This is a genomic window from Streptomyces sp. NPDC093568, from assembly GCF_044764945.1.
Lineage (GTDB): Bacteria > Actinomycetota > Actinomycetes > Streptomycetales > Streptomycetaceae > Streptomyces.
The window spans coordinates 1,251,041-1,366,383 of record NZ_JBIWJD010000001.1 but is presented as its reverse complement, the minus strand read 5'-3'; the positions used below and the strand labels follow the sequence as shown (position 1 = coordinate 1,366,383).

The following is a 115,343-nucleotide window of genomic DNA, read 5'->3' as shown; positions in this document are numbered from 1 at the left end:
ACGATCTCCCAGCCGTCCGGTACCCGGTCGAGCGGCTTGGCGCGCACCAGGGCGCCCGGCCCGACAAGGGTGTGCAGGTCGGCCCACGCGGCCGGGTCCGCCGGGTCGGCCAGCGCGGCGAAGGCGTAGACGTCGGCGGGGTAGCGGGCGGCGAGGCCGACGCGCTCGGCGATGGGGGTACCGCCCATGCCCTTGAGGCTATGGGGGAGGGCGTGGGCGCTGTTCAGGGCGGCCCAGACGGCGTTGTCGAGGGGGTGCGGCTCGGTGGCGGACGGGGCTCCGCCCCCGTGGACGTCGGTCTGGTGGGCCACGGAGGCGGAGTCCCTTCCTGGGTCAGCGGGCATGACGTGCGGTCAGGTGACCGACCGTCAGGAGTTGTCCAGCGGCAGCCCCGGCGGGTTGACCTCCGACTTGCCGACGGCCTCGCCCGAGAGGTTCCAGGCGGCGAGCCACTTGGCGTACTGGCCGTTGTCGATCAGGTGGTTGATCGCGTCGGCGAGGGGCTGGGCGAGGCCGCTGTCCTTCTTGGCGGTCGCGGCGATCAGGCCCTGGAGCGTCGCCCCGGCGCCGGAGAACTGGCCGGCGATCCTCGTCGGGCTGGGCGTGCTCTTGGTCTGGGTGACGTGGTAGGAGAGGTTCGGGCTCGGGCCGAAGTAGGCATCGATCTTGCCGCTGCCCAGGGCCAGGTACGTGCTGTTGTTGTCCTGGAAGTACTTGACGGTCAGCTCCTTGCCCTCCTTCTCCAGCCTGTCCTTCCACTCCAGCAGGATCCGCTCCTGGTTGGTGCCGGCGCCGACGGAGACGGTCTTGCCGGCGAGGGCCTTGTAGTCGCCGTCGAAGCTGAACTTCGAGTCCTTGAGCGCCTCGAAGGCGAGGTCGTCCTTGCGGTAGGAGGCGAACTCGTACTTCTGCTTGCGCTCCTCGGTGTCGGTGATGTTCGAGAAGCCGACGTTCACCTTGCCGCTGTCGATGCCGACGAAGAGGTTCTCCCAGGTGAACCGCTTGACCTCGGGCTCAAGACCGAAGACGGCCGCGACCAGCCGGGCGAGGTCGACCTCGGAGCCGGTGAGCGTCTTCTGGTCGCTGCCCACGAAGCCCAGCGGCGGGGCCCCGGAGGGCAGGGTGCCGGAGCCGATGACCAGCTTGCCGCTCTTCTTGAGGGCCTCGGGCAGCTTCGCGCTGATGGACTTCACCTCGGACACCTTCAGGGTGGTCTCCTTGGCGGCGCCGTTGGAGAGCTGTCCGACGGTGACGGTCCCCGCGCTGTCGTTCGTCCTGGTGGCGGCGTCGCTGTCCCCACCGCAGGCGGCGAGCCCGGTGGCGAGGGTGGCGACCGCGGTCGCCGCGGTGATGCCGCGTATCAGGCTGCGTCGGGAGATGTGGGTGGGCATGGCCGTCCTTGGTGTTCGAGAGGGTGGTGAGGGTGGTGAGGGTGGTGAGGGTGCGGCGTGGGGGAGTTCGTGGGGAGCGGTGGGCTCAGAGGACCTTGCTGAGGAAGTCCCTGGTCCGCTCGTGACGCGGCTTGTCGAGGACCTCGGAGGGCGGGCCCTGCTCGACGATCCTGCCGCCGTCGATGAAGACGACCCGGTCGGCGATCTCGCGGGCGAAGCCGATCTCGTGGGTGACGATCACGAGGGTCGTGCCGCTGGTCGCCAAGTCCTTGATGACGGACAGGACTTCACCGACGAGCTCCGGGTCGAGCGCTGAGGTCGGCTCGTCGAAGAGGATGACGCCGGGGCGCAGGGCGAGGGCGCGGGCGATGGCCACGCGCTGCTGCTGTCCGCCCGACAACTGCCGTGGATAGGCGGCGGCCTTGTCGGCGAGTCCGACCCGGCCGAGGAGGTCGCGGGCGAGTTCCAGGGCCTCGGCCTTGGCTAGCTTGCCGGTCGCCACCGGGGCGGCGGCCACGTTGTCGAGGACCGTCAGATGCGGGAAGAGGTTGAAGTTCTGGAAGACGAAGCCGATCCTGCTGCGCTGCGTGAGGATGGCCCGCTCGCTCAGCTCCTTGAGCCGTTCGCCGTGCCGGCGTACGCCGATCAGCTCGCCGTTGAGGCTGACGTGGCCGATCTCGGGCTTCTCCAGGTGGTTGATGACTCTGAGCAGGGTGGACTTGCCGGAGCCGGACGGGCCGAGGATCACGGTGACCTCGCCGGGGCGCACGGTCAGGTCGACGCCGTTGAGCACCCGGTGTGCGCCGTACCACTTGTGCACGTCGTGCACCTCCACGGTGGCGGGCGCGCTGTCGAGGGTCTCGGCGGTCATACGGCGGCCTCCCTGCGGATGCGGGCCCTCAGGTCGGTGAAGGCGGTCCGCAGCTTCTGCAACGGGGTCGGCGGCAGGGAGCGCGTGGCACCCCGGGCGTAGTACCGCTCGACATAGAACTGGATGACGGAGACGACGCTGGTGAGGATCAGGTACCAGACGGTGGCGACCATCAGCAGCGGCACGATGTCGCCGGGGTAGGTGGAGCCCATGGACTGCGCGGAGCCGAAGAGGTCGAGCAGGGAGACGTAGAAGACCAGCGAGGTGCCCTTGATCAGGCCGATGAGCTGGTTGACGTAGTTCGGGACGATGGAGCGCAGCGCCTGCGGGAACACGATCCTGCGGAACTGGTAGCCCTTGGGCAGGCCGAGCGCGGCGGACGCCTCGTGCTGGCCCTGGTCGACGGAGAGGACGCCGCCGCGGACGACCTCGGCGGCGTACGCGGACTCGTGGAGGCTGATGCCGACTACGGCGATGACCATGTCGGTGGCGAGCTTCGACTCGTCGAAGGAGAAGAAGGCGGGACCGAAGGGGATGCCCACGCTGAGCGTCTTGTACAGGGCGCTGAAGTTGTAGAGGAACAGCAGCACCACGATCAGCGGGACCGAGCGGAACGCCCAGACGTAGACCCAGCTGACCGCGCGCAGCACGGGGCTCTTCGAGAGCCGGGCCAGTGCCAGCAGGATGCCGCCGAGGAGGCCCAGCACCGCGCTGTAGGCGGTGACTTCGAGGGTGATGAGGAGACCGTCGAGGATGGTGGGCCGCATGAACCAGTAGCCGAAGCGGTCCCACTGGTAGAAGGGGTTGGTCACCAGGCCGTGGACGAACTGGGCCGTCAGGACCAGGACCACCGCGGTGGCGATCCAGCGGCCGGGCCGCCTCAGCGGCAGCACGCGCTGGGCCGCGAGCGGTTTCGGCGGGGCGGCGGCGGGCGGCGGCGCCTCGGCGAGGGAGACGGCGGCGCCTGGGGGTTCACTCATGGAGGGCTCCGGCAGGAGTCGGATGTCCCCGGGAACAGCGGCGCACGACACGGCGAGGACAGCCGCACTGCGGCTCGTCAGGACGCGGGAGGACGCACGGTCACCGGGGGGTGGGCGGACGATGGCACACCGCTTGCGCGGCGTTCGTCAGGGAGTGCGGGGCAGCGGACGGCAGGAGTCAGCCGCGGCCGCGGGCACAGCCCGGTGCGGTACACAGTGCGCTGCTGACGCGGAGCAGATCGACGGCCCGGTCGGCGACGAACAGGGTCGCGTACGCCAGGGCGCGGCTCTGAGGGCGGCGTACGGCCGTCCTGGGAGCTGCGTCCATGGCGTCACTCACTCTTCCGGCCCCCGTGGGGCCTTCGCGCTTACCGAAGTCATCCGGTCCGGTCGTCACCTGGGGCACCCCACCGCGATGCGAGGGTTGCCGGCCAGCGAGCCAGGGCTTGTCGCTGACACTCATGACCGTTCTGGGCCGTAAGTAAGACAGCTGCCGGAACGGATGTCAACGCCGGTCCACAGTACGGACCGGCTCACGGCCTCTCGACCTGCGCTCGAACCGCGGTCCCGGCCGCCGCGTGGGCCGCCCAGTCCAGGATCTGGACGGCCGCTCCGGCGTCCTCCAGGCCCCGGCAACGGGCGTGGTGGCGGCGGGAGATGGCGTCCAGGTCGAGATGCGTGCCGAACGCCGGGTGCGCGGCGAGCCGGCGGGCGTAGGCCCACAGGGTGGTGTGCGCGGCGACGCGCTGCACCGCGGAGGCGTCCAGGTGGTGCCGGTGAACGGTGTCGAGTTGGACGAGCGTGACCCACAACTCCACGTCGGCGGCGGTGATCTGATCGTGGAACAGATACTCGCGACCCTCCAGCCACCGGTCCAGCGCGCCCAGCGCTCGCAGCAGTGTGCCGAGGGCCTCGTCCCGCTCCGCCCGTTCGGCGTCGGCCGCCCCCGCGGCTTGCGCGGCCTCCGCGATGTCCTGCGCGCACATCCGCTCGACGGCCTCGATCTCCGACTCCGCGCCGCTCGGGTACAGCTCCGGGCGACAGCCGCCGAAGCGCCGGGCCAGGTCGCGGATGATGTCGGGGGCGTGTGTACTCACGATGCGCCCGGACCAGTCGTCGCTGAGGACCGGCGCGAGGGCCGGTCCGGCGTACCGGTGGGCGCTGGCGTCGTACAGCGGACGCAGCACGGCGTGCCCGCCGTCGGCGCAGTCCGGGATCGGGGGCAGGAAGGTCGCCGGGCAGATGTCGTCGAGGCCCAGCAGGCTGTGCGCGACGGCGATGCGCAGACCGTTCGCACAGGCGGTCGTCAGGTGGAGGCGGTAACGGCGCGGCACGGCGTAGTGGCCGCTGCGTGCGTCCCGGCCGATCCGGCCCCGGAAGGCGGGAGCGGTCGGCGCGGACGAGTGGGCGGCCAGCGGTGTGACGGACATGACTCTCCCCGGGGCAGGCGTGTGGACGTACGCGTACGGAAGCGACGTGGGGGGCTCGGCTCAGGGAATGGTCAGATCGCGCTGCAGACGCGGAGCAGATCGATGTGACGGCGGGACGTGAGAAGGGGCGTACGGCTCACTCGACCGGTGACCGACTCAGGACGCCCCATACTTCCCTACCAATTCACTAGGAAACTTGATGAGAGTGTCGGTCCGCGCGCGGCCCAGGTCAAGAGGGCGTCCGCGGATTGGGCGACGTCCGGTCCTTCAGGCTGTGCGAGGACGAGTGCCGGAGCGTCGCGGAGGGGCTGCGCCGGGTGGTGCTCCAGGTCGAGGAGCGGGGCGAGGAGCGCCGGCCGAAGGCCTGACCCGCGCCCGCCGGGTCAGCGGCGCTCGCGTGCGGCCCGGACCAGGGCGTCGAAGATCCCCTGTCGCGCCGGATCCTGGTGCGCGGTGTCCTCGGGATGCCACTGCACGGCCCTGAACCACCCCTTCGCGCCCGGGAGTTCGAGCCCTCCACCATCCCGTCGGCGGCGCGCGCGGTGACCGTGAGGCCCCGGCCGAGGCCAGGCGACGTGCCGCGCGTGCGCTCCAACTTCGTCAACGCTTCAAGAAGCTGCCCGTCGAGGTCAAGCTCGCCTGACTCCCGAAGGAAATGAACCGGCGGGCGCCCCTCAAGCCGGTCGCACCGACAGGGCGTGGTGGAAGACGTCGCGGGGGTCCCACTTCGCCTTCACGCGCTGGAGCCGGCGGTAGTTGTCGCCGAAGTACAGGGTCTGCCACGGAGCACCGGTGTTGCGCGCGGGGTCGGCGAGGTCGGTGTCCGGGTAGTTGATGAACGCGCCGTCGGCCGCCGCCGGGGCGCCGCCGGTGCCGGAGTACAGGTCCTCGTAGAGCTCGCGCAGCCAGCCGATGTGCCGGGCGTCGTCCCAGGCGTCCTCCCAGCCGTTGACGTAGAACATCTTGATGCTCGCCGCGCGGTGCGGGGTGGCCGTCGCGTCGAGGGCCACGGTGTTGACCTTGCCGCCGTGGGTGTAGAGGGTCACGCTGCCGCCGGGGTGGTCGTAGTCGGTCCGGGTCAGGTGGTGGTGCAGGGCCTCGATCTGGCGGTCGGTGAAACGCTTGCGCAGATAGCCCGACTTGACCTTCAGCCGGTAGACGGGACCGGGGTCGCCCGGCGAGCCGGCCAGGGCCGAGGCCAGCCAGGCCTGGTTCCGCACCGTGCGCACGGGCTGGACCGGTACGCCCCGGTTGATCGCCGCGAGGTGATCGTCCAGCATCCGCTCGGCACCGGAGTCCGCGGCCACCTGGCCGATCATGAACACCGCCCCGGACGGGCGGCGGGTCAGGGCGAGTTCGCTGTACAGGGCGAGATACGGCGAGTCGGGTGCGCTGTGCCGCTCCGCCCACTCGCCGTGGTTGCGGACCAGCCGGGCGAAGGACGTCTTGTCCAGCTTCTGCCAGTCCCAGGAGACCTGGAAGCTCAGTACGCCGGCCGGCGGCGCGGGCAGCAGAGCGGACGGGTCGTCGCCCGAGGCGCCGGGTGTCCGGAACCAGCAGCGGGTGACGATGCCGAAGGTGCCGGCCCCGCCGCCGGTGTGCGCCCACCACAAGTCCCGGTGGGGATCGGCGGGTTCGCGGGTCGCCACCACGGCGAGCGCCCTGCCCCGGCGGTCCACGACGACTGCCTCGACCGCGTACAGATGGTCGACGGACAGGCCCAGCAGCCGCGACAGCGGACCGTAGCCACCGCCGAGGACGTGGCCGCCGACACCGACGTCGGCACACCAGCCGGTCGGGATCGTCACTCCCCAGCCGAGGTACAGGCGCCGGTACACCTCGCCCAGCAGGGCACCGGACTCGACGGCGAAGGCCCGGCGGCCCGGGTCGTAGGAGACGCCCGTCATGGCGGACATGTCGACGACCACCTCCACGGCCGGGTCGGCGACGAAGCCCTCGAAGCCGTGGCCGCCGCTGCGCACCGTGATCCGCCGGCCGCTGTCGACGGCCTGCTGGACGGCCCGTACGACGTGCGCGGTCGTGCCGACCACCCAGACGTGATCCGGGCTGCCCGCGAACCGGCGGTTGTAGCCCCGGGACGCCAGCGACCGGAACCGCGGATCGCCGCGTCCGACCATGGCGGGTCCGGGCGGCGCGGGACAGGCCGTGCCGTCCGGGGCCGCCGCCGCGACCCCCGCGCCCAGCCCGGGCGCCACGCCCCCCGCCGTCGTGGCGACCAGACCGCCGCGCAGTACGTTCCTCCTGCTCAATCCGCTCATGACGTCTCCTAGGACTGCCTTGGGACACTTCGCTTTCCCTCGGTCACGACGCTAGGCGGCAACCACGCGCGGGGCAGTCGTGCCGGCCCCCGGCTGTCGGGTGGTGCCAGCACCCGCATCGGCCGTCCGGGAAATTCAGGTGCCCCGGCGCGGCGGCCGCAGTACGGTCCCGGCGTGATCGATGAAGACGGCTATTTCGGAGAGAACATCGCGGCCGGCTACGACGATTCGGCCGCGGACATGTTCAGCCCTGCCGTGGTGGACCCGGCGGTCGACCTGCTGGCCGAACTCGCCGGCGACGGCGCGGCGCTGGAACTCGGCGTCGGCACCGGCCGGATCGCGTTGCCGCTGGCCGGCCGCGGGGTCCCGGTGCACGGCATCGACCTGTCCCGCGCCATGGTGCACCGGCTGCGCGCCAAGCCCGGCGGTGACGCCGTGGAGGTGACGATCGGGGACTTCGCGACGACGCGGGTGGCGGGCGAATTCTCGCTGGCCTACCTCGTGTTCAACACGATCGGCAATCTGACCACCCAGGACGCGCAGATCGACTGCTTCCGCAACGCCGCCGCCCATCTGCGGCCCGGCGGCTGCTTCGTGATCGAGGTGGGCGTGCCGGACCTGCGCCGGCTGCCTCCCGGGCAGAGCGCCGTACCGTTCCGCATCAGCGAAACCCAGTGGGCCTTCGACACCTACGACGTCGCCACCCAGGCCATGAGCTCCCACTACGTCACCGTCGTCGACGGCCGCGCCGAGCACTGGTCCGTGCCGTTCCGGTACGTCTGGCCGGCCGAACTGGACCTGATGGCCCGGCTCGCCGGTCTGCGCCTGCGCGAGCGGTGGGAGGACTGGGCGCGCGAGCCGTTCACCAGTGAGAGCGGCAAGCATGTGTCGGTGTGGGAGAAGCCGGCCGACCGGTAGTCAGCTCGACATCCGAGGTCAGGGGTTCGTCCACGCCTCGGGGTCGTCCGCGAGGCTCAGCACGTCGTCGGGCAGCTTCGCCGCGGCCACGTGGGCCAGGGTGACCTCGCCGAGGATCTTGCGGACGTTGGCGCGTACGGCGATCCACAGCGGCAGCAGGGACTCGGCGGGGCCGATGTAGGAGAGGTCGGGCGGGCGGACGCCGCGCACCGAGACGAGGGGGCCGTCCGCCACCCGGATGACCTCGGCGATGGCGATGGCGTCGGCCGGGCGGGCGAGCCGGTAGCCGCCCTTGCCGCCACGCTGGCTGACGACGAGGCCGCCCCGGCGCAGATCGCCGAGGATGCCCTCCAGGAACTTGTGCGGGATGCCCTGCGCCTCGGCGATGGCCTCGGCCTTCAGGGAGGTGTCTTCGCCCGCCGCGGCCAGCTCCAAGGCCGCCCGCACCGCATAGTCCGCTCTGGCCGAGATCCGCATGCCGCGATTATCCCTCACCGTGGTCGAGGTCCTCACGGACGACCCCTCGGTCAGGCGGGGAGGCTGAACGGCGGATGCGCGCCGTTGAGGAAGTAGTCCCCGACCTCGCGCAGCCGGTGGGCGACCGGCTCGCGCAGGGTGTGCGTCCGGGTGTCGCGCCAGAAGCGGTCCAGGCCGTGCCGTGCGAAGGCCGCGCTCGCGCCGACGGCTTCCAGCGCGCGAGTGGTGATGTCCTGCGCTGCCCGTGCGGCGGCCGCTTCGGCGGCGCTCGCGAGGACGGCGATCTCCGCGCCCTCCTCGTCGTCGAGGTCCTCTCCCCGCTCCAGTCCCCGGGTGAGGGCGTCCCCCGCCTGGTCGGCGAGGGCGGAGGCGGCACGGGCGGCGACGGCGAGTTCGCCGTAGGCGGTGAGCACGTACGGATCCTGCGGCGCGCCGCCCTGCCAGGGCTGGGGCTCGAAGGGGTGCCAGGGTGACGCCACCGTCCGACCGTGCTCGCGGACCTCACCGAGCAGCCCCTCGGCGACGCCGAGACAGAACTGGGCGGAGACCAGCCGGGCGGTCGGCGCGGCGAGGCCGGCGAACGGCGACAGGGCACCGTCGTCGGAGGAGAGGGAGCCGAGCACGTACTCGCGGGCGATCGGGACGGAGTCGAACGCGACACCGCCCGCGGCGGCCAGCCGCTGCCCGAAGGTGTCGCCGCCACCGCCGCTCACCAGGCCCGGCTGGGCGGTGTCGACGAGGACGGCGACGGGCTCGCCGGTGCCCGGCACGGCGGCGCGGACCAGCAGCCGGTCGGCGACGCCGACTCCGGAGCCGTAGCGCTGGTGCCCGTCCAGCAGATAGCCGTTCGCCGTGGGCGTCAGCATCAGCGGCGGTTCCTGGGAGGCGATGCCGCCGCCCCAGTACCACTGCCCCGCGGCGAACGTCCGCTCGATGCGCGCGGCCCGGTCGGGGCCGGCGAAGAACCGGGCGCAGTAGGACAGGAAGTAGTGGCTGCCCAGCAGGTGCCCGACGGCTCCGTCGGCCGCGGCGACGGTCCGTACCACGGTGTGGGCGGTGCGCCAGTCGGCGCCCCCGCCGCCGTGCTCGGCCGGGACGAGCAGGGTGAGCAGGCCCGATTCCCGCAGCCGCGCGACCTCGTCGAGCGGAAGCTTGCCCGCCTGCTCGCGCTCGACCGCGTCCGTGGCGAGGTCGTCCGCGAGCTCACGGGCGATGTGCGGCCAGTCCTCCCGCGGCGTGCCCCATTCGGCCGCCCCGTCCGCCGGCGTCAGGGGTGCGCCCCGGTCGGAGTCACCGAACGGAGCGGCCGGGGCCGGTGGGGCGATCGTCATGGCGTCATCCTCACTCGCTCCACGGACGGGGGTCAACACTTCCCTAGTAATTCGATAGGAAATCTAGGGAATGCGTGTGCGGCATGGCCGATTCCTGCCCCCGACCGGCCGGTTCACGAAGGAGGACGCGGCCGGACACGGGTGGGATCACCCCCGGCTGCCCGCCCCCGCGAACGGAATCCGGGCCACCGCGGGGGCGGCCGCCGCGCCGCGGAACGGATGCGTCCACAGCCCGCGCGCCTCCAGCCGCGGCAGCACGCCCTCGCCGAACCAGTACGCCTCCTCCAGGTGCGGATAGCCGGAGAGCACGAACTCGTCGATGCCCAGCCGGTGGTACTCGGCGATCCGCTCGGCGACGTCGTCGTGACTGCCGACCAGCGCCGTGCCCGCGCCGCCCCGCACCAGTCCGATGCCGGCCCACAGGTTCGGGTAGATCTCCAGGTCGTCGCGGCTGCCGCCGTGCAGCGCGAGCATGCGCTGCTGCCCCTCGGACTCGCTGCGGGCGAGCCCTTCCTGTACGGCCCGTACGGTCTCGGTGTCGAAGCCTGCCAGCAGCCGCCGCGCCTCCGCCCAGGCCTGCTCGGCCGTGTCCCGCGTGATGACGTGCAGCCGGATACCGAAGCGGACGCTGCGGCCCTCCTTCTCGGCCAGCGCCCGGATCCAGGCGATCTTCTCGGCGACGGCGGCCGGCGGCTCGCCCCAGGTGAGGTAGACGTCGACATGGCGGGCGGCGATCTCCCCCGCGATGGGCGAGGAGCCGCCGAAGTACACCTCCGGCACCGGGTCGGGCACCCGGGCCAGCTTCGCGTCCTCGACCTGGAGATGCTCGCCGACCAGGTCGACGGTCCTGCCCTCCCACAGCCCCCGCACGATCTGGAGGAATTCCCCGGTACGGCGGTAGCGGTCGTCCTTGTCGAGGAAGTCGCCGTAGGCCCGCTGCTCGTGCCCCTCTCCGCCCGTCACCACGTTCAGCAGCAGCCGTCCGCCGGTCTGCCGCTGGAAGGTGGACGCCATCTGTGCGGCGAGCGTCGGCGAGACGAAACCGGGCCGGAAGGCGACCAGGAACTTCAGCCGCTCGGTGTGCTGGGCGACCATCGCCGTGGTCAGCCAGGCGTCCTCGCACCAGGCGCCCGTCGGCGTGAGCGCGCCGACGAAGCCCAGGTCCTCGGCGGCACGGGCGATCTGACCGAGGTAGGCGACCGTCGGCGGCCGGTCACGGCCGGACGCCGTGGCGGGGGTGCCGTGGCCGCCGCCGACGACATGGCGGCTGTCGCCGTTGGTGGGCAGGAACCAGTGGAAGGTGAGGGACATGGGGGGCTCCGTTCGGGGGTCGTGGGTCACAGCAGTCCGTGCCGGGGCGGCCTGACGCCGCGCAGCACGTAGCGGCCGATGTGCTGGACCTTCCAGCGCGCCGGGTCGTGCAATCAGCAGGGGCGGCGCGAAGCGCCTCGTTGAGGGGTGGCGGCCGGGCGACGGGCGGGCGGGTACGGGCGTCCCGCCAGTGGCGGTGCAGGCCCAGGGAGTCGAGGGCGGCACGGGTACCCGCGACCTCGAAGAGCGCGCTGCCGACCTCCACGGCCGCCTCCGCCGCCGTCACCTTGGCCGCGGCGACCGCGACGGAGGCCTCGGCCGCCGAGTCGTCGGTCAGGTCGGCACGGGCGGCCTCCACCGACCGGGCCGCGGCGGCGAGCAGCGCGTCGGCGGCCCGCACCCGGATCGCCAGCTCGCCGAACCGCTGGGCAAGCAGAGGGTCCTCAGCGGCCGTCCGGTGCCCCTCGCCGACACTCTCGAACCAGGGCCGGCTCTTGGTGCGGACGAACTCGACGGACTCGGCGAGCGCGCCTGCGGCGATCCCCGCGTCGATGGCGGCGTGCAGCAACTGGGCGACGGCTCCATGGAGTTGCGGCCCCTGGAAGGTGAGGTGGTGCGGCACCACCCGGTCGCCCGGCACGGACACCGACTCCAGCCGGACGGTTCCGCTGGCGGTGGTGCGCTGCCCCATCCCGTCCCAGTCGTCCACGACCGTGACGCCGGACGCGTCCCTCGGTACGTACGCCACGTGCAGGTTGTCGTCGTCGGCACGGGCGAGGACGGGGATCCAGTCGGCGAACAGGGCGCCGGTGGAGTAGTGCTTGACGCCGTTGAGGACGTACGACCCGTCCGGGCGCCGCGCGAGCCGGGTGCGGATGTCCTGCACATGGCTGGTGCCCGCCTCGGACTGGGCGTTGCCGAACCGCTTGCCCGCGAGCACCTCGCCGAAGAAGAACTCCCGCTGCTCCCGCGTCCCTTGCCGGCGCAGCACGCCCACGTACACGAAGTGGCTCTGCGGGATCTGGGCGAGGCTGGCGTCGGCAGAGGCCAGCAGCCGGAAGATCTCCGCGAGTGTCTCCGTACGGACGTCCGCGCCGCCGGACTCCGCCGGCACCGTCACCCCGAGCAGCCCGGAGGCGGACAGCCGCTGGAGTTCCGCGTGCGGCAGCCGGCGCCGCGCGTCGCGCTCGGCGGCGTCCTTGCGGAAGTCGGCGGCCAGTGAGGCGGCGACGGCGAGGGCCTCGGCGTCGTCGGCGATCACCGTCGCGGCGCTCATCCGGTGGCCGCCAGCAGGGTCGGGCGGCCGCCGAGGGCGATCGAGAACTGGTCGGTGACATGGGCCAGTGCCTCGGCGGCGGCCGGCGCGACGGTCAGGGTGCCGTCGTCTCCCACGCTGATGTCCTTGTCGAGGGTGAACCAGCCGGGCGTGATGTGGGCGGGGCCCATGGAGTTCAGCACCGGGCGCAGGGCGTAGTCGATGGCCAGGACGTGGGCGTTGGTGCCGCCGGTGGCCAGCGGCAGGACGGTCTTGCCCGCGAGCGCGTACTGCGGGAGCAGGTCCAGCAGCGACTTCAGCAGGCCCGAGTAGGCGGCCTTGTAGACGGGCGTGCCGATCACGATGCCGTCGGCGCGCTCGACCAGGGCGGTGGCCTCGACGATCGCGGGATGGCCGAAGTCCGCGTGGAGCAGGGCCTCGGACGGGAGCGTGCGGACGTCGAACGGGATCACGTCGTGGCCCTGGGCGACCAGCCGGTCGTCCAGGTGGCGCAGCAGCCGGGCGGTGCGGGAGGTGGCGGAGGGACTTCCGGAGACGGAGAGGACGATGGCCATGGGAGGACCTTTCGGAGTGTGGGATGCGGGTGGCCGGACCGGGTCAGGCGCGGGAGGCGATCGGCTCGGACTCGGCTGCCTGGGCCTCCAGCTCACGGACCAGCGGCAGCACCCGCTTGCCGAAGTACTCGACCTCCTCCAGGTAGTGCAGGAAGCCGAGGAGGAAGAGGTCCACGCCGAGGCGCTTGTAGGCGACGATCCGCTCGGCGATCTGCTCGGGGGTGCCGATCAGACCGGTGCGGAAGCCGTCGTTGTACTGGACCAGGTCGTCGAAGCCTGAGTCCTGCCACATGCCCTTGCCGTCGGCGGTGGACCGCCCTGCCTGCTGGACGGCGTCACGGAAGCCGTGGACGGCCGGCGTGTCGGCCTTGGCGACGATCTCGCGGAGCGTCTCACGGGCCTCGGCCTCGGTGTCGCGGGCGATGAGGAAGCCGTTGAGGCCGAACTTCGGTGCCGTACGGCCCACTTGGGCGGCCGAGGCGCGGACGTCGGCGATCTGCTCGGTGACGCCGTCGAAGTCCTTGCCGTTGCTGAAGTACCAGTCGGAGACGCGGCCCGCCATGGCGCGGGCGGCGGTGGAGTTGCCGCCCTGGAAGATCTCCGGGTGCGGCCGCTCCGGGGTGTTGAGCGGCTTGGGCTTGAGGGAGAAGTCGCGCAACCGGTAGAAGTCACCGGCGAGTTCGGTGTGGTCCTCGGTCCAGATCTGGCGCAGGGCGCGGATGAACTCCTCCGAGCGGCGGATGGGGGTACCCCCTGTTCGAGCGAAGCCGAGAACTTGGGGAGTTCGTCGTGCTCCAGCCAGGGCTCGCCGAGGGCGGTGAACTCGCCCTTGAACCAGCCGCTGACGACGTTGACGGCGAAGCGGCCGTTCGACAGGTGGTCGGCGGTGGCGCCGAGTTTGGCGAGGACGCCGGGGTGCCACAGGCCGGGGTGGACGGCGGCGATGACCTTGAGCCGCTGGGTGGCGAGGAGCAGGGCGAGGCTGAAGCTGGTCGACTCGTGCTGGAACTCGGCGCCGTAGCTGGCCATGTAGCGGACCTGGCTGAGGGCGTAGTCGAAGCCGTTGTTCTCGGCGAGGACGGCCAGTTCGCGGTTGTAGTCGTAGCCCCAGTCGGTGCGCTGTTCGATGGTGCTGGTGACCAGGCCGCCGCTGACGTTCGGCACCCAGTAGGCGAAGCGGGCGGGGTCGGTTCCGGGCGGGACGGGCATGAAGGGCTCCTGGCGGGAATGCGCATGCGAAAAGGCGCGTGCGATGACAGGGAAAGGTGTGGGGTGATCGGGATTCGGGCGTGCGGGGACGCCGTTCCCGGGAAAGCCGAAATCGCCGTGGTAAGCGGCCGGCTGGGGAATTCACACGGGGAGATCAGCGCGAGTGCGAGGGTTTCCCTCGGGTGCGCTCAGACCCGACAGCGACAGCAGGAGCTGGAGACACGCGCAAGGTCGACATGGCGTCGCCGCGTGAGGTCCTGTCGCTTCATGCCTTCGATCAAAGCAGCGGGGAGTCCGACCGGTCAAGAATGTCCGGACCGGATTCCACATGCTGAGAGTCGGTATTCACGAGGTTGTGACAGGGATTCCCTTGAACCCGGCGCTCGGCGGGAAGCACTCTCCTGTCGTGCGTATCGAACAGCTCGAATACATCGCCGCCGTCACCCGGTTGGGGTCGCTGCGGCGGGCCGCCGAGGAACTGCATCTGTCCCAGCCCGCGCTCAGCGAGACCGTGCGCAACCTGGAGCGGGAGCTCGGGGTGGACCTGCTGGAGCGCAAGCGGTCCGGGGCGAAGGTCAGCGACGAGGGCCGGGAGCTGCTGCCGCACATCATGAGCGTGCTGGACGCGGTCACCGGCTGCGGGGCGCGGCCGGTGACCAGCACCGCATCAGCCGTATGGTCCGGCTCGGCACGGTCAACACGGCCACCGTGCCGCTGGTCATCCCGACCGTGCGGGAGTTCCGGGCCTCACACCCGGTGACCCAGGTCGAGCTGGTCGGCGCGCAGCAGTCCGAGATCCATCGCGGGCTGCTGGACGGCGCGTTCGATCTGGGGCTGGTGAACTACCTCGGCGGCGACGACCTGCCGCCCGGCTTCGAGACGACCGAGCTGCTGCGCGGCCGGCCGGTGGTGTGCCTACGCCCGGACAGCCCGCTGGCGGCCCTGGACACGGTGGACGCGGACAGTCTGCTGGCCGAGCCGCTGGTCGTGATGCGGTCCGGCTATGTCATGCACCGCTTCCTGCACCGGCTGCTGGGCGGCCGTACGCCGTCCTTCTCGTACTCCACCGACGGCGCCGAGATGGGCAAGCTGATGGTCGCCGAGGGTCTGGGAGCGACGGTGCTGCCCGACTTCAGTGTCCTCGGCGACCCTCCCCCAGCCTTCGGCCGGGGGACCCCCATTCGCTGCGCTCGCGGCGCGGCGCGATCACCGTACGGCCGCTCGCGGGGGACGCCACCGAGGTGCTGCTGGTCCTTCAGCGCCGCGAATCCGGCTCCGTCCCCCGCGCGGTACGTGATCTGCACGAGCTGTTCGTGCGCAACGCCCGTGCGTACGACGCCCCTTCGTGCGGTGCGGGTGGCTGATCAGACCACGGTCACCGGGTGCCGTACCACCGCGTCGAAGAGATAGCCCTGGGTGTTGGGCACGGAGACGTCGGGCTGGCGGCGGCCGGCGGTGTCGGTGGCGCGGGCGAGCAGATGGGTCGAGCCGGGTGTCGAGGGCTTCCAGGGGACGGACCAGCGCGTCCAGGTGTCGGCCCGGGGCCGGTCGTGGAGGCGGGCCGGACGCCAGCTCGTACCGCCGTCGGTGCTGACGTCGACCCGCGCGATCCCTCCCGCGCCCGACCAGGACCGGCCGTGCAGCACCTGGCCCTCCCCCACCGGGAAGGTGGCGCCGCTCGCCAGCTCGAAGGCGCTCTTGATCGTCTGCCGGGTCAGCGGGGCGCTGCCCTCCGGCGGGTGGGAGGGGCCGTACAGCCGGTAGAAGGTGGTGTTCCACGGTGAGAACAGCGGCTGTGCTGACACCTCGATGTCGCCGACCCACTTGATCGACGAGATCCCCACCCACGAGGGCACCAGCACCCGCACCGGATACCCGTGGTCGTACGGCAGCGGCTCGCCGTTCATCTCGTACGCGAGCAGCACGTCGTCCAGCGCCTTGGCCAGCGGCAGCGGACGCCGCACCCGGCCGAGGCTCTCCCCGCCGCTGACGAACTCGGCGTCCAGGCCGCGCGGCTGCACGTCCACCGCGTACGGCGACAGCCCGGCCCTGCGCAGGACGTCGGCCAGGCGCACCCCGCGCCAGCGGGCGACGCCGATCGCGCCCAGCGTCCAGGCGGTGCCGGTGACGGTCTCGCCCTGCTGGGTCGTGTAGTGGCTGCGGCCGTTTCCGGCGCACTCGACGAACGCGGTCCGGGTGACGGCGGGCAGGGCGCGCAGATCGTCGTATCCGAACTCCACCGGCTTGTCCTCGCCGGGCGTGCCGCGCAGCCCGCTGCCCCACAGCCGCAGTCGCCAGTCGGCGGTGTCCAGGACGGGCGTGGTGGTGTGGTTGCGGACGAAGAACAGCTCGTTGGGGGTGTGATGGCCGGTCCCGCGCAGGGCCTCCCAGCGGGTCTCGGCGTTGGTGCCGCGCTGGATGAACCACTCGGGCGGCAGCGGCTTGACGATCGGGGTGGCCGCGGCGCGGGCCGGAGCCGGCGCGGGGAGCGCGGTCGCGGCTGCCGTGGCGGCGAGCAGGGTGAGCAGCCGGCGGCGGGAGACCCCGTCCGCTCTGGCGTCCCCGGCGAGCCACTGACGCAGCCTGCGGCGGTCGTAGGCGGTCTCGTCGGGGCGGCTCGTGGGGCGGGGGGAAGGTGCTGCGGATGCGGTCATGACGGTCCTCGTCGTCGGGTGGGGCGGCCGGGCACGGGCAGAGTGATCAACAGGGTGAGCCGGGGTGTGGTCACAACGGCGCCGGGGGTGGAGGCGGTTGACCGAGGCCCGTTCCCGACTCGCCCGGTCAGAGAACCTTCGACAGGAAGGCGCGGGTTCGCTCCTGGCGCGGGTTGTCCAGGACGGCGGCCGGCGGCCCCTGTTCCACGACGACCCCGCCGTCCATGAACACCACGGTGTCGGCGACCTCGCGCGCGAAGCCGATCTCGTGGGTCACGACGATCATGGTGGTGCCCGTGCCGGCCAAGTCCCTGATGACGTCGAGGACTTCACCGACCAGCTCGGGGTCCAGCGCCGAGGTGGGCTCGTCGAAGAGCAGCACCTTCGGCGCCAGGGCGAGCGCGCGGGCGATGGCCACGCGCTGCTGCTGGCCGCCGGAGAGCTGCCGCGGGTAGGCGTCGGCCTTGTCGGCGAGGCCGACCCGGTCGAGGAGCCGCCGGGCCGTCTCCTCCGCCTCCCCGCGCGGCCGGCGCAGCGCGGAGAGGGGCGCCTCGACGAGGTTGTCCAGCACGGTCAGATGCGGGAAGAGGTTGAAGTTCTGGAAGACGAACCCGATGTGGGTGCGCTGCCGCAGCACCTCCTTCTCCTTCAGCTCGTGCAGCTTGTTCCCCACGCGGCGGTAGCCGATGAGTTCGCCGTCGATGCTGATCCAGCCCCGGTTGACCTTCTCCAGATGGTTGATGGTGCGCAGCAGCGTGGACTTCCCGGAGCCGGAGGGGCCGAGGATCACGGTGACCTCGCCGGCCCGGACCCGCAGTTCCACGCCGCGCAGCACTTCCAGCGGGCCGAAGCTCTTGTGGACGCCGTGGACGTCGACCATGACGTCGCTCATGCGTGCTCGGGCGGGTTGATCCGCGACGTCTCGATCGCGGAGGGGCCGGTGCCCCACTTCTTCAGGATCCGGGTGTAGGTGCCGTCCTTGATCAGCTCGTTGACGGCAGCCTGGAACGCCTTGGTGAGCGGGGAGCCCTTCTTGAAGGCGAAACCGACGTCGAGGCGGTGGAACTCCCCGAGGAAGGTGGTCTGCGACGCGGGCTGGGCCGCCTGGTAGCGCAGGCCGTTGATGGTCGACATGATCACGTCGATACGGCCCTGCTGGAGCGCGGTGAGGGTGGCCGCGTTCTCCGAGTAGACCTTCACGTCGTACGGCTTCTTGCCCGCCTTCGCGCACACGCCCTTCTGCGCGCTGAGGGTCGCCTCGAAGGTGGTGCCGGCGCCGGTGCCGATGGTCAGTCCGCACAGCTGGGTGAGGTCGGTGACCTTCGACTTCAGCTCGGTGTTGCCCTTCTTCACCGCGAAGCCCTGGCCGTCGTTGATGTAGGTGACGAAGTCGATGGTCTTCAGGCGCTCCGCGGTGACGCCGAAGTTGCCGGTGCCGAAGTCGTACTTGCCGCTGCCGAGGGCGGGCAGGATCGTCTCGAAGGAGGCGTCCTGGCGCTCCAGCTTCACCCCGAGCACCTTGGCCACGGCGTCGGCGAGGTCGATGTCCTGACCGGCGGGCGCCTTGTCCGTGCCGCCCGGGTAGTACGCCCCGGGCGGGAACCCGATCGAGCTGCCGACCCGCAGCGTGCCCGCCTTGCGTACGTCGGCGGGCAGCAGGGCGGCGGCGGAGTCGACCTGGCGCACGGAGGCGACCGGGTCGTCGGTCGGCGCGGGAGACCCCTGGGCGCCCACCGCGGCGGTGCCGTCGGTGTCGGAGGAGCCGCAGGCGGTCAGGGCCAGCAGCGGGAGCAGGGCGAGGGCGGCGGTGGCGCGCAGCCGGGTTCTGAACGTGCGGATCTTCACTGGCCGGGGGCCTTTCCCGTGTCTCCCCGCGCGGCGAGGTGCTTCTCGAAGGGCAGCGGGCCGATGGTCTCCGGATCGGCCTCCGTGTCGAACAGCGCCGTGTAGCCGGTGGCGAGGTACAGGCCGCGGGCCTCGGGCTGGCGCGGACCGGTGGTCAGGTAGACGCGCCGGTACCCGCGTGCGCCCGCCTCGCGCTCCAGCTCGGCGACGACCCGGCGGGCGAGGCCGCGTCGGCGGTGCGCGGAGTGGGTCCAGATCCGCTTGAGTTCGGCCGTGTCGGCGTCGTAACGGCGGAAGGCGCCGCCCGCGACGGGCTCGCCGTGCTCCAGCAGCAACAGCAGCAGACCGCCGTACGGCTCGGTGAACTCCTCGTCGGGGTAGCGGGAGATCTCGCCGTGCGCGTCGATGCCGTAGCGCGTGGAGTACTCGTGACCGAGTTCGCTCAGCAGGGGTCTGACGCGGGGATCGGAGACGGGGACGTGAATGACCGTCAACTCGGGGGCGGAGGTCATGCGTTCACCGCAGCGAGCGTGTGGGTCCCGCGTGCGGCCCGCTCGGCGTCGCGCTTGGCGACCTCCTCGCGGACGATCGGGATGACGTACCGGCCGAAGTCGACGGCGTCGTCGAGCAGGTCGTAGCCGCGTGCGGAGAGGATGTCGACGCCGAGGTCGTAGTAGTCGAGGAGTGCCTGGGCGACCGTCTCCGGGGTGCCGACCAGGGCGTTGGAGTTGCCCGCGCCACCGGTCGCGGCGGCGGTCGGGGTCCACAGGGCGCGGTCGTAGCGCTCGCCGGCCTCGGCGATGGCGATGAGCCGCTGCGAGCCGACGTTTTGAGGTGTTGCAGCCTGGGGCTGGGCGTGGCCGTTGTGGCGCTTGGTGATCGCCTCGCCGCGCTCCCTGCGGGCCTTGATCGCGCCGACCGTGCGGTGGGCCTTCTCCCAGGCCAGTTCCTCGGTCGGGGCGATGATCGGCCGGAAGGCGACCTGGATGCGGGGCACGTCGGTGCGGCCCGCGGCCTTCGCGGCGGCCTTCACGTTCTCGATCTGCTCCGCGGTCTTCGCGAGCGGTTCGCCCCACAGGCAGTAGATGTCGGCCTCGGCGCCTCCGGCGGCGTACGCGGCGGGCGAGGAGCCCCCGAACGACACGCCGGGGCGGGGCTGCCGGACGGGGAAGACGTCGCTGACGAAGTCGTGGAAGCGGTAGTGCTCGCCCTCGTGGTCGAAGGGCTCGTGGGTGGTCCAGATCTTCTTGACGATCCGGATGTACTCGAGGGTGCGGGCGTAGCGCTCGTCCTTGGTGAGGGTGTCGCCCTCGCGGCCCTGCTCGTGGTCGTTGCCGCCGGTGATGAAGTGGACGGTCAGCCTTCCCTCGCTGATCCGGTCGAGGGTGGCGAAGGTCTTGGCGGCGAAGGTGGGGTAGGAGACGTTGGGCCGGTGGGCGAGCAGGATCTGGAGGTGGTCCAGCCTGCTCGCGATGTACGCGGCGGCCGGTGCGGGGTCCGGCGACCCGGAGCCGTAGGCGAACAGCACCCGGTCCCAGCCGTGGTCCTCGTGCGCCCGGGCGAGCCGGAGCGTGTAGTCCTTGTCGAAGGCGGCGCCGGAACGCGGCGTGGTTTCGGAGCCGTCGTTGGTGGCGGCGATGCCAAGGAACTCCACGGGCATGGAGGTGACCTTTCGGGCAGTGCGGCGCGTGGGCAGGCATGACTCGACTGCCCTGCGCACAGGCAGAAATGACGGTTCATCAGGTGCGTGATGACGCCAGGCGTCGAAGAAGGGTGCTACGGCAGCGCGCGTACATGGAGAACTCGGCCCGCGACGGGGTCACCGAGGGAGGGAAGGGCCGGTCGGACGGCCCGCTGCCGAGTCAGGCGCAACACGCCGCGGACCACACCCGACCGAAGTCGATGTGATCGCGCGTGACCAAGCGCTGCTGGGCATTCATGCGACTAATTGAGCAGTACATCAGGCTCCCTGTCAAGCAGCGCCCGGATCCCGGACCGCCTCGACCTGCGTCTCGAACCGCGCTGTTGACACATCGATGCCATGGGCACATACGATCGACGGCGGACCGGCTCCGCCTTGTGCGGCTGCCTCTCCGGCCGCGTTGAGGGACGCGGCAAGCGTGATGACGCCGAACCCCGGCCGCACCGAGTGCCCCTGGGGTCACCCACGCCTGCGTTCCCTCCCCCGGAGAGCCTCCCCATGGTCACGCCGCCCGATCTCACGTCCGGTCCCGCGACGAAGAGTCCCCCCGTACCCCCGGAAAGCGCCGGCGACCTGCCGCGGATCGTGCCGCGCCGGCACGCCGGACGGTGGCTGACCGCCGCCGTCGCCCTGCTGGTCTTCGCGATGGTGCTCAACTCGGTGATCCGCAACGAAGCCTTCCAGTGGGACGTGGTGGGCCGGTACTTCACCACCGCCGCCGTGCTCGACGGACTGCTGCTCTCGCTGTGGCTGACCGCCGTGGTGATGGTGCTCGGCTTTCTGCTCGGCACCCTGCTCGCGGTCATGCGGCTGTCAGCCAACGCGGTGCTGCGCACGCTGAGTTGGGGCTATGTGTGGATCTTCCGGTCCACTCCGCTGCTGGTGCAGCTGCTGTTCTGGTTCAACATCGGCGCCCTGTATCCGACACTCGGCCTCGGCATCCCCTTCGGCCCGCAGTTCCTCACCGTCAAGACGGTCAACCTGCTCGGTCCGACCCTCACCGCCGTCATCGGCCTGACCCTGCACGAGTCCGCCTACGCCGCCGAGGTGGTGCGCGGCGGCATCCTCTCCGTGGACTCCGGGCAGACCGAGGCCGCCCAGGCACTCGGCCTGAGCAGACGCCGCACCCTGCGCCGGATCGTGGTCCCCCAGGCGATGCGCTCCATCGTGCCGACGGCCGGGAACATGCTGATCGGCACCCTCAAGGGCACCAGCATCGTCAGCGTGCTGGCCGTGCACGACCTGCTGTACTCGGTGCAGCTGATCTACAACCAGACCTACCAGATCATCCCGCTGCTGATGGTCGCCACCCTGTGGTACATCGCGGTGACCACGGTGCTGAGCGCCGGCCAGTTCTACGTCGAGCGGTACTACGCACGCGGCAACTCCCGTGCCCTGCCGCCCACCCCGCTCCAGCGGCTGCGCGCCCACCTCGCGGCGGTACGCCTCCGGCTGAGCGCGGCGACGGCGTCCGACGCCCGCCCGGCGATCGGCGGTGACCGGTGAGCGGCACCCCTGACACAGCCGTCCTGGTCATCGTCGGCGCGGGCCCGCGGGCCACGGGTCTCCTGGAACGCATCGCCGCCAATGCTCCCGAACTGTGGGACGGGACAAGGGAGTTGCGGATCCACCTGGTCGACCCGCACCCGCCCGGCCCCGGTCGGATCTGGCGCCAGGAGCAGTCGGCGCTGCTGCGCATGAACTCCATGGCCGAGGACGTCACCATGTTCACCGACGAGTCGTCCACGATCGACGGCCCGGTACGGCCGGGACCCTCGCTCGCCGAGTGGGCCGCGCAGTTCTCCGGCACCGGCCCACGCCACGCCCCGTACGCCGAACCCGCCGACCCCGGCGTGCTCGCCGAACTGCGCTCGCTGGCCGGGAGCGACTTCCCCACCCGCCGCGCCCAGAGCGCCTACCTGGACTGGGTGTTCCGCCGGGCGCTGGCCGAGCTGCCGCCCACCGTGACGGTCGAGTGGCACCGCACCACCGCGACCGCCGTCACCGGCCCGCCGGACGGCCCGCAACAGGTGCACCTCGCCGACCGCGCCGGCCCGCTCACCGCCGACCTGGTGGTGCTCGCCCAGGGGCACCTCGGCTCCACCCCCACGGCCGAGCACCGCGAGCACGCCGCCTTCGCCCGCCGTCACGGCCGCTTCCACCTCCCGCCGGAGTTCTCGGCGGACGCGGACCTGTCGGCGCTGCGCCCCGGCGAGCCGGTCATCCTGCGCGGTTTCGGGCTCGCCTTCATCGACCTGATGGCGATGCTCACCGAGGGCCGTGGCGGCGCCTTCCGCACGGAGGCCGACGGCACCCTGACCTACCTCCCGTCCGGCCGCGAGCCCGTCCTGTACGTGGGATCGCGGCGGGGAGTGCCGTACCACTCCAAGACCCGCTACCGGCTCCAGGGCCCCCGGCCGCCGCTGCCGCGCCACTTCGGCCCCGAGGCGGTCGACGCGCTGCTCGCCGAGGGACGCGCGCTGGATCTGCGCCGCGACGTGTGGCCGCTGATGGCGAAGGAGATCGGGTTCGGGCACTACCACGAGCTCTTCCACGCCCATCCCGAGCGCACGGCCCTGCCCTGGCCGGACTTCGCCGCCGCGTACGACCGTCTGGACTGGTACGCCGAGGGCATGACCGCCCTCGTCGCGAAGGCCGTACCCGATTCGGCGGACCGCCTGGACTTCGAGGAACTGGACCACCCGCTCGACGGCCTCGCCTTCGCCGCGCCGGACGCCTTCCAGGACCACCTCCGCGACCTCATCGCCCGGGACGTCGCCCGCCGTGAGGACCCGCGGTTCAGCGCGGACCTCGGGGCGTTCCTCGCGCTGCTCTCCGTCTACGGGCAGCTGCCCCGGCTGGTCGCGTCGGGACGGCTGACCGCGCGGTCCGTCGCCGAGCAGCTCGACGGCTGGTGGCACGGGTTCTTCAGCTTCCTGGCCTCCGGGCCGCCCGGCTTCCGGCTGCGTCAGTTGCTGGCCCTGTCCCGCGCCGGAATCGTGCGCTTCCTGGGCGCCGGCGTCCGGATCGGCACCGACGAACGCGGTGGCACCTTCACCGCGAGCAGCCCGACGGTCCCCGGTCACACCGTCCACGCGACCGCACTCGTGGAGGCGTATCTGCCGGGCCCCTCCCTGGAGCACACCGAGGACCCGCTCCTGCGTGACCTGCACCGGGCCGGCGCGCTCGCCGAGGAGGTCATCGCCGACCCCACCCACACGCACCGCTCCGGACTGCTCGCCGTCTCCCCGGGCGACGGCCACGTCGTCGATCCGTCCCTCGGCGCCGCCCACCCCCGCCGCATCGCCCTCGGCGCCCCGACCAACAGCCGGTCCGTCGCGGCGTTCGCACGCCCGCGCACCGACGCGCCCGCCTTCCGCCAGAACGACGCGGTGGCGCGTGCGCTCCTACATGCCCTGACCTCGCAGGTCCTAAATAATGAGATAACAGTGTCCACTATATGAACAACCCCTTGGGGTGGACGCAACCTTCTGCCACGATCCCCATCAACCGGGTAGGAAAACTAGGAATCCGTGGGGTGGGGTGGCCATGAGAACGCGCGATCACGCGGATCTGTCGCTGCCTCTTCTGACGTCACGCCGCCACATCGACCTGGGCCGTACGTCCAGCGCCATCTGTCGCCCTCTCTGAGGCTCCGCGCGCAAGCCCCCCCCACGCGTCCCCCCACACCGCTGCGCTCCCTGCCGCCCCACCGGGACGGCGGGCGAGTGGTGTGCCGGTGCACACCGACGGACTCCACGCTCCGTTGCCGCATCTCCCTGATCACCTTCCCTGAGAGGACACCTCCGTGTCTGCCGCAAGACCGCTCACCACCCTGCGCACCTTCGCCGTCGTAGCGGCGCTTCCCCTGCTGCTGACCGCCTGCGGCTACGGCGCCGAATCCACCGACGACGGCAAGCAGGCCGAGGTCGCGTCGGACGCCAAGAAGCTCTCCGCCGACGAGGTGAAGATCGGCTACTTCCCCAACCTCACCCACGCCACCGCCCTGGTGGGGGTTCAGGAAGGTTTGCTCCAGAAGGAGCTCGGCGGCACCAAGATCAAGGCCTCGACCTTCAACGCGGGTCCGTCGGAGATCGAGGCGCTGAACTCCAAGTCCATCGACATCGGCTGGATCGGCCCCTCCCCCGCCATCAACGGCTACACCAAGGCGGCCGGCCAGAACCTGCGGATCATCTCCGGCTCGGCCTCGGGCGGCGTGAAGCTGGTCGTCAACCCGGAGAAGATCAAGTCCGTCAAGGACGTCAAGGGCAAGAGGATCGCCACCCCGCAGCTCGGCAACACCCAGGACGTGGCGCTGCTCAACTGGGTCTCCGAGCAGGGCTGGAAGGTCGACGCCGAGAGCGGCAAGGGTGACGTGTCCGTCGTCCGCACCGACAACAAGGTGACTCCGGACGCCTACAAGTCCGGTTCGATCGACGGCGCCTGGGTGCCCGAGCCGACCGCGTCCAAGCTGGTCGCCGAGGGCGGCAAGGTGCTGCTGGACGAGGCCGACCTGTGGCCCGACAAGAAGTTCGTGATCACCAACATCATCGTGTCGCAGAGCTTCCTCAAGGACCACCCGGACGTCGTCGAGGCCGTGCTGCGCGGCTCGGTGAAGACCAACGAGTGGATCAACGCCAACCCGGACAAGGCCAAGGCCTCGGCGAACGAGGCGCTGAAGGCGGAGTCCGGCAAGGCCCTGCCCGCCGACGTCATCGACCCGGCCTGGAAGTCGATCACCTTCCTGGACGACCCGCTGGCCGCCACCCTCGACACCGAGGCGGAGCACGCGGTGAAGGCCGGTCTGCTGGAGCAGCCCGACCTGAAGGGCATCTACGACCTCGCGCTGCTGAACAAGGTCCTCAAGGCCGAGGGCAAGGACGAGGTCGACGACGCCGGTCTCGGCGCCAAGTAAGCACCGTTCCGCAAGCTCCCAGGAGGTGACGACCATGGCCACCACGACGGCCACGACCGCGAAGGTCGCCGAGGACGCCACGGCGGCGGTTCCTTTCGCCGCCCGCATCGAGCACGTCTCGAAGTCCTTCGCCGGCCCCGCCGGGCAGCAGCTCGTCCTCGACGACATCACGCTCGATGTCGCACCGGGCGAGTTCGTCACCCTCCTGGGGGCCTCGGGGTGCGGCAAGTCCACCCTGCTCAACCTGGTCGCGGGGCTGGACCTGCCGTCCGCCGGCACGATCGGCACGGACGGCCGGCCCGCCCTGATGTTCCAGGAGCACGCCCTGTTCCCGTGGCTGACCGCGGGCAAGAACATCGAACTCGCCCTGAAACTGCGGGGAGTCGCGAAGGCGGAGCGCCGCCAGGAGGCGGAGCGGCTGCTCGAACTGGTCCGTCTGAAGGGCGCGCACGGCAAGCGGGTGCACGAACTCTCGGGCGGTATGCGCCAGCGGGTCGCGCTGGCCCGGGCGCTAGCCCAGGACAGCAGGCTGCTGCTGATGGACGAGCCGTTCGCCGCGCTGGACGCGATCACCCGGGACGTGCTGCACGACGAACTCACCCGCATCTGGCGGGAGACGGGCGTGTCGGTGCTGTTCGTGACGCACAACGTGCGCGAGGCCGTGAAGCTGGCGCAGCGTGTCGTCCTGCTGTCCTCCCGTCCGGGCCGGGTCGCCCGGGAGTGGACGGTCGGCATTCCGCAGCCGCGCCGCATCGAGGACGCCGCGGTCGCCGAACTGTCCGTCGAGATCACCGAAGAACTGCGTGGGGAGATCCGCCGCCATGGCAAGCACTGACACCACCGCCAAGGACAGCAACGATCTCGCCGGACTGGAGGCGGGGCTCGACGCGCTGGACTCGGTGCAGGTCGCCCGTACGCCGCTGCGCGAGACCCTGGCCCGCAAGGTGCTGCCACCGGTCACGGCCGTCGCACTCGTCCTGGTGGTCTGGCAACTGCTCGTATGGGCGGAGGTCGTCCCCGCTTACAAGCTGCCCTCGCCGTCCGAGGTCTGGGACGAGGTGCGCGACGCCTGGCTCCAGGGCACGCTGCTCGACTACATCTGGACATCCGTCTCACGCGGCCTGCTCGGCTTCTTGCTGGCGCTGGCCATCGGGACGCCGCTGGGCCTGCTGGTGGCCCGGGTGCGGTTCGTGCGCGCCGCGATCGGCCCGATCCTGTCCGGCCTCCAGTCCCTGCCGTCGGTGGCCTGGGTGCCGCCGGCCGTGCTCTGGCTGGGCCTGAACAACTCGATGATGTACGCGGTGATCCTGCTCGGCGCGGTTCCGTCCATCGCCAACGGACTCGTCGCCGGCATCGACCAGATCCCGCCGCTGTTCCTGCGTGCCGGGCGCACCCTGGGCGCGCGCGGCCTGAGCGAGGCACGGCACGTGGTGATGCCGGCGGCGCTGCCCGGCTATCTGGCGGGCCTGAAGCAGGGCTGGGCGTTCTCGTGGCGATCGCTGATGGCGGCGGAGATCATCGCCTCCTCCCCCGATCTCGGCGTCGGCCTCGGCCAGTTGCTGGAGAACGGTCGCAACAACAGCAGCATGGCCCAGGTGTTCCTGGCCATCTTCCTGATCCTGCTGGTCGGCATCGCCATCGACCTGCTGATCTTCAGCCCGCTGGAGCGGCGGGTGCTGCGGGGGCGGGGGTTGCTGGTCACCCGCTGAACCAACGGAACCGTCGAGCCGACGATCGCCACCGGCACGCCTCGCGGCGCCGACCATATCCGCGGGCCGTCCGGTCAGGTTCTGCCGCCTCCCGGACACCTCACGCACCTTTCCGAAAGACTCCGGAAGTGAACCGGTTGCCGGGTGGGAAAGGCTGTATGAAGGGAGTGTCCAGGGCACCTGACGTCGTGGTTCCTTCCCCTTGACCGCCCCTCGGAGGCGGAGGATTCTGGGTGGGCTCGACGGCGCCGCCGAAGCGGGAAGCCCGTCGGGCCGGGGGGATTCATGGGGGCGCTGAACATTGCGGCGACATGGGTGGGGACCAGGGCGCTCGGTCCCGGGCGGCGCTCCGTCGTCTGGGTCCAGGGCTGCCCGTTCCACTGCGCGGGCTGCATGTCACCGGATTGGATACCGGACGTTCCCGCCCGCTCCGTCGAGCCGGCCGCGCTGGCCGCAGAGCTCCTCGCCGATCCCACCATCGAGGGCCTGACCTTCTCCGGCGGTGAGCCGATGCACCAGGCCGCGGGGCTCACCGAGGTGATCCGCGCGGCACGCCGCATCCGGGATACGACCCTCGTATGCTTCACCGGCTATCGCCTGGAGCGGCTGCGCCGCCGTCCACCCGGGCCCGGCGTGGCGGAGCTGCTGGCCGAAGTGGACGTCCTCATCGACGGGTTGTACGTCGCCGCACTTGACGACAGCCGGGGGCTGCGCGGCAGTGCCAACCAGCGCGTCCACCACCTGTCCGGGCGCATGGCCGAGAGCGGATACGACTTCACAGGGCGCGACCGCACCGCCGAGATCGCCGCCGACGGCCATGAAGCACTCCTGATCGGCGTGCCACCTCCCGCCCTGCTCACAGTGTTCGACGCGGCCGTCGAGCGGATACGGCAGTCACACATCGGGGGGAGAGCATGAGCGGCAGGAAACGCATTCAGGTGGACGAGTCGGAGTGGTACCGCCTCCAGCGCGAGCTGTCACGGCACAAGGACGTCGTCCGCAACCTTCCGGGGCTGATACGGGAAGTGCGCCAGCAGACCCACGACGACCTGGAGCGGGTCTTCGGCGTCATCGAAGACCGTCAGCGCTCGGTGGAGCTGGCCGTGGAGGGGCTCAGCGAGCAGACCCGCCGGATGGAGGCCGAGACTCAGCAACGGCTGCGGGCGCAGGCCCGCCGGATGGCCGAGGACATGCGGGCCACCGTGGGGGAACTACGCAAGGAGACCCGCGAGCAACTCGCCGAGCAGGAGCGCAGGTTGCACGGCGAGCTCACCGCTGAGCGGCAGCAACGACGCGAGGACGTCCGGCGGATCGACCGGGAACTGGGCGAGCTCGTCCAGGACCGCGAGCGCGCCGCTGTCGTCGCCCGCGCGGCGCTCTCCGACGCGCGCACCATGCACGGCGTCATCCGCGACACGCTCCCGCACGAGCAGTACGCCCCCGGTCGGCTGGACGGTTTGCAGACAACGCTCGACCAGGCGCAGGACAACATCGCTCAGGGCCGCTTCGACGCGGCCCTGGCCACCGCTCAAGGCGCCTACCGGGAGCTCAGCGAACTACGCGTGAACGTGGAGTACCACGACCGGGAGCGACAGGCGCTGCGCGTACAGGCGCGCGGCGGGCTGCTGTTGGTTCAGCGGCTGGTCGAGGACAGCGCCCGGCAGACCGTGCGCGACGAGAAGGGCGAGGTGCTGGAGGGCTTCGACCTCGACGTGGACTACTGGACGGGCGGCGACCTGGGAGCCCTGCTCGAGGAGACGGAGTCCCTGCGGCTGCGTGTGGAGGACGAGGAGCGGCCGCCGACCGCCGACGAACTCCGCGACATCCTGCAACACCGGGCACCCGCCCTGCAGGAGCGTCTCGACCGTCTCGTCGAGCGGGCCGGCCGGCGCCAGCTCGCGTCCCAGGAGCGGGTCAACCTCGCCGAGGCGGTCGTCCAGGCCCTCGAAGGCATGACGGCGTACGAGTTGGACGCCACGACCTACGCGGGAAGCGACCAGCGGGACGCGTATTTCGCCCGGCTCGTCCACGGCAACCGGAACGCGATCGTCGTGGAGGTCACCCCGGCGGACGCCGACTCCGGGGCCTCCGTGCTGAGAGTGCTGTCGTACGACCATGACACCACCGCGCGTACCGAACTCGAAGAGCGTGGCGCCGAGTTGCTCCGAGCGCTGCGGGCACACGGCATCCCGGCGGCCGACCCGCAGGAGGAGCCAGGAGATCCGGACCCGGCCTACACGGACTTCAGGTCGCTCGGCGAGCCACGGGCGCTGCCCCGCACGGCGGAGGCTACCTACACGGTCACGGACGCCCGACCGGCCGCGGAAGGCTGAGCGGGGATGTCCGCCCATCTCGTGGAGCGCCTGAACGGGTTCCGGCTACCGGTCGGCGATCCTCTGCTCGTCGTGCACGGCCTCGGCGTCGACGACATCTTCGTCGGCCACGACTACCGCGTGCGGGGTATCGAGGAAGTGTTGTGGGAGGTGCTGCGCGGGTCGGGCTTCGCTCGGGTCGTCTACTCCTCGCTGTCGCGTCCCCTGTACTTCCGCGACGACCGGTCCTGGGAGCTCACCCGGCGACGCCGTCGCGCCTCCCTACCGGCCGAGGGCAGGCTCATGCGGCCCGAGTTCAGCGGCCCCTTGGGACGACGCGTCGTGCGCGAGTCCAGGACCCCCGATGGCGGAGCGGCCGATACGCCCGGCCCGGCGCCGCCGACCCTCACCGACCGGCACCGGGTCATGATGCTCGACCACCTCATGAAGCAGAGCGAGCATCGCACCGCCGTGGTGCTCGGTCACGCCGAGGAGTCGCTCCGCTACGACCGGGCGGACCGCGCGCTGGCCGAGGCACTGGCCGAGTGGGCGGAACAGGGTGACGACCGCAACCTGTGCGTCCTTCTCTTCCGCCGCGACACCTTCGCCGACGTCCAGGAATTCGTCAGCGGGCTGCGCAGCTTTCCGCGCCTGGAGACCTATCTACGGGACCAGAGCAGGCGCTCAGGACGCGGCGCCACCGCGGGGATCGGCTTGCCGCACGCCGGGGAGTTGGAGCGCCTGGTCCATGTACTGCGGCTGAGGGACAAGTTACGCGTCGGCGACTGGCGCGGGCTGTCACTCATGGCGCGGACGATGGCCGCCGCACCCGAGCGGGCTTCGAACTGGCGGGCGCGGCTGCGCCGGCTGGCGGAGGATGACCGGCCGCTCGACCTGGCGGAGCTGCGCCGACGGCACTGGGTCGGCGGCGGCCCTCAGGACGACCGCAGCGTCGCCGACCGCATCCGGGACATGGTGGGGCTCGGCACGGTCAAGGAACATCTGGAGCGGCTGCACTGGCGTGTGGCGGCCGAGACCGAACTGCTGGCCAGGGGCCTGGGCAGCGCGGCCGAAGTCCGCTCCCCTCACCTGGTGTTCACCGGCAACCCGGGGACGGGCAAGACCACGGTCGCGCGGCTGGTCGGTGAGATCTATCGCGACCTCGGGCTGCTGCGGCGCGGTCACCTGGTCGAGGCGGAAGTACCCGACCTGGTCGCCGGAGTGGTCGGCGAGACATCGATCCGGACCAGCCGCACAGTGGACCGAGCGCTCGACGGCGTCCTGCTGATCGACGAAATCTACCGACTGAGCGACCAGGGCCGCGGCTTCGGCCAGGAGGCCATCGACACCCTGCTCACCCGGATGGAGAACGACCGCGGGAGATTCGTCCTGATCGCTGCCGGCTATCCGGACAAGGTGGAGGAGTTTCTCGGCTCCAACCCGGGCCTGCGCAGCCGGATCCCCCCGGGCAACATCATCCGCTTCCCCGACTACGCACCGGCCGAACTGCACACCATCCTGCTCGCGCAGCTGCGTGCCCTGGGCCTGAGCTGGACGCCCGAGCTGGAGGAACTGCTGCGTGAGGTCACCGAGGGGATGTACGCGACACGCGACGAGGAGTTCGGCAACGCGCGCGCCGTGCGGGACCTGGCGCACGAACTGAAGGACTGCTGGGCCCCACGCGTGCGGGCCGTCGTGACACGGCCCCTGGAGCCTGTGGATCTGCCGCCGCAGTACCGCGCCCATGTACGCAGGCCGGTGCCGCCGGTCGAGGAACTGCTGGCCGAACTGGACGCGTTGGTGGGCATACAGCCCGTCAAGGAGATGATTCGCGACCTTGTCGCGCGGCTGCAGCTGCGCCGGTCGCAGGGCGCCGCCCCGTTCCCACCGCCCCATCTGCTCTTCGTGGGCCCGCCGGGCACCGGCAAGACGACCGTCGCACGGCTGGTCGGCAGCCTCTTCCGGTCGCTCGGTCTGCTCGCCCGCGGACACATGGTCGAGGTGACCCGTCCGGAACTCGTCGCCGGATACATCGGCCAGACCGCGCTGAAGACCAAGAAGGCCATCCAGACGGCCCTCGACGGCGTGCTGTTCATCGATGAGGCGTACAGCCTCTCGCGCGGCGAGCACGGCGGGGACTTCGGCAGGGAGGCCATCGACACACTGACCCGGGAGATGGAAGATCTCCGGGGCCGGCTGGTGGTCGTGGCCGCCGGGTATGCCGGTCCGATGGAGGGTTTCCTGGCGCAGAACCCGGGCCTGCGCTCGCGGTTCACCGAACGCGTGATGTTTCCGCATTACTCGGGCGCCGAACTGGTCGAGATCCTTCGCCGGATGGCCCTCGACCGGGATCCACGTTACGAACTCCCCGACGCCGTCGCAGGACGCGCGCGGTCCTGGCTGGATCGTCAACGTATTGCGCATCCTGAGGACTTCGGCAACGGCAGGACCGTGCGCGTGCTGTTGGACCGGATGGAAGCCCGGATGGCGCGTCGGCTCACCGACGACATGTCCGTCGGCCGCCCGTCGGCCTTCGCCCCCGAGGACGTGCCCGATGGCAACCTGTGAAGCGACACCGACCACGGTGGTCGACGAGCGATGCCCGGTGTGTCTCGGAACCCTCACCGACGAACCGGAGTGCGCGCACTGCCACTGGCCTCTCGACGGCCCTCTGCAACTCGGCCGTCTCACACCCGACGTCCGGGACGCCTTCGACGAGCGGCTCACCGCCGCGCGCCGCCGACTCGATCTGAGGGCCGCTGCCCGGGCGGCTGGATACCCCGAGCGGGGCGAGTCCGAACGGTTGGCCTGGCTGGAACGCCTGGTCAGGGGCGGGCCGCCCTCGGCTGGCGAACGCGATGACGCGCTACGGGAGTTGACGCAGAACTGCACTCTCCGAGGGGGCGAGGCCGGGCAGTTGCCCGACGGTGTCGTCGCCGAGATCACCCCGCAGGGGCTGCGGGCCGTGGTCGTAAGAAACGGCGTCGAGGACTTGGGGGCGACCGAGTGGCCCTGGGCCGAGCTCGTGCCCGGTCTGCCGCCGGGCGAGGACGCGGCGCTGTTCCGGCTGGCGGGCGGCATCGGCGACTGGGACAAGGGCCCGGCGGAGCTGCGCGAGCCGACGGACCTCGGCGTCGCGGCCACGGCGTCCGTGCTGGTCAGCCGACTGGGCGGTTGGACCGTGCCCGAGCGACTGCTGGACCGGCTCAGGCGACGGCTGCCACACGCCCGGACCGTGTATCTGCCCTTGAGGGAGCCGCAGCCGGGCCCGCTGCACCACAAGGCCGGATTCACCGCGGTCGGGTGCGGCAGCGTTCCGGAAGCCGATGAGGTACGGCTCGCGGGCGGAAGCGCCGACGGCTGCGTGACGGTGTGGCGGCTCTGGCACCCTGAGCCGCTCGCCACCCGAGCGCTGCATGACCGGCGGGTCACCTGCGTCGACTTCACCGAGGACGGGCTGTCCGTGGTGACGGGCGGGCAGGACGGGGCAGTGCGACTGTGGTCGTTCGGCGGCTCGGGCCGGGTGCGGGTGCTGACCTGGCACAACGGGTGGGTCAACGCGGTGCGGCAGCGCGGCGGCGTGGTGTTCAGCGTGGGTGACGACGCCCGGCTGCGCCGGTCGGTCATCGGCGCGGCGGGCACCGAGAGTGTGCCTTTGGCCCAGGTCGGCTGGGCTTCCGGCACCGTGCTCGACGCGACGCCGGACGGGCGGACCGTGTTCGTCGGGGGCTCCGACGGGGTGACCCTCTGGGACGGCACCAGCGGCGAGCGCATCGCCCGGCTCCCCCCGGTCCCCGCCGTCACCTCTCTGGCGCTCGCTCCGGCCGGTCGGCTGCTGGCCGTCGGCTGCGAGGATTCCGCTGTACGCGTCTTCGACGTGTACGACGACCGGAGGCAAGTGTGCGAGGTCGGCGGCCATGACGGCCAGGTCCGTCGGATCGCACTCGACGCAGGCGGAGCACTGGCCACGGCGGACAACGCCTCCACTATCCGATTCAGCGCTCGCGGCGGTGAGCCGGCGGTGGAGCTGGGCACGCACCCGGCGCCGGTGCACAGCCTCGCCTTCGACTCGGACGGCCACCTGCTCAGCGCGGGTGGCGACGGTGTCGTACGGACCTGGCCCCTGCCCACACCCACGCACGCCACATCCTCGGAAAGGAGGGGTCGTGAGTGACGGCTATCTGAGTGGCGCGTTCCGACAGCCTCGCCGCGAACTGGAAATGGCACTCGACGAACAGACCGGTAGCGAGCAGGTGACACACGCACTGCGTGCTGTGCTGACCCGGCTGGCCCATGCCGCGGAGGACGACACCGGGCTCGATCCGACAGTACGACGGCAACTCGCGGCCGCGGTCGACCTATTACGTGCGGCGGTCGTCGGCACCCTGTCCGCCGTACGGACTCCGGCCGTGCCACCCCTGCGCAGTCCGCGGCCGCGCCGGTCGTCGTTCCGTCTTCCCTTCCCCGGATTCGGTGGCGGAGACGAGGAGGAGGAGCGGCGCTGGGCGCGGCAGCGGGAGGAGGACCTCCTGCGCTCGCGGCGGCCGGTGGTGCACACCGTGTCGCTGCTCGACCAGGTCCGGGCCGCGCTGGAGGCCGCCGACCGGCTGGTCGCCGAGTCGGAGCCGCCTCCTCCCGTGCGGGTGCCCATGGCCTGGCACGAGGACACCGAACTGGTCAATCTGATCAGGGACTTGATGACGGCGCACACCGAGGGCGACGGAGATCTGGCGCTGCGTCACATCGACAGGCTGCGCAAGGAACTGGCGCTGCGCCACGACATCGAGGTGGTCGACTTCGACGGCACCAACGAGTGGCTGTTCACGCTCGACGGCCGCCCCGGCCCAGCAGACGGGCGCCATCGGACGGTTCAGCCTGCCCTGACGACGGGCGGACGAATTCTGCGGCGCGGGGAGGCGATGTGGTGCGTCGCCGAGCAGCCGGAAACTGAATCGGAGCGAGAGCAGGAGCCGCGGCCGGACCCCGCGAAGGGCGGGCCGTCCGGGCAAGGCGAGCAACCGGGGGACTACGGGGGCAAGGAGCACAAGCATGGCTAAGGCGTCCAACAGCGTGGTGGTCGTCGGTTTCGACCTCGGGCACGGCGAAACCGCGCTGGCCAAGACCTACACCGACAAGACGGCACCGCCCGTCGTGCTGGACATCGGATCGACGGGCTCGGGACGGCAGCACGTCACCGCGGTGGCCGAGCATCCGACCCGCGGAGTGCTCGTGGGCCGGGAAGCGACCGACGCGCGCGGGGTGACCTCGCTCTATCTCGCGTTCAAGTCGCCCGAGATCGACCGTGACGACGTACACACACCGATCCGCCTCTTCGTCGACAAGGTCTGCGGCGACGCCTGCGAACGGGACCAGGATCTGGCCGGGAGCCGCCCGGTGCGCTGGGTGTTCGGCGCGCCGTCCGGCTGGGACGCCGAGCTGCGCCGCTCGTACGGGGCGCTCCTGAAGCAGGCGGGGCTCTCGGACGTGGAGGTGGTGCCCGAGTCACGGGCTGCCATGCTCTATGCCCGCGATTCAGGTGAAGTCCAGGCCGGCCAGGACCAGTTGGGCGGAAACGTACTCGTGGTCGACCTGGGATCGTCGACCGCCGACTTCACCAGTGTGCTCAGTTACAGCGCCGGACCGCCCATCGACACCGGACTGCAACTGGGCGCCGGTCTGCTCGACCGGACCATATTGGACCGCCAACTCGAGCAGCATCCGATGAACGACGCGCTGCGCGAGACTCTGCAGGAATCGCGCTTCGAACGGCTGCGGCTGGAACTGCTGTGCCGGGAGGCGAAGGAGACGTTCTTCCGTACCGATCCCAGCCGGTTCGTCGACGATCCCGAGGCCACGGTCGGCGGCATGCGCAAGGTGGCCACCCGCGCGGGCAACGCCTACTTCGAGGTCGAGTTGACGGCCGCCGAGATGGAAGCGGTGATCAACACGCCGCAGCCGAGCCTGGGCGATCGTTCCTGGCGCCGGGCCTTCCGGGACTCGCTCGACGACGCGGTCCGCACCATGGGACGGCAGCCCGACATGGTGCTGCTTACCGGAGGCGCGTCCCGGATGCACTTCGTGCAGCAGGAGGCCCGGGACGCGTTCGGCGCGGACCGCGTGCTGCTCGGTCTGGAGCCAGAGGTCGCCATCGCCCGGGGGCTGGCGCTGGCCGGCCGGATGGGCGTGCGCGCCGCCGGATTCCGGGCCGACATCCGCAAGCTGCTAAAGAGCGACCGCATCGGTTCCCTGGTGGAGGAACGGCTGCCGGCGCTCGGTGAACGGCTGGGGGCGGCCGTGGCCGAGGGTATGACGGATCGCCATGTGATCCCCGCGTTCCGCCGCTGGCGCAACGGGGAGATCGCGACGCTCGACGACATGGCGGCCGGCATCTCCCGGGAACTGCACGCCGAACTCGCCGATCCTGACAACACCCGGCTGACCGCGGCGATCGCCGAGTGGCAGAACGAACTCCGGCCGGAACTCGAGGAGTTGACCCGGCCGATCTGTCGTCGCTGGCACCTCCCACCATCGGCGATGGAGCTGCCGGCCGTGCAGGTGAGCGGCGGGCAGCTCGACGTGCCCATCGACTCGGCGGCCGCCACCGAGGTACTCGACAACATCGCCAAGATCGTGAACGTGGTCGTGGCCGGAGTGATCGCCATGACCCTGTTCGGTGCGGGTGCCGCGATCATCGCGACAACCGGGCCGTTCGCGGTCATCATCGCCTTCATCGTGCTGCTCATGGGAGCCAACGAAGGGCGGGAGGCGGCCATGGCGAAGGCCCGCCAGGCGAACATTCCGCTGATGATGCGCAAGTTGCGCAGCGAGAACGCCTTGGTGTCGAAGCTGCGGCAGGGGTCCGCGGCACAGGAAGCGCAGTTGGCCCGGGCGTTCAGCGCGCAGTTCCTCGACGACGGCGGCCAGAAATTGGTGAGCGAGATCGCCAAGGGCATCGCCGCGGACCTCGAGGCGCTGGCCGACGAGGCCGAATTGCTCATTTCCTGAGTCGCCTCTTGAGCGAGGTCACTTCATGGGATGCGGAGCCGGTCCCTCGTCGTTCCAGGCGATACGGGACCGGCCCGGAGCGGGCACCCTGTCGCGGGCATCCAGGGCCCGGCCCAGCGCCACGTCCAGGTCGTGCAGCCTGGTCTCGACGTCCTCGACGAGGGCACGGGCCCCTTCCAGGCCGCCGTTCGTGTCCGCCGGGCACCCGGGCTCGGCGTACTCGGCCAGGGCGTCGGCCAGTCGGCGGTTTGCCTCGGCGCGGCAGGCGAGCTCACCAAGGCGCTCCTGCACGTGGGCCAGTCGTTCCGAGGCCTCGGTCACGTCCCGTTCCGCGTCGGCCAGCTCGGCCTCCGCCGCGGCCAGCTCCGCCTGCACCCCCGACGCGCGCTCCAGCGCCTCGCGCACCGGAGCGGCCAGCCGGGACAGCTGCTCCTGGGTCAGCCGGAGCAGTTCGGTGCTGCCGAGCCGTACGGCGCCCTCGGCGCCGTTCGCGTGCTCGCGCAGCAGGACCAGCCGCTCCTCGACGGCGCCCTGCTGGGCCTGGATCTCGTCCAGCGCCTCCATGAGCCTTTCGAGGCGGCGCAGTTCGGCGACCTGGACGCGAATGGTGTCCAACTCCGCGAGACGGGCACGCAGTTCATGCTCCGTACTGTTCAGTTGCTCGAGCTCCTGCCGGGCGCCGTGGGTCCTGTCGCGGATGTCAGCGAGGGCGCGCTGCCGGTCCTTCAGGTAGGCGGCGACGTCCGGGCCGGGTTCTGCCGCGGTTAGCAACCCCGGTACGACGGCGGCCAGTTCGGCAGCTTCGGTGAGGGCGTCGTCGAGCAGGAAGACCGCCTCGACAGCTGCCGTGTCCGATGCCACGCCGGCCAACCGCGCGACGGCCCGCGCCGACCACACCAGTGACCAACGCAGGGCATGGAGCGCGTCATGGTCCTCGCCACGCGCCAGTGCCTGTGCCACCTGCGCACTCGCTTCGTCCTTCACCGTGTCACCCCCGTTGTCCCTCCATCCGGACCGCCCAGCGGGACCAGGACCGGCTCGCCGCCGCCGTCCGGACGGAACACCAGTACGCCGAGGCCGTTCCCGGCCGTATGCATCCCGAGCCGGTACCGCCCACCGCGCAGCGCGGGGCACGGCATTTCGGTCTCCCGGCCGCTCGCACGCACGCAGACGTCCGCGCGCCGGGTCTCAGGCACATCCACCGTCACGGCATGGCCGTGCTCCAGGACGGCCATGGGCACGGCTCCGCCGGGGACGGTCAGCGGGATGTCCGACTCGACCAGCAGCCCCCGGCGCAGGCGGTGGACGCGCAGGCTCACCGAGTGACGTGCGGTCGCGGGTGATCGTACGGAGCCCCGCGCCACGAGCAGCGCCCCGAGTGCCGCCGCGTGCTCCTCCATTACGCGAGGGCGTGTGCCTCCCGTCGCCGCCCGTATGGCGTCGAAGGTGAGCGGATGCCGGGCCAGTTCACCGTCGCTCAGGATCCGTAGGGCGTCGTCCTCCTGGCCTGCGTACGCATTCCCACGGGCGAGGACGTCGGACACCGCGGCTCTCAGCGCCTGCTCGACGGGTGCGAAGGCGTCGAGCACGGCCCCCACCGTCATCGTCCCCGGCGTGTGCAGCGGAGCCGCCCGATAGCGGGGCTGCATCCGTGCCCGTGCCAGCAGCAGTGCCGCCCGGCCCGTCGGCTCGACGGGGACGGTGGCCCGCGTCACCCCCTGTACCGGATGCCACGCTGCATTGAGGGATGCCACGACCTGCCCTGAGGCACGGCACAGCACGGCCTCGGCCGCCCCCGCGTCCGTCCGGCACACCAGCAGCTCGCCCGCGGCCTGCTCCACCGAAGCCGCTGTGGCCACCGACCTGGGCACGAACTGCCGCAGCGGCAGGCCCAGACCGTCCGCCAGCTCCCCGTACAGCGTCTCCCGGTGTACGGCGCCGGCAGCGTCGAAGTGCTGATCGCGCAGGGCGAGCACAAGGCCGTCCACTCGTTCCGGGACACGGCACAGATACTCCGCCACTTCGGCGGACAACGGCTCCGGCGGCCGTACACTGTCCGCGTCGCCGGTCACGGCGATCCCCGCATCGACATCAATTCCCACGAACACGGGCCACCACCTGTCCGCGCCCACCTCACGCCGCATGCGCTCCCCGTGCGCACCGGTCGGCCCAGGTTAGTCCTTCGAGCCACCGCGCGCCTACATAGTGGAAGATGATGGCATTTCGGATTCAACCCCGATGAATCGTGACTACACTCGGAACGCGTCGGACAGGCATGGGGGCGACGATGAGCGAGCTGGTGCGGTTCGAGACCACAGGTGGCGAGTCCATGGTGTTCGAGATCGAGGACACCTCACCCGGTCTGGAGAACGTGGGCCACGGCGACAACGGCGTCCTGGAGGCGAGTCGCCGACTCGACGAGATGCTCTCCGGCGCCCGCCCCAGCATCGAGTCCGTGCTCGGTCTCCTGCGCCAGTTGGCGCCCGACCAGTACGAGGTCGAGTTCGGCATCAAGCTGAACGCCGAGGCCGGCGTGGTGGTCGCCAAGACCGCGGCCGAGGGCCACTTCAACGTGCGGCTCGGCTGGAACCGCGGCGAGACCGCCGAAGCGGGCCAGTAGAGGCCGCCGTGGCGCTCTGGGAGCGGGCTCCCTGGCTGGTGAACATCGCCCGCAGCAGAGACGGGTTGCCCTACGGAGCGGGCGTACTCGTCACCGACCGTCACATACTGACGTGCGCCCATGTCGCCTCCAAGGAGTCGGCCGGACCCAAGCCCGCAGACCCGCTCTTCATTCGATTCCAGTGGGTCGGCGACCACGATCCGCTGCCCGCGATCGTCGTCGACTGGCACCCCCAGGAGTCCGAGGGCCCCATGAAGCCCAAGGAGCCCCAGTTGTGGAGGGGTGACGTAGCCGTCCTCGAACTCCAAGAGGGGATACCGGACTTCGCCCGGCCCGCACCGCTCGTCACCGCCCTGGGCGGCACATCCGACCATCGGTTTCATGTGTACGGCTATCCGGAAGGCCCTCACCAGCTGGGGGGCGTCCCGGCGAACGGCGTGATCCGGGGTGCCGCGGGACTCGAGTGGATAGCCCTGGAGTCGGAGTCCGCGATCGGCCACGGTATCGCCCAGGGCTTCTCCGGCTCGCCCCTCTGGGACCGTACGCTCAGCGGCGTCATCGGCATCGTCGCCACCCGCGACACACCATCCCGGATCCATGACCCACGGACCGCCTACGCGATCCCCGTCGACGCACTGGCCACCTACTGGCCGCCCCTGCGGGATCTGATTCGCGACCCGGTCACCGAGGAGCAACGGGCCAGAATCGACGACCTGTTGGCACTCTCACTCGATGACCTCGGCGAGCTGCCCAGGGTCCACGATGTCCGCATCTACGACATCGGCGTCACCCCCTCGAAGAACCTCGGGCAGCAGCCGAATCCGCCTTATGTACGCCGTCTGGAGGACCGGGAACTCGAAGAGGCGTTGGCCGGCGAGCCGTTCATCCTGTTGAGCGGCGACGCGAAGGCCGGCAAGTCACGTACGCTCATCGAACTCCTCCGCCGGAGACTGCCCGAAGGCACCCGGCTCATCGTCCCCAGACCCATCCCGTCAGCCCCGGGCGAGCTGGCCTCCCTGCCCTTGCCGACCGGCGGCAACCGTGCCGTGCTGTGGCTCGACGACATCGACGAGTACCTGCGGCCCGGCGGTGTGGACACCAAGGTCCTCAAGGCCTTCTCGAAGAGGAAGCCTCCCATCACCGTGGTCGGCACCATCACCTCCGAGTGGTTCACCCGCCTCAGCAACCCCAAGAGCGAGGTCAACCGCACGGCAAGCCAGGTACTGGCGGATGCCAGGCGCATCGTGCTGGCACGACTGCTGCGTGACGAAGAACGGGCGGAGGCACGGCGCTACTACCCGGACGAGGACTTCAGCGACCGGGGGATCGGCGAGCAGATGGTCGCGGCACCGCTCGTGGAGGAACGCTTCAACGGCGGCCATGACGCGTGTCCCGAGGGCTGGGCCGTGGTCCGGGCGGCCACCGACTGGCATCGCATGGGCTGCGAAGTGCCACTCACCCGCAAGGCGTTGTCCGAGCTGTTCGCCCGGTATCTCGCCGCGGGCCCCAGCCACCGCGCCGCGAACGACGCCGCTCTGGAGAAGGGCATCACGTGGGCGACCACTTCGGTGGTCGGAACCATCGCGCTCCTCAGCGAATACGCAGCGGGCACGTATGGTCCAGGCACCTTTGGCCGAGGCGCCGAGCAGGCAGACGGGTTGTCCGCCGAGGACACTGGCGAGCGCCGCTACAAGGCGTTCGCCTACCTGCCGGGTTACCTCGACAGTCGTCAGGACCCGGACACCTCGTCCATCCCGCACTTCGCCTGGGACTGGGCCGTGCACGGAGTGCCGGCCGACAATCTGCTCGGTGTGGCCTTCGCCGCGTTCACCCGGGATGAGGGGGACGTCGCCGTGAGGGCCCTGGAACGGGCCCACCGCGACGCCGCGGAGCACGACGTCACGGCCTGGGCGGCACTGATGCTCGGTGAACTGGCCATGCACCGGAAGGACATGGCGCCTGCCCGGGCCTTGCTTGAGGAGGCCGCGGGGTCCGAGTCGGCCGACGTCGTGCCGCTGGCCCAGGTAGAGCTGGCCGCCGTACTGCAGTTGACCGGCGACGGAACCCGTGCCCGTGAGGTGCTGGAAGCGGCGATCGACTCCAGCGATCCGCAGGCGGCTCCGCTGGCCCGGGCGAGCCTGGGCGGTCTGCTGCTCGGCCTGGGCGAGACCGCGCGGGCCCGGGAACTGCTGGAATCCGCCCTGGAGTCGGGAGACGCGCAAGTCATGCCGCTGGTGCAGAGCGGCTTCGGAGGGCTGATCGTGCAGCGCGGTGAGATGTCCGGGGCAGGGGCCCTGGCCATGCGCCCCGCGTCCGAGCCGCTCCCGTCCGGTGCGCCTGCGCATCTCGGCGGCACCGAGCCACTGAGCCTGCCGCGTGCCGTGCGCGAGTCCGCGATCTCCTCGGCCGTACCGCTCGCCCAGGTGAACCTGAGCGCGGCCCTGCTCGACCAGGGCGAACTGGGACGCGCCGATGAACTGCTGCGTAAGGCCCTCGACTCCGAGAACCCGCTGGTGGTGCCGCTGGCACAGGCGAACCTCGGCGCACTGTGCATTCAGCGCGGCGACCTGCAGCGAGCGCGTGAACTGCTGGACGCCGCCGCCTCCTCCGACCATCTCTTCGCCGCGGAGCACGCCCACGTGACCCTCGCCTGGCTGCTGCTTCTCGAGGAGAAGCCGGACCAGGCCAAGGAGATCCTGGCGCAGGCCTTCCACTTCACCAATCCGCAGCAGGTATTGCGCGCCCACTGTCTGCTCAGCACGGTGCTCGCGTCTCAGGGCGAATTCGGGGCCGCCGCCGAACAACTCCAGACGGTCGTCGACTCGGAGCAGTCGGGCTGGGCGGCCCTCGCCCGCGCCGATCAGGGGCTGTACTGGGCTCAGGCGGGCGACTACGACAGGGCCCACCTCGCCCTGACGGAGATCGCGCGGTCCAGCCATCCCGATCAGGCGCCCCGGGCCGCGGATCTCCTCGGCGACCTCGAGGCGACGCTGGAGAACTGGACGGCCGCCGAGGCCGCCTACCGCGCCGCGATCGAGTCCGGTCACCCCGTGTGGAGCCAGCTGGCCCGGATGGACCTCGCCCTGCTGCTGAGCCGGCTGGGCGACGAACGGGGTCCTCAGTTGCTTGCGGAGATCGCGGACTCGGACGAGCCCGAACTGGGGCCGCGGGCCGCCGACCTGCTCGGCGACACGCTGGCCGCCGGCGGCGACTGGGCGGGCGCCGAGGCCTCCTATCAGCGGGCGATGGACTCCGGACACGCGTACTGGTCGGCCGTGGCCCGGGTGGATCTGGCGTTGATGCTGGCAGACCGCAACGAGGTCGCGCGCGCCGAGGACCTGTTCCTCAGAGAGGCCGAATCAGGCTCGGTGCTTGCCGGCATCGCGGAGGCCTTCCTGGGCATTCTGCTCGTGCAACAGGGGCGCGTGGAGGAGGGGCTCCCGCGTCTGACCCGTATCGCGGCGTCGGACTCCGTCGAGGCCGCGGATCTCGCGGGCGTCCAGCTGGCCAAGCTGGCGGCGGAAGAAGGCCGCCCTGAGGAGGCTATCGAGCGCTTCCAGGCACTGCTGGCCTCCGGCAGCGAGATCGCCGCCGCCGTGGCACCTCTCGCCCGGGCCCACCTCGGGGCGATCATGCTGCAGCAGGGGGAGTTGGACGCCGCCCTGGAACTGCTGGACGAGGCGACCGCATCCGGGCAGGCCGACGCGGCAGCCGTCGCGTTCGCCGGACGCGGCGAGTACCTCGTCGAGGTGGGGGACACGACGGCTGCCCGGCTCTATCTGGACGCGGCACTCGAACTGGACGAGCCGGACGTCACTCCGAGGGCACTCACCCTGCTCGGCGTGGCGATGCTCGCCGAGAACGATCTGCAAGGAGCCGGCGCCACCCTCGCCGAGGCGTTGGCCGACGCGACGCCCATGACGGAACCGATGACCCGGCGCTATCTCGGCAGCGCGCTGGCCCGGCTCGGCCGCCGCTCGGAGGCACGCGAGGTGCTCCTCCCACTGGCCTCTTCGGACGATCTGGACCAGCGCCCTCCTGCACTGGTGATCCTGGGACAGTTGGCCATGCTGGACGGACGCGTGGAGGAGGCGCGGGCATGGTTCGGCGAAGCGGTCGCGTCGAACGCCCCGGAAGCCAGGGCCCAGGCCCTCGAAGACGCCACAGAGCATCCCCCGACTCTGCCGGAGGTACTCCCGACTCGGGGCCCGGCACTCACCGCTGCGCCGCAAACACGGGAACCAGCGCCCCCGCCGCTCGTACCGGCACCGGACCGGTCAGCCTGCCGCGCCCCCCTCTCGGTCGGTCTCCGCCCGGACCTGCTCCTCCTCCTGGGCCGCATCGCAGAAGGCGAAGGCCTGCCCGAGGAGGCCCGCTACTGGCACGACAAGGCGGTCGCGGCCGGCCTGCGCCCGGACGAGGCACGGTCCCTCCTGGCGTCCCTCCCACGCGATGACGCCGAGGACTGAGGCCGCGCCTTGTGGAGCCTGCCGCTCGTCGGCGCGTCACGGGCGCTTCGGCGGCCGGATCCACCCCAGCGAGCGCTCCACGGCCCGCTTCCAGGAGTCGTACTCCCACTCCCGCCGTTCGGCGTCCATGTCCGGCAGCCACTGGGCGGCCATGTGCCAGTTGCGGCGCAGCACCTGCAGGTCGGGCCAGTAGCCGGCCGCGAGTCCGGCCGCGTAGGCCGCGCCCAGCGAGACTGTCTCGTGGACGAGCGGCCGGACGACGGGAACGTCGAGCACATCGGCCAGGATCTGCATGAGCAGATGGTCGGACGTCATGCCGCCGTCCACCTTGAGCTGCTTCAGCGCGAGATCGGAGTCGGCGTTCATGGCGTCGACGACCTCGCGGGTCTGCCAGCCGGTGGCCTCCAGGACGGCGCGGGCCAGGTGGCCCTTCGTGATGTAGGACGTGAGGCCGACGATGACGCCGCGGGCGTCGCTGCGCCAGTGGGGGGCGAAGAGTCCGGAGAAGGCGGGCACGATGTAGCAGCCGCCGTTGTCCTCGACGGTGCGCGCCAGCGTCTCGATCTCGGGGGCGCTGTGGATCAGGCCCAGCCGGTCCCGGAACCACTGCACGAGCGACCCGGTGACGGCGATCGGCCCCTCCAGGGCGTAGACCGTGGGCTGGTCCGCGATCTTGTACGCGACGGTGGTGAGCAGCCCGTTCTGGGACCGTACGAGGTCGGTGCCGGTGTTCATCACGAGGAAGCTGCCGGTGCCGTAGGTGCACTTCGCCTCGCCCGGTGAGAAGCAGGTCTGGCCGAACAGCGCCGCCTGCTGGTCGCCGAGGGCGGCCGTGATGGGCACGCCGGGGAGGAGGGCGCGGGCCTCGCCGTAGCGCTCGGCGGAGGAGCGGATCTCCGGGAGCATCGCGCGCGGCACCCCGAAGAAGTCCATCAGCGCCTCGTCCCAGGTCAGCGTGCGGATGTCCATAAGCATGGTGCGGCTGGCGTTGGTGGCGTCCGTGATGTGGAGGCCGCCGTCGGTGCCGCCGGTGAGGTTCCAGATGAGCCAGCTCTCGATGGTGCCGAACAGCACCTCTCCGTCGCGGGCACGCTGCTCCAGCCCTTCGACGTTGTCGAACAGCCAGCGGATTCGGGGCGCGGAGAAGTAGGTCGACGGAGGCAGACAGCAGTGTTCGAGGAAGAACTCCTCACCGGGATGCCGGCGCAGTTCGTCGACGAGCGGTGCGGTGCGGGTGTCCTGCCAGACGATCGCGTGGCCGAGGGGGACGCCGGTGCGAGGGTCCCAGAGCACGGATGTCTCGCGCTGGTTGGCGATGCCGATGGCGGAGATCTGCCCGGCGTCGATGCCCGCGTTGGAGAGCGCCTCGGGGACGACGCGCTGGAGGTTGCGCCAGATCTCCACGGCGTCGTGCTCGACCCAGCCCGGCCGGGGGAAGAACTGCTGGTGCTCGCGCTGGGCGACCGCGGCCAGCCGCCCGCCGTGGTCGAACAGGATGCAGCGGGTGGACGTGGTGCCCTGGTCGATGGACATCACATACCGGTCAACCATGATCGGCCCTGCCTTCCGATGTGTCGCGGAGGTGCCGGTGACCTACCAGCGGGCCGCGCCCAGGTCTCTGGAGATCGCGCGTGCCGCCTCCCGCAGCACGGTGATCAGGGCCGGCAGCGGCCGGCCTTTGGTGTCGCAGATCCGCTCGACGGCACCGGACACCCCGATCGCGCCCACCACGAGGCCGCCCTGTCCTCGGATCGGTGCGGCGATCCCGGCTTCTCCCATGCTCATCTCCTGCACCTCGGCGCCCCAGCCCAGCTCCCGTATCTCGCCGAGCGCCCGGTTGATCTCCTCGGGGTGGACCAGGGTGTGCCGGGTGTACGCCTCGGGTTCGTCCTCCAGCAGGGGGTCGACGGGCGTGGTGCCGTAGGCCAGCAGAACCTTGCCGAGGGAGGAGGCGTGCAGCGGCAGCAGGGCGCCGACGTCCAGGGTCTGGAGGGTGTCGTCCGGCCGGAAGACGTGGTGGATGACGAGCACTCTGCCCTCCAGGGGCGTGCCCAGGCGGACGGCCTCCCCGCTGCGGGCGGCCAGCGCGTCGGCCCAGTTGATGGAGCGCGAGCGCAGTTCGTTGACGTCGAGATAGCTGGTGCCCAGATGCAGCAGGGCCGCCCCGAGCTGGTACTTTCCGGTCGCCGGGTCCTGCTCGACGAAGTCGACGTGCTGCAGAGTGCGCAGCAGGCCGTGCGCGGTGCCCTTGGCGAGCCCCAGCGACGACGCCACCTCCCCGAGGCCCAGCCGACGGGAGCCGCTCGCCAGCAGGCGCAGGATCGCCGCCGCCCGCTCTATCGACTGGACTGGGCCGGCCATGAAGCGATGGTAGTCCCGCTTGGTCCGATTTGGGACTGTCGTTCGGTAATGCCGACCGATGTTCGTTGACGGCCAACATTTCCATCTTTAACGTTCACAAGTCCGGTCGACAGCCGGCGAGGCTTCCCCGAGGAGGAGGACACATGATCACTGCGCAGCTCGACGCCGCGCCGCACGGGGAAGTCGAACACGCCTTTTCCCTCCCGCATGCCCCAGGGGCCGTCGCAAGCATACGTCGACGCATACGCGCGGTCCTCGCCGACTGGAACCTGGCTGCGGACACGGCCGACGACGTGCTGCTGGTCGTCTCGGAACTCGTGACCAACGCGATCGTCCACGCACTGCCCCCCGCGACGCTGCTGCTGTCCCGCAGGCAGGCGGACAGCCGGGAGGCCGTACGCGTCGAAGTGACCGACAAGGGCCCGGCGACCCCCACGCAACCCTTCCTCTGCCCGGTCGACCCCGACGAGCACGGCCGCGGCCTGGACATCGTGACCACGCTGTCGGCGCGGTGCGGGGTGCAGGTGCACTCCTGGGGGACGAGCCGGTGGGCGGAGCTGGGGGTCACGGCGGGCTGCGACGGGGACGCCCGCCGCCGTGAGCCGGTGACGCCGGCCGGCTGACTCGGACTCCCTGGCTCCGCCGCCTACGTGCTGCCGTCGAAGAAGCCCGACTCCAGGTCCCCGACGATGGCGTCGAGCGGATGCCCACTGACGACGAACGGTCCGCTCCAGGACGCGCTGAGCGCGAGGAGCAACGCCAGGCTCAGCCCTACGACACTCGCCACGCCCGCGACGAGCAGCGAGGTTCGCAGGCTGTTGCGGAACACCAGCGCGCCGGAGTTCACGATCAGGGCCACTCCACTGACCACGAGCGTGACGACATAGAGCACGGGAACCTCGCGCGAGGCGGCCGCGACGCGCGCGCGACGACTGCTGGTGACACCGTCCAGGGAAACCACCAGCTCAGTGCCGGTCGGGGTGCCCACCTCGGGCCGGGCCGCCTCGGCGCGCACACTCCGCTCCAGCCGGGCGATCGCGCGAGCGGTTGCCGGGTCGTCGCCGAACGCCGCTGCCGGGCCCTCCCATTCCTTGGCTCGCGTGGCCCGCAAGTAGTCCCGCAGCGCCGTGTGGATCGGCTCCGACCGGACCCGGGGACTTGTCGCCGCCCATGCCAGCCTGGAGGCCGCGGCCGCCTCGTCGCTCACCAACGCCTCCGCTGCGCGCAGGTAGCCGGCCTCGCTGGCCAGTGAGAGGGCCGCGAAGATCGCGAAGGCCGCGCCGAGTGACGACATCAGGGGCGTGGCGATCTTCTGCACCTGGTCCTGTTCCCCGACCGGTACGAGCACCCGGACGCCGACCCGCGCCGCGGCCGTGCCCAGCAGGGCAAGCAGGAGCCCACCCACGACCAGCACCACCGCCGGCAGCGAGGTCAACCGGTTCACCACATCACCTTCAACGGTTCGGCCCCTGCGACCTGGAGCTCCTCGTTGATCACTTCCAGGGAACGTCGGGTGGGCGCACCTCGCGGACAACTCGTAGGTTGGAGATGAAACCGGTCGCGCTCGTAAAGATCGGCAGGACACGCGCGTGACGACAGCGAAGATCGATTTCGAGGAGCTGTTCGACGCCGCGCCGAACCCATACCTGGTGCTGGACGCCGACCTGGTGATCCGCCACGCCAACCGGGCCTACCTCAAGGTCACCGGCAGGACCTGCGAGGAGCTGGTCGGGCGGTACGTCTTGGATGCCTTTCCGGATACGCCCGGCGCGCCGGACATGGCGCGTGACTTCGGTGCTTCGCTTCAGCGCGTGCTGGATTCCCGCGAGCCCGATTCGGTGGCTCCGAAGCGATTCGACACACCCGTCGCCGGCCGCCCGGGGGAGCTTGAGGAGCGGTGGTGGTCGGGGATGTCCAGCCCTGTCCTGGGTCCGGACGGGTCGGTGGAGTGGATCATCGCCCGGGCCGAGGACGTCACCGAGTTCATGCGTTCCTCGGGCATGGAGGAATTCGCCCAGCTCCCGGGCACGCGGACGGCAGGGATCGCGGCCCAGGTGTATGCCCGGTCACGTGATCTTGAGCAGCTCAACGAACAGCTGCGGCAGGCGCACGCCCGCGAACGCGAAGTCGTCCTCACACTGCAGGAGGTCATGCTTCACTCGCCCGACCTGGACAGGCACCGGGACATCGCCGTGCGCTACCTGCCCGCACTCGGATCACTCAATGTGTGTGGCGACTGGTACGACGTGGTCGATCTGCCGCCCGACCGCTATTCCATCGCCATCGGGGACGTCGTCGGCCACGGTCTGCGGGCCGCCGCCGTCATGGGCATGCTGCGCAGCGCTCTGAGCGCCGCCATCCGGGCCATTCCCAGCCCTGCACAAGCCCTGGAGGTACTGGGCCTGTACGCCCGGGCGGTCGACGGCGCATTGGCCACCACTGTCGCGAAAGTGCTCATCGATCCGCGCAGCCGACTGATCATCTACAGCAACGCCGGCCATCCACCACCGGTACTGCTTCATCCGGACGGCAGCTGCGAGCTGTTGGATCAGGCGACCGATCCGCCGCTGGGCGCTCGACCCGATCATGTCCCCCGCCCTCAGGCCGGACTGGCCTACACCCGCGGGGACACCTTGGTGCTCTACACCGACGGGCTCATCGAACGCCGTGACGAAGACATTGACGCGGGTCTGGCCAGGCTGACCGACACCCTCGCCCGGTTCACCACCCTGCCGGTGCAAGAACTCGCCGACACGCTGCTGTCCCACTTGGGCGTCGCCGACGGCAGCCGGGACGACATCGCCCTCGTCGTCGTCCGCCTGTGACCGTGAAAAATGCGAGACGAGAGCCCGGAAACGATCGAGGGCCCCGGCTCACATCATGTGACCCAAGGCCCTGATCTGCGACTACGGAGAAGACTCCAGTCGGGACGACAGGATTTGAACCTGCGACCCCTTGACCCCCAGTCAAGTGCGCTACCAAGCTGCGCCACGTCCCGATGCCCGCCACGCGACCGAGCGCGTGATCATGCGGGTCAACCCTACCTCATGCGCGTCCGGCGCCGAGCGGTTCCAAGCCTTGACCCATAATTGTTGACACCTATAATTGCCTAACTCAATAGATGCGTGACGGACAGGTCCACCGGACCGCGACCGAACGGAGCCGCATGTCCCTCCTGGCCCGGCCCGCGGTGGCCGCATTCGTAGCCAAGGCGATGCAGCGGGCGACCGTCATGGCCGATCGCCGCTCCGGCGGCCGGGGGTCCGCCGCCGCCTCGCACGCCCGGTTTCCCGAATACCCGCGCAAGGTGCGGGAGTTGACGATCCCCACGTCCGTCGCACCGGCGCGGGCGACGGTGTACCTCCCCGACGTCGGCGATGCCGCACCGCCCGTGCACGTCAATTTCCACGGCGGCGGCTACGTCATGACGCTGACCGAGCTGGACGACCCCCTGTGCCGGTTCCTCGCCGCCGAGGCCGGCGTGGTCGTCGTCAACGTGGACTACGCCGTCGCGCCGCAGCACCCCTTTCCGGCGCCGCCCCGGCAGGCGTACGAGGTAGTCCGGTGGGTCGCCGAGCAGGGTGCCGAGCAGGGCTGGGACGGTGAGCGGCTCACCGTGGGCGGGCAGAGTGCCGGTGGCGGGCTCGCGGCGGCGGTGGCGCGGCAGGCGCTGGAGAGCGGCGGGCCCTCGATCGCGCTCCAGGTGCTGCACTACCCCCCGCTCGACCTGGTGACCAGCGCCCGCGACAAACGGGCCGCCATCGCCCGGCCGATGCTGCGGCCCTGGATGGCCGACGTCTTCGACACGTCGTACGTCCCCGACGTACGGCGGCGTGGCGACCCGCTGGTGTCACCCGCGCACCCCTCGGACACCGCGGACCTGAAGGGCATCGCGCCGGCCTTGGTGATCACCGCGGAGTACGACCTGCTCCGGGCCGAGGGCGAGCGGTATGCCGAGCGGCTGCGCGGGGCAGGGGCGCTGGTCGAGCACCATGACGTGCGCGGCGCCGATCACGGGTACGACGGCGGCGATGACGAGAAGGCCCGGGCCGTGTACGCGATCGTCGCCCGGCGGCTGCGCGAGGCCGCCGAAAACCGCCTCACCTGAGGGCGCGGCTGTCCGTCAGGTCGGTCGACGCCGGCGCGTCCCAGTCGTCGGGACCGGTGTTCACCGAGACGGGCGGGGCAGTCGGGCCCTGCTCGGGAAAGCCCATCGTCGGCTGGTCCGCCGGGCCGGGCCTGGCGGCGCTCCGCGTACCGCGGGCCGGGCCCCCGGACACCCCCGCGGCGAACCCCGCCGTCAGCAGCGCCACGGCCGCGACCACCCACCACGGCAAGCCCGCCTTGGCCATGTATCCGACGACCGCCACCACCGCGAGAAGCGCCACCACGTCCCCCGTCCCCCTTCAACAGTCAACTCACTTGCCCCCGACGCACCGAGAGCCGCCACGCGTCACAGCGGGCATATGACGCAACAATACGCGAGAGCGTCGAATATCCCAGTTCGGCTCATCAGTACATATGACGGACCATTAGATATGACGACGCGTGTCCTTACCCTGGTGTTCGGGGCCCGCAGGTCAGTGCGCGCCGATCAGCTCCTTCCCGTCGGCCCGAACCCGCCCCCCGCGCACCGCGCAGCGCGGCGATCCCGATGAAGACCATGGACGACAGACCCGCGACGGCGAAGGCCGTGAAGCCCCAGTCGCTAGGCGACCGGCGGGGTCCCGTGCGTGTGGAAGGACTCGATCGTCCGCAGGCCCCACGCCTGCCCCTTGGCCCGCTCGGCCTCGGTCCAGGTGATCAGCGGCCAGTCCGGGGCCAGCACGAGGCGCGTGAGCGGGTTGCACAACTCGACGCGGTTGCCGCCGGGCTCGTAGACGTACAGGAAGAACGTCTGCTGGATGGCGTGCTTGTGCGGGCCCGTCTCGATGAACACCCCGGTGTCGATGGCGAGATCGGCGGCGCGCAGGATGTCCTCGCGGGTGTCGGCCGCGAAGGCGATGTGGTGCAGTCGGCCGGTGGCGCCGGTCCGGTCCGAGGTGTAGACGACGTCGTACGACTTGTCGGTGAAGGTCAGCCAGGCCACGAGTGCGCGCTCCACGGCGAACGGGCCGACGCCGGCCAGGATGTTCCCGCAGTTCTGATGGTCGCTCACCTCCGGTCGGCCGACGGCGACTTGGAGGAAGAGGTAGTCGATGTCCGCCGCCGGGTCGGCGGAGGGTGAGATCACCGCGACCTTGCTGGTGAGCGGGTGCGCGCCGCCCAGGCCGTCGATCTGGCGCTCGTCCGGGCTGCCCATGATCCGCAGCAGCAGGTCGTCGCGGGCGGCGGGGTCGTCGGGCAGGTCAGTCGCCAGGAAGTAGGCGCCCTTGGAGGTGCCGCCGCGCATGAGCATGCAGGGCACCCCTTCGCTCACGGCCGCGCTCCTTCGTACTCCTCGTAGGTGCGGTACTCGACGCCGAGTCGCCTGAGCTTCTCCCGCAACCCGTAGCGGTCCAGGCCGAGTTGGCCGTCGAGGAAGGCGGCTCGGGTGGCGGCCTCCTTGGCCTCGCGGGCCTCGGATCGCTCGACCGTCTCGCGGGCGCGCTCGCGGGGTACGACCACGACGCCGTCGTCGTCGGCGAGGATCACGTCGCCCGGGCGGATCACCTGGCCGTCGACGGCGATCGGCACATTGACCGAACCGCCGGTGGCCTTGACCGTGCCCTGTGAGGACACCGCCCGGGACCAGGCGGGGAAGCCCATGTCCCGCAGCTCCTGGGTGTCACGGATGCCCGTGTTGAGCACGACGCCGCGCGCGCCGCGCTGTTGGAGGGCGGTCGCGAACAGTTCGCCGAACAGACCGTCCGTACAGGGCGAGGTGGTGGTGACGACCAGGAGGTCGCCCTCGCCGCACTGCTCGACGGCCGCGTGGATCATGAGGTTGTCGCCGGGCCAGCTCAGCACGGTGACGGCCGTACCGGCGACTCGTACGCCCTGCTGGACGGGGCGAATCTCCGGGCCCAGCAGCCCCGTTCGCCCCATCGCCTCGCTCACCGTCGCCACCCCGAAGCCGGCCAGCGCGTCGACGTCCTGCAGCTTCGCCTTCGGCGGGCCGGTGACGATCACGCCGCTCATGCCAGCTCCTTCGCGATCTGCGGGTAGGGGCGCATGTACGCCTCGGCCATGGTCTTGTGGGCCAGTCCCAGGTTGGGTCCGGCGTTGCGCTTGAGCTGGACTCCGCGGCGGACGGCGAGGTCGGTGTAGTAGTCCCACAGGTGCTGCTGGGCGGCGAGGCACTCCATGGCCTTGCGCTTGGTCTCCCACACGTCGGTGATGTCCAGGAGGACCTCGGGCCGGAAGCCGCTCATCTCGGGCTGGTGGGGCTCGAAGCAGAAGACGGGCGGGGCGCCGATGATGTCGCCGTCGCCGGGGTAGCCGATGGCCTGGGCGAGGATCCGGGCCTCGACGGCCATGCGGTGGGCGGCCGGGTGGTCGCCGTTGTACGGGTCCTCGGCCGGGTGCGTGAGCACGACGTCGGGCTGGGTCTCCCGGTACACGGCGACGAGCCGGTCGGTCAGCTCGGGGGTGGCGTTCAGCGGGTAGTCGCCGGCGTCGAAGAAGCGGACCTCGGCGCCGAGGGTGGCGGCGGCGCGCTCGGCCTCGTCCCGGCGTATCGCCTTGATCTCCTCCAGCGTGCGCCCCTCGCGCCATGCCTTGGCGGACTCGCCGCGCTCCCCGAAGGTCAGACAGGCGATGGTGACCCGCTCGCCGCGCGAGGCGGCCAGGGCGATGGCGCCGCCCGCCCGCCAGACGAAGTCCCCCGCGTGCGCGGTGACGACGAGTGTGGACCGTGGGCCGGCGGGCGCGTTGGCCTGAGACATTCTCTGCTCTCCTTGGTGACAGGTGAGCGCCCGCCCCGCGCGGTCGCGATCAGTCGCGCAGCGCCTCGATCACGCTGGCGAGGTGGGCGCGGACGGCCGACTCGGCCGCCTGCGGGTCCCTGGCCCGGATCGCCTCGATCATGGCCAGGTGCTCGTTCAGGGAGTGCTGCGGACGACCGGGCCTGAGTGCCAACTGGAAGCGGTGGCGCACCAGTTGTGCGTTGAGCCGCTCCAGCAGTTCCACGGCCGTGCGCTGGCCGGAGAACTCCTGGATTCTGGCGTGCAGTTCCTGGTTGAGCTCGGAGTACGTCACCGGTTCGCCGTCGGTCACGGCCTTGGTCATCGCCGCGCCCAGGTCCGCGAGTTCGGTCAGCTGCTCGTCGCTGGCGGCGACGGCCGCCTTGGCCGCGCAGAGCCCTTCGAGGGCCATCCGGCATTCGGTGATGGCGACCGCTTCCTCCACGGTCACCACCCGCACCCGCGAGCCGCGGTTGCGGATCCGCTCGACCAGTCCCTGAGCCTCCAGATCGATGAGTGCCGCGCGGATGCTGGCCCGTGTCACACCGAACTGCTCGGCGAGTTCGTTCTCCACCAGCCGCTGGGCCGGTGCCATCTCGCCGTGCAGGATCGCCTGCCGCAGCTGCGCGAGCGCATGCTGCTTGGCCTGCTCTCCGGTGCTCGGACGGGCTTCGTTCGGCATGCGCCCTCCCTGAGTGAGTGCCTGTCGAACGTAAATCTAGCCAAACAGAATTGTCAACAATTTTGTGCGCGATTTGTTCGGCAGCGACGAAGTGTCCGCCCGCGCCCGCCGACACCGCACACCCTGTCCACGGTTCTCCGCCGGTCACCGCCGCTAGGGTCGCCGCATGACGCACAGCTTCGTACTGCACATCCCCGACGCCGATCTCGAACCCGACCCCCTCGCCCCGGAGCAGATCGTCTCCGGGACGCCGGAGGTGACCGGGAAGGTGGTGTGGGAGTCGGAGGACGGACGTCAGGTGCGGGGCATCTGGCAGATCACGCCCGGCGTGGTCACCGACACCGAGGCCGACGAACTGTTCGTCGTGATCAGCGGGTCGGCCACCATCGAGGTCGAGGGCGGGGCGACGCTGCGGGTCGGGCCCGGCGACATGGCCGTGCTGCGCGAGGGTGACCGTACGACGTGGACGGTGCACGAGACGCTGCGCAAGGCCTACGCGATCAATCTGTGAGCGGGGGCGCCGTCGTCCCCCTGATCTCCAGCGCCGGGGCCGCGAGATGGACCTCGCCCGCTCCCCCGCCGCCCTCGAACCGGTCGAGCAGACAGCGGGCCGCGCGCCGGCCCACCTCGTGGCTGGCGTTGTCGACGGTGGTGAGCCACACATGGCGCAGGCGGGCGATGCTCGTGTTGTCGTAGCCGACGACGGAGAGGTCGCGCGGGACCCGTAGGCCCGTCTCCTCCGCCGCCGACAACGCCCCGATCGCGGCGATGTCGTTCACCGCGAACAGGGCGGTCGGCCGGTCCGGGCGGCTCAGCAGCCGGACGGTGGTGCGGTAGCCGCCCTCCTCGGTCATGTCGCTCGGCTCGACGACCGCCCCGTCCGCGAGGCCGTGCGCCCGCATCGTCGCCTCGAAGCCGTGCCGGCGCAGCTCGCCGACCGCGCCGTACCCCGCGATGTGCGCGATGCGCCGGTGCCCGAGGCCGATGAGGTGCTCGGTGACCAGGCGGGCGCCCCGCTCGTCGTCGTTGGCGACGACCTGCACGCCGGGCAGGCTCGGCTCGCGCGCGCCCGCGACCACGACCGGGAGCCGTTCGGCCACCGCCCCGAGAGCGGCGGGGTCGGGCAGTGTGCCGACCACGACCAGGCCGTCGACCCGCAGGTCCAGGAAGGGGCCGGCGGGGTCCTGGCCGGTGCGGCGGTTGAGGCGGGCGTCGGCCAGGAGCATGTGCAGGCCGTTGTCGTGGAGAAGGGAGTTGAGGCCTTCCAGCATGTCCACGTACCAGGGGTTGCGCAGGTCGTTCAGGAGGACGCCGACCGTGCGGCTGCGCTGTTCGCTGAGGCTGCGCGCGGCGGCGTTCGGCCGGTAGCCGAGTTCGCGTACGGCCCGCAGGACGGCTTCCCGCTTCTCCGGACGGACCTGTTCCGAGCCGCGCAGCACGAGCGAGACCAGCGACTTGGAGACGCCGGCCCGGTCGGCCACGTCACGGATCGTCGGCGGTCTCATGGGGATGGACCGTTCCACAGGCTCCTCCCCTTGTCAAAGGGAGCCGGCGGGGTGCGACGGGGGTTGACACCGGTCACGGGCGGCACCCAAGGTGACCTGGACAGGAAATGGACCGGTCCAAAGAGGGGCTGCAATGGTGGACACGCTCGGCGTCGCCGTCGTCGGATTCGGCTGGATGGGGCGGGTGCACACCCAGGCGTACGCCCGTGTCGCGCACCACTACCCGCGACTTCCCCTGCGTCCGCGGCTCGTGACCGTCGCGGAGGAGGTGCCCGGGCGGGCCGAGGAGGCCGCCGCGCAGTTCGGGTTCGACTCGACGACCCGGGACTGGCGCGAGGTGGCCGCCGACCCACGGGTGCGGGCCGTCAGCATCACCGCCCCGAACTTCCTGCACCGCGAGATCGGCGTGGCGATGGCCGAGGCCGGCAAGCACATCTGGATCGAGAAGCCGGTGGGCCTGACCGCCGAGGACGCCCGCGCGGTCGCGGACGCGGCGGCCGAGGCGGGCGTGCGCAGCGCGGTCGGCTTCAACTACCGCAACGCGCCCGCCGTCGAGGCCGCGCGCGAGCTCATCGCCGCCGGCGAGCTCGGCACCGTCACCCACGTCCGCATCCGCCTCTTCAGCGACTACGCGGCGCACCCGCAGGGGGCCCTGACCTGGCGTTACGAGCGTCAGCGCGGCGGCAGCGGAGTGCTCGGCGACCTGGCCTCGCACGGCGCCGACCTGGCCCGCTTCCTGCTCGGCGACATCGCCTCGCTGACCGCCGACACCGCGATCTTCGTACCGGAGCGGTCCCGCCCCACCGGCGCCACCGCCGGGCACACCCTCGCCACCGGCGAACTCGGCCCGGTCGAGAACGAGGACTACGTCAACTGCCTGCTGCGCTTCGCCTCCGGCGCCCGCGGCGTGCTGGAGGCCTGCCGGGTCTCGGTCGGCGAGCAGAACAACTACGGCTTCGAGGTGCACGGCACCAAGGGCGCGGTGTTCTGGGACTTCCGCCGCATGGGCGAGCTCGGCGTCAGCCGGGGCACCGCCTATCAGGACCAGCCGGTCAGCACGGTGTACGTCGGCCCGGGCGACGGCGAGTTCGGCGCCTTCCAGCCGGGCGCGGCCAACGCCATGGGCTACGACGATCTGAAGGTCGTCGAGGCGTACCGCTTGCTGCGCTCGATCGCCGAGAACAGCCCGCACGGGGCCACCCTCGCGGACGCCGTGCACAGTGCCGCCGTACTCGACGCGATGACGCGGTCGGCGCGGAGCCGCGCGTGGGTGGACGTGGCCCCGGCGGGGTGAGGGCGTGCTCAGCGCGCCCGCTGCACCTGCCGGCCGATGGCCACCTTGACCGGGGCCAGGACCAGCCAGAGCCACATGGCGCTCTGGCCGTACTTCAGGGCGAGCGGGACGCTGGCGAGGAAGACCACCACCGTCACCGAGAGGTCGAGCACGAAGAGCCCGAAGCCCTCCGGCGGCTCGCTGGCACCGCGCAGCCAGGGGCGCCTGAGCAGGACGAGGACCACCGCGAGGTCGGCGGCGCCGAGGGCGGCGACCGCCACCGCGTAGATCGCGACCGACTCGGGCTCGCGGCCGTACTCGGAGAGGAGCTTGGTGGGGAAGGGCAGCAGGGCCGCGATGCTCAGGCCCACGATGGACAGCGTGATCACCTGCCCGTCGACCTGCCGGACGTAGCCGAAGATCCGGCGGTGTTCACGCCAGAAGGCACCGAGCACCAGCACGCTGAGCGCGTAGGCACCGAGGTTCGGGATCAGTTCCTGCAGAGCGTCGTCGTACTTCTGTGAGCCCAGGCCGCGTGGGATGTAGAAGTCCAGGACCAGCAGCGTGATGGCGATCGCGAACACTCCGTCGGCGAGTGCCACCAATCGCTCGGGCCCGCCGTCCGGGTTCGATTTCCACATGCGCACGACGGTAGGGATTGGGGGCCCGGGGAGCCGGTGTACACGCCAGACGGACGCCCCGCGTCGTCACCCGATGGGCGTGGGCATGTTGTACGGCGTCACCACCTGGATCGCCGACGGCCCGGTCGGCGGCGCCGGCGGCAACGCCCCGTGGGCCCGCATCACGACATGGCAGGCCTCGCGCAGGTCCTGGCGCAGGTCGTGGTGGAGGACGACGGACAGCCGGCGCTCGCGCAGCAGGCGGGTGTTGTCGTGGTCGAGGTCGTGCGCGACGAACACCGCGCACTCCCGGCCGAGCTCCTCGAAGGCGCGCAGGGTGGCGATGTTGCCGCCGCCGATCGAGTAGACGGCACGGATGTCCGGGTCGCGTTCCAGCGCGGCCCGCACGAGGTCGTACTGCGTGGCGTCCAGGCCCTGCCCCTCGGCGATCTCGACCAGGGTGCGGTCGGGATGCAGGGCCCGCATGGCACTGCGGAAGCCCATCTCGCGCTCCTCCTCGTTGCGGAAGAAGCCGCTGCTGAGGCTGGTGAGCACGTTGCCGGGGCGGTCGCCGAGCCACTGGCCCATGAGGTAGGCGGCGGTCGCGCCCGCGGCACGGTTGTCGATGCCGACGTAGGCGAGGCGGGCGGTGGAGGGCAGGTCCGTCACCAGGGTCACCACCGGGATGCCGGCGTCGGCGAGCCGGGCGACGGCGGCGGTGACCTCGGGGATGTCCGGGGCCTTGAGGATGACGCCCTGCGAGCCGCGCCGGGCGATGCGGTCCAGCGTCCGCGTCAGCTCCGCCGCCGGCCCGGTCTCGCGGAAGTGGAACCGCGAGCGCACGACGGCCGGGTGCAGGGACGGCAGTTCGGCCTCCAGGGCGGCGCGCACCGCGGTGGTGAACCGCTCGGGCGCCTGCACCACCATGTCGATCATGAAGGTACGGCCCACCAGCCGGACCTGGGTGCGCTGCCGGTCCAGGTCGGCTATCGCCTGCTGGACCTCCCGCGCGGTGCTCTCGCGCACCCCTCCGCGCCCGTTCAGGACCCGGTCGACCGTGGCCTCGCTCAGGCCCGCCTGACGTGCGATCTCCCGGATCGGGAAGGGGTGGCCCATACGCCGGCTCCTGAGGGGTTTTTGATGGACGCCTGCTGGTTGTTCGAGGGGATTGTCATGACAAGAATGGCATCGCCGAGTCGCCCCTGTCACCGAGAGGACACCGATGTCCTTCACCTCCGTACCCCGCCGGGCCTGGCTGTCCGAGCGCGACTGCGACCTCGCGGAGTTCCGGGAGCTGGTCGAGCGGCCCACCGACTTCGCGGACTACCCGTACGCGTCCGCCGTGGAGCGCAGCGTCCTGGTCTACGACAGCGACCGACTGCGCAAGGCCGAGGACCTGCGTGCGGTGCGGGCCGAACTGGTGCGGGCCCTCGCCGAGGGGCCGGGCATCGTGGTCTTCCAGGGCGCCTTCGCCGATCCCGAAGTCGTCGACCGGCTCAGCGCCGTGTTCGACGCCCTGATCGCCGAGCAGCGTTCCTCGGGCGCGACCGCCGGGGACCACTTCGCCAAGCCGGGCGCCAACGACCGGGTGTGGAACGCGCTGGAGAAGGCGGCGCTCTACGACCCGGAGGCGTTCGCCGACTACTACGCCAACGACATCCTCGGCCTCGTCTCCACCGCCTGGCTCGGGCCGGGCTACCAGGTGACCTCGCAGGTCAACGTGGTCAACCCGGGCGGCGCGGCGCAGCGCGTGCACCGCGACTACCACCTCGGCTTCCTCTCCAACGAGGTCGCGGCGGCCTACCCGGCCCATGTGCACGCCCTCTCCCCCGTGCTGACGCTCCAGGGCGCCGTCGCGCACTGCGACATGCCGGTGGAGTCCGGGCCGACGATGTACCTGCCGCACTCGCAGACGTACGAGCCCGGCTACCTCGCCTGGCGGCTGCCCGAGTTCCAGGAGTACTTCGAGGCGCACCACGTCCAGCTCCCCCTGGCCAAGGGCGACGCGGCGTTCTTCAACCCGGCGCTGTTCCACGCGGCCGGCACCAACCGGTCGGCGGACATCCGGCGCATGGCGAACCTGCTCCAGGTGTCCTCGGCGTTCGGGCGGGCGATGGAGACGGTGGACCGGGAGGCGGTCGCCAACGCCGTCTACCCCGTGCTTCTCAAGCGCCTCGGCGAGGGCGTGGACGAGGCGTGGGCGGAGAACGTCATCGCCGCGAGCGCGGAGGGCTACCCCTTCCCGACCAACCTCGACAGCGATCCCCCGGTCGACGGGCTGGCCCCGCCCTCGCAGGCGGACGTCGTGCGGCGTGCGCTGCGCGGGAGGTGGGCCCCCGGGGCACTGCGCGACGAGCTGCGGGCCGGCGCCGAGCGGCGCCAGAGCTGACCAGAACCGAAAGGACCCACAACGACATGGGACTTCTCGACGACAAGGTCGTCCTCGTCAACGGAGGCAGCCAGGGCGTCGGCGCCGCCATCGCGCGGGCGGCCGTCCGCGAGGGGGCGGTCGTGGCCGTCAGCGGGCGCCGCCAGGAACCCGGCGAGGCCCTGGTGGCGGAGCTGGCCGCCGACGGGGGCAAGGCCATGTTCGTGCAGGCCGACCTGGCGGACGCCGAGCGGGCGAAGGCCTCCGTCGCCGAGGTCGTCGACGCCTACGGGCGTATCGACTGCCTGGTCAACTCGGCGGGGCTGACGTCCCGGGGCACGCTGCTGGACACCACGCCCGAGCTGTTCGACCAGCACATCGCGATCAACCTCAAGGCCCCGTTCTTCGCCATGCAGGCAGCCGTCTCGGACATGGTCGCCCGCAAGGCGCCCGGCACGATCGTCAACATCATCACGTCCTCGGCGCACGGCGGGCAGTCGTTCCTCGCGCCGTACGTCTCCGCCAAGGCCGGCCTGATCGGGCTGACCCGCAACGCCGCGCACGCCCACCGCTGGGACCGGGTCCGGATCAACGGCCTGAACATCGGCTGGACGGCGACCGAGGGCGAGGACGCGACGCAGAAGGCCTTCCACGGCGCCGCGGACGACTGGCGGGAGCAGGCCGCCGCGAGGCTCCCGATGGGCAAGCTGGGCCAGCCCGACGAGATCGCAGACTTCGTGGTGTTCCTGCTGTCGGACCGGTCCGGCGTGGTCACCGGGTCGGTGATCGACTGGGACCAGAACGTACTCGGCGGACTCGACTGACCCTCCCCACCTCCCCGTACCACCGCTTTCAAGGAGCACCAACCCCATGCGTATCGGCATCCTCGGCCTCGGCCGCATCGGCGCCTTCCACGCCGAGACCCTCTCCGGACTCGACGCGGTCGACTCCCTCGTCGTCACCGACCCGTTCGCGGACGCCGCCAAGGCCGCCGCCGAGCGGTTCGGCGCCGAGGTCGTGGACTCTCCGCAGGCCCTGCTGTCCGCCGGCGTGGACGGCATCGTCGTCGCCGCCGCGACCGACGCCCACCCCGCGCTGATCCTGGCCGGCGTCGAGGTGGGCGTCCCCGTCTTCTGCGAGAAGCCCGTCGCGAAGACGATGAGCGAGGGCGTCGAGGTCCTCAAGGCCGTCCAGGGCAGCGACGTACCGATCCAGATCGGCTACAACCGCCGCTTCGACACCGGCTTCGTCAACGCCCGCGCCGCCGTGCGCGGCGGCGAGCTCGGCCGGCTGCACACGGTCCGCTCGACCACGCTGGACCCGGCGCCGCCGCCCGCCGCGTACATCGCCGCCTCCGGTGGCATCTTCCGGGACTGCTCGGTGCACGACTTCGACATCATCCGCTGGGTGACCGGCCGCGAGGTGCGTGAGGTGTACGCCGTCGGCGGCAACAAGGGAGCCGACTTCATCAAGGAGGCGGGCGACGCCGACACCACGGGCGCGATCCTCACCCTGGACGACGGCACGATCGCGGTGGTCTCCAACTCCCGCCACAACGCCCGGGGTTACGACGTCCGCATGGAGATCCACGGCTTCGAGGACTCCATCGCGGTCGGCCTGGAGGACAAGCTGCCGCTGCGTTCGGTCGAGCCCGGCGTGACCTTCCCCGCCGGCACCCCGCACGACTTCTTCATGGACCGCTTCACCGAGGCCTACCGCGCCGAACTCACCGCGTTCACCGAGGTCGTGGCCGGCACCCGGCCCTCGCCGTGCACGATCGAGGACGCGCTGGAGGCGGGCTGGATCGCCGACGCGTGCACGCTGTCGCTGCACGAGCACCGTCCGGTGACGATCGAGGAGGTACGGCAGGGATGAGCGACTCGGGCCGGGAACCGCTGCGCATCGGCGTACTGGGCGCGGCACGCATCACCGAGCTCTCCCTCGTCGGCCCGGCCCGGACGACCGGCCACCGCCTCGTGGCGGTGGCCGCGCGCGACCGGGCCCGCGCCGAGGCGTTCGCCGACGAGCACGACGTGGAGCGGGTGGTGGACTCCTACGCCGACCTGCTCGCGGACCCGGAGGTCGAGGTCGTCTACAACCCGCTCGCCAACGGTCTGCACGGGCCGTGGAACCTCGCCGCGCTCGCGGCCGGCAAGCACGTCCTGACGGAGAAGCCGTCGGCGAGCAACGCCGAGGAGGCGGCCGAGGTGGTGCAGGCGACGGCGAAGGCCGGCACGGTCTTCATGGAGGCCTTCCACTACCTCTTCCACCCGGTCACCCGGCGCCTGCACGAGATCCTGGCAAGCGGTGAACTGGGCGAGCTGCAGCGGGTGGAGACCATGGTGGCGATCCCGGCGCCCGGCGCCTCGGACCCCCGCTGGTCGCTGCCGCTCGCGGGCGGCGCCGTGATGGACCTCGGCTGCTACGGCCTGCACGCGGTGCGCATGCTGGCGCCCTGGGCGGGCGGTGCGCCACGGCTCGTCTCGGCACGCGGCGGGGAGCGCCCGGGCGCCCCCGGCGTCGACGAGTGGCTGGACGCCGAGCTGGAGTTCCCGGGCGGCGCGACCGCGTCGGCGCGCTGCCACATGGCGTACGACGAGCTGGAGATGAGCTGCCGGATCCTCGGGTCGCGGGGCGAGGCGCTGGCGCCGAACTTCGTGCTGCCGCACCGGGACGACCGGGTCGTGGTGCGCACGCCGGACGGGGAGCGCACGGAGCGGCTGGGCACGCGCTCGTCGTACACGTACCAACTGGAGGCGCTCGCGGCGCACATCCGCCGGGGCGCCCCGCTCCCGCTGGACGCCGAGGACGCGCTGGCGACTATGTCGCTGATCGACGCGTCCTATCGGGCGGCGGGGTTCGCGCCCCGGCCGCGGGCGACGCTCGCGGGCTGAGGGCGGCACGCGAAGGAGGGCCGGGGGAAGCTCCCCCGGCCCTCCTGTTCGTCGTCAGGCGTACAGCGCCGGCCGGTCGGCCAGGTCCACCGGGACCCGGCCGCCCTCCTCCAACGCCCGTACGGCCGCCTCGCACACCGCGGCCACGGCGTAGCCGTCCCACGCGCTGGGCCCGGTGACCTCGCCGCGCCGGGTGGCGTCCACCCAGGCCTGGACCTCGCGGTCGTAGGCGTCGGCGAAGCGTTCGATGTAGTCCTGCGCGATGATGCCGCCCCAGCGGCCGGCGGCGTTGGTGACCAGGGCGTGGCCGTCGCCGACGCGGGCGGTGCCGCGTTCGCAGACCACCTCGGCCTGGACCTGGTAGCCGAAGCCGCAGTTGACGAAGATCTCGACGTCGACGATCGCGCCGCCGTCGGTCTCGAAGACGACGAACTGCGGGTCGCGGATGCCGTCGGGCGCGTTCCCTGACGGGGTCGGGGTGAGCACGGTGACGGCCGTGATCTCGTGGCCGAGCAGCCAGCGGGTCACGTCCATCTCGTGGGTCACCGAGTCGTTGATGAGCATCCGGGACGTCCAGCCGGGCGGGCTGGCGACGTTGCGGTGCCGGTTGTGCAGCATCAGCGGACGGCCCAACTGGCCTGTCTCCAGCAGGGACTTGAGCTTCATGTACTCGGCGTCGTAGCGCCGCATGAAGCCCACCTGGACCCGGCGCCGGCCGAGCTTCCGCTCCGCCTCGAGGACCCGCAGCGCGGAGGCCGCGTCCGGGGTGAGGGGTTTCTCGCACAGGACCGGCAGGTCGTGCTCGAAGGCCGCGAGGAGCGCCGCCTCGTGGGCGGGGCCCGGCGAGGCGACGATCACCGCGTCCACGTCGGCCGACGCCATCGCGGCGGCCGGGTCGGTGTGGGCGGTGCAGCCGTCGACACGGGCCGCGACCGATTTGGCGCGTTCCGCGTCGACGTCCACGACGGTCGTCACCCGTGCCCCGCTGGTGACCTCCTGGATGCGCCGCACATGGTCGGCGCCCATCTTTCCGGTACCGATGACTGCGACTCCGAGCGTGTGCGGACGCTGAGCCATGGTGATCGGCCGTCCTTTCGGGTCGTCAGGCGCCGCAGGACCGAAGGAACTTGCGGGTACGGACCGCGATGGGCAGGGGCTTGTCCGGCTCGCAGGGGTACATGTCCTGCTCGACGATGGCGAACAGGTCCACGTTCAGCTTCTGCGCGGCCTCCAGGACCGGCCCCAGCGCCGGTACGCCGGACGGGGGTTCGCACATCACGCCGCGCTGGACGGCGGGCCCGAACGGGATCTCGTTCTTCACCACGTCCGCGAGGATCTCCGGGTCGACCTGCTTGAGGTGCAGATAGCCGATGCGCTCGCCGTAGGTCTCGATCAGCTTGACGCTGTCGCCGCCGCAGTAGGCGTAGTGCCCGGTGTCCAGGCACAGGTTGACCAGGTCGGAGTCGGTCGAGTCGAGGAAGCGCTCGACGTGGGCCTCGGTGTCGATGTGGGTGTCGGCGTGCGGGTGCACGACGATGTCGAGACCGAAGGTCTCCCTCACCTCGTGACCGAGGCGCTCCATGCCCTTGGTGAGGTGCGCCCACTGCTCGGCGGTGAGCTCCGGCGGCTCCAGGATCTCGGCGGTCTTGTCGTCCCGCCAGAACGACGGGATGACGACCAGGTGCTTGGCTCCCATGGCCTGGGTGAGCGCGGCGACCTCGCTGACGTGCTGCCAGGTCGACTCCCAGACGGAGGGGCCGCGGTGCAGTCCGGTGAAGATCGTGCCGGCCGAGACCTTGAGGTTGCGCTTGCCGATCTCGTCGGTCAGCCGCGCCGGGTCGGTCGGCAGGTAGCCGTACGGGCCCAGCTCGATCCAGTCGTAACCGGCCTCGGAGACCTCGTCGAGGAAGCGTTCCCAGGGCACCTGTACGGGGTCGTCGGGGAACCAGACGCCCCAGGAGTCGGGGGCCGAGCCCACCCGGATGCGGTCCAGCGCAGGGGCCATGTCAGGACTTCCCTTCGGAGGAGGCCACGGGTGCGGTGAGGTCTGCCGCTTCGGGGAGTTCCTCGACGTCGACGCCGCGTACCTGGGACAACTCGTGCTTGAGGGCGGCGAGTTCGGTGCCGCCGGCCATGTGGTTGGTGAGCTCTTCGAGGCTCACCTCGTCACGGGAGGCGTTCAGTTCCATGGTGCCGAGGCGCAGGACGCTGAAGTGGTCGCCGACCATGTAGGCGTGGTGGGGGTTGTGGGTGATGAAGATGACGCCGAGGCCGCGGTCGCGGGCGGCGGCGATGTACTTCAGGACCACGCCGGACTGCTTGACGCCGAGGGCGGCGGTGGGCTCGTCCAGGATGAGGACGCGGGCGCCGAAGTAGACGGCGCGGGCGATCGCCACGCACTGGCGCTGGCCGCCGGAGAGGGTGCCGATGGGCTGCTCCAGGTCGTCCAGGACGATGCCCATGTTGCGCAGTTCCTCGTCGGCGGTCTTCTTCATCCGGTCGATGTCGAGACGGCGTACGGGCCAGGGGCCCTTCGTCATCTCCGAGCCGAGGAAGAAGTTCCGCCACACCGGCATCAGCGGGACGACGGCGAGGTCCTGGTAGACCGTCGCGATGCCCTTGTCCAGCGCCTCGCGGGGGGTGGAGAAGCGTACGGGCCCGTTGTCGACGAGGAACTCGCCCTCGGTGTGCTGGTGCAGCCCCGAGATGATCTTGATGAGGGTCGACTTGCCGGCGCCGTTGTCGCCCAGGACACAGGTGACCTGGCTGGGGAAGACCTTGAGGTCGACGCCGTGCAGGGCACGGATGTTGCCGTAGGACTTGCCGGCACCGCGCAGTTCGACGATCGGGGCGTCCTTGTCCGGGGCCTCGTCCTGGAGGACGGCACCGTGGGTGCCGGTTTCTTTGCTGGTCATTGGGGTCACCTCCGGGTCGCCGTGCGCTGGACCCACAGATTGATGAGGACGGCGCCGAGGAGCATCACGCCGAGGAAGGCCTTGAACCAGTCCGGGTTCCAGCCGGCGTAGACGATGCCCTGCTGGACCATGCCGAACATGAAGGCGCCGAAGACCGGGCCGATCGCGGAGCCGGCACCGCCGGTCAGCAGACAGCCACCGATGACGGCCGCGGCGATGTAGATGAGCTCCTGGCCCACGCCCTCGCCCGACTGCACGGTGTTGAACGAGAACAGCTGGTGCATGCCGACGAACCAGGCGCCGAACCCGACCAGCATGAACAGCGAGATCTTCGTGAAGGTCACCGGCACACCGACGGCGCGGGCGCTGCCCTGGTTGCCGCCGACCGCGAAGATCCAGTTGCCGTACTTGGTACGCAACAGCACCCACGTGGCCAGCGCGGCGAAGACGAGCCACCACACCACGGTGATCTTCACGTTCACGCCGCCGACTTCGAACGAGGACGCGAAGACGGCCTTGGCCTGGTCGAAGCCGTCCATGTCGCTGATGTCGTCGGTCGCGACGTTGCCGGTGACCAGCTTGGTGACCGCCAGGTTCACGCCCTGGAGGATCAGGAACGTGCCGAGGGTGACCAGGAAGCTGGGCAGTCCGGTCTTGACGAGCAGCCAGCCGTTGAACAGACCGACCGCGAGGGACACGATCAGGGCGACGATCACGCCGACCCAGACGTTCATCGTCAGCTGGTAGCTGACCATGCTCGCGGTCAGGGCCGAGGTGATCACGGCGACACCGGCGGACAGGTCGAACTCGCCGCCGATCATCAGCAGCGCGACCGGGAGCGCCATGATCCCGATGGTCGACGACTGGTAGAGGATGTTCGCCATCGAGCTGCCGTCACGCACGGCCGGAGCCGTGATGAGGAAGAAGACCAGCACCGCGACGGCGCCGAGGAAGACGCCGACCTCGGGACGGGCGAGCAGGCGCAGCGCCAGTGGCCGCTCCCGGGTCCGCCCGTCGGATTCCTTGCCCGGGCCGGGGGCCGGCGGTGTGGACACCGCCGGCTCAGCCTGTTGGGTCATGCTCATCACCGAGTGCCCTTCGCGGCGAACTTGTCGATCGTCTCGACGTTCGTCTTGTCGACGAACGCGGGTCCGGTCAGCACCGGCGCCTCGCCGCCGCCCATGTAGTTGCCGTTGTTCTTGTAGAGCCACAGGGAGTCGATCGCCAGGTAGCCCTGGAGGTAGGGCTGCTGGTCGACGGCGAACTCGATGTCGCCCTTGGTGATCGCTCCGGTCAGTTCCTTGTTGAGGTCGAAGGTCGCGACCTTCGCCTTGCTGCCCGTCTCGTCCACGGACTGCGCGGCCGTCAGCGCGAACGGGGCGCCGAGGGCGACGACGTAGTCGATGTCGCTGTCCTGCTTGAGCTTGGCGGTGATCGTGGACTTCACGGACGGCATGTCCGTGCCGTTGACGTTCAGGGTCTCGGTCGTGCCCTCGAACGTCTTCTTCACGCCGTCACAGCGCTGGGTGAGGCCGATGTTGCCCTGTTCCTGGATGACACAGACGGCCTTCTTGGCACCTGCCTCGTTCAGGCGCTTGCCGAGCGCCTCGCCGGCCACCGTCTCGTCCTGGCCGAAGAACTCCATCAGGCCGAGCTTCTGCCAGTCGCTCACGCCGGAGTTGAGGCCGACGACCGGGATGTTCGCCGTCTTCGCCTTGCTGACGACGTCCCTGAGGGCGTCGGGCTTGGCGAGGGTGATCGCGATGCCGTCGACCTTCTGGTCGATCGCGTTCTGCACCAGGTTGGCCTGGTTGCCCGCGTTCGGGTCGGCGGAGTAGATCAGCTTGATGTTGTCCTTGGCGGCGGCCGCCTCTGCGCCCTTGCGGACGATGTCCCAGAAGGTGTCGCCGGGCGCCTGGTGCGTCACCAGGGCGACCGTCATGCGGGGAGTGTTGGCCTTGCCCGCGGAGGCGCCCTCCGCGCTCTCCTCGGCCGACTTGCCGCCGGAGCTGCTGGAGCAGCCCGCGAGCGTCAGAGCGGCGGCTGCGGCTACGGCGACCACGGGGGCCAGCCTGCGGGAGCGGGAGTAAGAGCGGTCCATCTTTCCTTGCACCTCACTGTGCGACGGGGTGTGCGACGGGGGAAAGGGTCGGGATCACTGGGATCCATGGGCCCGGACGGTGGGAGAAGTCCGGGTCATGTGCCGTGGAACACGTCGGGTTCGCTGGGACGGGATCCAATCCCTAGATGCGCCCGCTGTCAATACTTTGTTAAGACATCATTTCACACTCAGGTCCGAATGTAAGTACAAACTATTGACAGCGTCGGCCTCCACGTCCTACACCTGGGAGGCGGCAGGCCCCTTGGGACCCGCAACCCCTGTACAGCTCTAGGAGCGTCGCGCATGGCCGAGTCAGCCAAGTCCTTCGACTTGATCACGATGGGAAGAATAGGAGTCGACCTCTATCCCTTGCAGTCCGGCCTCCCCTTGACCCGGGTGGAGACGTTCGGCAAGTTCCTCGGCGGCTCCGCCGCGAACGTCGCGGTGGCCGCCGCCCGGCTCGGCCGCACCACCGCGGTGATCACGCGCACCGGCGACGACCCGTTCGGCGCCTACCTGCACGAGGCCCTCAAGGACTTCGGTGTCGACGACCGCTGGGTCACGCCGGTCGCGGCATACCCGACGCCGGTGACGTTCTGCGAGATCTTCCCGCCCGACGACTTCCCGCTGTACTTCTACCGGCAGCCTAAGGCGCCTGACCTGGAGATACATTCCGACGAACTGGATCACGACGCGATCCGCTCGGCCCATGTCTTCTGGATCACCGGCACCGGGCTGAGCGAGGAGCCGAGCCGCTCCGCCACGCTCGCCGCCCTCGAGGCGCGCGACAAGGCGGGCACCACCGTCTTCGACCTCGACTGGCGCCCGATGTTCTGGCGCGATCCGGACGAGGCCCGCCCGTACTACGCCAAGGCGCTGCGCTACGCCACGGTCGCGGTCGGCAACCTCGACGAGTGCGAGGTCGCCACCGGCGTCCGCGAGCCACGGGCGTGCGCCGAGGCGCTGCTGGCGGCCGGTGTGGAGCTCGCCGTCGTCAAGCAGGGCCCCAAGGGCGTACTGGCGGTGCACCGCGACGGCACCGAGGCCGAGGTGCCGCCGGTGCCGGTCGAGGTGGCCAACGGACTCGGCGCGGGCGACGCCTTCGGCGGCTCGCTGGTCCACGGACTGCTGGCCGGATGGGATCTGGCCGAAACCATGCGCCACGCCAACGCCGCCGGCGCTCTCGTCGCCTCCCGCCTCGCCTGTTCCTCCGCGATGCCCACCGAGTCCGAGGTCGCGGACCTCCTCGCACAGGCGTCATGACGGCCGACCGAGCCACCCCTGAACGGAGCCTTCCTTGAGCATCAGCATCCCCGACCTCCCCGCGGTCAGAGCCCGGCACCCCGAGGCGATCGCGGAGGCCGCGGCCCGCAGGGTGCGCCGCCCGCTGATCGGCGACAGCGGCCGCCTGATGATCGTGGCCGCCGACCACCCGGCCCGCGGCGCGCTCGGCGTCGGGGACCGGCGGCTGGCGATGGCCGACCGGGCCGACCTGCTGGAGCGTCTGTGCACGGCGCTGTCCCGGCCGGGCGCCGACGGGGTGCTGGCCACCGCCGACATCCTGGAGGACCTGCTGCTGCTCGGCGTGCTCGACGACAAGGTTGTCATGGGCTCCATGAACCGCGGGGGCCTGGCCGGAGCCTCCTTCGAGATGGACGACCGCTTCACCGGCCACCGCGCCGAGGACATCGCCCGGCTGCGCTTCGACGCGGGCAAGCTGCTCGTCCGCATCGACTACGACGACCCCGGGTCGCTGACCACCCTGGAGTCCACGGCCCGCGCCGTCGACGCCATGGCCGCGCTGCGGCTCCCCCTGTTCGTCGAGCCCTTCATCTCCCGGAGGGTCGACGGCAGGGTACGCAACGACCTGTCCGCCGAGGCCGTCACCAAGTCGATAGCCATCGCCTCGGGCCTCGGCGGCACCTCGGCCTACACCTGGCTGAAACTGCCCGTCACCGACGACCCCGACGACATGGCCGAGGTTCTGGAGACGTCCACGCTGCCCGTCGTCCTGCTGGGCGGCGAGGTCGGGGACGACCAGGAAGGTGCCTACGAGCGCTGGCGCAAGGCGCTCCGGCTCCCGACCGTCCAGGGCATGGTCGTAGGACGCTCGCTGCTCTACCCGGCCGAGGGCAGTGTGGAGACGGCGGTGGACACGGCCGTCGGCCTTTTGTGACCCGGAGGATCACGATGACGTATCACCTTCCCGCGGGAAAGGCGCTCGGCGGCCCCTACGTCGTGGACGTCACGCCCGAGAAGGCCGGCTGGGGTCACTCCAGCCTGAGGGTCCTGGAGCTGCCGCCCGGCGGCTCGCACACCTTCGACACCGGCGAGAGCGAGTGGATCGTGCTCCCGCTGAACGGCGGCTGCACGGTCGAGACGGCCGACGACTTCGGCCACGACTCCTTCCGGCTCAGCGGCCGGGAGAGCGTGTTCAGCGGAGTCAGCGACTTCGCCTACGCGCCGCGGGACGCCCGTACGACCGTCTCGTCCACCGAGGGCGGACGGTTCGCGCTGACCGGCGCGCGCTGCTCGCGGCGCCTGCCCGCCCGCTACGGACCGGCGTCCCAGGTGCCGGTGGAGCTGCGCGGTACCGGCAACAGCAGCCGTCAGGTGAACAACTTCGGCGCGGCCGGGGTCTTCGAGTGCGACAAGCTCATCGCGGTCGAGGTCATCACTCCCGGCGGCAACTGGTCCTCCTTCCCGCCGCACAAGCACGACGAGCACCGGCCCGGCGAGGAGTCGGTCCTGGAGGAGATCTACTACTTCGAGTTCGCCGACCACGACGGCACCCCCGGCCTCGGCTACCAGCGTGTCTCCCCGTCCGGCCAGGGCCGGAACACCGATGTCCTCGCGGAGGTGCGCGGCGGCGACGTCGTACTGATCCCCGACGGCTGGCACGGGCCCTCGATGGCCGTGCCGGGCCACCACATGTACTACCTCAACGTCATGGCGGGTCCCGAGGCCGAGCGCGCCTGGCTGATCTGCGACCACCCCGACCACGCCTGGATCCGCGGCACCTGGCCGGACCAGCCCGTCGACCCCCGTCTTCCCCTCTACACCGCTCCGTCCGAGTGAGGTCCCCGATGAGCCCATCCACCGTCCGCCTGACCGTCGCCCAGGCACTGGTGCGGTTCCTGTCCGCCCAGTACACCGAGCGCGACGGCGAACGGCACCGGCTGATCGCCGGCACCTGGGGCATCTTCGGCCACGGCAACGTGGCCGGCCTCGGCCAGGCCCTCCTCCAGGCGGGCGAGGACGTCATGCCCTACCACCAGGGCCGCAACGAGCAGTCGATGGTGCACGCGGCCGTCGGCCACGCCCGTCAGCTCAACCGCCTCTCCGCGCAGGCGGTGACGACGTCGATCGGCCCCGGCGCGACGAACCTCGTCACCGGTGCCGCGCTCGCCACCATCAACCGCCTGCCCGTCCTCCTGCTCCCCGGCGACTACTTCGCCTCGCACGCCCCGGACCCGCTGCTCCAGCAGCTGGAGCACCCGACCGAGGCGGACGTCTCGGTCAACGACACCCTGCGGCCCGTGTCGAAGTACTTCGACCGGATCACCCGCCCCGAGGCCCTGATCCCGTCCGCCCTGAACGCCATGCGCGTACTCGCCGACCCGGCCGAGACCGGCGCGGTGACGCTGGCCCTCCCCCAGGACGTGCAGGCCGAGGCGTACGACTGGCCGCGGGAGTTCTTCGCCGACCGCGTCTGGTACGTACGGCGTCCCGCGCCCGACCCGGTCGAACTGGCGGCGGCCGTCGAGGCGATCCGGGCCGCCGAGCGCCCGCTGATCGTGGCGGGCGGCGGTGTCCACCACAGCGAGGCCGAGGCGGCTCTGAAGGCTTTCGTCGAGGCCACCGGCATCCCGGTCTCCTCCACCCAGGCCGGCAAGGGCTCCCTCCGCTTCGACCACCCCGCCGACCTCGGCGGCATCGGCCACACCGGCACCTCGGTCAGCGACGACATCGCGCGTGCCGCCGACCTGGTGATCGGCGTGGGGACGCGGTACACCGACTTCACCACCGCCTCGGGCACGCTCTTCCAGAAGCCGGACGTGCGGTTCCTCAACCTCAACATCACCGGCTTCGACGCGCACAAGCTGGCCGCGCGGACGCTGGTGTGCGACGCGCGGGCCGGGCTCACGGCACTGACTCAGGCGCTTTCCGGCCACCGCGTCGACGCCGCGTACGAGGCCGAGTACCGGGCCGGCAAGGAGCGTTGGGACGCGGTCGTCGAGGCCGCCTACCGCGCCGACGACGAGACGGCCGTACCGACGCAGACCCAGGTGCTGGGCGCGCTGGACGCGATCGTGGGCGACGACGACGTGGTGATCAACGCGGCCGGCTCGCTCCCGGGCGACCTGCACAAGCTGTGGCGCTCACGCTCGCCGCGCCAGTACCACCTGGAGTACGGCTACTCCTGCATGGGCTACGAGATCCCGGCCGGGATCGGCATCCAGCAGGCCGCCCCGGACACGGTCGTGTGGTCGCTGGTCGGCGACGGCACCTACCTGATGATGCCGACGGAGATCGTCACCGCGGTCCAGGAGCGCCTGCCGGTCAACATCGTGCTGATCCAGAACCACGGCTACGCCTCCATCGGCGGCCTGTCGAACGAGGTCGGCGGCGAGCGCTTCGGCACCGACTACCGCTACCGGGCCGCCGACGGCACCTTCACCGGCGCCCCGCTCCCGGTCGACCTCGCCGCCAACGCGGCCAGCCTCGGCATGGACGTGCTGCGCGCCAAGACGGTGGGCGAGCTGCGCGAGGCGCTGGCCTCGGCCCGCGCCTCCGACCGGCCCACCTGCGTGTACGTCGAGACGGACATCCTCAACCCGACCTCGCCGGGCCCCGAGGCCTGGTGGGACGTGCCCGTGGCCGAGGTCGCCGACCGCGAGGCCGCCGTCGAGGCCCGCGAGCGCTACGACCAGCACGTCGCCGGACGCCGCCGTCACCTCTGAACTCCCCCTTACGAAAGGCACTTTCGCACCATGAAGACCATCACCCACTGGATCGACGGCAAGCCGGTCGAGGGCACCTCGGGCCGTTTCAGCCCTGTCTACAACCCGGCCACCGGCGTCCAGGAGAAGCAGGTCGCCTTCGCGACCGTCGACGAGGTGGACGCCGCCGTCGCCTCCGCCAAGGCCGCGTTCGAGAGCTGGGGCGAGTCCTCCCTGGCCAAGCGCACCGCGATCCTGTTCAAGTACCGCGAGCTGCTGGACGCCCACCGCGACGAGATCGCCGAGCTGATCACCGCCGAGCACGGCAAGGTGCACTCCGACGCGCTCGGCGAGGTCGCGCGCGGCATGGAGATCGTGGAGCTGGCCTGCGGGATCTCCGTACAGCTGAAGGGTGAGCTGTCGACGCAGGTGTCGAGCCGGGTGGACGTGGCCTCGATCCGGCAGCCGCTGGGCGTGGTCGCCGGCATCACGCCGTTCAACTTCCCGGCCATGGTGCCGATGTGGATGTTCCCGCTGGCCATCGCGTGCGGCAACACCTTCGTGCTGAAGCCGTCCGAGAAGGACCCGTCGGCGTCCTTCCGGCTGGCCGAGCTGGCCTCCGAGGCGGGGCTGCCGGAGGGTGTGCTGAACGTCGTGCAGGGCGACAAGGTGGCCGTGGACCGGCTCCTCGAACACCCGGACATCGAGGCGGTCTCCTTCGTCGGCTCGACGCCGATCGCGAAGTACATCCAGCTCAAGGCAGTGGAGCACGGCAAGCGCGTGCAGGCCCTCGGCGGCGCCAAGAACCACATGCTGGTCCTGCCGGACGCCGACCTGGACTTCGCCGCCGACCAGGCGATCAACGCCGCGTACGGCTCGGCGGGCGAGCGCTGCATGGCCGTGTCGGTCGTCGTCGCGGTCGGCGACACCGGCGACGCGCTGGTCGGCAAGATCGCCGAGCGGGCGAAGAACCTGCGCATCGGCCCCGGCAACGACCCGGCCTCCGAGATGGGCCCGCTGATCACGCGCGAGCACCGGGACAAGGTGGCGTCCTATGTCGCTTCGGCCGCCGAGCAGGGCGCCGAGGTCGTCGTCGACGGCACCGGCTACTCCGTGGAGGGCCATGAGGACGGCTTCTTCCTCGGTGTCTCGCTGCTGGACCGGGTGCCGCTGACGGCGGACGCGTACCGGGACGAGATCTTCGGCCCGGTGCTTGCGGTGGTGCGTGCGGAGACGTACGACGAGGCCATCAAGCTGATCAACGACTCCCGCTGGGGCAACGGCACCGCGATCTTCACCCGGGACGGCGGCGCCGCCCGCCGCTTCCAGCTGGAGGTGAAGGCGGGCATGGTCGGTGTGAACGTGCCGATCCCCGTCCCCGTCGGCTACCACTCCTTCGGTGGCTGGAAGGACTCGCTCTTCGGCGATCTGCACATCTACGGCAACGACGGCATCGCCTTCTACACCCAGGGCAAGGTGATCACCACCCGTTGGCCGGACCCGTCCGACGGCGGCATCAACCTCGGTTTCCCCAGCAACTCCTGACACCCTGACAGGGAGGTCGTCCCATGGCGAAGACCCGCGGCTCCGCCCGTGCCGCGTCCGCCTCCGCGCTGGACGCGCTGGACTTCGCCCTGGACCGGGGCAGTCCCGTGCCGCTGTACTACCAGCTCGCCCAGCAGCTGGAGGCGGCGATCGAGCACGGGGCGCTCGCCCCGGGAAACCTCCTGGGCAACGAGGTGGACCTGTCGGTGCGGCTGGGCCTGTCCCGGCCCACCGTCCGGCAGGCCATCCAGTCCCTGGTCGACAAGGGGCTGCTGGTGCGGCGGCGCGGGGTGGGCACGCAGGTGGTGCACAGCCAGGTCAAGCGCCCGCTGGAGCTCAGCAGCCTCTACGACGACCTGGAGGCGGCGGGGCAGGGTCCGACCACACAGGTCGTCCGCAACGAGCGCGTCCCGGCGGCCGCCGACGTCGCGGCCGCGCTCGGCGTCGCGGAGGGCACCGAGGTCACGCTGCTGGAGCGGCTGCGCCGCACACACGGCCAGCCGGTGGCGATCCTCTGCAACTACCTGCCCGCCGGCCTGCTCGACCTCGACACGGCCCGGCTGGAGTCGACGGGCCTGTACCGGATGATGCGCGCGGTCGGCATCACCCTGCACAGCGCCCGCCAGACCGTCGGAGCCCGCTGCGCCACCGCCGAGGAGGCCGAGCGGCTCGACGAGAAGGAGGGCGCGGCGCTGCTGACCATGCAGCGCACGGCGTACGACGACACGGGCCGGCCGGTCGAGTACGGGACGCACATCTACCGGGCGTCCCGGTACGCGTTCGACTTCCAGCTGCTGGTCAGGTCCTGAGGCTCGTGGTGAACGGCGTGACCGGCCGCTGGAGCCGCTCGCCGTCCAGGACGACGTCCACCGCCTCGTTGTAGAAGGCCATGAGCCCCTTGATGGGGCTCACCGCGGGCAGCGGCTCGGCGTAGCTCCACAGGATGTTCCGCGGGATCCGGCCCTCGCCGCTCCAGGTCCAGTACTCGGCCCTGCCCTTGTAGGGACACCCGGTGCGGTGGTCGGTGGGCTCGAACAGGTCTAGCCGGACGTCCTCGCGGGGCAGGTAGTACCGGGTCGGCAGCCCGGTCTCGAACAGCAGCACCGGCCGGTGGGAGTCCGCGACGACCGTGCCGCCGATCTCGACCCGGACATGGCGGCTGCTGGGCATGGCGTCCACCCGTTTGTGCGGGTCGCGGGGGTGGATGAAGATCTCTTCCTCCTCCTCGTACCAGTGGTCGAGGCCGGTCCCCCAGCGCAGGAACCACTCGAAGGCGATGTGGCCGGCGAGGTCGGCGGCGGGGAAGGTCCACGCCGCGTTCTCCACGAGCTCGCCGTCGGCCTCCAGGTCGTAGAAGACCTGCGATCCGGCGTGCTTGCCCGGCGTCGGGTTCTTGGCCGGGCGCAGCAGGTCCGTGCGGACCTCCTCGCGCGGGAACGCGTAGCACGGGACGGGGAGATCGGGTTCCCAGACCAGGAGGGGGTGGCGGCTGTCGACGACGGTGACATCGCCCTTGAGACCCCGCACCCAGCGTTCGCTGGGCTCCCAGAGGAGGCCTTCGGGGGTCGTACGGACGGACCGCTCGGTGGGGAACAGAGGCATGGCCCACTCTCCTTCGGCTCCTCTTCGGAGCGTACTCCCGGTGCGGTCAGTGGACCGCGTCGAGCCGTGCCCGCTGCTGCGGGGTCAGCTCCAGGTCCACGGCGGCCAGGCTCTCCTCAAGCTGGGCCACCGACGACGCCCCGACGAGCGGGACGACCGGCAGCTCGGCGCCGATCTGCCAGGCCAGGACGACCTGGTTGACGGTGGCGCCGGTCTCCTGGGCGACCTCGCGCAGGACCTTCAGCCGGGTCGGGGTGCCGGGGTGGTCGAAGTCGGCGGGCAGCGCCACCTCCGGGCGGGTGTACGCGCCCTTCAGCAGCGGCGAGTAGGCGACCAGGGTCAGGCCGGGCTCGGCGCGCAGATAGCTCAGCAGCTCCGGGCCGGCGTGGCCGAGGCTGCCGTCGGGGAAGAGGCCGCCGTCGGGCACGTCGAAGCGGGGCCGCAGGTGGCTGTGAGCGTACTGCAGCACCTCGTAGCCGGGCAGTCCGGCCGCGGCGGCGAGGGCACGGGCCCGCTCGACCCGCCAGACGGCGTGGTTGCTGACGCCGAGGAGGCCGACCGTGCCCTCGGCGACCAGCTCGGCGAATCCCTCGACGGTCTCCTGGAGCGGTACCCGGTGGTCCTCGATGTGTGCGTAGAGCAGGTCCAGCCTGGCCACGCCGAGCCGGTCGCGGCTGCGTTCGGCGGACTCGCGGATCACCTTCGCCGACAGGCCCTCCGCGTTGTCGGCATAGCCGGTGCCGGGGGCGAGCGGCCGGGCGCCGAGCTTGGTGGCGATGACGATCTCGTCGCCGATGCCGCGGCTGCGCCGCCACCGGCCGAGGAGTTCCTCGCTCTGTCCGCCCTGGCCGCCGTCCTCCCAGAACGCGTAGTTGTCGGAGGTGTCGATGAAGGTCCCGCCGGCCTCGACATAGCGGTCGAGTACGGCGAAGGAGGTCTCCTCGTCGGTCCGTGAGCCGAACAGCATCGCGCCGAGCGCGAGGACGCTGACCTCGCGTCGGGTGCCGGGGTCGGTGCCGATGGTGCGGTACTTCATGGGTGAGTCCCCTCCCGTTCCCGCGCCCGGATTCGGGGCACGAACGGGAGTGTTCATCTTGAAGGGCACTTCAAGTCAAGGGCGCGGGCGCCCACTTGGCTCACTGGCTCCCTAGTCCTCAGGCTCACTTGGCGAAGGGGCCCTCCAGCGCCGCCCATTGCAGCAGCATGATGGTCTTCGCGTCGTTGATCTCCCCGGTGCGAATCATCTCCAGGGCGCGGCGGAAGGGCAGTTCGAGGATCTCGATGTCCTCGCCCTCCTCGTCGAGGCCACCGCCCTCGTGGGTGTGGGTGGAGGGGCCGTAGGCGGCGGCGTAGAAGCTGACGCGTTCGGTGACCGAGCCCGGACTCATGTAGACGTCGAAGACGTGCTGGACGTCGCCGATGGTGTGCCCGGTCTCCTCCACCACCTCGCGCCGCACGGCGATCTCCGGGTGCTCGTCCTCGTCGTCGAGCAGCCCGCCCGGCGTCTCGATCAGCATGCCGTCGGGGTGGCCGTTGACGTACACCGGGAAGCGGAACTGGCGGGTGAGCAGGACGGTTTCGGCCTCGGCGTCGTACAGCAGCATGGTCGCGCCGTTGCCGCGGTCGTGGGTCTCGCGCTGCTGGGTCCGCCAGGTGCCGTCGGCGTGCTGGAGGTCGAAGGTGGTGGCGCGCTCGACGTACCAGTGGCTGGACAGGAGCTGTACGTCCCGCACCCTTACGCGGGGGTTGCCGGTCAGGTCCCGGCCGACCTGGTCGAGTCCGGTGCGGCCGCGGCGGTCGGGGGTGTCGATGCCGGCGGTCATCGGGCACCGGCCGAGGCGATGAGCGAGTTGGTCATGGCCCGCTTCTACCATTCTTCACCCGGTGACGTCGGCCTTGTCCATCACCTGCGCCGCGGCGGGCGGCCGTACGTCCAACGGCTCGTCGAAGGCGCTGAACGATGTGGTGGTGACGTTTACGTGCAGCGCGTCGCCAAGCGCTTGGCCGCAGGTTCGAGTCCTGCCGGGGGCGCCCAGAACATGGCTGGTCCGGCCGGCGGCAGGAGGCCATCGACCGCGGTGCTCCGGATTCTCAATGCCCGGTGTCCACGCGCTCGTTCCGCGAGGCGTGAGCGATGCTCTCCAGTGCGCCACGCACCCGCTCGGTCACCTCGTCCACGGAACGGTCCGCGCAGTCGACGCGCCGTACGGCGAGGTCCGGCCGAGCCTCGGACATCCAGTCCAGAACCTCGCCGTAGCGCTGATGGGTCGCCGACAGGAACGCCCGGGTCTCGTGCAGTTCGCTGCCCCGTGCGCGCTCCCGGGTGCGCCGCAGCGCCTGGGCCACGGGCAGGTCGAGCAGGATGACACCGTCCGGCAGCGTGACACCGAAGCTCCGGCCGAGTCGGCTGAGCATCTCGTGCGGCGGCATCGTGCCCCATCGCAGCACGTCCGTGCCCAGTTCCCAGGGATCTGTCGTTCCCGAACACGTCAGGAGCCAGTCGCTCACCGCCTGCGCGGCGCCCGGTTGCTGCTTGTGCCACCAGGCTTCCACATCGGAGCCGGGCTCGGTGTCCCGCTCGACGCGCGCGAACATCGGCAGGTACACCAGCGGGTCGACGAGCGGGTGCCGGTCGGCGAGCAGCGTTCGGCTCCGGTCCACGGCCTGCCGTTCCGCCGGGCCGAACAGGCACAACTGCAGGTAGAGCACGGCGACCTTGAGCTGCACCCGGCCGAGGTCGTCCGCTGCGGACGACGCGTCGGCCAGTGCCACGGACAGGTCCGCGAAGGGGCTGTCCGGATCCTCATGTCCCCGTACCGCGTGCACGACCGCGATGTCCTCCTGCTCACGGATGCGGTGGAGCACCGTGGTCTTGCCGACTCCGTCGATGCCGACCAACGCGACCCGCACCTCACTCACCGTCCCGGATCTGTTCGAGGTGCCACAGGCGGAAGGCGGTCTCCGTCACCCTGGGCAGGAACGCGAACTCGCGCTGGGTGTGCCCGGCCAGGTACAGCGCCAGGCGGGTCATCAGGAACTCCCGCAGCGCCAGTCGGTAGCCCTGCCGCCAGTCGGAGCCGGCGACGAGCACCGCCGCCCTCGGCGACACCTCGGCCACCGCCTGCGCGTGCACCGTGAGCAATCGGTCGACCTGGTCCCAGGTCACCTGTGGGCCGACGGTGAACGCCAGCAGCTCCACGACGTCACGCTGGGGCACGTCGACGGTGGCGAGCTCCCAGTCGTACGCCACCACTCGCCCGTCCCGCACTGCGATGTTGCGCGGATTGAAGTCGTTGTGGACGAGCGTGCGGGGCATGGCGTGCAGCTCCTGCGTCCAGAACCCGGCATCCTCGACGATGCCGAGCAGGATGTCCCGGCGGCCGGAGTCGAGCAACTCGGGCAACTCCGCCGCGGCATGACGGACGAGAGCCCCCCACAGCTCTCGTGCCTTCGCCAGCTGGGCCGGCTCCTGTACCTGGTACAACCAGCCCTCGGCGTGCAGTTCCTGGTCCCGGCCGAGCCAGTGCCCGTGGACGCGGGCGACGGCACGCAGCGCGTCCCCGATCCGGTCGCCGTTGGACGGCCCGTTGTCGTCCCGCAGCCGTTCCATGAGGATGACGTAGGCCTCGCGCTCGTCGTCCTCGATGAGGCCGTAGCAGCGTGGCAGGAGATCCGTCAGCGCGCGCTCCGGGCGCCGGTACACCGACAGTTCACGACGGTGCGCGTCGGTGAACTCGGTGTCGGCGCCCCAGCGGCTCCATGCCCCGGCCAGCTCCTCGCCGCACAGCGAGACCAGCTTGGCGATGCCGGCCACGATCTCCTCGCCACGCGACTTGACCTTAGCCACCAGATCGACCGTCGTCGCGGTCCCCGCGCCACCGGTCCAGCTCACACTGAGCGGGTGGAGGCCGGTCAGCTTGCGGCGTTCGCCCAGCGCACCGAGCTCGCTGGAGATTCCGTCGCCGCGCAGCCGGGGGCCCGCCGTCACCCGGGTGACGTGCAGCCGGGGATCTCCGAGCCGTTGCGCCAGTACCGGTTGCAGCAGCGCAGCGTCGAGGTCACCGGGCTGCAGCCAGTCCACGCGACGGGCCCGGCCGAGGCGCTGGTGCGCTTCGGCGAACTGACCGCTGACCACCGCCGCCAACGTCGACACGTCGAGGGCCAGGGAGAATCCGGCGACGATCTCGGCGAACCTGCGGGCCCCACCCGCACCCGCGCAGCCGAGGAGGGCGAGCAGCTCGCGCTGGTGCGGCAGCCCCGTGCCACCACCGACGGTGCCCACCACCAGGTTGGGCAGCAGGATCGTGGCGATCAGGTCGTCGCCGTCCATCTCCACCGAGAAGATGGACACCCCCGACTCGTGGACGCAGGCCACATCCTGCCCGGTGGCCACGAACAGCGCCGCGATGGCGTTCGCCGCGTTGACCCCGTACCCGAGCATCCCGGCCTGCTGCGCGCCGAGGACCGTCGCGGCATGGCTCTTCACCATTGCCTCGGGTGTCGTCTTGAGTACGGAGGCCACCACATCGCGGCGCAGTCGGCACTCGGCGGTGACCCGGGTGCCGCGGCCGGTCAGCATGGATCCGACGGTTGCCTTCTTGTCGCCGCTGAGATTGCCCTCGAGGAGCAGGTTGCGGGGACGCAGATCCTCCTCGTCGGCGAGCGCGTCGGTCAGCCAGCGGCAGATCTGCCAGGTCACCGCCGTCGTCATGTTCTGGCCCGCCGCGTCGGCGGTCTCGAAGGCGAGGCGCAGGTGCAGATAGCGGCCGATCTGGTAGGGGTCGACGTCGACCAGGCGAGTGTGCCGGGACACCAGACGGACCTGCTCGTCCAGCGTGCCGCGCCGGTCGAGCAGCCAGGCGGTGAACCGGTGCGCGGCGGCGAGGTCGGCGAACTCCAGCACGGGTGCGCGGGTCATCCGCTGCGACAGCACCTTCGTGCGCACTCCTCCGGAGGCGGTGAGGGCCCGTGCGCCGCGGGACGCCGAGGCGACGAGTGCGCCCTCGGTGGTGGCGAAGGGAGCGACGACGCTCTCGCCCACCATGTCCCCGTCGAACAGCAGCGGGCCGACGAGGCCCACCGGTACCTCGACCGAGCCGAGGAAGTTCTCCACATTGCCGACCAGGTTGTGCGCGGCGAACACGGTGCTCTCCAACGAGGCGAGCGGGGTGCCGCTGCGTTCGCGCAGCCAGTTCAGCCGCTGTCTGCGGGCGTCCTCGGTGTACTGCCCCCGGCCCGGAATGGCGTCGGTCATGCGTCCCTCGTTTCGTGACGTGGCATCGGCATCAGCGCGCGTCCCCGGGCCGGGTGGCGACGATCCTGGCCCATGCGTCGTCGGAGGTCAGGAAGACCCGGTCCTTGACCCGGGGCGGGCGTTGGCCGCCGCGCACGGAGCGCTCCCACTCCAGCAGGAAGGCGTCCTCGTGCACGGTGATCACCTCGACGGGGCCGATCCGGCCGGACCGGCGGCCGGCGCGGTAGCCGGGGCACTGCTCCGCCAGGCGCACGTCGAGGGCGTCGGCCAGGGCCGGGGCCGGCGGGCCCGCGAAGGCGACGGCGACCTGGTAGCGCCCGGTGTCCTCGCCGGTGCCGGAGGCCAGGCGATAGGTCGCGTTGCGGATCTCCGCTCCGGTGTCGAGGCAGGCGGCTCGCAGGGCGCGGACGGCCATGGCCTCGGTCAGCCGCTCTCCGGCGGCGGACCGGACGATGTCGCGGCCGGCGTACTCGACACGCGGGGTGCGGCCGACCCGGCCGACCACCCGGACCACGTCCGTGACGGCGCATCGGTACATGCCGCCCACGTGGGTCAACACGAGGTGGTAGTCGTGCCCTTCCTCGATCTCGGTGGCCGACAAGGTCTCGCTGTCGGCGGTGACCGGTCCGTCCGCGGGGACGAACTCGTACACACAGCCCGGTAGATACAGCGGCGCGCCGGTGGGGTGCTGGTCGACCGGGACCCCGGCCGGACCCTCGCAGGACGCGATCGGCGCGGCGAACGACTGGACCCCCGGGCCGTAGGTCTCCCGTACCCGGGGGAGGTAGAGCGAGGCGAGCGCGCTGTTCCAGACGAGGACGGCGGTCAGGCGCGGCCAGAGGTGGTACGGCAGGACCGTGCCGAACGTCTTGGCGTACCGCGCGATCTCGTCGGCGCGCTCCGGGTTCGGTGTGGTGTGCGGGCGGCCGTCGAGGGTGCCGGCCCTGATGTCCTCGACGAGCCGGGGCCACAGTGTGCGCAGTTGGTACGGCAGCCCGGCGACCATCGCCGGGTTGACGCCGATGACGATCCGTATGTCCTGCTCGGCTGCGAGCCTCAGCTTGTAGTAGGCGCGGCTCCAGGGGTCGGCGTTGGCCAGTTCGTCGGGTATACGGCTCCACGGAGCCGCGTTGCCCGGGCCGACGGCCGAGGCCTCGCCGAACTTGCGGTAGTCGACCTGACTGGCGCCGATGTGCGGCTGGCCCTGCCGGGTCCGGGCCATGGGCGCGGTCGGGTCCTGCCACAGGTTCAGCACGCCGTTCGGTACGGCCGCCGCCTCCGGCAGCGTCTGGAGCAACGGGGCGAAACTGGCGTGGTAGAAGGGCAGGAAGGTCCACTGCATGTACGTGCGCGTCACCGGAATGTGCTTCTCCCGGCCGGTGCTTCCGCTGGAGGAGAAGTAGACGACCGGATCGTCGGCGGTGAGCACCTTCGGCTCACCGTTCATGGCCCGCTCGATCCACGGCATCAGCGCCTGATGGGTGCGGATGGGCACCGCCCGGCGCAGCTCGTCGATGGTGCGGACACGGGCCAGCCCGTGCTCACGGCCGAACGCGGTGTCCGCGTTCTGCTCCAGGACGCGCGTGAGCAGGTCGCGTTGCACCTCCTCGGGCCGGTCCAGGCTGTCCAGGAGCCGGCGGTGCTCCGCCAGCACGCGTTCGGCGTCCATTCAGCGGCCTCCTTCGTCAGGGGTCGAGGTGAGCACGCCGTACAGGCGCAGGCGGTCGGGTTCGGTGCCGCTGTGGGTGATCCGTGTCTGGACCGAGGCCGCCCGGGCGGGATCGAGGACGGCGGGGAAGTCGGCGATGTCCAGGGTGTCGGCGTGCTCGACGCGGAGGGTGTCGCCGGGCCGGAGCAGGCCGCGCAGCACCGCCTCGGTTATCAGGTGGTGGACATGCACCAGGTACGCACCGCTGCTGACGTCGCCGGTCGCGACCGCGGCGTCCACGATGAGTCCGGAAGGGGGGCCCGGGACGGTCACGGTCAGCGGCCCGGCGGGCACCGCGATCGGCGCCGGAGCCTGGAAGGCACGCAACAACCTCGACAGCGGGCGCAGTTCGCGGCGCGTGGCGGGGCCGTACCAGGCCAGGTCCGCTCCCGGGGTCGCGTGGCGGTACGGGTGGCGGGCGGCCACGCTCGCAGGCCGGCCCGCGAGGAACACGGTCCGGGTGAACGTCCGGTACCAGCCGTCCCGCTGGGCATCCGGGATCCTCAGGGCGAAATCGGCCGCACCCGCGATGAACTCGACGGGGTCGAGGTCGGCCACGACCACCACGACGGCCAGCCCCGGCGGGGCGGGCCCGTCACCCAGTCCGCCGCGGCCCGCCTCGAGGCGGGCCCGTGCCGCGGCGGCCAGCGCCTCGGCGTCGGACATCCGCGTGTTCGGTACCCCCCTCATGTGTAGATCGCCCGCAGTTCGGGGGCCGGCGCGCCGGACCGCTTGCCCAGCAGGGATGCCGTCAGCCGGTAGGGGTCGACGTAGCCCTGCTGGGCCCGGAGCCGGGACAGGGTCGCCGCGAGGTGCCGACCCGGCCCGCCCGCGCCGCCGGCAGGCATCTCGCCGAGCAGGCGGGCGGCACGCCCCACGCAGCGGCGCAGCAGGTGCATCCGGAACGGCTGCGTCGAGCGTCGGTGCAGCGTGCCGGCGAAGTACAGCCGCATTCCGAGCCGGTAGGCGGCCAGGTCGGCTGTGCCGGAGGTGGCGGCGAGATCGCCGAGTGTCGCTCCCTGCCAGCCGCCGTACCGGCTGGAGCGCTGTACGTCGCCCACGGGCACCCGACTCAGGGGAAGGCGTGCCGTCCGTGCGCCGAACTCGGTCAGGACGCGGTCGAGCAGCAGGTAGTCGGCAGCGATCCCGTCGTCGTGGACGAGCAGGAACAACCGGTCGGGACGGATCATCGGGACGAGTTCGCGCAGGATCGGCAGCAGGTAGTTGGGCTGCCCGTCGCCGCCGACGAGTTGGCGCAGCGGCAGGCCCCAGCGGGGGCCGTCGAGGTGGACAGGGCCGCCGAAGCGCCGGTGGTCGATCAGCAGTCCTCGCTCGGCCAGTGCCGCGACCATCGTCTTCGCCGTGGTGGCCAGCGGGCGGTCGGCGTCGAGACCCAGGTCACCGACGCCCAGCCGGCCCAGCTGGGCGCTCCACAGATCCAGCATGCGCCGACCGCAGGGATGGATCCAGCCGTCCTCGTCGGCTCGCGTCAGGTAGTCGGCGACTGCCCGGGGGTCGGTCTCCCGCCGCTCCGCGTGGAAGCGGATGTACCGCTCGCCGATCCGGGTGTCCGACTCGCTGCTCCAGTCAGTGTCCGGCTCGGTCAGGTCGAGGTGGTGCCAGAAGGCCGTCGACTGGGTGGTGACGGTGGCCATGCGGTTGTTCCAGACCAGTCGTACGCCGCTGACCCGGGCGCTCGCCTTCACCAGGACGTCGGTCCACAGCAGGCCTTTGACGTGGGTGGGGGTGAGCGGTTTCGTCGGAGTGATCGTCACCGGTGCCACGACGAGTTCGCCGAACGTGCCGGGTCCGGTCCGCACGGTCTTTCGCGAGGGTGGTGCCGCCTCCTCCAAGGCCACCGGGTGAATCCTCTCTCCATAAACGCCGACCATTCGACATGCCGAAGGATCAAGTGACCTTAGTTTTCAAGGAACTTGACCGCCGAAGAGGCGAAACTAACCGGCCTCGAATTCAAGAGTCAACGAAATCCCACCAGTGGCACCTTGTTGCCAATTCGGGCGGGTTAATTCCCCTTTCCGGCCTCGCGTTTCCGGCCGGGCAGGGTCGTTGCCGGTGCCGCAGTGCGCCTGCCCACCCTGCGGTTTTCCGCAGGGTCGAGGGTGGGGAGAACCGCACAACTTCGACGGCAATCCTCATACCGGCGCTGGTCTGCGGTTTCTAGCGTGATCGGTGAACCGCGGCACCTGCCTGCGGCGACCGCCCCGCCAGCCTGGAGAAATTCGAATGGACCTCATGACTCTGGCCCTGCCCCAGGAGCCCGCCGACGGTATCGCGGGGTGGGCAGCCGACCTCGTGGACGCCATGGGCGCCCCCGGCGCCGGCCTCGCCGTAGCCCTGGAGAACCTCTTCCCGCCGCTGCCCAGCGAGATCATCCTGCCGCTGACCGGATTCGCGGCCGGGCAAGGCGTCATCAGCCTGTTCTCGGCGCTGTTGTGGACCACCATCGGTTCGACGGTGGGCGCGGCCGTCCTCTACTACATCGGCATGCTGTTCGGCCGTGAGCGCATGTACCGGCTCTGGGCCAGGCTGCCGCTGGTCAAGGTGTCCGACCTGGAGCGGACGGAGCAGTGGTTCGCCAAGCACGGCACCAAGGCCGTCTTCTTCGGCCGCATGGTGCCGATCTTCCGCAGCCTCATCTCCGTGCCGGCCGGTCTGGAACGCATGCCGATGCCGACCTTCCTGCTGCTGACCACCCTGGGCAGCCTGATCTGGAACTCCGCGCTCGTCCTGTCCGGTTACTGGCTGGGGGATCAGTGGGATCTCGTCGAGGGATACGTCGGCATCATCAGCAAGGCCGTCCTCGTCCTGGTCGCCGCCGCACTGGTGCTGTACATCGTGGTACGTGTGCGGTCCTCCCGCGGCTCCGCCCAGCACCGCCGTACGTCGTGAACGCCCCCGCTGTTGTCGTCCAGGCCGAACGATCTTGCCCCGCCTGCGCGGCCGGACTAGTCTCGGCGTCCGTGCAGGGGGATTCGGAGGTCACCACCCAACATCACCCGGGAGGGCTCGGACCGGAGCCCTCGAGCGGTGAGGTTCCGTCCACGCCGTCTCCCGCTCTGCCGCTCAGGGCCACCGGGGTCCTCCTCGGCTGCTTCACCGCGCTGACGGCGCTGCTGTACTTCTGCACCGTGGGCAGCGTCCTCGGCCCCCTTCTGCTGTGGCCGCGGACCCGGCGGCACGCCTTCATCGCCCTTACCGCGGGCGCCCGTCGGCTGACATCCCTCGAGCGCCGGCGCCGCTCGCTCTTCTTCGGGGACCGCTTCCCGGACCGTCCCGCGCGGGACCAGCGGATCCTGCGCTACCTCGCGACACGTACGTACACCGGCCTCCTCACCGGCGTCGTGATCGGTCTGCTCGGCTTCGGCGCCGTCCTCGCGGGACTGCTCGTCGCAAGCCTCGCGCGGGGCACGCTCACCTGGCAGGAACTGCTCACCCAGGGGCTGCTCGGCGGGGTGCTGCTCTTCCTGGACGTACAGGGCCTGTTGTCGCTGGAGGCGCTCGACGCGCGGCTGGCCCGCGAGTACTTCGGCCCGTCGGAGCGCGAGCTGATGCAGCAGCGCATCGACGAACTGGCCACCAGCCGGGCGGCGGTGCTGCAGGCGGTGGACACCGAACGCCGGCGCATCGAACGCGATCTGCACGACGGGGTGCAGCAGCGCCTGGTGGCGCTGGCCATGCTCCTCGGGCGCGCCCGTCGGGGCCGTACGCCCGAACAGGCCAACTCCCTGCTGGAGCAGGCCCACAAGGAGTCCCAGGACGTCCTGACCGAGCTGCGGGAAGTGGCCTGGCGGGTCTATCCGTCAGCGCTGGACAGCCTGGGGCTGCAGGAGGCGCTCGCCGGGGTGTCCGAGCGCTGCAGCATTCCCATCCGGATGGACTTCGTCCTCCCCGAGCCCTTGCCCGCCTCCGTCGAAACCGCCGCGTACTTCGTCGTGTCGGAGTCGGTGACCAACGCCGCCAAGCACTCGGCCGCCACGGAGATCGTCGTGAGCGTCCGCCGATACGGGCCGGTCCTCGTCGTACGGACCGAGGACAACGGCGTCGGCGGCGCGGATCCGGCGGGCAGCGGACTGACGGGACTGCACAGCCGAGTCGGCGCCCTGGACGGCCGACTGCACGTCCACAGCCCCCCTGGGGGGCCCACCACGATCACCGCGGAGCTGCCGTGCGCCTGATGCTGGCCGAGGACTCGACCCTGCTGCGAGAGGGGCTGGTCCGGCTGCTCACCGAGGAGGGACACAAGGTTCTGGCCGCGGTGGGTGACGCCGTCGCCCTGCTGCGGGAGGTCGAGGCCCAGCCGCCGGACATGGTCGTCGTGGACATCCGGATGCCCCCCACCCACACGGACGAGGGGCTGCGGGCCGCGCTGGAGATCCGCAAGCGCTGGCCCGGGGTCGGGGTCCTGGTGCTGTCGCAGCACATAGAGCGCAACTACGCGGCCCAGCTGCTGACGTCGAACGCGGAGCGCGTCGGCTATCTGCTCAAGGACCGGGTCGCGCAGGTGGAGGAATTCCTCGACGCTCTGGAGCGGATCCAGGAGGGCGGAGCCGCCATCGATCCGGAGGTCGTGCGGCAGTTGGTGATCCGTACGACGCACAGCGACCCGCTGTCCCGGCTGACTCCCCGCGAGCGCAGCGTTCTGGAGACGCTGGCCCAGGGACACACCAACGCGGCCATCTCGGAGAAGCTGCACATCTCCATGAGCACGGTCGAGAAGAACCTCAACACGATCTTCGACAAGCTCGAACTCGGGCACACCACGGGATACAACCGCAGGATCCTGGCCGTGCTGCGGTATCTGGAGTCGTGACCCGGCGGCCGACGGCCGCCGGGGCCCGCGTTTTCGAGGGAATGGAACCCGGGGAAGCCGTCGGCCGGGTGCGCATCCGGCGCGGCCGGTTCCCAGCAACCGTGGCGGACACGGGCCGCACCGGAGCAGGCGAACGTGCCGGGCGGTAGGAGCTCTGCCCGGCACGTCCTTGTCGTCACTGGAACGAATACGGGTTCAGCGCGTCGTCCGGCAGGTGCTCCACCTGCACCCGGTCGCCGATGCCCGCCTCGTCGGCGAGTTCGAGCAGCACGTCGAGGGCGACATGGTCCTCGAGCGCGAAGCCCGTCGAGTCGAAGACGGTCACCCGGTCCCGGTGGACGGCCGCCGTCTCCGGCTCGGCGCACAGGGTCATCAGGTCGGGACCGAGGTCGCCCGCCTCCAACTGCTGGCACTCCCCCTCCCGCAGCGCCTGCGCCACGTGGTCCGGCGTCACGAACGCCGACTTCAGGATCGCCTTCGGGACCTCGAACTTGCCGATGAGGTCGGCGCCGATGGCGTTGATGTGCACGTGCGGCCGCAGGTTGTCGCCGCTCAGCACCGGTCCGTCGCCGACCCCGACCGAGGTGACGGTGCAGATGATGTCCGCGGCCGCCTCCAACTCGGCGAGCTCCACGACACGGACGTCGAGGTCGAGGAAGTCCACCCGGTCCGCGAAGGAGCGCGCGTGGGCCGGCTCGATGTCGTACACCAGGATCTGCTCCAGGGGGAACACCCGGCTGAGCGCGTGCGCCTGGGTCACGGCCTGCGCCCCTGCGCCCACGAGGCCCAGGACCCGGCTGTCCGGGCGGGCGAGCAGCCGGCTGGCGATCGCCGAGGCCGCCCCGGTACGGATCGCGGTGGGCAGGATGCCGTCGCAGACCGCCAGCAGACGGCCCGTCACATCGTCGTAGCGGGTGAGGGATCCGATGATGGTGGGCAGCTGAAACGTGGTGGGGTTCGACGGTGTGTAGGCCACCGTCTTGATCGTTATGGAACGCCCCGGATCATGGTGCGGCATCCATTCGAGGATGGCCGTGTTCCCCGGACCGCGGAGGAATCCGTCCCGGACGGGGCTCACACCTCTGTCCGATGCGGTGAACGCCTCCTGGAGTCGGACGATCATCCGATCCATGAAGCGATCGTTGCCGCTCTCCTTGACGAGTTTGGCAACATGCTGCCGGGTGAGGACCGTGGTCTCCATTTTCTCCCCTCGACTGTCGTCGCACCTCGGCAACTAATTGCCAAGGAATGTACGCCTGTCATTTAACGAGCTACACTCCGCGATCGGTCGACTTTTTTACCCGGGAAGCCATTGGGCAGCTATTTCCCGGGGCCGCCGATTCACGCATCGAACGTAACGTCCAGGGTTTTACTGGGTCAAGGATTTCCAAGGGCACTACGGTTTTCCGCAGGTTTCTTACTGCGGTTTTCCGCAGGGTCGGACCTGCGGTTCTCCGTACGCCGAACCTGCGGAAAACAACGGCCACCGCGACGGTTTACCTCGTATCCACACGCACGTCGGCGGGCCTAGCTTTTTCCCGTCGAGATCCGACCGGCTTCCTGGGCCGGACCTGCAGCAACGGAAGGAAGCAAGGGTGCGAAAGAAACCGGCAACGGTACGGATTGCGCGATGGAGCGCCACACATCCGTGGTCCGCCATCGGCCTGTGGGTCGTGTTCGTCGCCGCGTGCCTCTTCCTGGGCGGAGCGGCCGGCACGAACGCGATCAGTGACGAGGAGTCGGGGGTCCGGGAGTCCGGCCGCGCCGGCAAGATCGTGCACTCCGGTGACTTCCCCGAGAAGGCCGAGGAGAACGTGCTGATCACCGCCGCGGACGGCGGGAAGCTCGAGTCCGCGACCGCCCAGGACGCGGCCGCGGACGTCACCCGGCGGATGAAGGCGCTCGCCGAGGTGGAGAGCGTGGGTGAGCCGATCCCCGCGCCGAACGGCAAGGCGCTCCTGGTCCCGGTGACCATGAAGGGCGACACGGAGAACGCCGACCAGCGCGTCCAGCCGTTGCTCGACGCGAGCGCGGCGACCGAGAAGGCCCACGAGGGCCTGCGGGTCGACGAGGTGGGCACCGGCTCGACGGCCAAGGGGCTGTCCGAGACGCTCGGCGAGGACTTCAAGAAGGCCGAGCTGATCAGCCTGCCGCTGACCCTGCTCATCCTGCTCGTCGTCTTCGGCGCGATCATCGCCGCGGGCGTCCCCGTGGTGCTCGCGCTGTCGTGCGTCGGCGCGGCCATCGGACTGTCCACGCTGGCCTCCCACGTGCTGCCCGAGACCAGCGCGGTGAGCAACGTCATCCTGCTCATGGGCATGGCCGTGGGCGTGGACTACTCGCTCTTCTACCTCAAGCGCGAACGTGAGGAGCGCCGTGCCGGTAAGTCCCACGTCGACGCGATCGAGGTCGCCGCGGAGACGTCCGGGCACACCGTCGTGGTGTCCGGCACCACCGTGATCGTGGCGATGGCCGGCCTCTACCTGGCCCAGGAGGCGACCTTCGCGTCCCTGGCCACCGGCTCCATCATCGTCGTGGCGGTCGCCGTGCTGGCCTCGCTGACCGTGCTGCCCGCCCTGCTCGCCAAGCTGGGCCGCTGGGTCGACAAGCCGCGGGTGCCCCTCCTGTGGCGGCTGACGATGCGCTCCGGCGAGTCCCGGGTGTGGCCCGCGCTGCTGCGCCCCGCGCTGTCCAGGCCGGTCATCACGCTCGTGGTGTCCGTGGGCGCGCTGCTCCTGCTGGCCGTACCGGCCCTCGACATGAAGCTCAAGCAGCCGGGCTCGGACGACCTGTCCCGGGACATCCCGGTCGTGCAGGCGATGGACCGGCTGACCGAGGCATTCCCCAGCAAGGGCACCGTGCACCAGATCGCCGTGGAGGCGCCCGCCGCACAGTCCGGTGAGGTGAAGGGCGCCCTGCAGGGACTGCTCGAACGCACCGCGGACAACAAGCTGTTCGCGCACGACGCGACGCCGACGATCAAGGAGTCCGCCGACCACCGGGTCCACACCGTCGACGTGGGCACGCCGTACCAGCCCAAGAGCGACGGCGCCCGCGAGTCCCTGGAGCTGCTGCGTGACTGGCTGCCGCAGGCCATGGCCGACGTGCCCGGCGCCGAGAGCGCGGTCGGCGGCAAGGTGGCGCAGGGCGTGGACTTCACGGGTCACCTCGAGGAGCGGATGCCCTGGGTGGTGGGCTTCGTCCTGCTGCTGACCTTCGTCACCATGATCCTGATCTTCCGGTCGCTGGCCGTGGCGGTCTCCGCGATCCTGCTCAACCTGCTCTCGGCTGCGGCCTCGTTCGGGGTGCTCGTCGCGGTCTTCCAGCACACCTGGGCGGAGGGGCTGCTGGACTTCCACAGCTCGGGCGCGGTCGTCTCGTGGCTGCCGCTGTTCCTGTTCGTGGTGCTGTTCGGGCTGTCGATGGACTACCACGTGTTCGTGGTCAGCCGGATCCGCGAGGCAGTGGTCAACGGCGCCTCCACCAAGGAGTCCGTCCGTGAGGGCATCACCCGCTCGGCGGGCGTGGTGACCAGTGCGGCGATCGTCATGGTCGGGGTGTTCGCGATCTTCGGCACGCTGAGCATGGTCGAGTTCAAGCAGCTCGGCGTGGGCCTCGCGGCGGCCATCCTGCTGGACGCCGTGATCATCCGGATCTATGTGCTGCCGGCGCTGATGACGGCCCTCGGCAAGTGGAACTGGTGGCCCGGAAAGGTCTCCGGCGACCGTCGCGGCCCCTCGGGCCAGGTCCCGGACCAGGCCGAGCCGACGCGGCACCGTGCCGAGGAGCAGCCGCATTACGCACGGTTCGCGGCGCAGCAGCAGCCGCAGCAGCAGTACCCGCAGGCCGGCTATCCGCAGCAGCAGTACCCGCAGGGCGGGTACCCGCAGCAGCAGTCGCAGCCCGGCCAGCACCGCCGTGATACCTCGCGACCTGACTACTACAACCAGTAGAGCCAGGTCCCTCCGCCGAGGAGGGAGGGCCGACCGTCACCCCCGGACGAAGGCCCTCCCTCCTCTCTCTTTTTCTCTCCCTCTCTTTTTCTCTCCCTCTCCTTCTTCTCTCCGCCGCCCTGGCAGGGGGCGGCGTCCGCCGAGCGACGAGAGGCCCGGCGCCTTCGGGCGCCGGGCCTCTCACGTCGTCTCGCGCACGCCCCTCACGGACCGGTGAGGAACTCCACGAGCACCTTGTTCACCGCGTCGGGGTCCTCCAGATAGCCGTAGTGGCCGCAACCCTCGACGATTTCGTACCGGGCGCCCGGAACGGCGTCGGCCACCTCCCGGCCCAGGCGGGGCGGGGTGATCAGGTCGTCGGCGAAGGCTATGACCTGGCACGGAACGCGGATGTCCCGGTAGGCGGCGAGACGGTCCGCAAGGCGGCTGACCTCCATCTGGGCCCGCTGTCCCGGCCCCGGCGCGGACGTCAGCTCGAACAGGTCCAGCCAGTCGGCCATCGCGGTGTCGTCGTCGAGTGTCCGCGGGGACAGCGACTTCAGGGCCCGCAGAACGGCCGCGTACCGGTCCGGGAGCCCGATGCCCGAGTCGTACAGGTCGATCTCCGCGCGGGTGAGCTCGGCACGCAGGAAGTCGGTACGACCGCGGGTCGCCATGAGGACGGCTCGGCTGACCAGCTCTGGCCGGGCCAGCGCCAGTTCCTGTGCGACGAACGCGCCCATGGAGGTACCGACGACGGCGCAGGGGCCGAGGTCCAGACGCTCGATGAGCCCGGCCACGTCCTCGACCATGTCCCGCAGGGTGAATCCCTCGGGGCACTCGGAGCTCGGTGGGATCCCCCGGTTGTCGAAGGTGATCACGCGCAGGCCGGCCGCGGTGAGCGCGGGCACCTGGTGCAGTTGCCACACGTTACGGCCGCCGCCGGTGCCCTGGATCATCACCACCGGGTCGCCGGTGCCGGCCTCGTCGTAGCTGAGCCGAATCCCGTTCACGGGAATGACCGGCATGGTGCCTCTCCCCTTTCGTCGTGGTCGTGCGTTGCGCGTCCGCGCGGGGACGCGCACGGCCCGCGCCCCCGGATCGTCCGGGGTGCGCGGGCCGCGGAACGATCGGATCAGGCAGCGCCGTCCATGGCCTCGACGAGGCTCTTGGGACGCATGTCGGTCCAGTTCGTGTTGACGTAGTCGAGCGCCGCGTCCCGGGTGGTCTCCCCGAGGACGGTCTGCCAGCCCGCAGGCACCTCGACGAACGCCGGCCACAGCGAGTGCTGCCCCTCGTCGTTGACCAGGACCAGGTAGGTGCCCTCGGGGTCCTCGAAGGGATTGCTGCTCATTCGATCGCTCCTTCTCAGCGAATTCTGCTTCTCTGGAATGCTGGTAGCAGGGATCCGGTGTCAGGTATCCGGTGTCAGGGATCTGGTGTCAGGGATCTGGAGTCATTTCACAGACGGTCCGCGAGGAATTGGCCGATCCGGGCCATGTGACGGGCATCTGTCAGCAGATTCCCGTGCGTCGAGTCTATGGCGCACACGTCGAGCGATCCACCCGTGAACGGTTGCCACAAGCTGACATTCAGGCGGTCCTTCCGGTCGGCATCGGATTTCCGTTCCGCGGAGACGAAGACGATGTTCCCATCGAAGAATTCGGGCCTGAACTTCCGCATGAGCCGGACATTGTTCACGTATACGTCCTTGAGCGCGAGCATGTCCCGAGCCTCAAGCTGCGCCAGCGCCTGGTCCCCGGACTGCAGGAACTCCCGAAAACGTCGCAGAACCCCTTCCTGGTCTGCTATGAGCTCGGCCATGTCGAATTCGAACCCCATGGCCCGCAGGTTGTGCGCGACCACCTCGTGCTCGACCGGCTCCGAGGTGTCCGCGTTCTCGCCCGGCGGATAGGCGTCGAGCAGGGCGAGCAGAGAGACCTCCTCGCCCTCGGCACGCAGCCGGGTCGCCAGGGCGTGCGCGGCGAGACCGCCGAAGGACCAGCCGGCCAGCCGGTAGGGGCCGGACGGCTGCACGGAGCGGATCAGCGCGAGGTAGTCCTCGGTCATCTCCGCCATGGACGACGGCAGCGGGCCGTCGCCGTCGAGGCCACGGGCCTGGATGCCGAGGACCGGCACCTGCGGGCCGAGGTGACGGACGAGCCCCGCGTAGCACCAGCTGAACCCGCCACCCGGGTGGAGGCAGAACAGGGGGGCCGCCGTGCCGCGCGCCCGCAACGGGAGCAGGCCGTTCGAGGCACGTCCCGTGGCGGGGCCGGCCGTTCCGACCAGTACGGCGGCGAGGCCCTCCGGGGTGGGCGCCTCGAAGACGGCGCGGACGGGCAAGTCGTGGTCGAACTCCTCGCGCAGCCGGGCCACCAGACGGGCGGCCAGGAAGGAATGTCCGCCGAGTTCGAAGAAGTCGTCGTCCGCGCCCACCCGTTCGACGCCGAGCACCTCGGCGAACAGGGCACAGACCGTGTGCTCCGCGGGTGTCCTGGGCGGCCTCGTCCCGCGGCCCGCGGCATAGGCGGGCGCGGGCAGCGCGGCCCTGTCCAGCTTTCCGTTGGGGGTCAGCGGGAGCCCGTCGAGGGTGACGAGCGCGGCCGGCAGCATATGGGCGGGCAGCCGTCCGGCGAGGTGGTCGCGCAACCGGGCCGGGTCGGGGGCTTCCCCGTCGGCGGCCACCACATAGCCGACCAGCCGCCGGTCACCCGGGCGGTCCTCGCGTACGACGACCGCGGCCTGCGCCACGTCCGGGTGCGCGGTGAGGGCGGCTTCGATCTCACCCGGCTCGATGCGAAAGCCGCGGATCTTGACCTGGGCGTCGGCACGGCCCAGGTACACGAGCAGCCCGTCGGGGGTCCGGCGGGCGAGGTCGCCGGTGCGGTACATCCGGGTGCCGTCCGGCCCGTGGGGGTCGGCGACGAACCGTTCCGCGGTCCGGTCGGCGCGGCCCAGGTAGCCGCGGGCGAGCGCGTCCCCGCTGAGGTAGAGCTCGCCCGGCACTCCGGGCGGCACCGGGTTCAGCCACGGGTCGAGGAGCCGTACGGCGGTGTTGTCGACGGGCCGGCCGATCGGGGGCGCCGAGCTCCCCCACGCCGCGGTGTCCGTGGGGAGTCGATGGGCCGTCACCACATGGGTCTCGGCGGGGCCGTAGTGGTTGTGCAGCCGGCGGCCCGGGCGGGCGGCGCAGAAGGCGCGCATGGCACCGTGCGGGGTCAACGCCTCCCCGGCCTGTACGAGGTCGGTGAGGTCGGGCAGATCGAGCCCGGCGGCGGTGGCCGCCTCACAGACGGCGTCGATGACGAGGTTGGGCGCGTACAGCTCCTGGATCCGTCGCTCCCCCAGCCAGCCGGCCAGCCGCCGCGGGTCACGCCGGACGTCCTCGGGGCAGACGACCAGCGTCTTGCCTGCCAGGAGCGCGGAGAGGATCTCCTGGACGGAGACGTCGAAGCTCACCGCGGTGAACTGCGCGACCCGGGTGCCGGGCCCGCCGGGCAGCGTGCGCTCGTGCCAGTCGAGGAGATTGGCCAGTGCGCGGGTGGGCATCGTGATGCCCTTGGGGCGGCCGGTGGAGCCGGAGGTGTAGATCACGTACGCGGGGTGGGCCGGGTCGAGCGGCGCGGTCCGTTCGGCGTCGGTCACATCGGCCGCGGTCCGGGCGGCGAGTTCCGTCACGGTGGCGGGGGCGTCCACCACGAGCGGGGGGCCGGCCGGCGTATGGGGCAGCGCGCCCGCGAGATCCCGGGTGGTCAGGACGCAGACCGGACGGGCGTCGTCGAGCATGAACGCGACGCGGTCGGCCGGGTATTCGGGGTCGACGGGCAGGTATCCGGCGCCGGCCTTGAGGACCGCCAGACACGCCGTCACCAGCTCGGCCGACCGGTGCATGGCCACCGCGACCAGGCTCTCCGGCCCGACGCCGCGGTCGAGTAGCAGCCGGGCCAGCCGGTTGGCCCGGCTGTTCAACTCCTCGTAGGTCAGCGTGCCTTCGGGTGTCTCCACGGCCACGGCGTGCCGGCCGCGCGCGACCGCCGCGGCGAACCGGTCGGGCAGCAGGCCGGTGGCTGCCTCGCGCGTGGGGCCGCAGGAGGCGGCAAGGACGCGGGTGCGCTCCTCCTCGTCCATGAGGGGTACGTCCCCAATGGCGCGCTCCGGTGCGGCGGTGACCGCGTCCAGCAGGCGCAGCAGCCGTGCGACGAGCGTCCCGGCGGTGTCCTGGTCGAACAGGTCGGTGCTGAACTCCAGGCCCGCGCCGAGTCCCGCGGGCCGCCCCTCGGCGTCCTGCCGCTCCGCGAAGGAGAACAGGAGGTCGAACTTGGCGGTGCCGGCGTCGGCGGCCAGGGACTCGGCGGTCAGTCCGGGCAGCCGCAGGCCGTCGCCCGGCCGCCGGTCGGTGTTGTTGAAGGTGAGCATGGTCTGGAAGACCGGGTGACGGGCGGGCGAGCGCTTCGGGTTGAGCACCTCCACGAGCCGTTCGAAGGGCACGTCCTGGTGGGCGTACGCCGCCAGGTCCGTCTCGCGGACCCGGGCGAGAAGCTCACGGAAGGCGGGGTTGCCGGAGGTGTCGGCGCGCAGCACCAGGGTGTTGACGAAGAAGCCGACGAGACCGTCCAGGGCTTCGTCGGTGCGTCCGGCGACGGGGGTGCCCAGCGGGATGTCCTCGCCGGCGCCGAGCCGGGTGAGCAGGGCGGCGACGGCCGCCTGGACGACCATGAAGGGGCTGGCCTGGCAGGCCCGGGAGAGGGCGACGATCCGCTCGTGCAGCGCCTTCGGAACCTCGTACAGCACTCGGCCGCCGCGGCCCCCGGCGGTGGCCGGCCGCGGCCGGTCGGCGGGCAGCGGAAGCTCTTCCGGCAGCCCTGCCAACGTCTGCTTCCAGTAGGCGAGTTGCCGGCCGACGGTACTGTCGGGGTCGTCCTCGGAGCCCAGTGCGTCACGCTGCCACAGGGTGTAGTCGGGGTACTGGACGGGCAGCGGCCGCCAGTGCGGGGCACGGCCGTCGAGCCGCGCCGTGTACGCGGTGGTGAGGTCACGTGCGAGCAGGGGCACCGACCAGCCGTCGCCCGCGATGTGGTGGACCACGAGGAGCAGCACCTGCTCCCGCTCCCCGGTCTCGAACAGCCAGGCCCGCAGCGGGATCTCCGCCTCCAGGGCGAAGGCGTGACCGGCCGCGGCCGTGATCTCCCGCTCCAGGTGCTCGGGCGGCACGGACGCTACGACGGTCAGCTCGGGCCGTGCCTCGGCGGCGGCCAGCACGACCTGCCGGGGGCCCTCGGTGTCCTCGGCGAAGACCGTGCGCAGCGCCTCGTGCCGCTCAGTGAGGTCGGCGAGCGCGGCCCGCAGCGCCGGCCGGTCCAGGTCGCCCGTCAGCCGGAGGGCGAACGGGATGTTGTAGGTCGGAGCGGGCCCCTCGAAGCGGTGCAGGAACCACAGCCGACGCTGCGCGTAGGAGGCGGGGATCCGCTCCGGGCGCGGCTCGGCGGGCCCGAGTGCGGGGCGGGCCGTGTCCGCGGTGTCGAGGGCGCGGGACAGCGCCGACACGGTGGGCGCCTCGAAGAGCTGCCGTACGGTCAGTTCGGCGCCGAGGGCCGAGCGGATCCGGCCCACGAGCCGGGTGGCGAGCAGCGAGTGCCCGCCGAGCGCGAAGAAGTCGTCGTCGACACCGACCCGCGGCACGCCGAGGAGCTCGGCGAACAGCCCGCACAGGATGTCCTCCCGCGGGGTGCGCGGCGCCCGGCTCTCGGTGGCATCGGGGGCGGTCTCGGGCACGGGCAGGGCCCTGCGGTCGATCTTGCCGTTGCCGGTGAGCGGCAGCACGTCGAGGGTGACGAAGACCGACGGGACCATGTAGTCGGGCAGTTCGGCGGCGAGGTGCGCCCGCAGGGTCTCCGGGGCCGGGGCGCCGCCGTCCTGCGCGACGAGGTGGGCCACCAGCCGCTTGTCGCCGGGGCGCGGCTCCTGCAGGGTGACGACGGCCTGCGCGACCTGGGGGTGACGGCCCAGCACGGCCTCGATCTCGCCGAGTTCGATGCGGAAGCCGCGGATCTTGACCTGCTCGTCGGCCCGCCCCAGGTATTCGAGGGTGCCCTCGGCGGTCCACCGGACGAGGTCGCCGGTGCGGTACATGCGAGTGCCCGCCGGGCCGTACGGGTCGGCGACGAAGCGTTCCGCGGTGAGTGCGGACCGCTGCCAGTAGCCGCGGGCGAGTCCCGCCCCCGCGATGTACAGCTCGCCCATCAGCCCTGGTGCCACGGGACGCAGCGCGGTGTCCAGGACGAGCAACCGGGTGTTGTCGAGGGGGGTGCCGATGGGGACGGTCGCCGGGAGGGGCGAGTTCGCGGGGAGCCGGTGGCGGACCGCGAAGGTGGTCGTCTCGGTGGGCCCGTACCCGTCGACGACGGTCGTGTCCGGGCAGGCCCGGCGGATCCGGCCGACGGCGGCGGCCGGCACGACGTCGCCGCCCGTCCACACCTCCCGTACACCCGCGAGGTGATGGGGTGCCTCGTCCGCGACGAGCTGGAAGAGCCCGGAGGTGAGCCAGAGCCCGGTCACCTCGTGCTCGGTGAGTACCTTGCCGAGGGCGTCCGCGTCCAGGTCTCCCGGCGGAGCGACGACGGCGGTGCCGCCGGACAGCAGCGGCACCCACATCTCGTACGTGGACGCGTCGAAGGCGTGCGGCGAGTGGACCAGGACCCGGGCGTGGGCGCCGCCGGCGAAGGACCGGTCGCGGGCGAGCTCGACCACGTCCCGGTGGGTGACGGCGACTCCCTTGGGGATCCCGGTCGATCCGGAGGTGTGCATGACGTAGGCGAGCCGGTCGGTGTTCCCGGCCACCACGGGGAGCTCCGCGCCGATGGCGTCCGGGGCCTCGGCCCGTACCACGGTGAGCCCCAACTCCTCCCCCAGAGCGGCATGTTCCTCGTCGGTGAGGACGAGGGAGACGCCCGCCAGGCCGGTGACCTGGCGCAGCCGGTCGACGGGGTCGCCCTGCCGCAGCGGTACATAGGCACCGCCCGCCTTGAGCACGGCGAGGACCGAGACGACCAGCTGGGCGGAGCGGTCCATGAGCAGCCCCACCGGGCTCTCGGCGCCCACCCCGAGTGCGACGAGGCGGCGTGCCAGCGCGTCCGAGCGGGTGTCGAGTTCGGTGTAGTCCAGCACCGTCGTACCGCATCGCACGGCGGGGGCGTTCGGGGTGCGCGCGACCTGGGCGCGGAAGGCCTCGGGCAGGCTCTCGCCGACGGGGCCGGTGTCCGTGCCGCGGCCGAGGGCCAGGGCCGCGCCGCGCTCCTCGGCGGAGAGCAGGTCGAGGCGGCCGACGGGACGCTCCGGCTCCGCGGCCACGGTCCGCAGGACGCGCACGAGCCGGTCCAGGACGGCACGGGCCAGGTCCGGCGGGATCAGGTCGGGCTGGTGGTCGAGGCGCAGCCGCAGCCCGTCGCGGCCGACGGCGACCAGTGCCAGCGGGTAGTGGGTGGCGTCCCGGTTGCGGGTACCGGTGACGGTCACCCCGCGGAAGCCGCCCGGCTCGTCCCGCTCGGCGCCGATGTCGACCGGGTAGTTCTCGAACACCATGGTCGTGTCGAAGAGTTCGCCGGCCCCCGCGAGGCGCTGGACCTCGGCGAGCCCCAGCTGCTGGTGTGCCTGCAGCCGGGTCTGCTCGTCCTGGGTGCGGCGCACCGCGTCCACGAACGGCTCGTCGGGCCGTAGCCGCACCCGAACGGGCAACGTGTTGATGAACAGCCCCACCATGGTCTCGATCCCGGCGATCTCCGGCGGCCGCCCGGAGACGGTCGTGCCGAACACCACGTCGTCGCGTCCGGTGAGCCCGCTCAGGACGACCGCCCAGGCGCCCTGCACCAGGGAGTTGAGGGTGAGGGACCGCTCCCGGGCCAGTACGCCGAGCGCCGCGTGGTCGGCGGCGTCCAGCTCCGTCTCCAGCCGGCCGGGCACGACCGGCGGGCGCTCGGCGGCCTGCGGGGAGACGAGCGTGGGCCCGTCGAGTCCGGCGAGGGCCTCCCGCCAGGCGGCGACCGCGGTGTCCCGGTCCTGTGCGGCGATCCACTGGAGGTAGTCCCGGAAGGGACGGACCCTCGGCAGCGCGCTGTCGTCGCCCTTCGTCCGGTACAGCGCGAGGAGTTCGCGCACCAGCATGGGGCGCGACCAGCCGTCGAGCAGGATGTGGTGGTTGGTCAGCACGAAGCGGTACCTGCGGGCGCCCAGCCGGATCAGGGTGAACCGCATCAACGGCGGCCGGGCCAGGTCGAAGCGGCGCAGCCGGTCCTCCTCCAGCAGCCCGTCCGCGGCCGCCGCGCGGTCCGCCTCGGGCAGCCGCGAGAGGTCCGTCTCCTCCCACGGCAGCTCGACCTGGTGCGGGATCAGCTGGACGGGCCGCTTGACGCCCTGGTAGCGGAAGGCCGCGCGCAGGTTGGCGTGGCGCCGCAGGAGGGTCCGGCAGGCGGCGGCCAGCGCATCCGTGTCCAGGTCGCCTTCCAGGTCGATGGCCTGCTGCACCAGGTAGACGTCGGGGGCCGCTTCGTCGTACACGCTGTGGAACAGCAGGCCTTCCTGCAGCGGTGCCAGGGGCAGGATGTCCTGCAGTCCGGACTGCTTCGCCATCAGGAGTTCCTCCACTCGTCTTCCAGCAGGTCGATCTCGCTCTGGTCCAGCAGGCTCAGCGACACGTCCGAGACGGTCAGTCCGCCGGCCTCGGGGTCTTCCGCGTGGTCGGCGAGCGCCTCCAGCGCCCGGAACCACAGCTCGGCCAGCTCCCGCACCTCGGGCTCGTCGAGGATTCCGTCGGCCCAGGACCAGGTGGCCGCCAGTTCGGGGCCGCGGGGCCCGTCGTTGGTGCGGGCGTTGAGCTCCAGCGGGTGGGCGAGCGCCACCCTGGGGTCGGTGCCGCCGATGCCGGCCGCGGTGGCCAGGACCGTCCAGTCGGGGACGGCCGCGCTGCCCGCGTTCTCGACTCCGGCGGTGGTGAAGCGGCCCAGGTAGTTGAAGGCGACCTGAGGGGTCGGCAGTCCGGCGAACTTCGCGGCGGTGCGCGGGTTCAGGTGTCGGACGAGGCCGTAGCCGATGCCCTTGTCGGGCACCTCCCTCAGCTGCTCCTTGACCCGTTTGACGACGGCACCGGCGGCCGGGCCGCCCGCGAACGCCTCGGACAGGTCGGCGGCGGAGGTGTCCAGGCGCACGGGATGCAGGCTGGTGAACCAGCCGACCGTCCGGGACAGGTCCGCCCGGTCGACGAGGTCCTCCTCCCGCCCGTGCCCCTCCAGGTCCAGCAGCACCCCGGCGCCCCGGGCGCCGGCCCGGCGGGCCCAGGCGAGGGCGAACGCCGCCAGCAGGACGTCGTTGACCTCCGCCCGGAACACGGACGGCACGCGGGTCAGCACCCGCTCGGTCACCGCCGCGGGCAGCGTCAGGGTGAGATGGCGGGCCGAGGCGTAGGTGTCGCGGGACGGGTCCAGCGGCCGCCGCCCGAGCAGCGGGTCGCCGGGCCGCAGCACCGACTGCCACCAGTCGGCCTCCGCGGTGCGCGCGGGCTCGCTCGCGGCCTCGGTGAGCCGCTGCGCCCAGCGGCGCAACGAGGTGCCCACCGGCTGGAGTCCGGCCGGCCTGCCCGCCGCCACGGCACGGTGTGCCTCGGCGAGGTCCGGTACGAGGATCCGCCAGGAGACCCCGTCCACCACCAGGTGGTGGACGATCAGGAGCAGCAGGCCGGGCGCCGTGTCACCCCGGTCGAACCAGACCGCCTGGACGACCCGCCCCGCGCCGAGGTCCAGGCGCTCCCGGGCGGCGACCGTCTCGGCCCGTACGAGGTCCTGCCGGGCCTGCTCGTCGAGTCCGGCGGCGTCCACCCGCCGGGTGAGCGCGCGGGCGTCGACCGCCCCCGGCTCCCGGATCTCCAGCCGCCACTCCGGTTCGGTCGTCAGCCGGGCCCGCAACGCGTCGTGCTGGTCCAGGACCGCCTGCAGCGCGGCCGTGAGGTCCTCGTGGCGCAGCGCGGCGGGCACCTGGACCAGCCGGGACTGGTTGAACTGGTCGGCGGGGCCGCCGCGTTCGAGGAACCACCGCATGATCGGCGTCAGAGGCACGTCGCCGATGCCCGCGCCCGGCTCCTCCACCACCGTCCCGCTGCTCTCGGTGACCACCTCGGCCAGCGCCGCCACCGTCCGCTGCTCGAACACATCACGCACCGACAGCTCCAGACCGGCCCGCCGCGCCCGGCTGACCAGCTGGATCGACATGATGCTGTCGCCACCCAGGTCGAAGAACCCGTCGTCGACACCGACCTCCGCCAGCCCCAGCACCTCCGCGAACAGCCCGCACAGCACCTTCTCCCGCTCCGTGCGCGGGCCGCGGCGGCCGGTGTCCGCGCCGTAGTCGGGGGCGGGCAGGGCCCGCCGGTCGAGCTTGCCGTTCAGGGTGAGCGGCAGGGTGTCCAGGGGCACGACGGCCGACGGGACCATGTACTCGGGCAAGGTGGCGGCCACGTGCGCGCGCAGCGCGTCGGGGTCGGCCGGGCCGCCCGCGCCCGCGACGACGTACGCCACGAGCCGCTTGTCCCCGGGCCGGTCCTCGCGCAGCACCACCGCGGCCTGGCTCACCTCGGGCCGGCCCGCGAGGACCGCCTCCACTTCGCCGGGCTCGATCCGGAAGCCGCGCAGCTTGACCTGGTCGTCGACGCGGCCCAGGAACTCCAGGCGGCCGTCGGACAGCCACCGTACGACGTCGCCGGTCCGGTACATCCGCTCGCCGGCGCCCGCGAACGGGTCGGCCACGAAGCGCTGGGCGGTCAGCCCGGCCCGGCCCAGATAGCCACGGGCCACACCGCTGCCCGCGATGTACAGCTCGCCGGGCACGCCCACCGGCACCGGCCGCAGCCGCTCGTCGAGGACATGGACGCGGGTGTTCCACAGCGGCCGGCCGATCGGTACGACCGCCTCGGGCACCTCCTGCGGGTCCCGCAGCTGGTTCACGGTGGAGAACACCGTGGTCTCCGTCGGCCCGTACTCGTTGGCGACGATCGTGTCCGGGCAGGCTTCCAGGACGCGGCGGACGGCGGTGGGCGAGACCACGTCGCCGCCGGCCCAGATCTCGCGCACCCCTCGGAAGCACTCGGGCCGCTCCTCGGCGAGCACCCGGAACAGACCGGCGCTGACGAACAGCCCGGTGACCCCGTGTCCGGAGATGACGGCGGCCAAGTCGGCCGCGTCCAAGCACCCGGCCGGGGCCGCCACGACGGTGCCACCGGTCAGCAGAGGCGTCCAGATCTCGAACGTCGAGGCGTCGAAGGCGTACGGCGAGTGCATCAGCACCCGTTCGTGACGGCCGCTCCGCCAGTAGCGGTCCGCCGCCAGATGGACCACGTTGTGGTGGGTGTTGGCGACGCCCTTGGGTGTGCCGGTGGAGCCCGAGGTGTACATGACGTACACCAGCTGCTCGGCGTCCGTCGATATCCCCGGGTTCGTGTCGTCCTCGCCGGACAGGTCCGCGCCGGGTCCCACCCGGAGGACCCGGGCATCTACGGCGAACGGCAGGTCGCCCGGGTCACGGTCGGTGAGCAGAGCCACGGCGCCGGTGTCCCGCAGGATGAACTCGGAGCGGGACGCGGGCTGCTGGGGGTCGATCGGCACATACACGCCGCCCGCCTTCAGCACGGCGAGCGTGGAGACCACCAGGTCGGCGGAGCGCTCCTGGAAGACCGCGACACGGCTCTCCCGGCCGACGCCCAGACGCAGCAGCCGGTGCGCCAGACGGTTGGCCCGCGCGTTCAACTCGCCGTAGGTCAGCCGTACTTCGTCCGAGACGACGGCGACGGCGGCCGGGTCGGCGGCGGCGCGCTCCTCGAAGAGGACATGCACCGGCGTCCGGTCCAGGTGCTCGACCGCGGTGTCGTTCCACTCGACGAGCATCCGCCGCCGTTCCTCCGGATCGAGGATCTCCGTCTCACCGAGGCGCCGATGCGGGTCCTCGGCGAGGGCGGTGAGGACGCGGACGAAACGGTCGGCGATGCTCTGCGCGGTCCCGCGGTCGAACAGGTCGGTGCTGTAGTCCAGCGCACAGCTCAGACCGGCCGCGCGACCGGGCCCGGCGAGGTGCTCGGCGAGCTCGAAGGAGAGGTCGAACTTCGCGGCGGGAGCCCCGAGGGGCCGCCCGCCGACCGAGAGTCCGTCCAGCCCCGCACGGGCTTCGGCGCGCCCGGAGTTGTCGAAGCTGAGCATGGTCTGGAAGAGGGGGTGCCGGGACAGCGAGCGTTCCGGGTTGACCGCCTCGACCAGCCGCTCGAACGGCAGGTCCTGATGCGCGTACGCCGCCAGGCACTCGGCCCGGACACGGTCGATGAGCTCGGCATACGTCGGGTCGCCCGAGGTGTCCGTCCGCAGCACCAGCGTGTTCACGAAGAACCCGACGAGATCGTCCAGCGCATCATCCGTACGACCCGCGATCGGCGTGCCCAGCGGGATGTCCGTCCCCGCGCCCAGGCGCGTGAGCAGCGCGGCGAGCGCCGTCTGCAGCACCATGAACAGGCTGGCCTGGTGATCACGGCCCACCTGGACGAGCCGCTCATAAACGGCCTCCGGCAGTTCGAAGGTGACCCGGTCGCCCCGGTACGAGGCCACCGCCGGGCGCGGCCGGTCGAACGGCAGGGACAGCTCCTCCGGCAGATCCGCCAACGCGTCCTTCCAATAGGCGAGTTGACGGGACGCCTCACTGCCCGGGTCGTCATCGGAGCCGAGCACCTCCCGCTGCCACAGGCTGTAGTCGGCGTACTGCACCGGCAGCGGCGCCCAGTCCGGCGTCTCCCCCGTGGTGGTGCGTGCGGCGTAGGCCGCTACCAGGTCGCGGATCAGAATGCCCCGCGACCAGGCGTCACTGGCGATGTGGTGGGTGAGCAGCAACAGGGCCCTGCGCTCGGTGTCGCCCTCGACCTCGAACAGCGAGACGCGCAGGGGGACTTCGGAGGCTAGGTCGAAGACGTACCCGGCGGCCCGCCGCATCCGGCCGTCGACCTCCTCGTCCGACGCGAGGCACTCCACGGTCAGCGGCACCCGGACCTGGTCCGCACTCAGCACCACTTGGTGGGCGGTGCCGGCGCTGTCCTCGACAACGACGGTGCGCAGGCTCTCGTGCCGTTCCACGACGTCCGCGAGTGCCTGCCGGAGCGCCTCCGTGTCCAGCGGTCCCGTCAGGTTCAGCGAGACCGGCACGTTGTACGCGTCACTCGGCCCCTCCAGGTGCTGCAGGAACCACAGCCGCTGCTGGGTGTGCGAGAGCGGTACCCGGGCCGGCCTGGCCGCGCGGACCACGCGGCCGCGCGCGGCGGCCGAGGTGTCCAGCGCGGTGGCGAGCCGGGCCACAGTGGAGGCCTCGAAGAGCTGCCGGACGGCGAGTTCCGCGCCCAGGACGGTGCGGATGCGGCTGACCAGCTTGGTGGCCAGGAGTGAGTGGCCGCCCAGGGCGAAGAAGTCGTCGTCGATGGTGACGGCGTCCACGCCGAGGACCTCGGCGAAGAGGGTGCAGAGGATCTCCTCGCGGGGTGAGCGTGGTGCTCGGCCGCTGCCCGTCTGCGGCCCGTAGTCGGGCGCCGGCAGGGCACGGCGGTCCAGCTTCCCGTTCGGGGTGAGCGGGAAGGCGTCGAGGATCACGAACGCCGACGGCACCATGTAGTCCGGCAGTTGAGCGGACGCGTGATCGCGCAGAGCGGTCAGCGACGGCTGCTCATGCCGGGCCTCCGGGACAAGGTAGGCCACGAGGCGCTTGTCGCCCGGACGGTCCTCACGGACCAGCACGGCAGCCTGCGCCACCCGGTCCATCCCGGCGAGGACGGCCTCGATCTCGCCCAGCTCGATCCGGAAACCGCGCAGCTTGACCTGATCGTCGACCCGGGACAGGTACTCCAACTCCCCGTCCGCCGTCCACCGGACCAGGTCCCCGGTGCGATACATCCGCGCACCGGCCGGGCCGTACGGATCGGCGACGAACCGTTCCGACGTCAGCCCGGACCGCCCGTGATACCCACGCACCACACCCTCACCGGCGATGTAGAGCTCACCCGGCACCCCGGCCGGAACCGGCCGCAGCGCCCGGTCCAGCACATACACCTGGGTGTTCGCGATCGGACGACCGATCCTCGGCCGCCGCGCCCGCCCACTGGTGACCGGCCAGGCCGTCGACCAGATCGTGGTCTCCGTCGGCCCGTACAGGTTGACCACCGAGGCCGCCGTCTCGGCCAGCACCTCGGCCAGATCCGCCGGCAACGCCTCACCACCGACCAGCACCCGCACCCCGGCCAGCACCGACGCATCCTCCGCCAGCACCGCCCGCCACAAGCTCGGCGTCGCCTGCATCACCGACGCACGCGACGACCGCACCAACCCACACAACGCCACCGGATCCCGAACGACATCCCGCTCGGCCACCACCACCGACGCACCCGACAACAACGGAACGAACAACTCCAGCCCCGCGATGTCGAACCCGACCGTCGTCACCGCCAACAGACGGTCTCCAGCAGCCAGTTCGAACCGGTCCCGCATCGCCACCAGGAAATTCACCAACGGCGCCTGCGGCACCACCACACCCTTCGGCCGCCCCGTCGACCCCGACGTGTAGATCACGTAGGCCGGGTTCACGAGAGCCGGGCGGTTCAGCTGCCCGCCGTCCGTGGGCCGGGACAGGGCGTCAACGGTGTCCCTCTCGTCCAACAGCACGCACGGCACCGCGAGCTCCTGCGGCAGCACCGAGGTCAACTCGGTCGTGGTGAGCAGAAGGACCGGGTCCGCGTCCTCCAGCATGTACGCGAGTCGCTCCGCCGGATACTCGGTGTCCAGCGGGAGATAGGCAGCCCCCGCCTTCCACACCGCCAGCAACGCCACCACCAGATCCACCGACCTCGGCAACGCCACCGCCACGAACCGCTCCGCACCCGCCCCACGCTCCACCAGCAACCGCGCCAGTCCCTCCGCACGGGCGTCCAACTCCCCATACGACAGCGACTCACCACCCGCGACCACAGCCTCCGCACCCGGAGCCAACGCCACCCGCTCCTCGAACAACTCCACCACCGAACGACCCGGCACCACACACCCCGTGTCGTTCCAGTCGACGAGGAGTGTGTGGGTCTCGGTCCCGTCCAGCAGGTCCGCCTGGTCGACGGGGGCTTCCGGGGCGTCGACCATGGCCTGCAGCAGGCGCAGGTAGCGGCGGCCGAGGGTCTCGACGGTGTCCCGGTCGAACAGGTCGGTGCTGTATTCGACCACGCCCTGGAGCCCGGAGTCCCCGGACGCCTGCTCGGCGAACGCGAAGGACAGGTCGAACTTACCCACTCCGGTGTCGGCCGTGGCGCGCGAGACCGACAGCCCCGGCAACTGGGCCACGGCGTCGTCGACGGCGGCCGTGTCGGTGTTGTTGAAGGCCAGAAGGACCTGGAAGAGGGGGTGCCGGGCGAGCGAGCGCTCCGGGTTGACCGCCTCCACCAGCCGCTCGAACGGCAGGTCCTGATGGGCATACGCCGCCAGGTTCTGCGCTCGGACGCGTTCGATGAGCGTGTGCGCCGAGGGGCGCCCCGAGGTGTCGGTCCGCAGCACCAGCGTGTTGATGAAGACGCCGATCAGATCGTCGAGGGTCCCGTCGGTGCGGCCCGCGATCGGCGTGCCGATGGGGATGTCCGTGCCGGCTCCGAGCCTGGTCAGCAGCGCGGCCAAGGCTGCCTGCAGCACCATGAAGGGGCTCGCCTGGGTGTCGCGCGCGAGGGCGACGACCTTGTCGTAGAGCTCCTTCGGGATCTCGAAGGGGATGCGGTCGCCGCGGTAGGTGGCGACGGACGGGCGGGGGCGGTCGTACGGCAGCTCCAGCTGGTCGGGAAGTCCGGCCAACGCCTCGGTCCAGTAGGCGAGCTGGCGGGAGATCTCACTGTCCGGCTCGTCCTCGGAGCCGAGCACCTCCCGCTGCCACAGGCTGTAGTCCGCGTACTGCACCGGCAACGGCGCCCACCGCGGTGCCTCACCCGTGACACGGGCCGCGTAGGCCGCGGTCAGGTCGCGGGCCAGCGGCGCACGCGACCACGCGTCACTCACGATGTGGTGGAGGAGGAGCAGCAGAACGTGCTCGTCGTCGCCGACCTCGAACAGCGTGACGCGCAGCGGGAGTTCCCGGGAGCCGGCAGCGAGGTCGAAGCCGCGCCGGGCGGCCTCCCGCAGACGGTCGTCGACTTCCTCCCTGCCGGTCTCGACCACGTTCAACTCCGGCCGGGCGTCGGCCGCTTCCCGGACGGTCTGGTACGCGCCCTCGGCGTCCTCGGCGAAGACGGTCCGCAGGCTCTCGTGCCGCGCGACCACGTCCGCGAGCGCCAGCCGCAGCGCCTCACGGTCCAGTGCGCCGGTGAGGCGCAGGGCCACCGGGATGTTGTAGGTCGCGCTCGGGCCCTCGAAACGGTTCAGGAACCACAGCCGCTGCTGGGCGTAGGACAGGGGAACCCGTTCCGGACGCGGATCCACCGCCGTCACGGTGCGGCGGGCCGGCGATGCGGCGTCACCCACGGTCGCTGCGAGGGCGGCGATGGTGGGCGTCTCGAAGAGCTGCCGGATGGGCAGTTCGGCGCCGAGGACGGTCCGGATACGGCTGACCAGCTTGGTCGCCAGAAGGGAGTGGCCGCCCAGACGGAAGAAGTCGTCGTCGATCGTCACCGCGTCGACGCCCAGAACCTCGGCGAAGACGGTGCAGAGGATGTCCTCCTGCGGGGTGCGGGGGGCTCGGCCCTCGGCCGCTTCCTGGCCGTGGTCGGGGGCGGGCAGCGCGCGGCGGTCGAGCTTGCCGTTCGGGGTCAGAGGGAGGGCGTCGAGGGCCACGAACGCCGACGGGACCATATAGGCGGGGAGGTGAGCGGCCGCGTGCGCACGGAGCTCCTCCTCGGACACGCCGTCCGCCACCGTGTAGGCGACCAGGCGCTGGTCTCCGGGTCGGTCCTCGCGCACGATGACGGCGGCGCGGGCCACGTCGGGGTGGGACATCAACACGGCCTGGATCTCGCCGAGTTCGATACGGAACCCACGGACCTTGACCTGATCGTCGACCCGGCCCACATAGACCAACTGACCATCCCCGCTCCAGCGGGCGACGTCACCGGTGCGATACATCCGCGCACCCGCCGGACCGTACGGGTCGGCGACGAACCGCTCCGACGTCAGATCCGGACGGCCGTGATAGCCACGCGCCAGCACCACACCCGCGACATACAACTCACCCGCCACACCCGGCGCCACCGGACGCAACCACTCATCCAGCACATAGGCGCGTGTGTTCCAGAACGGCCGGCCGATCGGCACCGCACCCGACGGCACCTCCACACCCGGCAGGATCCGGTAGTCGGTGCAGTTGACCGTCGCCTCCGTCGGACCGTACGCGTTGACCACGGTCACGTCCGGATGCGTCGCCCGCCAGGAAGCCAGTGCCTCGCCCAGCAGGGCCTCGCCACCCGTGATCAGCGTCCCCGACGGGGAGACCTCCTCCGGCAGCGCCTCCAGCAGACCCAGATGCGACGGCGTGACCTTCATGAACGACGGCTGACCGGCAGCACCGGCATGCTCATCGAGTTCACTCAAGACCACACGGCCACCACTGACCAGCGGCGTGTACAACGCGGTCACCGTCAGGTCGAACGCCACCGACGAATGCAACACCGCCGAACCCGACGCGTCCCGGTACACCTCCCGCGCCCGCTCCAGATACGCCCCCACCGAAGCGTGCTCAACCACCACACCCTTCGGCCGCCCCGTCGAACCCGACGTATAAATCACATACACCGGATCCCGCAGATCCAGACCCACACCCTCAACCGGCGCGTCCGAGAAAGCCTGCGCCTCCCCCACCATCGCCACGTCATCAATGACCAGCACCGGCTCCGCATCCGCCAGAATGTGCGCCACCCGCTCCACCGGATACTCCGGATCCACCGGCACATACGCACCACCGGCCTTCACCACACCCAACAGAGCAACAACCAACTCCACCGACCGCGGCAACACCACCGCCACGAACGACCCACGGCCAACCCCACGCGACCTCAACCAACCGGCCACCCGGTCCGACCACGCGTCCAACTCCGCATACGTCAGCGACTCCTCGCCGCAGACAACAGCCACCGCCTCCGGCGACCGCCCCACCTGCTCCCCGAACAACTCCGGCAACGACACCCCACGCACCACACGCGAAGCCCCCTGCCACCCCACCAGAACCCGCTCCCGCTCCCCCGCATCGAGAACCTCGATCTCGGAGACACGACGTCCCGGGTCCCCGGCCATGGCGGTGAGGACGCGGACGAAGCGGTCGGCGATGCTCTGCGCGGTCTCCTGGTCGAACAGGTCGGTGCTGTAGTCCAGGGCGCCGGCCAGAGCGGCGGACTCGGTCTCCGCTTCGGAGCGGCGTTCCGCGAGGCGGAAGGAGAGGTCGAACTTGGCTGCACCCACGCCGATCGGCCGGCTGCTCACCTCCAGACCGGGCAGGGAGGCGACGGCGGAGGCCGCGCCCTGTTCCGTGTTGTTCAGGGTGAGCATGGTCTGGAAGAGGGGGTGCCGGGACAGCGAGCGCTCCGGGTTGACCGCCTCCACCAACCGCTCGAACGGCAGATCCTGATGCGCGTACGCCGCCAGGTCCGCCGCACGCACCCGCTCGAGCAACTCCGCGAACGTCGGATCGCCGGACGTGTCCGTCCGCAGCACCAGCGTGTTCACGAAGAAGCCGACCAGGTCGTCCAGCGCGTCGTCCGTGCGGCCCGCGATCGGCGTGCCGAGCGGGATGTCGGCCCCCGCGCCCAGCCGGGTCAGCAGCGCGGCGAGCGCCGTCTGCAGCACCATGAACAGGCTGGACCGGCCCTCACGGGCGACTCGGGCGAGACCGTCGTAGACGTCCTCGGGCAGTTCGAAGGTGACCCGGTCACCCTCGTACGAGGCCACCACGGGACGCGGCCGGTCGAACGGCAGGGACAGCTCCTCGGGGAGGTCCGCCAACGCGTCCTTCCAATAGGCAAGTTGACGGGAAAGTCCGCTGTCCGGGTCGTCCTCGGAGCCGAGCACCTCCCGCTGCCACAGGCTGTAGTCGGCGTACTGCACCGGCAACGGCGCCCACTCCGGAGCGGCACCGGTGACGCGGGCCGCGTACGCCGCCGTCAGGTCTCGGGCCAGCGGGCCCATGGACCATGCGTCGCCCGCTATGTGGTGGACGACGACGAGCAGGACGTACTCCTCGTCGTCGAGCTCGAACAGCCGGGCCCGCAGGGGCGGTTCCGCGGTCAGCTCGAACGGCGCGCGGGAGGCACGGTCCAGTTCCTCGTGCAGGTGCTCCTCGGTCGTGGCGGTCACCGTCAGGTTCACCTCGGCGGCGTCGACCACCATCTGGTACGGGCCCTCGGCGTCCTCCGCGAAGACGGTCCGCAGACTCTCGTGCCGCGCGACCACGTCCGCGAGTGCCCGACGCAGGGCCTCCTGGTCCAGCGTGCCCTTCATCCGCAGGGCGACCGGGATGTTGTACGTCGCGCTGGGCCCCTCGAAGCGGTGCAGGAACCACAGGCGGCGCTGGGCGAGTGAGAGAGGGACACGTTCGGGGCGTGAAGACGTGGCGCGGAGCGGGGTCCGTGCGGTGGCCGAGGTGTCCAGTGAGGCCGCGAGCTCGGCGACCGTGGGCGCCTCGAACAGCCGGCGCACGGCTACTTCGGTGTCCAGGACGGTGCGGATGCGGCTGACCAGCTTGGTGGCCAGGAGTGAGTGGCCGCCCAGGGCGAAGAAGTCGTCGTCGATGGTGACGGCGTCCACGCCGAGGACCTCGGCGAAGAGGGTGCAGAGGATCTCCTCGCGGGGTGAGCGTGGTGCTCGGCCGATGCCCGTCTGCGGCCCGTAGTCGGGGGCCGGGAGCGCGCGGCGGTCCAGCTTCCCGTTCGGGGTGAGCGGGAAGGACGCCAGGGTCACGAACGCCGACGGGACCATGTAGTCCGGCAGCCGGGCGGCCAGGTGCTCCCGCACTTCTGCTATGTCGACCTCGCCCTCCGGGACGAGGTAGGCGACGAGGCGTTTGTCGCCCGGACGGTCCTCACGGACCAGGACGGCAGCCTGCGCCACCCGGTCCTGCCCGGCGAGGACGGCCTCGATCTCGCCCAGCTCGATCCGGAAACCGCGCAGCTTGACCTGATCGTCGACCCGGGACAGGTACTCCAACTCCCCGCCCGCCGTCCACCGGACCAGGTCCCCGGTGCGATACATCCGCGCACCGGCCGGGCCGTACGGGTCGGCGACGAACCGTTCCGACGTCAGCCCGGACCGGCCGTGATACCCACGCACCACACCCTCACCGGCGATGTAGAGCTCACCCGGCACCCCGGCCGGAACCGGCCGCAGCGCCCGGTCCAGCACATACACCTGAGTGTTCGCGATCGGACGACCGATCCTCGGCCGCCGCGCCCGCCCACTGGTGACCGGCCAGATGGTGGACCAGATCGTGGTCTCCGTCGGCCCGTACAGGTTGACCACCGAGCCCGCCGTCTCGGCCAGCACCTCGGCCAGATCCGCCGGCAACGCCTCACCACCGACCAGCACCCGCACCCCGGCCAGCACCGACGCATCCTCCGCCAGCACCGCCCGCCACAAGCTCGGCGTCGCCTGCATCACCGACGCACCCGACGACCGCACCAACCCACACAACGCCACCGGATCCCGAACGACATCCCGCTCGGCCACCACCACCGACGCACCCGACAACAACGGAACGAACAACTCCAGCCCGGCAATGTCGAACCCGACCGTCGTCACCGCCAACAGACGGTCACCAGCGCCCAGTTCGAACCGGTCCCGCATCGCCACCAGGAAATTCACCAACGGCGCCTGCGGCACCACCACACCCTTCGGCCGCCCCGTCGACCCCGACGTGTAGATCACATACGCCGGGTTCACGAGAGCCGGACGAGTCAGGACCGGGCCACTTGTCGGGCGGGACAGAGCGTCAACGGTGTCGGACGCGTCCAGCAGGAGACGCGGAACGGCGAGCTCCTGCGGCAGTACCGGCGTCAGCTCACTCGTGGTGAGCAGAAGGACCGGGTCCGCGTCCTCCAGCATGTACGCGAGCCGCTCCGCCGGATACTCGGTGTCCAGCGGGAGATAGGCAGCCCCCGCCTTCCACACCGCCAGCAACGCCACCACCAGATCCACCGACCTCGGCAACGCCACCGCCACGAACCGCTCCGCACCCGCCCCACGCTCCACCAGCAACCGCGCCAGCCCCTCCGCACGGGCATCCAACTCCCCATACGACAGCGACACTCCACCCGCGACCACAGCCTCCGCACCCGGAGCCAACGCCACCCGCTCCTCGAACAACTCCACCACCGAACGACCCGGCACCACACACCCCGTGTCGTTCCAGTCGACGAGGATGCGGCCGCGCTCGGACGCGGCGAGGATCTCCAGGTCGCCCACCGGGGCGTCCGGGGCGGCAACCGCGTGGTCCAGGAGCCGGAGCAGCCGGTCGACGAAGGTGCCGGCGGTGACCCGGTCGAACAGGTCGGTACTGAACTCCAGGACGCCGTCGAGGGAGTTCACCTGACCCTGTGCGTCGCGGTGCTCCGTGAAGCCGAAGGCCAGGTCGAACTTGGCGACGGACGACTCGACCGGCTCACGCTCGGCCGCGAGCCCCGGCAGCTCGCCGAGGGAGTCCAACGCACCTTGGTAGTCGGTGTTGTTGAGGGTCAGAAGGACCTGGAAGAGGGGGTGCCGGGCGAGCGAGCGCTCCGGGTTGACCGCCTCCACCAGCCGCTCGAACGGCAGGTCCTGATGGGCGTAGGCCCCGAGGTTCCCCTCGCGCACCCGGTTCACCAGCTCTGCGAACGTCGGGTTGCCCGAGGTGTCCGTGCGGAGGACCAGCGTGTTCAGGAAGACGCCGATCAGGTCGTCCAGGGCCTCGTCGGTGCGGCCGGCGATCGGCGTGCCCAGCGGGATGTCCGTCCCCGCGCCGAGCCTGGTCAGCAGCGCGGCCAGCCCCGCCTGGAGCACCATGAAGGGGCTCGCCTGGAGATGCCGGGCCACCTCACTGATGCGCGAGTAGAGGTCGTCGGACAGCCGGAACGGGATGCGGTCGCCGCGGTAGGTGGCGACGGACGGGCGGGGGCGGTCGTACGGCAGCTCCAGCTGGTCGGGAAGCCCGGCCAACGCCTCGGTCCAGTAGGCGAGCTGGCGGGAGATCTCACTGTCCGGCTCGTCCTCGGAGCCGAGCACCTCCCGCTGCCACAGGCTGTAGTCCGCGTACTGCACCGGCAACGGCGCCCAGTGCGGTGCCCCACCGGTGACTCGGGCGGCGTAGGCCGTGGTCAGGTCGCGGGCCAGCGGCGCCCGCGACCACGCGTCACTCACGATGTGATGCGTGAGCAGGAGCAGTACGTGGTCGTCCTCGGACGGGGCGAACAGCGCAGCCCGGAAGGGGATCTCGGCGGCGAGGTCGAACGGATGGCCGGCCTCCTCCGCCAGGTCGGCACGCAGACGTGTTGCGTCCGTCTCCACGATCGTGAACGCCGGCCGGAGGTCCGCCATGTCGCGAACCACCTGGTACGCGCCCTCGGCGTCCTCCGCGAAAACGGTCCGCAGGCTCTCGTGCCGCGCGACCACGTCCGCGAGCGCCAGCCGCAGCGCCTCCCGGTCCAGTGCGCCGGTGAGGCGCAGGGCCACAGGTGCGTTGTAGGTCGCGCTCGGGCCCTCGAAACGGTTCAGGAACCACAGCCGCTGCTGGGCATACGAGAGCGGAATCCGCGCCGGACGCGGATCCACCGCCTTCACCGCCCGACGCGCCACGCCTGCGTCGTCCGCGAGCGCGGCGGAGATCCCGGCGACGGTGGGGGTCTCGAAGAGTTGCCGGATGGGCAGCTCGGCGCCGAGGACGGTCCGGATACGGCTGACCAGCTTGGTCGCCAGCAGGGAGTGGCCGCCCAGACGGAAGAAGTCGTCGTCGATCGTCACCGCGTCGACGCCCAGCACCTCCGCGAACAGCGTGCAGAGGATCTCCTCGCGCGGCGAACGCGGCGCCCGCCCCTCGCTCGCGTCCCGGTCGATCTCGGGTGCCGGGAGGGCGCGGCGGTCGAGTTTGCCGTTCGGGGTCAGAGGGAGGGCGTCGAGGGCCACGAACGCCGACGGGACCATATAGGCGGGCAGCTGGGCCGCAGCGTGAGCGCGCAGGTCGTCCGTGCCCGTGCCCACGACGTAGGCGACGAGGCGCTGGTCTCCGGGTCGGTCCTCGCGCACGATGACGGCGGCGCGGGCCACGTCGGGGTGGGACATCAACACGGCCTGGATCTCGCCGAGTTCGATACGGAACCCACGGACCTTGACCTGATCGTCGACCCGGCCCACATAGACCAACTGGCCATCGGCGGTCCAACGGGCGACGTCACCGGTGCGATACATCCGCGCACCGGCAGGACCGTAGGGGTCGGCGACGAACCGCTCCGACGTCAGATCCGGACGGCCGTGATACCCACGCGCCAGCACCACACCCGCGACATACAACTCACCCGCCACACCCGGCGCCACCGGACGCAACCACTCGTCCAGCACATAAGCACGCGTGTTCCAGAACGGCCGGCCGATCGGCACCGGACCAGAACCGACCACCTCACCCGGCAGGATCCGGTAGTCGGTGCAGTTGACCGTCGCCTCGGTCGGACCGTAGGCATTGACTACGGTCACGTCCGGGTGCGTCGATCGCCAGGAAGCCAGTGCCTCGCCCAGCAGGGCTTCGCCACCCGTGATCAGCGTCCCCGACGGGGAGACCTCCCCGGGAAGCGCCTCCAGCAGACCCAGATGAGACGGCGTGACCTTCATGAACGACGGCCGCCCGGCAACAGCGGCATCCTCATCCAGCTCCGACAGCACCACACGCCCGCCGCTCACCAGCGGCGTGTACAGCGCGGTCACCGTCAGGTCGAACGCCACCGACGAATGCAACACCGCCGAACCCGACGCGTCCCGGTACACCTCCCGCGCCCGCTCCAGATACGCCCCCACCGAAGCGTGCTCAACCACCACACCCTTCGGCCGCCCCGTCGAACCCGACGTATAAATCACATACACCGGATCCCGCAGATCAACACCCACACCCTCAACCGGCGCATCCGAGAAAGCCTGCGCCTCCCCCACCATCGCCACGTCATCAATGACCAGCACCGGCTCCGCATCCGCCAGAATGTGCGCCACCCGCTCCGCCGGATACTCCGGATCCACCGGCACATACGCACCACCGGCCTTCACCACACCCAACAGAGCAACAACCAACTCCACCGACCGCGGCAACACCACCGCCACGAACGACCCACGGCCAACCCCACGCGCCCTCAACCAACCGGCCACCCCGTCCGACCGGGCATCCAACTCCGCATACGACAAGGCTTCGTTGCCGCAGACAACAGCCACCGCCTCCGGCGACCGCCCCACCTGCTCCCCGAACAACTCCGGCAACGACACCCCACGCACCACACGCGAAGCCCCCTGCCACCCCACCAGAACCCGCTCCCACTCCCCCTCGCCGAACACCTCGGCTTCGGAGACACGGGACCCACCGCCGCTGCCGACGACCCACTCCAGGACCCGCCCCAACCGCTGGACGAGGGACTCGGCGGTCCCCCGGTCAA

83 protein-coding genes, 1 tRNA gene, 4 pseudogenes and 1 riboswitch (2 of these 89 running past the window's edge) are annotated in these 115,343 nt (G+C 71.2%); of the genes and pseudogenes, 35 read left to right on the top strand and 53 right to left on the bottom strand.

The features are described from left to right. From ACIRD7_RS05780 to ACIRD7_RS05740, 9 genes and pseudogenes are all read right to left on the bottom strand, one after another. Nucleotides 1-311, bottom strand: the 5' portion of a protein-coding gene (locus ACIRD7_RS05780) for a GNAT family N-acetyltransferase (RefSeq protein WP_403450176.1). Its footprint begins 469 nt before the window's first position; only the first 311 of its 780 coding nucleotides appear in the window; the start codon lies at nucleotides 309-311; the stop codon falls past the left edge of the window. 57 nt (nucleotides 312-368) lie between these two features. Then, complete coding sequence (locus ACIRD7_RS05775) at nucleotides 369-1,391, bottom strand: ABC transporter substrate-binding protein (protein WP_403450173.1); 1,023 nt, start codon at nucleotides 1,389-1,391, stop codon at nucleotides 369-371. Between the two features lie 85 nt (nucleotides 1,392-1,476). Continuing rightward, nucleotides 1,477-2,262, bottom strand: coding sequence for an amino acid ABC transporter ATP-binding protein (locus ACIRD7_RS05770; protein WP_403450171.1), 786 nt, complete (start codon nucleotides 2,260-2,262; stop codon nucleotides 1,477-1,479). Then, nucleotides 2,259-3,242, bottom strand: coding sequence for an amino acid ABC transporter permease (locus tag ACIRD7_RS05765; protein ID WP_403450168.1), 984 nt, complete (start codon nucleotides 3,240-3,242; stop codon nucleotides 2,259-2,261). The genes ACIRD7_RS05770 and ACIRD7_RS05765 overlap by 4 nt, the downstream gene beginning before the upstream one ends. A gap of 178 nt (nucleotides 3,243-3,420) precedes the next feature. Continuing rightward, nucleotides 3,421-3,570, bottom strand: a complete 150-nt coding sequence (locus tag ACIRD7_RS05760) for a hypothetical protein (protein ID WP_403450166.1) — start codon at nucleotides 3,568-3,570, stop codon at nucleotides 3,421-3,423. Between the two features lie 31 nt (nucleotides 3,571-3,601). Further along, nucleotides 3,602-3,709, bottom strand: a riboswitch (SAM riboswitch). Nucleotides 3,710-3,775: 66 nt separating this feature from the next. Next, nucleotides 3,776-4,672, bottom strand: a complete 897-nt coding sequence (locus ACIRD7_RS05755; protein ID WP_403450164.1) for a glutathione S-transferase C-terminal domain-containing protein — start codon at nucleotides 4,670-4,672, stop codon at nucleotides 3,776-3,778. Nucleotides 4,673-4,743: 71 nt separating this feature from the next. After that, nucleotides 4,744-4,842, bottom strand: a complete 99-nt coding sequence (locus tag ACIRD7_RS05750) for a putative leader peptide (RefSeq protein ID WP_328877807.1) — start codon at nucleotides 4,840-4,842, stop codon at nucleotides 4,744-4,746. Nucleotides 4,843-5,055: 213 nt separating this feature from the next. Then, nucleotides 5,056-5,237 (bottom strand): annotated as a pseudogene (locus ACIRD7_RS05745) (gamma-glutamyl-gamma-aminobutyrate hydrolase family protein); the annotation flags it as partial. 109 nt (nucleotides 5,238-5,346) lie between these two features. Further along, nucleotides 5,347-6,951 carry an FAD-binding oxidoreductase gene (locus ACIRD7_RS05740; protein WP_403450161.1) on the bottom strand — a complete coding sequence of 535 codons (1,605 nt, stop codon included), beginning with the start codon at nucleotides 6,949-6,951 and terminating at the stop codon, nucleotides 5,347-5,349. 174 nt (nucleotides 6,952-7,125) lie between these two features. Here ACIRD7_RS05740 and ACIRD7_RS05735 point away from each other — a divergent pair, with 174 nt between their 5' ends. Beyond that, nucleotides 7,126-7,869, top strand: coding sequence for a class I SAM-dependent DNA methyltransferase (locus tag ACIRD7_RS05735; RefSeq protein WP_403450158.1), 744 nt, complete (start codon nucleotides 7,126-7,128; stop codon nucleotides 7,867-7,869). Between the two features lie 18 nt (nucleotides 7,870-7,887). Here the strand turns inward: ACIRD7_RS05735 and ACIRD7_RS05730 are convergent, their stop codons facing one another. The 7 genes and pseudogenes from ACIRD7_RS05730 to ACIRD7_RS05700 all read right to left on the bottom strand — a co-directional run bounded on the left by ACIRD7_RS05730 (nucleotide 7,888) and on the right by ACIRD7_RS05700 (nucleotide 14,296). Further along, complete coding sequence (locus ACIRD7_RS05730) at nucleotides 7,888-8,346, bottom strand: RrF2 family transcriptional regulator (RefSeq protein WP_403450156.1); 459 nt, start codon at nucleotides 8,344-8,346, stop codon at nucleotides 7,888-7,890. Between the two features lie 50 nt (nucleotides 8,347-8,396). Further along, the gene (locus ACIRD7_RS05725) at nucleotides 8,397-9,677 is read right to left on the bottom strand and encodes an acyl-CoA dehydrogenase family protein (protein WP_403450153.1); all 1,281 of its coding nucleotides are present in this window, start codon (nucleotides 9,675-9,677) and stop codon (nucleotides 8,397-8,399) included. A gap of 147 nt (nucleotides 9,678-9,824) precedes the next feature. Continuing rightward, entirely contained in the window at nucleotides 9,825-10,988 is a 1,164-nt protein-coding gene (locus ACIRD7_RS05720; RefSeq protein WP_403450151.1) for an LLM class flavin-dependent oxidoreductase, read from the bottom strand. A 26-nt stretch (nucleotides 10,989-11,014) separates the two neighbouring features. Beyond that, nucleotides 11,015-12,264: pseudogene (locus ACIRD7_RS05715) on the bottom strand (SfnB family sulfur acquisition oxidoreductase). After that, complete coding sequence (gene ssuE / locus ACIRD7_RS05710; protein ID WP_403450148.1) at nucleotides 12,261-12,818, bottom strand: NADPH-dependent FMN reductase; 558 nt, start codon at nucleotides 12,816-12,818, stop codon at nucleotides 12,261-12,263. Before ssuE ends, ACIRD7_RS05715 begins: the two are co-directional and overlap by 4 nt. Before the next feature lie 43 nt (nucleotides 12,819-12,861). After that, nucleotides 12,862-14,027, bottom strand: a pseudogene (sfnG, locus tag ACIRD7_RS05705) (dimethylsulfone monooxygenase SfnG). A gap of 188 nt (nucleotides 14,028-14,215) precedes the next feature. Beyond that, nucleotides 14,216-14,296, bottom strand: a complete 81-nt coding sequence (locus tag ACIRD7_RS05700; RefSeq protein ID WP_351078001.1) for a putative leader peptide — start codon at nucleotides 14,294-14,296, stop codon at nucleotides 14,216-14,218. A gap of 137 nt (nucleotides 14,297-14,433) precedes the next feature. On the opposite strand from ACIRD7_RS05700, the pseudogene ACIRD7_RS05695 reads away from it, so the two are divergent. Continuing rightward, a pseudogene (locus tag ACIRD7_RS05695) lies at nucleotides 14,434-15,391 on the top strand (LysR family transcriptional regulator). Here the strand turns inward: ACIRD7_RS05695 and ACIRD7_RS05690 are convergent. The 5 genes from ACIRD7_RS05690 to ACIRD7_RS05670 all read right to left on the bottom strand — a co-directional run bounded on the left by ACIRD7_RS05690 (nucleotide 15,392) and on the right by ACIRD7_RS05670 (nucleotide 20,186). Beyond that, nucleotides 15,392-16,681, bottom strand: coding sequence for a sulfite oxidase (locus ACIRD7_RS05690; RefSeq protein ID WP_403450146.1), 1,290 nt, complete (start codon nucleotides 16,679-16,681; stop codon nucleotides 15,392-15,394). A 127-nt stretch (nucleotides 16,682-16,808) separates the two neighbouring features. Next, on the bottom strand, nucleotides 16,809-17,573 hold the full coding sequence (locus ACIRD7_RS05685; protein ID WP_403450143.1) for an amino acid ABC transporter ATP-binding protein: 765 nt from the start codon (nucleotides 17,571-17,573) through the stop codon (nucleotides 16,809-16,811). Further along, nucleotides 17,570-18,520 carry an ABC transporter substrate-binding protein gene (locus tag ACIRD7_RS05680; protein ID WP_403451684.1) on the bottom strand — a complete coding sequence of 317 codons (951 nt, stop codon included), beginning with the start codon at nucleotides 18,518-18,520 and terminating at the stop codon, nucleotides 17,570-17,572. Before ACIRD7_RS05680 ends, ACIRD7_RS05685 begins: the two co-directional genes overlap by 4 nt. 2 nt (nucleotides 18,521-18,522) lie before the next feature. Next, nucleotides 18,523-19,038, bottom strand: coding sequence for a GNAT family N-acetyltransferase (locus ACIRD7_RS05675; protein WP_403450140.1), 516 nt, complete (start codon nucleotides 19,036-19,038; stop codon nucleotides 18,523-18,525). Then, nucleotides 19,035-20,186 carry an LLM class flavin-dependent oxidoreductase gene (locus tag ACIRD7_RS05670; protein WP_403450138.1) on the bottom strand — a complete coding sequence of 384 codons (1,152 nt, stop codon included), beginning with the start codon at nucleotides 20,184-20,186 and terminating at the stop codon, nucleotides 19,035-19,037. The genes ACIRD7_RS05675 and ACIRD7_RS05670 overlap by 4 nt, the downstream gene beginning before the upstream one ends. A 540-nt stretch (nucleotides 20,187-20,726) precedes the next feature. On the opposite strand from ACIRD7_RS05670, the gene ACIRD7_RS05665 reads away from it, so the two are divergent. From ACIRD7_RS05665 to ACIRD7_RS05610, 12 genes are all read left to right on the top strand, one after another. After that, the gene (locus ACIRD7_RS05665; RefSeq protein ID WP_403450135.1) at nucleotides 20,727-21,734 is read left to right on the top strand and encodes an amino acid ABC transporter permease; all 1,008 of its coding nucleotides are present in this window, start codon (nucleotides 20,727-20,729) and stop codon (nucleotides 21,732-21,734) included. After that, nucleotides 21,731-23,692: an FAD/NAD(P)-binding protein gene (locus ACIRD7_RS05660; protein WP_403450133.1), complete on the top strand. Its 1,962-nt coding sequence runs from the start codon at nucleotides 21,731-21,733 to the stop codon at nucleotides 23,690-23,692. Before ACIRD7_RS05665 ends, ACIRD7_RS05660 begins: the two co-directional genes overlap by 4 nt. Before the next feature lie 85 nt (nucleotides 23,693-23,777). Beyond that, nucleotides 23,778-23,879, top strand: coding sequence for a putative leader peptide (locus ACIRD7_RS05655; RefSeq protein ID WP_403450131.1), 102 nt, complete (start codon nucleotides 23,778-23,780; stop codon nucleotides 23,877-23,879). Between the two features lie 157 nt (nucleotides 23,880-24,036). After that, a complete protein-coding gene (locus tag ACIRD7_RS05650) occupies nucleotides 24,037-25,143 on the top strand; it encodes an ABC transporter substrate-binding protein (RefSeq protein WP_403450129.1) in 1,107 nt (368 codons plus the stop codon). A gap of 34 nt (nucleotides 25,144-25,177) precedes the next feature. Next, nucleotides 25,178-25,978 (top strand): ABC transporter ATP-binding protein, encoded by an 801-nt coding sequence (locus tag ACIRD7_RS05645; protein ID WP_403450126.1) that lies wholly within the window; start codon nucleotides 25,178-25,180, stop codon nucleotides 25,976-25,978. Continuing rightward, complete coding sequence (locus ACIRD7_RS05640; protein ID WP_403450123.1) at nucleotides 25,965-26,852, top strand: ABC transporter permease; 888 nt, start codon at nucleotides 25,965-25,967, stop codon at nucleotides 26,850-26,852. Before ACIRD7_RS05645 ends, ACIRD7_RS05640 begins: the two co-directional genes overlap by 14 nt. Before the next feature lie 285 nt (nucleotides 26,853-27,137). Next, nucleotides 27,138-27,770, top strand: coding sequence for a 4Fe-4S single cluster domain-containing protein (locus ACIRD7_RS05635; RefSeq protein WP_403450120.1), 633 nt, complete (start codon nucleotides 27,138-27,140; stop codon nucleotides 27,768-27,770). Further along, on the top strand, nucleotides 27,767-29,185 hold the full coding sequence (locus ACIRD7_RS05630) for a hypothetical protein (RefSeq protein ID WP_403450117.1): 1,419 nt from the start codon (nucleotides 27,767-27,769) through the stop codon (nucleotides 29,183-29,185). Before ACIRD7_RS05635 ends, ACIRD7_RS05630 begins: the two co-directional genes overlap by 4 nt. 6 nt (nucleotides 29,186-29,191) lie before the next feature. Next, nucleotides 29,192-31,732, top strand: a complete 2,541-nt coding sequence (locus ACIRD7_RS05625; protein ID WP_403450114.1) for an AAA family ATPase — start codon at nucleotides 29,192-29,194, stop codon at nucleotides 31,730-31,732. Further along, complete coding sequence (locus ACIRD7_RS05620; RefSeq protein WP_403450111.1) at nucleotides 31,719-33,338, top strand: WD40 repeat domain-containing protein; 1,620 nt, start codon at nucleotides 31,719-31,721, stop codon at nucleotides 33,336-33,338. Before ACIRD7_RS05625 ends, ACIRD7_RS05620 begins: the two co-directional genes overlap by 14 nt. Then, nucleotides 33,331-34,221 (top strand): hypothetical protein, encoded by an 891-nt coding sequence (locus ACIRD7_RS05615; RefSeq protein ID WP_403450109.1) that lies wholly within the window; start codon nucleotides 33,331-33,333, stop codon nucleotides 34,219-34,221. Before ACIRD7_RS05620 ends, ACIRD7_RS05615 begins: the two co-directional genes overlap by 8 nt. After that, complete coding sequence (locus ACIRD7_RS05610; protein ID WP_403450106.1) at nucleotides 34,214-36,169, top strand: Hsp70 family protein; 1,956 nt, start codon at nucleotides 34,214-34,216, stop codon at nucleotides 36,167-36,169. The genes ACIRD7_RS05615 and ACIRD7_RS05610 overlap by 8 nt, the downstream gene beginning before the upstream one ends. 18 nt (nucleotides 36,170-36,187) lie before the next feature. On the opposite strand, the gene ACIRD7_RS05605 is transcribed toward ACIRD7_RS05610, so the two are convergent. Both ACIRD7_RS05605 and ACIRD7_RS05600 read right to left on the bottom strand, forming a co-directional pair. After that, nucleotides 36,188-37,153, bottom strand: a complete 966-nt coding sequence (locus ACIRD7_RS05605) for a hypothetical protein (RefSeq protein ID WP_403450104.1) — start codon at nucleotides 37,151-37,153, stop codon at nucleotides 36,188-36,190. Beyond that, a complete protein-coding gene (locus ACIRD7_RS05600) occupies nucleotides 37,150-38,277 on the bottom strand; it encodes a hypothetical protein (RefSeq protein ID WP_403450101.1) in 1,128 nt (375 codons plus the stop codon). Before ACIRD7_RS05600 ends, ACIRD7_RS05605 begins: the two co-directional genes overlap by 4 nt. Nucleotides 38,278-38,456: 179 nt before the next feature. Between ACIRD7_RS05600 and ACIRD7_RS05595 the strand changes: the two genes are divergently transcribed. Next, nucleotides 38,457-38,789 carry a CU044_2847 family protein gene (locus ACIRD7_RS05595; RefSeq protein WP_403450098.1) on the top strand — a complete coding sequence of 111 codons (333 nt, stop codon included), beginning with the start codon at nucleotides 38,457-38,459 and terminating at the stop codon, nucleotides 38,787-38,789. An 8-nt stretch (nucleotides 38,790-38,797) separates the two neighbouring features. After that, on the top strand, nucleotides 38,798-43,258 hold the full coding sequence (locus ACIRD7_RS05590; protein ID WP_403450095.1) for a tetratricopeptide repeat protein: 4,461 nt from the start codon (nucleotides 38,798-38,800) through the stop codon (nucleotides 43,256-43,258). Nucleotides 43,259-43,294: 36 nt separating this feature from the next. On the opposite strand, the gene glpK is transcribed toward ACIRD7_RS05590, so the two are convergent. Then, entirely contained in the window at nucleotides 43,295-44,809 is a 1,515-nt protein-coding gene (glpK, locus tag ACIRD7_RS05585) for a glycerol kinase GlpK (RefSeq protein ID WP_403450093.1), read from the bottom strand. Between the two features lie 42 nt (nucleotides 44,810-44,851). Then, on the bottom strand, nucleotides 44,852-45,619 hold the full coding sequence (locus ACIRD7_RS05580) for an IclR family transcriptional regulator (RefSeq protein ID WP_403450090.1): 768 nt from the start codon (nucleotides 45,617-45,619) through the stop codon (nucleotides 44,852-44,854). Between the two features lie 143 nt (nucleotides 45,620-45,762). On the opposite strand from ACIRD7_RS05580, the gene ACIRD7_RS05575 reads away from it, so the two are divergent. Beyond that, on the top strand, nucleotides 45,763-46,242 hold the full coding sequence (locus tag ACIRD7_RS05575) for an ATP-binding protein (protein WP_403450087.1): 480 nt from the start codon (nucleotides 45,763-45,765) through the stop codon (nucleotides 46,240-46,242). Between the two features lie 23 nt (nucleotides 46,243-46,265). Here the strand turns inward: ACIRD7_RS05575 and ACIRD7_RS05570 are convergent, their stop codons facing one another. Beyond that, complete coding sequence (locus ACIRD7_RS05570; RefSeq protein WP_403450084.1) at nucleotides 46,266-47,063, bottom strand: hypothetical protein; 798 nt, start codon at nucleotides 47,061-47,063, stop codon at nucleotides 46,266-46,268. A 145-nt stretch (nucleotides 47,064-47,208) separates the two neighbouring features. Here ACIRD7_RS05570 and ACIRD7_RS05565 point away from each other — a divergent pair, with 145 nt between their 5' ends. Then, a complete protein-coding gene (locus ACIRD7_RS05565; protein WP_403450082.1) occupies nucleotides 47,209-48,444 on the top strand; it encodes a PP2C family protein-serine/threonine phosphatase in 1,236 nt (411 codons plus the stop codon). A 99-nt stretch (nucleotides 48,445-48,543) separates the two neighbouring features. Here ACIRD7_RS05565 and ACIRD7_RS05560 read toward each other — a convergent pair. Further along, nucleotides 48,544-48,617, bottom strand: a tRNA-Pro gene (locus tag ACIRD7_RS05560). A 168-nt stretch (nucleotides 48,618-48,785) separates the two neighbouring features. Between ACIRD7_RS05560 and ACIRD7_RS05555 the strand changes: the two genes are divergently transcribed. After that, nucleotides 48,786-49,727, top strand: coding sequence for an alpha/beta hydrolase (locus ACIRD7_RS05555; protein ID WP_403450079.1), 942 nt, complete (start codon nucleotides 48,786-48,788; stop codon nucleotides 49,725-49,727). On the opposite strand, the gene ACIRD7_RS05550 is transcribed toward ACIRD7_RS05555, so the two are convergent. From ACIRD7_RS05550 to ACIRD7_RS05530, 5 genes are all read right to left on the bottom strand, one after another. After that, nucleotides 49,720-50,010, bottom strand: a complete 291-nt coding sequence (locus ACIRD7_RS05550; protein ID WP_403450077.1) for a hypothetical protein — start codon at nucleotides 50,008-50,010, stop codon at nucleotides 49,720-49,722. The two genes, ACIRD7_RS05555 and ACIRD7_RS05550, sit on opposite strands and share 8 nt — an antisense overlap. A 317-nt stretch (nucleotides 50,011-50,327) precedes the next feature. After that, nucleotides 50,328-51,017 (bottom strand): PrpF domain-containing protein, encoded by a 690-nt coding sequence (locus ACIRD7_RS05545; RefSeq protein WP_403451683.1) that lies wholly within the window; start codon nucleotides 51,015-51,017, stop codon nucleotides 50,328-50,330. 17 nt (nucleotides 51,018-51,034) lie between these two features. Beyond that, nucleotides 51,035-51,739, bottom strand: coding sequence for a 4-carboxy-4-hydroxy-2-oxoadipate aldolase/oxaloacetate decarboxylase (locus tag ACIRD7_RS05540; protein ID WP_403450075.1), 705 nt, complete (start codon nucleotides 51,737-51,739; stop codon nucleotides 51,035-51,037). Further along, entirely contained in the window at nucleotides 51,736-52,485 is a 750-nt protein-coding gene (locus ACIRD7_RS05535; protein ID WP_403450072.1) for a PIG-L deacetylase family protein, read from the bottom strand. The genes ACIRD7_RS05540 and ACIRD7_RS05535 overlap by 4 nt, the downstream gene beginning before the upstream one ends. Before the next feature lie 49 nt (nucleotides 52,486-52,534). Further along, nucleotides 52,535-53,185: a GntR family transcriptional regulator gene (locus tag ACIRD7_RS05530; RefSeq protein ID WP_403450069.1), complete on the bottom strand. Its 651-nt coding sequence runs from the start codon at nucleotides 53,183-53,185 to the stop codon at nucleotides 52,535-52,537. A 166-nt stretch (nucleotides 53,186-53,351) separates the two neighbouring features. Here ACIRD7_RS05530 and ACIRD7_RS05525 point away from each other — a divergent pair, with 166 nt between their 5' ends. After that, the gene (locus ACIRD7_RS05525) at nucleotides 53,352-53,696 is read left to right on the top strand and encodes a cupin domain-containing protein (protein WP_403450066.1); all 345 of its coding nucleotides are present in this window, start codon (nucleotides 53,352-53,354) and stop codon (nucleotides 53,694-53,696) included. Here the strand turns inward: ACIRD7_RS05525 and ACIRD7_RS05520 are convergent. Beyond that, complete coding sequence (locus ACIRD7_RS05520) at nucleotides 53,686-54,690, bottom strand: LacI family DNA-binding transcriptional regulator (RefSeq protein ID WP_403450065.1); 1,005 nt, start codon at nucleotides 54,688-54,690, stop codon at nucleotides 53,686-53,688. The two genes, ACIRD7_RS05525 and ACIRD7_RS05520, sit on opposite strands and share 11 nt — an antisense overlap. 133 nt (nucleotides 54,691-54,823) lie before the next feature. Here ACIRD7_RS05520 and ACIRD7_RS05515 point away from each other — a divergent pair, with 133 nt between their 5' ends. After that, a complete protein-coding gene (locus ACIRD7_RS05515) occupies nucleotides 54,824-55,984 on the top strand; it encodes a Gfo/Idh/MocA family protein (RefSeq protein WP_403450063.1) in 1,161 nt (386 codons plus the stop codon). Nucleotides 55,985-55,992: 8 nt separating this feature from the next. Here the strand turns inward: ACIRD7_RS05515 and ACIRD7_RS05510 are convergent, their stop codons facing one another. Further along, the gene (locus ACIRD7_RS05510; RefSeq protein ID WP_403450060.1) at nucleotides 55,993-56,604 is read right to left on the bottom strand and encodes a TMEM175 family protein; all 612 of its coding nucleotides are present in this window, start codon (nucleotides 56,602-56,604) and stop codon (nucleotides 55,993-55,995) included. A 66-nt stretch (nucleotides 56,605-56,670) separates the two neighbouring features. Further along, complete coding sequence (locus ACIRD7_RS05505; protein ID WP_403450057.1) at nucleotides 56,671-57,699, bottom strand: LacI family DNA-binding transcriptional regulator; 1,029 nt, start codon at nucleotides 57,697-57,699, stop codon at nucleotides 56,671-56,673. A 106-nt stretch (nucleotides 57,700-57,805) separates the two neighbouring features. On the opposite strand from ACIRD7_RS05505, the gene ACIRD7_RS05500 reads away from it, so the two are divergent. Genes ACIRD7_RS05500 through ACIRD7_RS05485 form a run of 4 tightly spaced genes read left to right on the top strand, consistent with a single transcriptional unit; the run spans nucleotide 57,806 to nucleotide 61,845 of the window. Continuing rightward, nucleotides 57,806-58,972: a phytanoyl-CoA dioxygenase family protein gene (locus ACIRD7_RS05500; protein WP_403450054.1), complete on the top strand. Its 1,167-nt coding sequence runs from the start codon at nucleotides 57,806-57,808 to the stop codon at nucleotides 58,970-58,972. Between the two features lie 26 nt (nucleotides 58,973-58,998). Next, nucleotides 58,999-59,775: an SDR family oxidoreductase gene (locus ACIRD7_RS05495; RefSeq protein WP_403450052.1), complete on the top strand. Its 777-nt coding sequence runs from the start codon at nucleotides 58,999-59,001 to the stop codon at nucleotides 59,773-59,775. A 46-nt stretch (nucleotides 59,776-59,821) separates the two neighbouring features. Beyond that, nucleotides 59,822-60,826, top strand: coding sequence for a Gfo/Idh/MocA family oxidoreductase (locus tag ACIRD7_RS05490; RefSeq protein WP_403450049.1), 1,005 nt, complete (start codon nucleotides 59,822-59,824; stop codon nucleotides 60,824-60,826). Further along, complete coding sequence (locus tag ACIRD7_RS05485) at nucleotides 60,823-61,845, top strand: Gfo/Idh/MocA family protein (protein WP_403450046.1); 1,023 nt, start codon at nucleotides 60,823-60,825, stop codon at nucleotides 61,843-61,845. The genes ACIRD7_RS05490 and ACIRD7_RS05485 overlap by 4 nt, the downstream gene beginning before the upstream one ends. Before the next feature lie 54 nt (nucleotides 61,846-61,899). Here ACIRD7_RS05485 and ACIRD7_RS05480 read toward each other — a convergent pair whose 3' ends face one another. Genes ACIRD7_RS05480 through ACIRD7_RS05460 form a run of 5 tightly spaced genes read right to left on the bottom strand, consistent with a single transcriptional unit; the run spans nucleotide 61,900 to nucleotide 66,861 of the window. After that, the gene (locus ACIRD7_RS05480) at nucleotides 61,900-62,922 is read right to left on the bottom strand and encodes a Gfo/Idh/MocA family protein (protein WP_403450043.1); all 1,023 of its coding nucleotides are present in this window, start codon (nucleotides 62,920-62,922) and stop codon (nucleotides 61,900-61,902) included. Between the two features lie 25 nt (nucleotides 62,923-62,947). Next, a complete protein-coding gene (locus tag ACIRD7_RS05475; protein WP_403450040.1) occupies nucleotides 62,948-63,850 on the bottom strand; it encodes a sugar phosphate isomerase/epimerase family protein in 903 nt (300 codons plus the stop codon). Between the two features lies 1 nt (nucleotide 63,851). Continuing rightward, on the bottom strand, nucleotides 63,852-64,760 hold the full coding sequence (locus ACIRD7_RS05470) for an ATP-binding cassette domain-containing protein (protein WP_403450037.1): 909 nt from the start codon (nucleotides 64,758-64,760) through the stop codon (nucleotides 63,852-63,854). A gap of 5 nt (nucleotides 64,761-64,765) precedes the next feature. Further along, nucleotides 64,766-65,845: an ABC transporter permease gene (locus ACIRD7_RS05465; RefSeq protein ID WP_403450034.1), complete on the bottom strand. Its 1,080-nt coding sequence runs from the start codon at nucleotides 65,843-65,845 to the stop codon at nucleotides 64,766-64,768. After that, on the bottom strand, nucleotides 65,845-66,861 hold the full coding sequence (locus tag ACIRD7_RS05460) for a sugar ABC transporter substrate-binding protein (RefSeq protein ID WP_403450032.1): 1,017 nt from the start codon (nucleotides 66,859-66,861) through the stop codon (nucleotides 65,845-65,847). Before ACIRD7_RS05460 ends, ACIRD7_RS05465 begins: the two co-directional genes overlap by 1 nt. Before the next feature lie 303 nt (nucleotides 66,862-67,164). Here ACIRD7_RS05460 and iolC point away from each other — a divergent pair, with 303 nt between their 5' ends. Genes iolC through ACIRD7_RS05430 form a run of 6 tightly spaced genes read left to right on the top strand, consistent with a single transcriptional unit; the run spans nucleotide 67,165 to nucleotide 74,158 of the window. Next, nucleotides 67,165-68,124, top strand: coding sequence for a 5-dehydro-2-deoxygluconokinase (gene iolC, locus ACIRD7_RS05455; protein WP_403450029.1), 960 nt, complete (start codon nucleotides 67,165-67,167; stop codon nucleotides 68,122-68,124). A 34-nt stretch (nucleotides 68,125-68,158) separates the two neighbouring features. Then, nucleotides 68,159-69,037: a deoxyribose-phosphate aldolase gene (locus ACIRD7_RS05450; RefSeq protein WP_403450026.1), complete on the top strand. Its 879-nt coding sequence runs from the start codon at nucleotides 68,159-68,161 to the stop codon at nucleotides 69,035-69,037. Nucleotides 69,038-69,051: 14 nt separating this feature from the next. Beyond that, entirely contained in the window at nucleotides 69,052-69,939 is an 888-nt protein-coding gene (iolB, locus tag ACIRD7_RS05445) for a 5-deoxy-glucuronate isomerase (protein ID WP_403450023.1), read from the top strand. 8 nt (nucleotides 69,940-69,947) lie between these two features. Further along, complete coding sequence (iolD, locus tag ACIRD7_RS05440) at nucleotides 69,948-71,825, top strand: 3D-(3,5/4)-trihydroxycyclohexane-1,2-dione acylhydrolase (decyclizing) (protein WP_403450020.1); 1,878 nt, start codon at nucleotides 69,948-69,950, stop codon at nucleotides 71,823-71,825. A 30-nt stretch (nucleotides 71,826-71,855) separates the two neighbouring features. Beyond that, complete coding sequence (locus ACIRD7_RS05435; RefSeq protein ID WP_403450018.1) at nucleotides 71,856-73,349, top strand: CoA-acylating methylmalonate-semialdehyde dehydrogenase; 1,494 nt, start codon at nucleotides 71,856-71,858, stop codon at nucleotides 73,347-73,349. Nucleotides 73,350-73,372: 23 nt separating this feature from the next. Beyond that, nucleotides 73,373-74,158, top strand: a complete 786-nt coding sequence (locus ACIRD7_RS05430) for a GntR family transcriptional regulator (RefSeq protein WP_403450016.1) — start codon at nucleotides 73,373-73,375, stop codon at nucleotides 74,156-74,158. On the opposite strand, the gene ACIRD7_RS05425 is transcribed toward ACIRD7_RS05430, so the two are convergent. From ACIRD7_RS05425 to ACIRD7_RS05390, 8 genes are all read right to left on the bottom strand, one after another. Continuing rightward, nucleotides 74,148-74,951 (bottom strand): DUF427 domain-containing protein, encoded by an 804-nt coding sequence (locus tag ACIRD7_RS05425; RefSeq protein ID WP_403450013.1) that lies wholly within the window; start codon nucleotides 74,949-74,951, stop codon nucleotides 74,148-74,150. The two genes, ACIRD7_RS05430 and ACIRD7_RS05425, sit on opposite strands and share 11 nt — an antisense overlap. A 46-nt stretch (nucleotides 74,952-74,997) precedes the next feature. Then, nucleotides 74,998-75,987, bottom strand: a complete 990-nt coding sequence (locus tag ACIRD7_RS05420) for an aldo/keto reductase (protein WP_403450011.1) — start codon at nucleotides 75,985-75,987, stop codon at nucleotides 74,998-75,000. Between the two features lie 124 nt (nucleotides 75,988-76,111). Next, nucleotides 76,112-76,774, bottom strand: a complete 663-nt coding sequence (locus tag ACIRD7_RS05415) for an NUDIX domain-containing protein (RefSeq protein WP_403450008.1) — start codon at nucleotides 76,772-76,774, stop codon at nucleotides 76,112-76,114. A gap of 268 nt (nucleotides 76,775-77,042) precedes the next feature. After that, entirely contained in the window at nucleotides 77,043-77,861 is an 819-nt protein-coding gene (locus ACIRD7_RS05410) for a hypothetical protein (RefSeq protein WP_403450005.1), read from the bottom strand. Between the two features lies 1 nt (nucleotide 77,862). Further along, nucleotides 77,863-80,205 (bottom strand): hypothetical protein, encoded by a 2,343-nt coding sequence (locus ACIRD7_RS05405; RefSeq protein WP_403450002.1) that lies wholly within the window; start codon nucleotides 80,203-80,205, stop codon nucleotides 77,863-77,865. Between the two features lie 31 nt (nucleotides 80,206-80,236). Further along, nucleotides 80,237-81,874, bottom strand: a complete 1,638-nt coding sequence (locus ACIRD7_RS05400) for a GH3 auxin-responsive promoter family protein (protein WP_403449999.1) — start codon at nucleotides 81,872-81,874, stop codon at nucleotides 80,237-80,239. Next, nucleotides 81,875-82,579: a DUF6182 family protein gene (locus ACIRD7_RS05395; RefSeq protein WP_403449997.1), complete on the bottom strand. Its 705-nt coding sequence runs from the start codon at nucleotides 82,577-82,579 to the stop codon at nucleotides 81,875-81,877. Nucleotides 82,580-82,599: 20 nt separating this feature from the next. Next, nucleotides 82,600-83,772: a hypothetical protein gene (locus ACIRD7_RS05390; RefSeq protein WP_403449994.1), complete on the bottom strand. Its 1,173-nt coding sequence runs from the start codon at nucleotides 83,770-83,772 to the stop codon at nucleotides 82,600-82,602. Nucleotides 83,773-84,157: 385 nt separating this feature from the next. On the opposite strand from ACIRD7_RS05390, the gene ACIRD7_RS05385 reads away from it, so the two are divergent. The 3 genes from ACIRD7_RS05385 to ACIRD7_RS05375 all read left to right on the top strand — a co-directional run bounded on the left by ACIRD7_RS05385 (nucleotide 84,158) and on the right by ACIRD7_RS05375 (nucleotide 86,744). Further along, entirely contained in the window at nucleotides 84,158-84,823 is a 666-nt protein-coding gene (locus tag ACIRD7_RS05385; protein ID WP_403449991.1) for a DedA family protein, read from the top strand. A 71-nt stretch (nucleotides 84,824-84,894) separates the two neighbouring features. After that, nucleotides 84,895-86,109: a sensor histidine kinase gene (locus ACIRD7_RS05380; protein ID WP_403449988.1), complete on the top strand. Its 1,215-nt coding sequence runs from the start codon at nucleotides 84,895-84,897 to the stop codon at nucleotides 86,107-86,109. Then, nucleotides 86,109-86,744, top strand: a complete 636-nt coding sequence (locus ACIRD7_RS05375; protein WP_403451682.1) for a response regulator — start codon at nucleotides 86,109-86,111, stop codon at nucleotides 86,742-86,744. Before ACIRD7_RS05380 ends, ACIRD7_RS05375 begins: the two co-directional genes overlap by 1 nt. 175 nt (nucleotides 86,745-86,919) lie before the next feature. Here the strand turns inward: ACIRD7_RS05375 and ACIRD7_RS05370 are convergent, their stop codons facing one another. After that, nucleotides 86,920-87,945: an ornithine cyclodeaminase family protein gene (locus tag ACIRD7_RS05370; RefSeq protein ID WP_403449986.1), complete on the bottom strand. Its 1,026-nt coding sequence runs from the start codon at nucleotides 87,943-87,945 to the stop codon at nucleotides 86,920-86,922. Nucleotides 87,946-88,417: 472 nt separating this feature from the next. Here ACIRD7_RS05370 and ACIRD7_RS05365 point away from each other — a divergent pair, with 472 nt between their 5' ends. Then, nucleotides 88,418-90,697, top strand: coding sequence for an MMPL family transporter (locus ACIRD7_RS05365; RefSeq protein WP_403449983.1), 2,280 nt, complete (start codon nucleotides 88,418-88,420; stop codon nucleotides 90,695-90,697). Nucleotides 90,698-90,900: 203 nt separating this feature from the next. On the opposite strand, the gene ACIRD7_RS05360 is transcribed toward ACIRD7_RS05365, so the two are convergent. The 4 genes from ACIRD7_RS05360 to ACIRD7_RS05345 form a co-directional block, all read right to left on the bottom strand. Continuing rightward, nucleotides 90,901-91,704, bottom strand: coding sequence for an alpha/beta fold hydrolase (locus tag ACIRD7_RS05360; protein ID WP_403449980.1), 804 nt, complete (start codon nucleotides 91,702-91,704; stop codon nucleotides 90,901-90,903). A 107-nt stretch (nucleotides 91,705-91,811) separates the two neighbouring features. Continuing rightward, the gene (locus tag ACIRD7_RS05355) at nucleotides 91,812-92,030 is read right to left on the bottom strand and encodes an MbtH family protein (protein WP_403449977.1); all 219 of its coding nucleotides are present in this window, start codon (nucleotides 92,028-92,030) and stop codon (nucleotides 91,812-91,814) included. A gap of 107 nt (nucleotides 92,031-92,137) precedes the next feature. Next, nucleotides 92,138-99,301 carry an amino acid adenylation domain-containing protein gene (locus tag ACIRD7_RS05350; RefSeq protein ID WP_403449975.1) on the bottom strand — a complete coding sequence of 2,388 codons (7,164 nt, stop codon included), beginning with the start codon at nucleotides 99,299-99,301 and terminating at the stop codon, nucleotides 92,138-92,140. Beyond that, nucleotides 99,301-115,343, bottom strand: partial view of a non-ribosomal peptide synthase/polyketide synthase gene (locus ACIRD7_RS05345; RefSeq protein ID WP_403449972.1) — the 3' portion only. 4,390 nt of this gene lie beyond the right edge of the window; only the last 16,043 of its 20,433 coding nucleotides appear in the window; its start codon lies beyond the right edge, outside the window — the gene reads right to left on this strand; it ends in the stop codon at nucleotides 99,301-99,303. Before ACIRD7_RS05345 ends, ACIRD7_RS05350 begins: the two co-directional genes overlap by 1 nt.

What these genes read in the sequence shown, in the direction of transcription:
- ACIRD7_RS05480 (WP_403450043.1), bottom strand. Translation starts at nt 62,922, where the DNA reads ATGGCTCAGCGTCCGCACACGCTCGGAGTCGCAGTCATCGGTACCGGA.
- ACIRD7_RS05580 (WP_403450090.1), bottom strand. Translation starts at nt 45,619, where the DNA reads ATGGCCGGCCCAGTCCAGTCGATAGAGCGGGCGGCGGCGATCCTGCGC.
- iolB (WP_403450023.1), top strand. Translation starts at nt 69,052, where the DNA reads ATGACGTATCACCTTCCCGCGGGAAAGGCGCTCGGCGGCCCCTACGTC.
- ACIRD7_RS05490 (WP_403450049.1), top strand. Translation starts at nt 59,822, where the DNA reads ATGCGTATCGGCATCCTCGGCCTCGGCCGCATCGGCGCCTTCCACGCC.
- glpK (WP_403450093.1), bottom strand. Translation starts at nt 44,809, where the DNA reads ATGGTTGACCGGTATGTGATGTCCATCGACCAGGGCACCACGTCCACC.
- ACIRD7_RS05755 (WP_403450164.1), bottom strand. Translation starts at nt 4,672, where the DNA reads ATGTCCGTCACACCGCTGGCCGCCCACTCGTCCGCGCCGACCGCTCCC.
- ACIRD7_RS05645 (WP_403450126.1), top strand. Translation starts at nt 25,178, where the DNA reads ATGGCCACCACGACGGCCACGACCGCGAAGGTCGCCGAGGACGCCACG.
- ACIRD7_RS05690 (WP_403450146.1), bottom strand. Translation starts at nt 16,681, where the DNA reads ATGACCGCATCCGCAGCACCTTCCCCCCGCCCCACGAGCCGCCCCGAC.
- iolD (WP_403450020.1), top strand. Translation starts at nt 69,948, where the DNA reads ATGAGCCCATCCACCGTCCGCCTGACCGTCGCCCAGGCACTGGTGCGG.
- ACIRD7_RS05540 (WP_403450075.1), bottom strand. Translation starts at nt 51,739, where the DNA reads ATGAGCGGCGTGATCGTCACCGGCCCGCCGAAGGCGAAGCTGCAGGAC.
- ACIRD7_RS05655 (WP_403450131.1), top strand. Translation starts at nt 23,778, where the DNA reads ATGAGAACGCGCGATCACGCGGATCTGTCGCTGCCTCTTCTGACGTCA.
- ACIRD7_RS05470 (WP_403450037.1), bottom strand. Translation starts at nt 64,760, where the DNA reads ATGACCAGCAAAGAAACCGGCACCCACGGTGCCGTCCTCCAGGACGAG.
- ACIRD7_RS05625 (WP_403450114.1), top strand. Translation starts at nt 29,192, where the DNA reads ATGTCCGCCCATCTCGTGGAGCGCCTGAACGGGTTCCGGCTACCGGTC.
- ssuE (WP_403450148.1), bottom strand. Translation starts at nt 12,818, where the DNA reads ATGGCCATCGTCCTCTCCGTCTCCGGAAGTCCCTCCGCCACCTCCCGC.
- ACIRD7_RS05770 (WP_403450171.1), bottom strand. Translation starts at nt 2,262, where the DNA reads ATGACCGCCGAGACCCTCGACAGCGCGCCCGCCACCGTGGAGGTGCAC.
- ACIRD7_RS05720 (WP_403450151.1), bottom strand. Translation starts at nt 10,988, where the DNA reads ATGTCCCTCACCTTCCACTGGTTCCTGCCCACCAACGGCGACAGCCGC.
- ACIRD7_RS05515 (WP_403450063.1), top strand. Translation starts at nt 54,824, where the DNA reads ATGGTGGACACGCTCGGCGTCGCCGTCGTCGGATTCGGCTGGATGGGG.
- ACIRD7_RS05510 (WP_403450060.1), bottom strand. Translation starts at nt 56,604, where the DNA reads ATGTGGAAATCGAACCCGGACGGCGGGCCCGAGCGATTGGTGGCACTC.
- ACIRD7_RS05525 (WP_403450066.1), top strand. Translation starts at nt 53,352, where the DNA reads ATGACGCACAGCTTCGTACTGCACATCCCCGACGCCGATCTCGAACCC.
- ACIRD7_RS05505 (WP_403450057.1), bottom strand. Translation starts at nt 57,699, where the DNA reads ATGGGCCACCCCTTCCCGATCCGGGAGATCGCACGTCAGGCGGGCCTG.
- ACIRD7_RS05370 (WP_403449986.1), bottom strand. Translation starts at nt 87,945, where the DNA reads ATGGAGACCACGGTCCTCACCCGGCAGCATGTTGCCAAACTCGTCAAG.
- ACIRD7_RS05620 (WP_403450111.1), top strand. Translation starts at nt 31,719, where the DNA reads ATGGCAACCTGTGAAGCGACACCGACCACGGTGGTCGACGAGCGATGC.
- ACIRD7_RS05630 (WP_403450117.1), top strand. Translation starts at nt 27,767, where the DNA reads ATGAGCGGCAGGAAACGCATTCAGGTGGACGAGTCGGAGTGGTACCGC.
- ACIRD7_RS05360 (WP_403449980.1), bottom strand. Translation starts at nt 91,704, where the DNA reads ATGCCGGTCATTCCCGTGAACGGGATTCGGCTCAGCTACGACGAGGCC.
- ACIRD7_RS05495 (WP_403450052.1), top strand. Translation starts at nt 58,999, where the DNA reads ATGGGACTTCTCGACGACAAGGTCGTCCTCGTCAACGGAGGCAGCCAG.
- ACIRD7_RS05765 (WP_403450168.1), bottom strand. Translation starts at nt 3,242, where the DNA reads ATGAGTGAACCCCCAGGCGCCGCCGTCTCCCTCGCCGAGGCGCCGCCG.
- ACIRD7_RS05485 (WP_403450046.1), top strand. Translation starts at nt 60,823, where the DNA reads ATGAGCGACTCGGGCCGGGAACCGCTGCGCATCGGCGTACTGGGCGCG.
- ACIRD7_RS05740 (WP_403450161.1), bottom strand. Translation starts at nt 6,951, where the DNA reads ATGAGCGGATTGAGCAGGAGGAACGTACTGCGCGGCGGTCTGGTCGCC.
- ACIRD7_RS05355 (WP_403449977.1), bottom strand. Translation starts at nt 92,030, where the DNA reads ATGAGCAGCAATCCCTTCGAGGACCCCGAGGGCACCTACCTGGTCCTG.
- ACIRD7_RS05700 (WP_351078001.1), bottom strand. Translation starts at nt 14,296, where the DNA reads ATGAAGCGACAGGACCTCACGCGGCGACGCCATGTCGACCTTGCGCGT.
- ACIRD7_RS05475 (WP_403450040.1), bottom strand. Translation starts at nt 63,850, where the DNA reads ATGGCCCCTGCGCTGGACCGCATCCGGGTGGGCTCGGCCCCCGACTCC.
- ACIRD7_RS05640 (WP_403450123.1), top strand. Translation starts at nt 25,965, where the DNA reads ATGGCAAGCACTGACACCACCGCCAAGGACAGCAACGATCTCGCCGGA.
- ACIRD7_RS05530 (WP_403450069.1), bottom strand. Translation starts at nt 53,185, where the DNA reads ATGCCGAACGAAGCCCGTCCGAGCACCGGAGAGCAGGCCAAGCAGCAT.
- ACIRD7_RS05555 (WP_403450079.1), top strand. Translation starts at nt 48,786, where the DNA reads ATGTCCCTCCTGGCCCGGCCCGCGGTGGCCGCATTCGTAGCCAAGGCG.
- ACIRD7_RS05405 (WP_403450002.1), bottom strand. Translation starts at nt 80,205, where the DNA reads ATGACCGACGCCATTCCGGGCCGGGGGCAGTACACCGAGGACGCCCGC.
- ACIRD7_RS05395 (WP_403449997.1), bottom strand. Translation starts at nt 82,579, where the DNA reads ATGTCCGACGCCGAGGCGCTGGCCGCCGCGGCACGGGCCCGCCTCGAG.
- ACIRD7_RS05675 (WP_403450140.1), bottom strand. Translation starts at nt 19,038, where the DNA reads ATGACCTCCGCCCCCGAGTTGACGGTCATTCACGTCCCCGTCTCCGAT.
- ACIRD7_RS05535 (WP_403450072.1), bottom strand. Translation starts at nt 52,485, where the DNA reads ATGTCTCAGGCCAACGCGCCCGCCGGCCCACGGTCCACACTCGTCGTC.
- ACIRD7_RS05665 (WP_403450135.1), top strand. Translation starts at nt 20,727, where the DNA reads ATGGTCACGCCGCCCGATCTCACGTCCGGTCCCGCGACGAAGAGTCCC.
- ACIRD7_RS05760 (WP_403450166.1), bottom strand. Translation starts at nt 3,570, where the DNA reads ATGGACGCAGCTCCCAGGACGGCCGTACGCCGCCCTCAGAGCCGCGCC.
- ACIRD7_RS05730 (WP_403450156.1), bottom strand. Translation starts at nt 8,346, where the DNA reads ATGCGGATCTCGGCCAGAGCGGACTATGCGGTGCGGGCGGCCTTGGAG.
- ACIRD7_RS05415 (WP_403450008.1), bottom strand. Translation starts at nt 76,774, where the DNA reads ATGACCGCCGGCATCGACACCCCCGACCGCCGCGGCCGCACCGGACTC.
- ACIRD7_RS05725 (WP_403450153.1), bottom strand. Translation starts at nt 9,677, where the DNA reads ATGACGATCGCCCCACCGGCCCCGGCCGCTCCGTTCGGTGACTCCGAC.
- iolC (WP_403450029.1), top strand. Translation starts at nt 67,165, where the DNA reads ATGGCCGAGTCAGCCAAGTCCTTCGACTTGATCACGATGGGAAGAATA.
- ACIRD7_RS05435 (WP_403450018.1), top strand. Translation starts at nt 71,856, where the DNA reads ATGAAGACCATCACCCACTGGATCGACGGCAAGCCGGTCGAGGGCACC.
- ACIRD7_RS05460 (WP_403450032.1), bottom strand. Translation starts at nt 66,861, where the DNA reads ATGGACCGCTCTTACTCCCGCTCCCGCAGGCTGGCCCCCGTGGTCGCC.
- ACIRD7_RS05575 (WP_403450087.1), top strand. Translation starts at nt 45,763, where the DNA reads ATGATCACTGCGCAGCTCGACGCCGCGCCGCACGGGGAAGTCGAACAC.
- ACIRD7_RS05465 (WP_403450034.1), bottom strand. Translation starts at nt 65,845, where the DNA reads ATGAGCATGACCCAACAGGCTGAGCCGGCGGTGTCCACACCGCCGGCC.
- ACIRD7_RS05595 (WP_403450098.1), top strand. Translation starts at nt 38,457, where the DNA reads ATGAGCGAGCTGGTGCGGTTCGAGACCACAGGTGGCGAGTCCATGGTG.
- ACIRD7_RS05430 (WP_403450016.1), top strand. Translation starts at nt 73,373, where the DNA reads ATGGCGAAGACCCGCGGCTCCGCCCGTGCCGCGTCCGCCTCCGCGCTG.
- ACIRD7_RS05635 (WP_403450120.1), top strand. Translation starts at nt 27,138, where the DNA reads ATGGGGGCGCTGAACATTGCGGCGACATGGGTGGGGACCAGGGCGCTC.
- ACIRD7_RS05375 (WP_403451682.1), top strand. Translation starts at nt 86,109, where the DNA reads ATGCTGGCCGAGGACTCGACCCTGCTGCGAGAGGGGCTGGTCCGGCTG.
- ACIRD7_RS05610 (WP_403450106.1), top strand. Translation starts at nt 34,214, where the DNA reads ATGGCTAAGGCGTCCAACAGCGTGGTGGTCGTCGGTTTCGACCTCGGG.
- ACIRD7_RS05775 (WP_403450173.1), bottom strand. Translation starts at nt 1,391, where the DNA reads ATGCCCACCCACATCTCCCGACGCAGCCTGATACGCGGCATCACCGCG.
- ACIRD7_RS05385 (WP_403449991.1), top strand. Translation starts at nt 84,158, where the DNA reads ATGGACCTCATGACTCTGGCCCTGCCCCAGGAGCCCGCCGACGGTATC.
- ACIRD7_RS05420 (WP_403450011.1), bottom strand. Translation starts at nt 75,987, where the DNA reads ATGAAGTACCGCACCATCGGCACCGACCCCGGCACCCGACGCGAGGTC.
- ACIRD7_RS05520 (WP_403450065.1), bottom strand. Translation starts at nt 54,690, where the DNA reads ATGAGACCGCCGACGATCCGTGACGTGGCCGACCGGGCCGGCGTCTCC.
- ACIRD7_RS05545 (WP_403451683.1), bottom strand. Translation starts at nt 51,017, where the DNA reads ATGCTCATGCGCGGCGGCACCTCCAAGGGCGCCTACTTCCTGGCGACT.
- ACIRD7_RS05350 (WP_403449975.1), bottom strand. Translation starts at nt 99,301, where the DNA reads ATGGCGAAGCAGTCCGGACTGCAGGACATCCTGCCCCTGGCACCGCTG.
- ACIRD7_RS05685 (WP_403450143.1), bottom strand. Translation starts at nt 17,573, where the DNA reads ATGAGCGACGTCATGGTCGACGTCCACGGCGTCCACAAGAGCTTCGGC.
- ACIRD7_RS05750 (WP_328877807.1), bottom strand. Translation starts at nt 4,842, where the DNA reads ATGGGGCGTCCTGAGTCGGTCACCGGTCGAGTGAGCCGTACGCCCCTT.
- ACIRD7_RS05400 (WP_403449999.1), bottom strand. Translation starts at nt 81,874, where the DNA reads ATGGACGCCGAACGCGTGCTGGCGGAGCACCGCCGGCTCCTGGACAGC.
- ACIRD7_RS05425 (WP_403450013.1), bottom strand. Translation starts at nt 74,951, where the DNA reads ATGCCTCTGTTCCCCACCGAGCGGTCCGTCCGTACGACCCCCGAAGGC.
- ACIRD7_RS05670 (WP_403450138.1), bottom strand. Translation starts at nt 20,186, where the DNA reads ATGCCCGTGGAGTTCCTTGGCATCGCCGCCACCAACGACGGCTCCGAA.
- ACIRD7_RS05500 (WP_403450054.1), top strand. Translation starts at nt 57,806, where the DNA reads ATGTCCTTCACCTCCGTACCCCGCCGGGCCTGGCTGTCCGAGCGCGAC.